This window comes from Candidatus Pelagibacter sp. PS_23 (assembly GCF_059417905.1).
The window spans coordinates 516642-630364 of sequence record NZ_CM182071.1 but is presented as its reverse complement, the minus strand read 5'-3'; the positions used below and the strand labels follow the sequence as shown (position 1 = coordinate 630364).

At 28.5% G+C, this 113723-nt stretch carries 128 protein-coding genes, 8 tRNA genes, 1 pseudogene and 1 riboswitch (2 of these 138 cut by a window edge); of the genes and pseudogenes, 61 read left to right on the top strand and 76 right to left on the bottom strand.

Translation table 11 applies throughout. The features are described 5' to 3' along the window. The 4 genes in view from AC5SLY_RS03350 to AC5SLY_RS03335 are tightly spaced (at most 9 nt apart) and all read left to right on the top strand, a layout consistent with a single transcriptional unit that may run on beyond the window. Window positions 1-388 carry the 3' portion of an O-methyltransferase gene (locus AC5SLY_RS03350; protein WP_011282143.1) on the top strand. The gene continues 263 nt to the left of window position 1, outside the view, so the window shows 388 of its 651 coding nt (coding positions 264-651); its start codon lies off the left edge, out of view; it ends in the stop codon at window positions 386-388. Then, window positions 388-1293 (top strand): oxygen-dependent tRNA uridine(34) hydroxylase TrhO, encoded by a 906-nt coding sequence (trhO, locus tag AC5SLY_RS03345; RefSeq protein WP_494599114.1) that lies wholly within the window; start codon window positions 388-390, stop codon window positions 1291-1293. The genes AC5SLY_RS03350 and trhO overlap by 1 nt, the downstream gene beginning before the upstream one ends. Before the next feature lie 9 nt (window positions 1294-1302). Then, a complete protein-coding gene (locus AC5SLY_RS03340) occupies window positions 1303-2673 on the top strand; it encodes an MATE family efflux transporter (RefSeq protein WP_006996854.1) in 1371 nt (456 codons plus the stop codon). Continuing rightward, a complete protein-coding gene (locus tag AC5SLY_RS03335; protein WP_006996855.1) occupies window positions 2636-3121 on the top strand; it encodes a thermonuclease family protein in 486 nt (161 codons plus the stop codon). The genes AC5SLY_RS03340 and AC5SLY_RS03335 overlap by 38 nt, the downstream gene beginning before the upstream one ends. A 38-nt stretch (window positions 3122-3159) precedes the next feature. Here the strand turns inward: AC5SLY_RS03335 and AC5SLY_RS03330 are convergent, their stop codons facing one another. The 7 genes from AC5SLY_RS03330 to AC5SLY_RS03300 are packed head-to-tail and all read right to left on the bottom strand — an operon-like array spanning window position 3160 to window position 10105. Next, entirely contained in the window at window positions 3160-3423 is a 264-nt protein-coding gene (locus AC5SLY_RS03330; protein WP_006996856.1) for a GNAT family N-acetyltransferase, read from the bottom strand. Then, complete coding sequence (locus tag AC5SLY_RS03325; RefSeq protein ID WP_006996857.1) at window positions 3423-4163, bottom strand: amino acid ABC transporter permease; 741 nt, start codon at window positions 4161-4163, stop codon at window positions 3423-3425. The genes AC5SLY_RS03330 and AC5SLY_RS03325 overlap by 1 nt, the downstream gene beginning before the upstream one ends. Window positions 4164-4203: 40 nt before the next feature. Continuing rightward, complete coding sequence (locus AC5SLY_RS03320; RefSeq protein ID WP_018414158.1) at window positions 4204-4971, bottom strand: transporter substrate-binding domain-containing protein; 768 nt, start codon at window positions 4969-4971, stop codon at window positions 4204-4206. A gap of 36 nt (window positions 4972-5007) precedes the next feature. Beyond that, window positions 5008-5571 carry a sarcosine oxidase subunit gamma gene (locus tag AC5SLY_RS03315; protein WP_006996859.1) on the bottom strand — a complete coding sequence of 188 codons (564 nt, stop codon included), beginning with the start codon at window positions 5569-5571 and terminating at the stop codon, window positions 5008-5010. Beyond that, complete coding sequence (locus AC5SLY_RS03310; protein ID WP_006996860.1) at window positions 5564-8572, bottom strand: sarcosine oxidase subunit alpha family protein; 3009 nt, start codon at window positions 8570-8572, stop codon at window positions 5564-5566. The genes AC5SLY_RS03315 and AC5SLY_RS03310 overlap by 8 nt, the downstream gene beginning before the upstream one ends. A gap of 4 nt (window positions 8573-8576) precedes the next feature. Next, window positions 8577-8852, bottom strand: a complete 276-nt coding sequence (locus tag AC5SLY_RS03305) for a sarcosine oxidase subunit delta (protein ID WP_006996861.1) — start codon at window positions 8850-8852, stop codon at window positions 8577-8579. Then, window positions 8852-10105 carry a sarcosine oxidase subunit beta family protein gene (locus AC5SLY_RS03300; protein ID WP_006996862.1) on the bottom strand — a complete coding sequence of 418 codons (1254 nt, stop codon included), beginning with the start codon at window positions 10103-10105 and terminating at the stop codon, window positions 8852-8854. The genes AC5SLY_RS03305 and AC5SLY_RS03300 overlap by 1 nt, the downstream gene beginning before the upstream one ends. Window positions 10106-10173: 68 nt before the next feature. Between AC5SLY_RS03300 and AC5SLY_RS03295 the strand changes: the two genes are divergently transcribed. After that, a tRNA-Ser gene (locus AC5SLY_RS03295) sits at window positions 10174-10265 on the top strand. On the opposite strand, the gene AC5SLY_RS03290 is transcribed toward AC5SLY_RS03295, so the two are convergent. Beyond that, window positions 10266-12479: a lytic transglycosylase domain-containing protein gene (locus AC5SLY_RS03290; RefSeq protein ID WP_011282139.1), complete on the bottom strand. Its 2214-nt coding sequence runs from the start codon at window positions 12477-12479 to the stop codon at window positions 10266-10268. Window positions 12480-12520: 41 nt separating this feature from the next. Between AC5SLY_RS03290 and dapA the strand changes: the two genes are divergently transcribed. Genes dapA through recO form a run of 10 tightly spaced genes read left to right on the top strand, consistent with a single transcriptional unit; the run spans window position 12521 to window position 19849 of the window. Then, on the top strand, window positions 12521-13402 hold the full coding sequence (gene dapA / locus AC5SLY_RS03285) for a 4-hydroxy-tetrahydrodipicolinate synthase (RefSeq protein WP_494599113.1): 882 nt from the start codon (window positions 12521-12523) through the stop codon (window positions 13400-13402). Next, complete coding sequence (smpB, locus tag AC5SLY_RS03280) at window positions 13402-13872, top strand: SsrA-binding protein SmpB (RefSeq protein ID WP_006996865.1); 471 nt, start codon at window positions 13402-13404, stop codon at window positions 13870-13872. The genes dapA and smpB overlap by 1 nt, the downstream gene beginning before the upstream one ends. Next, complete coding sequence (gene folK, locus AC5SLY_RS03275) at window positions 13838-14359, top strand: 2-amino-4-hydroxy-6-hydroxymethyldihydropteridine diphosphokinase (protein WP_011282138.1); 522 nt, start codon at window positions 13838-13840, stop codon at window positions 14357-14359. The genes smpB and folK overlap by 35 nt, the downstream gene beginning before the upstream one ends. 19 nt (window positions 14360-14378) lie before the next feature. Beyond that, a complete protein-coding gene (locus AC5SLY_RS03270) occupies window positions 14379-16124 on the top strand; it encodes a bifunctional (p)ppGpp synthetase/guanosine-3',5'-bis(diphosphate) 3'-pyrophosphohydrolase (RefSeq protein ID WP_006996867.1) in 1746 nt (581 codons plus the stop codon). After that, the gene (gene pyrE / locus AC5SLY_RS03265; protein WP_011282137.1) at window positions 16081-16668 is read left to right on the top strand and encodes an orotate phosphoribosyltransferase; all 588 of its coding nucleotides are present in this window, start codon (window positions 16081-16083) and stop codon (window positions 16666-16668) included. Before AC5SLY_RS03270 ends, pyrE begins: the two co-directional genes overlap by 44 nt. Next, on the top strand, window positions 16665-17384 hold the full coding sequence (locus AC5SLY_RS03260; RefSeq protein WP_494599112.1) for a pyridoxine 5'-phosphate synthase: 720 nt from the start codon (window positions 16665-16667) through the stop codon (window positions 17382-17384). The genes pyrE and AC5SLY_RS03260 overlap by 4 nt, the downstream gene beginning before the upstream one ends. Before the next feature lie 2 nt (window positions 17385-17386). Beyond that, window positions 17387-17773 (top strand): holo-ACP synthase, encoded by a 387-nt coding sequence (acpS, locus tag AC5SLY_RS03255; protein WP_006996870.1) that lies wholly within the window; start codon window positions 17387-17389, stop codon window positions 17771-17773. Then, window positions 17770-18504: a signal peptidase I gene (gene lepB / locus AC5SLY_RS03250; RefSeq protein WP_271766847.1), complete on the top strand. Its 735-nt coding sequence runs from the start codon at window positions 17770-17772 to the stop codon at window positions 18502-18504. The genes acpS and lepB overlap by 4 nt, the downstream gene beginning before the upstream one ends. Further along, complete coding sequence (rnc, locus tag AC5SLY_RS03245) at window positions 18504-19172, top strand: ribonuclease III (protein ID WP_494599111.1); 669 nt, start codon at window positions 18504-18506, stop codon at window positions 19170-19172. The genes lepB and rnc overlap by 1 nt, the downstream gene beginning before the upstream one ends. Then, complete coding sequence (gene recO, locus AC5SLY_RS03240) at window positions 19169-19849, top strand: DNA repair protein RecO (protein ID WP_020169454.1); 681 nt, start codon at window positions 19169-19171, stop codon at window positions 19847-19849. The genes rnc and recO overlap by 4 nt, the downstream gene beginning before the upstream one ends. Here the strand turns inward: recO and hemB are convergent, their stop codons facing one another. Further along, entirely contained in the window at window positions 19850-20839 is a 990-nt protein-coding gene (hemB, locus tag AC5SLY_RS03235; protein ID WP_494599110.1) for a porphobilinogen synthase, read from the bottom strand. 72 nt (window positions 20840-20911) lie between these two features. Here hemB and AC5SLY_RS03230 point away from each other — a divergent pair, with 72 nt between their 5' ends. From AC5SLY_RS03230 to AC5SLY_RS03180, 11 genes are all read left to right on the top strand, one after another. Beyond that, complete coding sequence (locus AC5SLY_RS03230; protein WP_494599108.1) at window positions 20912-21553, top strand: aspartyl/asparaginyl beta-hydroxylase domain-containing protein; 642 nt, start codon at window positions 20912-20914, stop codon at window positions 21551-21553. Between the two features lies 1 nt (window position 21554). Further along, a complete protein-coding gene (gene rpiB, locus AC5SLY_RS03225) occupies window positions 21555-21980 on the top strand; it encodes a ribose 5-phosphate isomerase B (protein WP_271479668.1) in 426 nt (141 codons plus the stop codon). 2 nt (window positions 21981-21982) lie between these two features. Continuing rightward, on the top strand, window positions 21983-23293 hold the full coding sequence (gene glyA, locus AC5SLY_RS03220) for a serine hydroxymethyltransferase (RefSeq protein ID WP_271564664.1): 1311 nt from the start codon (window positions 21983-21985) through the stop codon (window positions 23291-23293). Next, window positions 23293-23751, top strand: a complete 459-nt coding sequence (gene nrdR, locus AC5SLY_RS03215) for a transcriptional regulator NrdR (protein WP_006996878.1) — start codon at window positions 23293-23295, stop codon at window positions 23749-23751. Before glyA ends, nrdR begins: the two co-directional genes overlap by 1 nt. Then, window positions 23732-24832 (top strand): bifunctional diaminohydroxyphosphoribosylaminopyrimidine deaminase/5-amino-6-(5-phosphoribosylamino)uracil reductase RibD, encoded by a 1101-nt coding sequence (gene ribD, locus AC5SLY_RS03210; RefSeq protein WP_494599107.1) that lies wholly within the window; start codon window positions 23732-23734, stop codon window positions 24830-24832. The genes nrdR and ribD overlap by 20 nt, the downstream gene beginning before the upstream one ends. Before the next feature lie 4 nt (window positions 24833-24836). Next, window positions 24837-25430 carry a riboflavin synthase gene (locus tag AC5SLY_RS03205; RefSeq protein WP_006996880.1) on the top strand — a complete coding sequence of 198 codons (594 nt, stop codon included), beginning with the start codon at window positions 24837-24839 and terminating at the stop codon, window positions 25428-25430. Then, on the top strand, window positions 25417-26517 hold the full coding sequence (gene ribB / locus AC5SLY_RS03200) for a 3,4-dihydroxy-2-butanone-4-phosphate synthase (RefSeq protein ID WP_006996881.1): 1101 nt from the start codon (window positions 25417-25419) through the stop codon (window positions 26515-26517). The genes AC5SLY_RS03205 and ribB overlap by 14 nt, the downstream gene beginning before the upstream one ends. Continuing rightward, complete coding sequence (gene ribH / locus AC5SLY_RS03195) at window positions 26517-26903, top strand: 6,7-dimethyl-8-ribityllumazine synthase (protein ID WP_006996882.1); 387 nt, start codon at window positions 26517-26519, stop codon at window positions 26901-26903. Before ribB ends, ribH begins: the two co-directional genes overlap by 1 nt. A 2-nt stretch (window positions 26904-26905) precedes the next feature. Further along, on the top strand, window positions 26906-27310 hold the full coding sequence (locus AC5SLY_RS03190) for a transcription antitermination factor NusB (RefSeq protein ID WP_011282132.1): 405 nt from the start codon (window positions 26906-26908) through the stop codon (window positions 27308-27310). Further along, on the top strand, window positions 27303-28262 hold the full coding sequence (gene thiL / locus AC5SLY_RS03185) for a thiamine-phosphate kinase (RefSeq protein WP_494574373.1): 960 nt from the start codon (window positions 27303-27305) through the stop codon (window positions 28260-28262). Before AC5SLY_RS03190 ends, thiL begins: the two co-directional genes overlap by 8 nt. An 86-nt stretch (window positions 28263-28348) precedes the next feature. Continuing rightward, entirely contained in the window at window positions 28349-30454 is a 2106-nt protein-coding gene (locus AC5SLY_RS03180) for a sodium-translocating pyrophosphatase (protein ID WP_494599106.1), read from the top strand. 7 nt (window positions 30455-30461) lie between these two features. Here the strand turns inward: AC5SLY_RS03180 and bamE are convergent, their stop codons facing one another. Beyond that, a complete protein-coding gene (gene bamE, locus AC5SLY_RS03175; protein WP_006996886.1) occupies window positions 30462-30926 on the bottom strand; it encodes an outer membrane protein assembly factor BamE domain-containing protein in 465 nt (154 codons plus the stop codon). On the opposite strand from bamE, the gene AC5SLY_RS03170 reads away from it, so the two are divergent. The 6 genes from AC5SLY_RS03170 to AC5SLY_RS03145 are packed head-to-tail and all read left to right on the top strand — an operon-like array spanning window position 30925 to window position 33460. Further along, entirely contained in the window at window positions 30925-31392 is a 468-nt protein-coding gene (locus AC5SLY_RS03170) for a ubiquinol-cytochrome C chaperone family protein (RefSeq protein WP_006996887.1), read from the top strand. The two genes, bamE and AC5SLY_RS03170, sit on opposite strands and share 2 nt — an antisense overlap. A gap of 7 nt (window positions 31393-31399) precedes the next feature. Further along, complete coding sequence (rpmF, locus tag AC5SLY_RS03165) at window positions 31400-31582, top strand: 50S ribosomal protein L32 (protein ID WP_494599105.1); 183 nt, start codon at window positions 31400-31402, stop codon at window positions 31580-31582. A 14-nt stretch (window positions 31583-31596) separates the two neighbouring features. Beyond that, window positions 31597-32598 (top strand): phosphate acyltransferase PlsX, encoded by a 1002-nt coding sequence (plsX, locus tag AC5SLY_RS03160; RefSeq protein WP_484013811.1) that lies wholly within the window; start codon window positions 31597-31599, stop codon window positions 32596-32598. Beyond that, window positions 32598-32900, top strand: coding sequence for an integration host factor subunit alpha (locus AC5SLY_RS03155; RefSeq protein WP_027306977.1), 303 nt, complete (start codon window positions 32598-32600; stop codon window positions 32898-32900). Before plsX ends, AC5SLY_RS03155 begins: the two co-directional genes overlap by 1 nt. Beyond that, the gene (locus AC5SLY_RS03150) at window positions 32890-33267 is read left to right on the top strand and encodes a MerR family transcriptional regulator (protein WP_011282125.1); all 378 of its coding nucleotides are present in this window, start codon (window positions 32890-32892) and stop codon (window positions 33265-33267) included. Before AC5SLY_RS03155 ends, AC5SLY_RS03150 begins: the two co-directional genes overlap by 11 nt. A gap of 1 nt (window position 33268) precedes the next feature. Next, window positions 33269-33460, top strand: coding sequence for a 50S ribosomal protein L33 (locus AC5SLY_RS03145; RefSeq protein ID WP_006996892.1), 192 nt, complete (start codon window positions 33269-33271; stop codon window positions 33458-33460). 2 nt (window positions 33461-33462) lie between these two features. Here AC5SLY_RS03145 and AC5SLY_RS03140 read toward each other — a convergent pair whose 3' ends face one another. After that, a complete protein-coding gene (locus AC5SLY_RS03140; RefSeq protein ID WP_006996893.1) occupies window positions 33463-33753 on the bottom strand; it encodes a chorismate mutase in 291 nt (96 codons plus the stop codon). Between the two features lie 42 nt (window positions 33754-33795). Between AC5SLY_RS03140 and AC5SLY_RS03135 the strand changes: the two genes are divergently transcribed. Then, entirely contained in the window at window positions 33796-34806 is a 1011-nt protein-coding gene (locus tag AC5SLY_RS03135) for a COX15/CtaA family protein (RefSeq protein WP_011282124.1), read from the top strand. On the opposite strand, the gene AC5SLY_RS03130 is transcribed toward AC5SLY_RS03135, so the two are convergent. Next, window positions 34799-36127 (bottom strand): O-acetylhomoserine aminocarboxypropyltransferase/cysteine synthase family protein, encoded by a 1329-nt coding sequence (locus AC5SLY_RS03130; protein WP_006996895.1) that lies wholly within the window; start codon window positions 36125-36127, stop codon window positions 34799-34801. The two genes, AC5SLY_RS03135 and AC5SLY_RS03130, sit on opposite strands and share 8 nt — an antisense overlap. A 4-nt stretch (window positions 36128-36131) precedes the next feature. Next, window positions 36132-36200: riboswitch (SAM riboswitch) on the bottom strand. Window positions 36201-36339: 139 nt separating this feature from the next. Between AC5SLY_RS03130 and rplM the strand changes: the two genes are divergently transcribed. The 7 genes from rplM to AC5SLY_RS03095 are packed head-to-tail and all read left to right on the top strand — an operon-like array spanning window position 36340 to window position 41591. Continuing rightward, a complete protein-coding gene (rplM, locus tag AC5SLY_RS03125) occupies window positions 36340-36801 on the top strand; it encodes a 50S ribosomal protein L13 (RefSeq protein ID WP_027306975.1) in 462 nt (153 codons plus the stop codon). Window position 36802: 1 nt separating this feature from the next. Continuing rightward, the gene (gene rpsI / locus AC5SLY_RS03120; protein ID WP_027306974.1) at window positions 36803-37252 is read left to right on the top strand and encodes a 30S ribosomal protein S9; all 450 of its coding nucleotides are present in this window, start codon (window positions 36803-36805) and stop codon (window positions 37250-37252) included. Between the two features lie 34 nt (window positions 37253-37286). Next, window positions 37287-38309, top strand: coding sequence for an N-acetyl-gamma-glutamyl-phosphate reductase (gene argC / locus AC5SLY_RS03115; RefSeq protein WP_494599103.1), 1023 nt, complete (start codon window positions 37287-37289; stop codon window positions 38307-38309). After that, window positions 38306-38530 (top strand): hypothetical protein, encoded by a 225-nt coding sequence (locus tag AC5SLY_RS03110; RefSeq protein WP_494599102.1) that lies wholly within the window; start codon window positions 38306-38308, stop codon window positions 38528-38530. The genes argC and AC5SLY_RS03110 overlap by 4 nt, the downstream gene beginning before the upstream one ends. Beyond that, window positions 38531-39823 (top strand): homoserine dehydrogenase, encoded by a 1293-nt coding sequence (locus tag AC5SLY_RS03105; protein WP_494599101.1) that lies wholly within the window; start codon window positions 38531-38533, stop codon window positions 39821-39823. After that, complete coding sequence (locus AC5SLY_RS03100) at window positions 39823-40725, top strand: AEC family transporter (protein WP_020169438.1); 903 nt, start codon at window positions 39823-39825, stop codon at window positions 40723-40725. Before AC5SLY_RS03105 ends, AC5SLY_RS03100 begins: the two co-directional genes overlap by 1 nt. 17 nt (window positions 40726-40742) lie before the next feature. Beyond that, a complete protein-coding gene (locus AC5SLY_RS03095; protein WP_041185791.1) occupies window positions 40743-41591 on the top strand; it encodes a DMT family transporter in 849 nt (282 codons plus the stop codon). A 597-nt stretch (window positions 41592-42188) separates the two neighbouring features. Here AC5SLY_RS03095 and AC5SLY_RS03090 read toward each other — a convergent pair. Both AC5SLY_RS03090 and AC5SLY_RS03085 read right to left on the bottom strand, forming a co-directional pair. Next, window positions 42189-42467 carry a methylated-DNA--[protein]-cysteine S-methyltransferase gene (locus AC5SLY_RS03090; RefSeq protein WP_006996903.1) on the bottom strand — a complete coding sequence of 93 codons (279 nt, stop codon included), beginning with the start codon at window positions 42465-42467 and terminating at the stop codon, window positions 42189-42191. Beyond that, window positions 42448-42885 (bottom strand): GNAT family N-acetyltransferase, encoded by a 438-nt coding sequence (locus AC5SLY_RS03085; protein WP_494599099.1) that lies wholly within the window; start codon window positions 42883-42885, stop codon window positions 42448-42450. Before AC5SLY_RS03085 ends, AC5SLY_RS03090 begins: the two co-directional genes overlap by 20 nt. 302 nt (window positions 42886-43187) lie before the next feature. Between AC5SLY_RS03085 and AC5SLY_RS03080 the strand changes: the two genes are divergently transcribed. Then, complete coding sequence (locus tag AC5SLY_RS03080) at window positions 43188-44105, top strand: site-specific integrase (RefSeq protein ID WP_494599098.1); 918 nt, start codon at window positions 43188-43190, stop codon at window positions 44103-44105. Beyond that, window positions 44102-44974 (top strand): glycosyltransferase family 2 protein, encoded by an 873-nt coding sequence (locus AC5SLY_RS03075; RefSeq protein ID WP_494599097.1) that lies wholly within the window; start codon window positions 44102-44104, stop codon window positions 44972-44974. Before AC5SLY_RS03080 ends, AC5SLY_RS03075 begins: the two co-directional genes overlap by 4 nt. Window positions 44975-44977: 3 nt before the next feature. Here AC5SLY_RS03075 and AC5SLY_RS03070 read toward each other — a convergent pair whose 3' ends face one another. Then, window positions 44978-45181, bottom strand: coding sequence for a hypothetical protein (locus AC5SLY_RS03070; protein WP_494599096.1), 204 nt, complete (start codon window positions 45179-45181; stop codon window positions 44978-44980). On the opposite strand from AC5SLY_RS03070, the pseudogene AC5SLY_RS03065 reads away from it, so the two are divergent. The 3 genes and pseudogenes from AC5SLY_RS03065 to AC5SLY_RS03055 all read left to right on the top strand — a co-directional run. Beyond that, window positions 45155-45340: pseudogene (locus AC5SLY_RS03065) on the top strand (tyrosine-type recombinase/integrase); the annotation flags it as partial. The gene AC5SLY_RS03070 and the pseudogene AC5SLY_RS03065 overlap by 27 nt on opposite strands. A 100-nt stretch (window positions 45341-45440) precedes the next feature. Beyond that, window positions 45441-45785: an FkbM family methyltransferase gene (locus AC5SLY_RS03060; RefSeq protein WP_494599122.1), complete on the top strand. Its 345-nt coding sequence runs from the start codon at window positions 45441-45443 to the stop codon at window positions 45783-45785. Window positions 45786-45797: 12 nt separating this feature from the next. Continuing rightward, window positions 45798-45950 (top strand): hypothetical protein, encoded by a 153-nt coding sequence (locus tag AC5SLY_RS03055; RefSeq protein ID WP_494599095.1) that lies wholly within the window; start codon window positions 45798-45800, stop codon window positions 45948-45950. Between the two features lie 207 nt (window positions 45951-46157). On the opposite strand, the gene AC5SLY_RS03050 is transcribed toward AC5SLY_RS03055, so the two are convergent. The 9 genes from AC5SLY_RS03050 to AC5SLY_RS03010 form a co-directional block, all read right to left on the bottom strand. Beyond that, the gene (locus tag AC5SLY_RS03050; RefSeq protein ID WP_494599094.1) at window positions 46158-47264 is read right to left on the bottom strand and encodes a glycosyltransferase family 9 protein; all 1107 of its coding nucleotides are present in this window, start codon (window positions 47262-47264) and stop codon (window positions 46158-46160) included. A gap of 19 nt (window positions 47265-47283) precedes the next feature. Next, window positions 47284-49407, bottom strand: a complete 2124-nt coding sequence (locus AC5SLY_RS03045; RefSeq protein WP_494599093.1) for a glycosyltransferase family protein — start codon at window positions 49405-49407, stop codon at window positions 47284-47286. Continuing rightward, window positions 49407-49640, bottom strand: coding sequence for a GIY-YIG nuclease family protein (locus AC5SLY_RS03040; protein ID WP_494599092.1), 234 nt, complete (start codon window positions 49638-49640; stop codon window positions 49407-49409). Before AC5SLY_RS03040 ends, AC5SLY_RS03045 begins: the two co-directional genes overlap by 1 nt. A gap of 23 nt (window positions 49641-49663) precedes the next feature. Continuing rightward, a tRNA-Glu gene (locus tag AC5SLY_RS03035) sits at window positions 49664-49738 on the bottom strand. Between the two features lie 49 nt (window positions 49739-49787). Beyond that, entirely contained in the window at window positions 49788-51482 is a 1695-nt protein-coding gene (gene recJ / locus AC5SLY_RS03030; protein WP_494599091.1) for a single-stranded-DNA-specific exonuclease RecJ, read from the bottom strand. Continuing rightward, window positions 51479-52426 (bottom strand): class II fructose-bisphosphatase, encoded by a 948-nt coding sequence (gene glpX / locus AC5SLY_RS03025; protein ID WP_494599089.1) that lies wholly within the window; start codon window positions 52424-52426, stop codon window positions 51479-51481. Before glpX ends, recJ begins: the two co-directional genes overlap by 4 nt. Then, entirely contained in the window at window positions 52426-53418 is a 993-nt protein-coding gene (locus AC5SLY_RS03020) for a putative transporter (RefSeq protein WP_271741596.1), read from the bottom strand. The genes glpX and AC5SLY_RS03020 overlap by 1 nt, the downstream gene beginning before the upstream one ends. A 2-nt stretch (window positions 53419-53420) precedes the next feature. Then, window positions 53421-53702: an ETC complex I subunit gene (locus tag AC5SLY_RS03015; RefSeq protein WP_006996913.1), complete on the bottom strand. Its 282-nt coding sequence runs from the start codon at window positions 53700-53702 to the stop codon at window positions 53421-53423. Window positions 53703-53706: 4 nt separating this feature from the next. Further along, a tRNA-Pro gene (locus AC5SLY_RS03010) sits at window positions 53707-53783 on the bottom strand. A 93-nt stretch (window positions 53784-53876) separates the two neighbouring features. On the opposite strand from AC5SLY_RS03010, the gene AC5SLY_RS03005 reads away from it, so the two are divergent. The 3 genes from AC5SLY_RS03005 to AC5SLY_RS02995 are packed head-to-tail and all read left to right on the top strand — an operon-like array spanning window position 53877 to window position 56124. Further along, entirely contained in the window at window positions 53877-54389 is a 513-nt protein-coding gene (locus AC5SLY_RS03005) for a zinc-ribbon domain-containing protein (RefSeq protein ID WP_494599088.1), read from the top strand. Window positions 54390-54393: 4 nt separating this feature from the next. After that, window positions 54394-55566, top strand: coding sequence for a Na+/H+ antiporter NhaA (gene nhaA / locus AC5SLY_RS03000; protein ID WP_271741351.1), 1173 nt, complete (start codon window positions 54394-54396; stop codon window positions 55564-55566). A 45-nt stretch (window positions 55567-55611) separates the two neighbouring features. Further along, window positions 55612-56124, top strand: coding sequence for a glutathione peroxidase (locus AC5SLY_RS02995; RefSeq protein ID WP_006996916.1), 513 nt, complete (start codon window positions 55612-55614; stop codon window positions 56122-56124). On the opposite strand, the gene AC5SLY_RS02990 is transcribed toward AC5SLY_RS02995, so the two are convergent. Genes AC5SLY_RS02990 through rarD form a run of 9 tightly spaced genes read right to left on the bottom strand, consistent with a single transcriptional unit; the run spans window position 56113 to window position 64493 of the window. Then, complete coding sequence (locus AC5SLY_RS02990) at window positions 56113-56892, bottom strand: MBL fold metallo-hydrolase (protein ID WP_494599087.1); 780 nt, start codon at window positions 56890-56892, stop codon at window positions 56113-56115. The two genes, AC5SLY_RS02995 and AC5SLY_RS02990, sit on opposite strands and share 12 nt — an antisense overlap. Then, the gene (locus AC5SLY_RS02985) at window positions 56892-57656 is read right to left on the bottom strand and encodes a TatD family hydrolase (protein ID WP_271564272.1); all 765 of its coding nucleotides are present in this window, start codon (window positions 57654-57656) and stop codon (window positions 56892-56894) included. The genes AC5SLY_RS02990 and AC5SLY_RS02985 overlap by 1 nt, the downstream gene beginning before the upstream one ends. Continuing rightward, on the bottom strand, window positions 57649-59190 hold the full coding sequence (gene metG / locus AC5SLY_RS02980; protein ID WP_494599086.1) for a methionine--tRNA ligase: 1542 nt from the start codon (window positions 59188-59190) through the stop codon (window positions 57649-57651). The genes AC5SLY_RS02985 and metG overlap by 8 nt, the downstream gene beginning before the upstream one ends. Continuing rightward, a complete protein-coding gene (locus AC5SLY_RS02975) occupies window positions 59191-60123 on the bottom strand; it encodes a DNA polymerase III delta subunit-related protein (protein WP_020169417.1) in 933 nt (310 codons plus the stop codon). 4 nt (window positions 60124-60127) lie between these two features. Further along, window positions 60128-60739 carry a dTMP kinase gene (tmk, locus tag AC5SLY_RS02970; protein WP_494599085.1) on the bottom strand — a complete coding sequence of 204 codons (612 nt, stop codon included), beginning with the start codon at window positions 60737-60739 and terminating at the stop codon, window positions 60128-60130. After that, the gene (locus tag AC5SLY_RS02965) at window positions 60732-61883 is read right to left on the bottom strand and encodes a D-alanyl-D-alanine carboxypeptidase family protein (RefSeq protein ID WP_011282096.1); all 1152 of its coding nucleotides are present in this window, start codon (window positions 61881-61883) and stop codon (window positions 60732-60734) included. The genes tmk and AC5SLY_RS02965 overlap by 8 nt, the downstream gene beginning before the upstream one ends. Beyond that, window positions 61876-62634 carry a hypothetical protein gene (locus AC5SLY_RS02960; protein WP_271565029.1) on the bottom strand — a complete coding sequence of 253 codons (759 nt, stop codon included), beginning with the start codon at window positions 62632-62634 and terminating at the stop codon, window positions 61876-61878. Before AC5SLY_RS02960 ends, AC5SLY_RS02965 begins: the two co-directional genes overlap by 8 nt. Then, window positions 62624-63625 (bottom strand): lytic murein transglycosylase, encoded by a 1002-nt coding sequence (locus AC5SLY_RS02955; RefSeq protein WP_494599082.1) that lies wholly within the window; start codon window positions 63623-63625, stop codon window positions 62624-62626. Before AC5SLY_RS02955 ends, AC5SLY_RS02960 begins: the two co-directional genes overlap by 11 nt. Then, window positions 63612-64493: an EamA family transporter RarD gene (rarD, locus tag AC5SLY_RS02950; protein WP_494599081.1), complete on the bottom strand. Its 882-nt coding sequence runs from the start codon at window positions 64491-64493 to the stop codon at window positions 63612-63614. The genes AC5SLY_RS02955 and rarD overlap by 14 nt, the downstream gene beginning before the upstream one ends. Before the next feature lie 92 nt (window positions 64494-64585). Between rarD and AC5SLY_RS02945 the strand changes: the two genes are divergently transcribed. Further along, window positions 64586-64675 (top strand) — tRNA-Ser (locus tag AC5SLY_RS02945). Here AC5SLY_RS02945 and AC5SLY_RS02940 read toward each other — a convergent pair. Continuing rightward, on the bottom strand, window positions 64676-64942 hold the full coding sequence (locus AC5SLY_RS02940) for a succinate dehydrogenase assembly factor 2 (RefSeq protein WP_271481469.1): 267 nt from the start codon (window positions 64940-64942) through the stop codon (window positions 64676-64678). Between the two features lie 24 nt (window positions 64943-64966). On the opposite strand from AC5SLY_RS02940, the gene AC5SLY_RS02935 reads away from it, so the two are divergent. Further along, a complete protein-coding gene (locus AC5SLY_RS02935; protein WP_494599079.1) occupies window positions 64967-67018 on the top strand; it encodes an ATP-dependent DNA helicase RecG in 2052 nt (683 codons plus the stop codon). Here AC5SLY_RS02935 and AC5SLY_RS02930 read toward each other — a convergent pair. Then, on the bottom strand, window positions 67015-67629 hold the full coding sequence (locus AC5SLY_RS02930) for a DUF502 domain-containing protein (RefSeq protein ID WP_006996928.1): 615 nt from the start codon (window positions 67627-67629) through the stop codon (window positions 67015-67017). The genes AC5SLY_RS02935 and AC5SLY_RS02930 overlap by 4 nt on opposite strands. 123 nt (window positions 67630-67752) lie before the next feature. On the opposite strand from AC5SLY_RS02930, the gene AC5SLY_RS02925 reads away from it, so the two are divergent. After that, window positions 67753-68580 carry a M48 family metallopeptidase gene (locus AC5SLY_RS02925; RefSeq protein WP_006996929.1) on the top strand — a complete coding sequence of 276 codons (828 nt, stop codon included), beginning with the start codon at window positions 67753-67755 and terminating at the stop codon, window positions 68578-68580. Window positions 68581-68600: 20 nt separating this feature from the next. On the opposite strand, the gene AC5SLY_RS02920 is transcribed toward AC5SLY_RS02925, so the two are convergent. The 6 genes from AC5SLY_RS02920 to ssb all read right to left on the bottom strand — a co-directional run bounded on the left by AC5SLY_RS02920 (window position 68601) and on the right by ssb (window position 74062). Beyond that, window positions 68601-68676: transfer RNA gene (locus tag AC5SLY_RS02920), tRNA-Lys, on the bottom strand. Between the two features lie 200 nt (window positions 68677-68876). Then, the gene (gene tgt / locus AC5SLY_RS02915; protein ID WP_006996930.1) at window positions 68877-69989 is read right to left on the bottom strand and encodes a tRNA guanosine(34) transglycosylase Tgt; all 1113 of its coding nucleotides are present in this window, start codon (window positions 69987-69989) and stop codon (window positions 68877-68879) included. A gap of 18 nt (window positions 69990-70007) precedes the next feature. Then, window positions 70008-70562 carry a peptidylprolyl isomerase gene (locus AC5SLY_RS02910; RefSeq protein ID WP_011282086.1) on the bottom strand — a complete coding sequence of 185 codons (555 nt, stop codon included), beginning with the start codon at window positions 70560-70562 and terminating at the stop codon, window positions 70008-70010. After that, the gene (gene coaD / locus AC5SLY_RS02905) at window positions 70555-71049 is read right to left on the bottom strand and encodes a pantetheine-phosphate adenylyltransferase (RefSeq protein WP_011282085.1); all 495 of its coding nucleotides are present in this window, start codon (window positions 71047-71049) and stop codon (window positions 70555-70557) included. Before coaD ends, AC5SLY_RS02910 begins: the two co-directional genes overlap by 8 nt. Continuing rightward, window positions 71049-73598, bottom strand: a complete 2550-nt coding sequence (gene gyrA / locus AC5SLY_RS02900) for a DNA gyrase subunit A (protein WP_011282084.1) — start codon at window positions 73596-73598, stop codon at window positions 71049-71051. Before gyrA ends, coaD begins: the two co-directional genes overlap by 1 nt. A gap of 5 nt (window positions 73599-73603) precedes the next feature. Continuing rightward, the gene (gene ssb / locus AC5SLY_RS02895; protein WP_006996934.1) at window positions 73604-74062 is read right to left on the bottom strand and encodes a single-stranded DNA-binding protein; all 459 of its coding nucleotides are present in this window, start codon (window positions 74060-74062) and stop codon (window positions 73604-73606) included. An 89-nt stretch (window positions 74063-74151) separates the two neighbouring features. On the opposite strand from ssb, the gene uvrA reads away from it, so the two are divergent. Beyond that, a complete protein-coding gene (uvrA, locus tag AC5SLY_RS02890; RefSeq protein WP_011282082.1) occupies window positions 74152-77031 on the top strand; it encodes an excinuclease ABC subunit UvrA in 2880 nt (959 codons plus the stop codon). A 27-nt stretch (window positions 77032-77058) separates the two neighbouring features. Then, entirely contained in the window at window positions 77059-77652 is a 594-nt protein-coding gene (locus AC5SLY_RS02885; RefSeq protein WP_020169407.1) for a urate hydroxylase PuuD, read from the top strand. Between the two features lie 2 nt (window positions 77653-77654). Here AC5SLY_RS02885 and secF read toward each other — a convergent pair whose 3' ends face one another. Genes secF through AC5SLY_RS02820 form a run of 13 tightly spaced genes read right to left on the bottom strand, consistent with a single transcriptional unit; the run spans window position 77655 to window position 88417 of the window. After that, window positions 77655-78542 carry a protein translocase subunit SecF gene (secF, locus tag AC5SLY_RS02880; protein ID WP_494599078.1) on the bottom strand — a complete coding sequence of 296 codons (888 nt, stop codon included), beginning with the start codon at window positions 78540-78542 and terminating at the stop codon, window positions 77655-77657. Beyond that, the gene (gene secD, locus AC5SLY_RS02875; RefSeq protein ID WP_494599077.1) at window positions 78542-80095 is read right to left on the bottom strand and encodes a protein translocase subunit SecD; all 1554 of its coding nucleotides are present in this window, start codon (window positions 80093-80095) and stop codon (window positions 78542-78544) included. The genes secF and secD overlap by 1 nt, the downstream gene beginning before the upstream one ends. 12 nt (window positions 80096-80107) lie before the next feature. Beyond that, on the bottom strand, window positions 80108-80395 hold the full coding sequence (yajC, locus tag AC5SLY_RS02870; RefSeq protein ID WP_420887231.1) for a preprotein translocase subunit YajC: 288 nt from the start codon (window positions 80393-80395) through the stop codon (window positions 80108-80110). A 50-nt stretch (window positions 80396-80445) separates the two neighbouring features. After that, the gene (serS, locus tag AC5SLY_RS02865; protein WP_271564865.1) at window positions 80446-81705 is read right to left on the bottom strand and encodes a serine--tRNA ligase; all 1260 of its coding nucleotides are present in this window, start codon (window positions 81703-81705) and stop codon (window positions 80446-80448) included. After that, complete coding sequence (tatC, locus tag AC5SLY_RS02860; RefSeq protein WP_006996941.1) at window positions 81698-82462, bottom strand: twin-arginine translocase subunit TatC; 765 nt, start codon at window positions 82460-82462, stop codon at window positions 81698-81700. The genes serS and tatC overlap by 8 nt, the downstream gene beginning before the upstream one ends. Further along, window positions 82449-82670, bottom strand: coding sequence for a Sec-independent protein translocase protein TatB (gene tatB, locus AC5SLY_RS02855; protein WP_020169402.1), 222 nt, complete (start codon window positions 82668-82670; stop codon window positions 82449-82451). The genes tatC and tatB overlap by 14 nt, the downstream gene beginning before the upstream one ends. A gap of 5 nt (window positions 82671-82675) precedes the next feature. Beyond that, window positions 82676-82876, bottom strand: a complete 201-nt coding sequence (gene tatA / locus AC5SLY_RS02850; RefSeq protein WP_006996943.1) for a twin-arginine translocase TatA/TatE family subunit — start codon at window positions 82874-82876, stop codon at window positions 82676-82678. 42 nt (window positions 82877-82918) lie between these two features. After that, window positions 82919-83620: an SMC-Scp complex subunit ScpB gene (gene scpB / locus AC5SLY_RS02845; protein ID WP_006996944.1), complete on the bottom strand. Its 702-nt coding sequence runs from the start codon at window positions 83618-83620 to the stop codon at window positions 82919-82921. After that, complete coding sequence (locus tag AC5SLY_RS02840) at window positions 83617-84357, bottom strand: segregation and condensation protein A (RefSeq protein WP_271564864.1); 741 nt, start codon at window positions 84355-84357, stop codon at window positions 83617-83619. Before AC5SLY_RS02840 ends, scpB begins: the two co-directional genes overlap by 4 nt. An 8-nt stretch (window positions 84358-84365) precedes the next feature. Then, window positions 84366-85316, bottom strand: coding sequence for a glycoside hydrolase family 3 N-terminal domain-containing protein (locus AC5SLY_RS02835; RefSeq protein ID WP_494599076.1), 951 nt, complete (start codon window positions 85314-85316; stop codon window positions 84366-84368). Then, window positions 85306-85569: a hypothetical protein gene (locus AC5SLY_RS02830; RefSeq protein ID WP_011282074.1), complete on the bottom strand. Its 264-nt coding sequence runs from the start codon at window positions 85567-85569 to the stop codon at window positions 85306-85308. The genes AC5SLY_RS02835 and AC5SLY_RS02830 overlap by 11 nt, the downstream gene beginning before the upstream one ends. Beyond that, a complete protein-coding gene (gene argS / locus AC5SLY_RS02825) occupies window positions 85569-87302 on the bottom strand; it encodes an arginine--tRNA ligase (RefSeq protein WP_494599075.1) in 1734 nt (577 codons plus the stop codon). Before argS ends, AC5SLY_RS02830 begins: the two co-directional genes overlap by 1 nt. Then, window positions 87302-88417, bottom strand: a complete 1116-nt coding sequence (locus AC5SLY_RS02820; protein ID WP_027306941.1) for a deoxyguanosinetriphosphate triphosphohydrolase — start codon at window positions 88415-88417, stop codon at window positions 87302-87304. The genes argS and AC5SLY_RS02820 overlap by 1 nt, the downstream gene beginning before the upstream one ends. Before the next feature lie 50 nt (window positions 88418-88467). Between AC5SLY_RS02820 and AC5SLY_RS02815 the strand changes: the two genes are divergently transcribed. Further along, entirely contained in the window at window positions 88468-88785 is a 318-nt protein-coding gene (locus AC5SLY_RS02815) for a HesB/IscA family protein (RefSeq protein ID WP_168606297.1), read from the top strand. Then, a complete protein-coding gene (gene xth / locus AC5SLY_RS02810; RefSeq protein ID WP_494599073.1) occupies window positions 88785-89561 on the top strand; it encodes an exodeoxyribonuclease III in 777 nt (258 codons plus the stop codon). Before AC5SLY_RS02815 ends, xth begins: the two co-directional genes overlap by 1 nt. Here xth and AC5SLY_RS02805 read toward each other — a convergent pair. The 3 genes from AC5SLY_RS02805 to AC5SLY_RS02795 are packed head-to-tail and all read right to left on the bottom strand — an operon-like array spanning window position 89553 to window position 91326. Beyond that, window positions 89553-90551, bottom strand: a complete 999-nt coding sequence (locus tag AC5SLY_RS02805) for an Ldh family oxidoreductase (protein ID WP_494599071.1) — start codon at window positions 90549-90551, stop codon at window positions 89553-89555. The genes xth and AC5SLY_RS02805 overlap by 9 nt on opposite strands. Window positions 90552-90565: 14 nt before the next feature. Beyond that, a complete protein-coding gene (locus tag AC5SLY_RS02800) occupies window positions 90566-90964 on the bottom strand; it encodes a hypothetical protein (RefSeq protein ID WP_006996953.1) in 399 nt (132 codons plus the stop codon). Continuing rightward, window positions 90964-91326: a Fur family transcriptional regulator gene (locus tag AC5SLY_RS02795; RefSeq protein WP_006996954.1), complete on the bottom strand. Its 363-nt coding sequence runs from the start codon at window positions 91324-91326 to the stop codon at window positions 90964-90966. The genes AC5SLY_RS02800 and AC5SLY_RS02795 overlap by 1 nt, the downstream gene beginning before the upstream one ends. 112 nt (window positions 91327-91438) lie before the next feature. Between AC5SLY_RS02795 and AC5SLY_RS02790 the strand changes: the two genes are divergently transcribed. After that, entirely contained in the window at window positions 91439-91660 is a 222-nt protein-coding gene (locus AC5SLY_RS02790; protein WP_006996955.1) for a DUF6552 family protein, read from the top strand. Between the two features lie 57 nt (window positions 91661-91717). On the opposite strand, the gene AC5SLY_RS02785 is transcribed toward AC5SLY_RS02790, so the two are convergent. From AC5SLY_RS02785 to AC5SLY_RS02775, 3 genes are read right to left on the bottom strand one after another with little or no spacing between them, the layout of a single operon-like run. Further along, window positions 91718-92920, bottom strand: a complete 1203-nt coding sequence (locus AC5SLY_RS02785; protein ID WP_494599070.1) for a sugar phosphate nucleotidyltransferase — start codon at window positions 92918-92920, stop codon at window positions 91718-91720. Then, on the bottom strand, window positions 92920-94638 hold the full coding sequence (ilvD, locus tag AC5SLY_RS02780) for a dihydroxy-acid dehydratase (protein ID WP_011282068.1): 1719 nt from the start codon (window positions 94636-94638) through the stop codon (window positions 92920-92922). Before ilvD ends, AC5SLY_RS02785 begins: the two co-directional genes overlap by 1 nt. After that, on the bottom strand, window positions 94638-97265 hold the full coding sequence (locus AC5SLY_RS02775) for a valine--tRNA ligase (RefSeq protein ID WP_006996958.1): 2628 nt from the start codon (window positions 97263-97265) through the stop codon (window positions 94638-94640). The genes ilvD and AC5SLY_RS02775 overlap by 1 nt, the downstream gene beginning before the upstream one ends. Window positions 97266-97393: 128 nt before the next feature. Here AC5SLY_RS02775 and AC5SLY_RS02770 point away from each other — a divergent pair. Both AC5SLY_RS02770 and AC5SLY_RS02765 read left to right on the top strand, forming a co-directional pair. Then, window positions 97394-97467 (top strand) — tRNA-Cys (locus AC5SLY_RS02770). Between the two features lie 51 nt (window positions 97468-97518). Further along, window positions 97519-97594 (top strand) — tRNA-Asn (locus tag AC5SLY_RS02765). Between the two features lie 19 nt (window positions 97595-97613). Here AC5SLY_RS02765 and AC5SLY_RS02760 read toward each other — a convergent pair. The 12 genes from AC5SLY_RS02760 to AC5SLY_RS02705 all read right to left on the bottom strand — a co-directional run bounded on the left by AC5SLY_RS02760 (window position 97614) and on the right by AC5SLY_RS02705 (window position 109882). Then, window positions 97614-98279, bottom strand: a complete 666-nt coding sequence (locus AC5SLY_RS02760; protein WP_494574325.1) for a hypothetical protein — start codon at window positions 98277-98279, stop codon at window positions 97614-97616. Then, window positions 98276-98770: a hypothetical protein gene (locus AC5SLY_RS02755; RefSeq protein WP_494574324.1), complete on the bottom strand. Its 495-nt coding sequence runs from the start codon at window positions 98768-98770 to the stop codon at window positions 98276-98278. Before AC5SLY_RS02755 ends, AC5SLY_RS02760 begins: the two co-directional genes overlap by 4 nt. 75 nt (window positions 98771-98845) lie before the next feature. Continuing rightward, the gene (locus AC5SLY_RS02750) at window positions 98846-99217 is read right to left on the bottom strand and encodes a helix-turn-helix domain-containing protein (RefSeq protein ID WP_006996960.1); all 372 of its coding nucleotides are present in this window, start codon (window positions 99215-99217) and stop codon (window positions 98846-98848) included. A gap of 174 nt (window positions 99218-99391) precedes the next feature. Next, window positions 99392-100126 (bottom strand): amino acid ABC transporter ATP-binding protein, encoded by a 735-nt coding sequence (locus AC5SLY_RS02745; RefSeq protein ID WP_494574323.1) that lies wholly within the window; start codon window positions 100124-100126, stop codon window positions 99392-99394. Between the two features lie 3 nt (window positions 100127-100129). After that, the gene (locus AC5SLY_RS02740; RefSeq protein ID WP_494599069.1) at window positions 100130-101410 is read right to left on the bottom strand and encodes an amino acid ABC transporter permease; all 1281 of its coding nucleotides are present in this window, start codon (window positions 101408-101410) and stop codon (window positions 100130-100132) included. After that, the gene (locus AC5SLY_RS02735; RefSeq protein WP_006996964.1) at window positions 101410-102555 is read right to left on the bottom strand and encodes an amino acid ABC transporter permease; all 1146 of its coding nucleotides are present in this window, start codon (window positions 102553-102555) and stop codon (window positions 101410-101412) included. The genes AC5SLY_RS02740 and AC5SLY_RS02735 overlap by 1 nt, the downstream gene beginning before the upstream one ends. 65 nt (window positions 102556-102620) lie before the next feature. Further along, on the bottom strand, window positions 102621-103661 hold the full coding sequence (locus AC5SLY_RS02730) for an amino acid ABC transporter substrate-binding protein (protein ID WP_011282064.1): 1041 nt from the start codon (window positions 103659-103661) through the stop codon (window positions 102621-102623). 170 nt (window positions 103662-103831) lie between these two features. Beyond that, window positions 103832-103908, bottom strand: a tRNA-Arg gene (locus AC5SLY_RS02725). Window positions 103909-103939: 31 nt separating this feature from the next. Beyond that, window positions 103940-105349, bottom strand: coding sequence for a TrkH family potassium uptake protein (locus tag AC5SLY_RS02720; protein WP_027306936.1), 1410 nt, complete (start codon window positions 105347-105349; stop codon window positions 103940-103942). Window positions 105350-105353: 4 nt separating this feature from the next. Continuing rightward, window positions 105354-106745, bottom strand: a complete 1392-nt coding sequence (gene trkA, locus AC5SLY_RS02715) for a Trk system potassium transporter TrkA (protein WP_011282062.1) — start codon at window positions 106743-106745, stop codon at window positions 105354-105356. Continuing rightward, window positions 106746-108101, bottom strand: a complete 1356-nt coding sequence (locus AC5SLY_RS02710; RefSeq protein WP_494599068.1) for a sigma-54-dependent transcriptional regulator — start codon at window positions 108099-108101, stop codon at window positions 106746-106748. Then, the gene (locus tag AC5SLY_RS02705; RefSeq protein WP_494599067.1) at window positions 108101-109882 is read right to left on the bottom strand and encodes a sensor histidine kinase; all 1782 of its coding nucleotides are present in this window, start codon (window positions 109880-109882) and stop codon (window positions 108101-108103) included. Before AC5SLY_RS02705 ends, AC5SLY_RS02710 begins: the two co-directional genes overlap by 1 nt. 33 nt (window positions 109883-109915) lie before the next feature. Here AC5SLY_RS02705 and ispD point away from each other — a divergent pair, with 33 nt between their 5' ends. Genes ispD through AC5SLY_RS02690 form a run of 3 tightly spaced genes read left to right on the top strand, consistent with a single transcriptional unit; the run spans window position 109916 to window position 111985 of the window. Further along, complete coding sequence (gene ispD, locus AC5SLY_RS02700; protein WP_494599066.1) at window positions 109916-111031, top strand: 2-C-methyl-D-erythritol 4-phosphate cytidylyltransferase; 1116 nt, start codon at window positions 109916-109918, stop codon at window positions 111029-111031. Further along, complete coding sequence (locus AC5SLY_RS02695; protein WP_494599065.1) at window positions 111024-111527, top strand: phosphatidylglycerophosphatase A family protein; 504 nt, start codon at window positions 111024-111026, stop codon at window positions 111525-111527. Before ispD ends, AC5SLY_RS02695 begins: the two co-directional genes overlap by 8 nt. Continuing rightward, complete coding sequence (locus AC5SLY_RS02690; RefSeq protein WP_494599064.1) at window positions 111494-111985, top strand: CinA family protein; 492 nt, start codon at window positions 111494-111496, stop codon at window positions 111983-111985. Before AC5SLY_RS02695 ends, AC5SLY_RS02690 begins: the two co-directional genes overlap by 34 nt. A gap of 18 nt (window positions 111986-112003) precedes the next feature. Here AC5SLY_RS02690 and AC5SLY_RS02685 read toward each other — a convergent pair whose 3' ends face one another. The 4 genes in view from AC5SLY_RS02685 to eno are tightly spaced (each overlapping or abutting the next) and all read right to left on the bottom strand, a layout consistent with a single transcriptional unit that may run on beyond the window. After that, on the bottom strand, window positions 112004-112441 hold the full coding sequence (locus AC5SLY_RS02685) for a type II toxin-antitoxin system RatA family toxin (RefSeq protein WP_494599063.1): 438 nt from the start codon (window positions 112439-112441) through the stop codon (window positions 112004-112006). Continuing rightward, complete coding sequence (gene lipA, locus AC5SLY_RS02680) at window positions 112441-113367, bottom strand: lipoyl synthase (RefSeq protein ID WP_494599062.1); 927 nt, start codon at window positions 113365-113367, stop codon at window positions 112441-112443. Before lipA ends, AC5SLY_RS02685 begins: the two co-directional genes overlap by 1 nt. Continuing rightward, the gene (locus tag AC5SLY_RS02675; RefSeq protein WP_006996975.1) at window positions 113357-113659 is read right to left on the bottom strand and encodes an FtsB family cell division protein; all 303 of its coding nucleotides are present in this window, start codon (window positions 113657-113659) and stop codon (window positions 113357-113359) included. The genes lipA and AC5SLY_RS02675 overlap by 11 nt, the downstream gene beginning before the upstream one ends. Then, a protein-coding gene (gene eno, locus AC5SLY_RS02670; RefSeq protein ID WP_494599061.1) for a phosphopyruvate hydratase crosses the window boundary here: on the bottom strand, window positions 113659-113723 show its 3' portion. 1192 nt of this gene lie beyond the right edge of the window; 65 of the gene's 1257 nt are visible here — the last part of the coding sequence; the start codon falls outside the window, past its right edge; its stop codon occupies window positions 113659-113661. The genes AC5SLY_RS02675 and eno overlap by 1 nt, the downstream gene beginning before the upstream one ends.

Here is a 113723-nt window from a genome sequence, read left to right as displayed (position 1 = left end):
TATAGCGCTAGATAAAGACAAAGAAACCAACAAGATTGCAGTAAATTTTTTTAAAAAAGCTAATCTTAATAATAAAATTCAAACAATTGTTAAGCCTGCATTAGATAGTTTAGATGAATTAAAGAATAGTAAATTTGATATGGTTTTTATTGATGCCGATAAAATGAATTATAAAGAATATTATGAAAGATCACTGAAGTTATTATATAAAGGAGGATTGATTATTGTAGACAATGTTTTATGGCATGGTGAGGTCGCTGATGAAGATAATTTAGATAAATTCACTGTAAATATTAGAGATTTTAATACTTATGTTGCAAACGATAAAAGAGTGGAACAAATCATTGTCCCTTTAGGTGACGGTATGACTGTTTGTAGAGTGATATAATGTTTGATGTTTTTGGTTTTTACAAATTTAAAAAACTCACTTCTTTAAAAAAAAATAAGATTTTACTACAGGATTATTTGATTAAAAAAAATATTCGAGGAACAATAATTATAGCTAAGGAAGGAGTAAATGCAACAATCTCAGGAAAAGCTAACGATCTAAAGTCAACTATCACCAAGATTAAAAAGATATTGAATTTTAAAAAGTTTGATAGTGAAAATATTTCAAAAAGTAAATTTCAACCATTTCATAAGCCAAAAGTAAAAATTAAAAAAGAAGTAGTTCCCATGGGTCTTTCTTTGTCATCAAAAAATAAGAAAAATAATCATATAGATCCTAAAAAATGGAATAAGTTAATTAATGATAAAGACACATTAGTTTTAGATTCAAGAAAACCATTTGAATATAATGTGGGTACCTTTAAAAGATCAGTTAATCCTGATGTTGCTAATTTTAGAGAATTTCCAAAATACCTGAATAAACTAAAAAAAACAAAACCAATTGCAATGTTTTGTACTGGTGGAATAAGATGTGAGAAAGCTTCAGTATTTTTAGAAAAAAAAGGTTTTAAAAATGTTTATCAGTTAAAAGGTGGAATTTTAAATTATTTAAAAAATATTAAGAAAAAGGAAAGTTTATGGAATGGGGAATGTTTTGTCTTTGATAACAGAATCAGTGTTAAACATGGATTAATAACTGGCACATACTCAATGTGTAGTGGATGTAGAAAACCGGTTTCACCAAAAGATAAGAAGTCTAAAAAATATGAGGAGGGTGTTTCATGCGTAAACTGTCATGATAATTTAACTCAAACTCAAAAAGAGAGATTTCGAATGAGACAAAAGCAAATAAACCTTGCTAAAAAGACTGGATCGAAGCATATATTTCAAAAAGAATTTAAATAGGAAAAATAATTGTCCAAAGCCATTAAATTAACTAAAGATCCAATTTGGGAATTACTTAGAAAAGTAACTATCCCAGCAAGTGTTGGTTCATTATTTCAAACATTTTATAATTTAGTTGATACATGGTTTGCGGGTAGAATTTCTGCAGAAGCTATAGGTGCTATTGCTAAGTCATTTCCCATATATTTTGTTATCATTGCTGTTGGTGTTGGTATTGGAGCTGCAACGAACTCATGTATTGGCAATTTATTAGGTGCTAAAAAAATTAATAAAGCTTCACTATTTATTGCTCAATCAGTAATTTTTTCATTGGTTACTTCTATTGTAGTTACTTTATTTGGATTAAACGCCTCTAATTTTCTCTTGAGTGTTATGGGCTCTGATGCTGCTGGTATCGCTTTAACTAGAGAGTATTTAGATATAATTTTTTATGGAACATTTATAGTTATGATCCAAATCTCTTTAAATGGAGCTTTAAATGCACAGGGAGATACTAAAAGTTATAGAAATGTTCTTATCTTTAGCTTCTTTTTAAATATTTTTTTAAACCCATTATTTATCTGGGGATACGGAATTGTTCCAGCTTATGGTATAGGTGGCCTTGCAATAGCAACTGTTATCGCTCAATCTATTGGTACTATTTATTTAGCCTATAAAATTAACTCATGTAAATTAAGAAAGTATTTATCTATTAAATGCTTTATTCCTAAGTTTATTCTTCTTAAAGAATTGTTCGCACAAGCAATGCCAATTATGATTAGTATGTTGTTTATTGGAGTAGGTATTTTTAACATATTATATTTTATTGGACAATTTGGTGATCTTGCAACAGCAGGCTATGGTGCAGCTTTAAGAGTTGAGCAAGTCTTCTTACTTCCAGTAATTGGTTTAAATACAGCAGTACTTTCTATCGGTGGACAAAACTTTGGTGCTAAAAATTATAACCGTATTAGAGAGCTTTATACTAAGGCATTATTTTTTGGATCATCGTTTATGGCCGTAGCAGGTGTGGTTTTATTCTTCGGTGCAGAGTTTTTTGTATCTCAGTTTACAGATAATGTAGAAGCTATTTATCATGGTGCTATATATTTAAAAGTTGCTGCATTAATAGCTCCTATTTACCCAGTATTCTTTATTACAACAGCAGTCTTTCAGGCACTTAAAAAACCAATTTATAGTCTTTACTTAAGCGTTCTAAGGTTAACTGCATTTCCGTTCTTATCATTATGGTATGTAATTAATATTAGAGGAGGAGATTATGCGGATATTTTTTATACCATCATGGCAACCAATTGGTTTATGGGTATTGCAGTAATCATCTTTATTGGATATTTTTTAAATAATGTTTTTAAACAAAAAAAAAGCCATTTTTCTTATTAGTGTTTCCGCACTAATATTTATTTTAACTATTAACCAAGTCAAATCTCAAACAATTAAAATTGTAGATGGAGACACAATTCATCTTAATGGAGAAAAAATTAGATTTACAGGGATAGATACACCTGAATTAAAACAAACTTGCCTTAACGAAGGAGCTAAGGATCCTTGTGGAATTACAGCAAAACAAATCCTTATTGATAAAATTTCAAACAATAGCGTTGAATGTATTAGTGAAGGAAAAGATCAATACAAAAGAACACTGGCTGAATGTTTTGTTAATAACGAAAGCTTATCAAGTTATTTAGTTAGAAGTGGTTATGCATTTGCCTATAGAAGGTATTCAAAAAAATTTGTATCTGATGAAGATTATGCAAGAATTAATAAAATAGGTATGTGGTCTATGGAATTTGATTATCCTTGGGATTACAGAAAATCTAAGAAAAATTAAAGCTAATAGGGTAGTTCTGTTAACAGGTGCCCAAAATTCTAGTTAATCTCTTGTTTATTAATTTTAAAGAGCTTTTCACCTAAAGGACTGATTGGGTCTTGAGGTGTGGGTTTGATTTTAGTTTTTTCCTCAACGATACTTAATAGTTTTTTAGCAAGTCCTTGACGTCTAAACATGGGGTTAACAAAAATATACTCCACTTCGGCTGTCTCATTATACCGAACAAAACCAAGTGTAGTATTAATGTTTTTAAAAGTAATAACACCATCATTTAGTTCAACATCATAGTCTAAATTACTCATTAATTATTACCATCTTGTTTAAGTTTTTTTTCAAATTTTCTTACTATGAAAGAAACAATTAATATCAAAATTAAATATTCCAAGATTAAAAATGTATAAATTTCTAATGGTCTATAGGTTGACACAACTAATTCATTTGCTTTTCTTGTTAAGTCACCAATACCTATAATTGATACCAATGAAGACATTTTTAATACATATACAAACTGGTTGCCTAATGCAGGAAGGATATTTTTAATTGCTTGTGGAAGAATTACTAATCTTAACCTTTTATAAAAAGTTAAACCCAGTGATGAGCCTGCTTCCCATTGTGATTTTTTAATTGAGTTTATTCCTGCTCTAAAAATTTCTGCTTGAAAAGCACTTTCACTTATTGCCAGCGCAATTATTCCAGACACAAATGGACTGAAACTTAATCCAGTCATTATAGGTAAACCATAATAAATCCATAATATTAAAACAAGTAACGGTATTGCTCTTACAATTTCCACATATCCAATATTTATGTATGTTAAAAATTTATTCTTAGCTAAAGAAGGAATTGCAACGATAAACCCTAAAATTGCAGATATAATTATAGATACTACTGAAATATAAATAGTTGTAGTTAAACCACTTAATAAAAATTTTAGGTTTGTTAAACCTTCAACATTGTTAGGTGATAGAATAAACCAACCCAATTCCTGACCACTACAAGAGGTAAGGGGTAAAATTAAAAGTAAAAAAAGTAAATTTTTCACTCTTAAAGTTATAATGAATTAGAGATTAATATCTAATTTTTTATAAGCTTTTTAAATTATATTTAGCGAGTAGTTTATTAAAGAAACCAGAGGATTTTTTACTTTTGATCCACTCATTTACATAATCATTCCAAACTTGATCATTTTTACTAACCATCATTGCTAAAAAGGCAGGATTTTTTTCTCCATCAGGAACAATTGCTAATTGAGGGTACTTGACAACTAATTTATTAGCCTCTGTTGAACTTGTAATGTTTCCATCAGCTCTACCAGCTAATACTTCTTGAAAGTCTCTTGCAGGTGACTCAACTGATTGTAATTTAGACAAAGGAAAGAACTCTTTAGCTTTTTCCTCTTGAGAAGTCCCAAGTGTTGTAGCAATCGTTACATCTTTATTGTTTAAAGATTTCCATGTTGAATATTTTTTTAAATTCTTTTTAAGTACCAATGGAACAGTTCCATACTTGTAATAAGAATCTGTAAATCCAGCAACTTCTGCTCTTTTTGGAGTTTTAGTGACACTTGTGGAAATATCATATCTTCCTGCGGTAATTCCTGAAACAATTGTTTTCCATTCAGTTGGTACAAAGGTAATTTTCACACCCATATCTTTTGCTAATTCTTGCATGACATCAATATCAAATCCCTTATATTTATTTGTAGCAGGATCTTTCATGGTCATTGGATCCCAGTCGCCTGTTGTTCCAACTTTTAACTCACCAGAGGATAAAATCTGATCAAGTTTTGATTCTGCGTTAAGAGAGAAGGGTAAAAGTGCTAATAGCACCACAAGAAGTATTTTTTTCATAAACTTTTTATAACAATAATTTTAATAAATATAAGCTTATAACCTTGACGCACTATCACTCAACCAAGAGTGTAAATGCTCAGAAAAAGACCTTCTAACAAATAAATTTACCTCATTAATCTCTTTATGATGAATAATTACATCAATATGAGATAATATTGTTTGAACAACTGGTCCTTTTTTTGTTTTAAAATCATTAAAATTGAAAGGGGAACCTGTAGCAAATAAATCAAAAACCTTACCACCTTTGATATTTAACATTACAAATTGGTCGCTAACATCAGTTACAGCGCCCAATTTAACTTTAGATATATTTTTAATTAATTCATCTTCAACTTGATAAGTGTTACTTTCCTCACTCACAGTTTCATTTGATATTAACATCCATTCATCGGGACTTAACCAAAATGCAGTTAATTTCTCTGCTGATGTAGACGTATTAGCCTCAGTGGGTAAAACCATATTAAGATTTTTACCTACTGCAGTAATAAAATCTTTTGTTTTACCTCTTATGATTAATTTCATAATAGGTTTGATTTCTTTAATTTCTAAATCAGAATATGTTATATCCCCTTTAATAGAAGTTTTATAATTAAGCATTTAACCTCAAATTTTCTTTGTCAAAAAAAACAGGATCAACAATCGTCACATTAATATTTTTATTTTCCATTGGGATAAATAATTTTTGACCTAGCATATTTTTTCCACCTCTAACTACTGCTAGGGCAATTGATTTATTTAAATTAGGGCTATAGTAACTTGAAGTTACATGACCTAGCATTTCAACTGGTTTTAAACTAGTGTCAGCAACTATTTGAGCTCCTTCTTCTAAAACTTCACTTGGATTATCTGTCAGTAAACCTACTAATTGTTTTCTATCTTCTTTCATGGTGTCAGATCTATAAAGAGATCTTTTACCAATAAAGTCATATTTCTTTTTACTAACAATCCAATCCATCTGTAAATCTATAGGTGTCATCGTTGCATCCGTATCTTGGCCAACAATAATAAATCCTTTTTCTGCTCTTAATAAGTGCATTGTCTCAGTGCCATAAGGAGTGATGTTAAATTCTTTACCTGCTTCCATGCATTTTTTCCATAAGTCTTCACCATAGTTAGCTTGGATATTAATTTCATAACTATGTTCACCAGTAAAACTAATACGCATAATTCTACATTTAATATTGCCAATTTTTGTATTTTTGAATGACATGTGTGGAAAGCTTTCATCTGAAAGATCAAGATCAGGTATTAATTTATTAAGAATTTTTTTACTATTAGGCCCACAGATGCTAGCTGTTGCATAATGATCCGTTACAGATGACAAATACACATCTAGTTCAGGCCATTCAGTTTGTAGGTAATCTTCTAGTTTTCCTAATACGTTTGCAGCACCACCTGTTGTTGTGGTCATAATATAATGATTTTCATCAAGTCTAGTTGTGACCCCATCATCGTAAACCATACCATCTTCATTAAGCATTAAACCATAACGACATTTTCCAATGGCAAGTTTTGACCAAGCATTTGTATAAACTCTGTTTAAAAATTCTGAAGCATCCGTTCCTTGAATATCAATTTTACCAAGAGTTGAAGCATCTAATATACCAGCGCTATTTCTTGCAGCTTTACTTTCCCTTTGAACGGCCTCATGCATTGTTTCATTATTTTTTGGATAGTACCAAGCTCTTTTCCACTGACCAACATTTTCAAATTCAGCTTTATTTTCTATGTGCCAGTCATTCATTGGCGTTCTTCTAAATGTATCAAAATATTCACCAACATTTCGTCCAACAATTGTTCCAAATGTTAATGGAGTGTAAGGAGGTCTAAACGTTGTAGTTCCAAGCTCACCCATCTTAACACCAGCAGTTTCTGCAATAATACCAAGGGCATGCATATTACCAAGCTTTCCTTGATCGGTACCCATTCCAGTTGTTGTATATCTTTTTACATGTTCAATCGATCTAAAACCTTCTCTTAGAGCAAGTTTAATATCTTTTGCAGTTGCATCATTTTGATAATCTACGAAAGGTTTTGTTTTTCCTAAAACTTTATCGGATGGAAGTAGCCAAATATTTCTAATCTTATTATCTTTAGGACAATTTATTTCTAAATTGTCAAATTCAGTTTCATTTATATTTAAAAATTCTTTTAAAGATTTTGTAGAATTTTTTATAACATCATCTAAATCAAAATCACCATTACAAGAACCAATGCTAATTTGAGCTGATGAATATATATCAGGAATAAATACTTGATCTTTTTCTCTAAATTTTAATTTACCTCCTGATTGAGTAAACAAATGAACGGCTGGCGTCCATCCACCTGCAATTGCTAGGCAATCACAATCAAGTTCTATTTTTTCTGGATTTGCAAAAGATTGACCATCTTCTGACAATTCCATTATTGTAATTTTATTAATTCTTTTATAACCCTCAGTATTTACAACTGTGTGTGATCTATAAACTTTAATCCCTAAATCGTCAGCTTCTTTAGTAAATGCAGTTTTAGATTGCTTTCTAATATCTATGATTGCTTCAACTTTAATACCTTTTTTTTGTAATGAAATTGCACTTTCATAAGCTGTGTCATTATTAGTAAGAAATATATTTTTTTGACCAGTTGCAACACCATAATAATCTGCATACTTTTTAACTGCAGATGAAAGCATAATACCAGGTCTATCGTTATTATTAAATACCAGAGGTCGCTCTAAAGAACCAGTAGCAACAATAACTTTTTTAGCTCTAATTTTTAATAATCTTTGTCTTACTTTTTTATTTTTTTCATTTTTAGGAAGGTGATCAGTTAAATTTTCTCTAGCTAATAAATAGTTATATCCATGATAAGCAGCAACACTAGTTCTTGTTTTAATTTCTAGGTTTTCAATATTTCTTAATTCATTAATTTCATTTTCTAACCAAACAGAAGAATTTTGATCGTTTATTTTTATATGATCTGAATTTTGGAAAATTGTAGATCCTCCGATTTCATTTTTTTCATCAAGTAATAATGTTTTAAGATTATTTTTTGCTGCAGTTTTTGCAGCTATAATTCCACTAATGCCAGCTCCGATAACCAAAACATCACAGTGAATGTATTTATGATCATATATGTCAGGATCAGGCACTGTTGGAGATTTTCCTAGTCCTGCTGAATGTCTTATAACATATTCATACTTTTCCCAAAAATTAGCAGGCCACATAAATGTTTTATAATAAAAACCAGCAGGCAGAAGTGGGGATAAGAAATTATTTATACCTCCAATATCAAAGTTAACACTAGGCCAACAATTTTGACTGTTTGCCTCAAGCCCATGATAGATTTCTAGTTCGGTTGCTCTAACATTGGGTTCTGTTAGTGCTGTGTTGTTATTAACCTGTACAATTGCATTAGGCTCTTCAGATCCTGAAGTCATTATTCCTCGTGGCCTATGATATTTAAAACTTCTTCCTACTAAATGAATACCATTAGCTAGCAAAGCTGAGGCAAGGGTATCACCTTTGTATCCAAAATAAGATTTTCCATTGAATTTAAAAGAAACTCTGGAAGTTTCATCAATATATTTACTAGTTGTAACTCTTAAATTTTTTAGCATTAAATTATTTTATAGGAGGTTTTTCACCCATTTTATAAACAGCTTTAATTTGGTCATTTGAAGTATCCCTCACCATGTTAAACCACTTTCTACATCCGTGAGCATGGTTCCATCTTTCAAATTGAATTCCTTTAATGTTTTTTCTCATAAATAAGTATTCTGCCCATTCATCATCACTTAATTCTGTGGGTTGTTTAGGTCTTTCAATGTGAGCTTCACCACCAGCTTTAAATTCACTTTGTTCTCGTTCACCACAAAAAGGACAAGTAATTAAAAACATTAATGAGCTACCGCCGCTGCACCATGTTCATCAACAAGGTCTCCACTGATAAACCTATTTAAATTAAATGCAGCATTTAGTTTGTGTGGTTCATCATTTGCGATTGTGTGAGCAAATAAATCACCTGATCCAGGTGTTGCTTTAAATCCACCAGTTCCCCAGCCACAATTAAAGTACAAACCTTTTATCGTCGTTTTACTAATAATAGGACTAGCATCTGGGCAGATATCTACAATTCCACCCCATTGTCGAAGCATTCTCATTCTACTAAAAATTGGATAAAGTTCTAAGATTGCATTTAATGTTCCCTCAACAATATCGTGACTACCTTTTTGTGAATAAGAAACATAATCATCAGTGCCTGCACCTATTACTAGCTCACCTTTGTCAGACTGACTAACATATGCATGTACAGCGTTAGACATCACTACTGTATCAATAATAGGTTTAACTGGTTCTGAAACTAGAGCTTGAAGAGGTTTACTTTCTAAAGGTAATCTTAAACCTGCCATGTTTGCTAGCACACTTGAATGACCAGCAGCAACTACTCCAACTTTTTTAGTTTTTATAAAACCTTTGGTTGTTTCAATACCTTCTACTTCATCACCATTTCTTTTAATTCCTTTAACTTCACAATTTTGAATTATATCTACACCCATTTCATCTGCACCTCTAGCATACCCCCAAGCAACAGCATCATGCCTTGCGGTACCAGCTCTTCTTTGTAAAGTTCCACCCAGTACAGGATATCGAATATCTTGTGAGGTATTAATAATAGGGCAAAATTTTTTGACTTCTTCTGTGCTTAAGTAAACTGCGTCTATGCCATTTAATCTATTAGCATGTGTTCGTCTTTTTAAATCTCTAACATCCTGTAAGTTATGTGCAAGATTCATCACACCTCTTTGACTAAACATTACATTGTAATTTATTTCTTGAGATAAACCTTCCCACAATTTTAAAGCATGATCATAAAGACCAGCACTAGCATCCCATAAATAATTAGATCTTATAATCGTAGTATTTCTTCCTGTATTACCACCACCAATCCAGCCTTTTTCTACTACCGCAATATTTGTCATATTATGTTTTTTTGCTAAATAGTAAGCAGTTGCCAAACCATGACCACCACCACCAATAATAACTGCATCATATTCTTTTTTTACAGTGGGATCTTTCCAGGCTTTTTGCCAATTTTCATGATAGGAAAAAGCATTTTTGACTAATGAGAATATTGAATACTTATTTTTCATAATATTATTCAAGAATTACTTTATAAATATTGAATATTCAATACAATCGGTTATATCAATGTCGCAGTGGAAGAGTGGGTGAGAGGCTGAAACCAGTCGTTTGCTAAATGACCGTGCGGGGAAACTTGTACCGAGGGTTCGAATCCCTCCTCTTCCGCCATTAAAATAAAGGCTGATCTTTAAAAAAGTCTTTAATTTTAATAGGCTTTTTTTCCAAGATATATCTGTAAACATTGTAGTTTTCCATAACACGTTGAACATAGTTACGAGTTTCTTTAAATGGAATTAATTCAACCCAGTCTACAAAATCAATTTGTTTTTTTTGAGGATCTTTGTTTATTTTTTTCCAGTGTTTAACTCTTTTAGGACCGGCATTATATGCTGCGGTAGCAAAAGGGTAGGCACCATCATATTGTAAAATTAAACCAGCTATATAATGAGAGCCTAGATTAATATTATATTCAGGATCAGAAGTTAACCTTGATTTTGAATATGGAAGTTTTGCTTGTTTAGCAACTAGCTTAGCCGTATAGGGCATTATTTGCATTAAACCTTGTGCACCAACATGACTGTTTGCTCTCATGTCAAATTCACTTTCTTGTCTTATAAGAGAAAGTATAAAAGCTGTTTCAGGTATTTTTCTGCCATTAACATACTGGGGGACACTTATAATTGGATAATTAAAAGTATTATGAAATCTTTTTTCATATGAGGCTAACTTTGATATTTGGATCGCAAAATCGTATCTTGATATATTTGTAGCAAGCTCAGCTGCTAAAATCTCACTTCCACTTGCAATATTGTCATTAGCCAAATGTCTCAGTATATTTTTGGTATATTTATCTTTATTTAATTCATTTAAAAGATGTGTAATTTTTACAAGCTCTTTATTGTAAAAATATTTTCGATAGTCATCTTCAACATCAGCTTGTTCTTCAAGTTCAAAATTTTGACTAGGGTTGATTTTTAAAAAGGCTAATTGACCATAGTAAGTTGTTAGATATTTTGTTGCTTCACGATACCAATCTTCTGATTGTCGTTTATCACCAATTTTTTCATAAGATCTACCAAGCCAATAAGCGCCTCTTGCCAAACTTATAGGGTAGCTAACGTTTTGATAAAAGTTATTGAAATGGTCAACTGCTAAAATAGGGTCATTTAAAAAACTTAATGCAATCCAACCACTCAACCATTCAGCCTCAGCAAACTCTGATCCTTTATCTAGTGAGTGTTGGCTAGCAACTTTATAAGCTGTCTCATATTTATTTTTATAAATAAGAGCTCGTGTCATGATTGCTCTCTCAACCCACCATTTATCTGGTCTCACTAGATAATCTTTATTATTTTTAATTGAAAACAATATTTCAAGTGAACTATCAATTCTGCCTCTTTTTCTTCTCCATTTAAGTCGATCATGATTGAGACCAGCATCATTTTTGAATTTTTGTGGAACATTTTTTATTGCCTGGTCAACACCATAAGATTTACTCATCAAAATTTGTCTAGCTGTATAAAGTAGTTGATAATCTTTAGGTAAATAAGGAAGCATTCTTTTTAAATCCCAATATTTATTTTCCCATGCTAAATAATCAGCTCTATTTATATAATCTTTTGAGTCTAAATATTTTCTATATTTTTTACTTAAAGATTTCATGCTAGCTCTAGAAAGTTCTGCTGTAATCCAGCCTCTCTTAATTAAAGCAATTCCTTTTTCATTATCTCCAGTTTGTATAAAGCTTTCACCTAATACCAGCATACCATAGCCACTTAAGGGCTCATCAACTCCAAACCAATTAATAATTTTTTTAGGAGAAATTTTATCCGTTGAAAGTTTTTGTTCTGCTAAATATTTTATTCTACTTATTCTTGGGTAGTGTTTATTGTTTTGTATAAAAGTCATGTAGTCATAAAACGTAGCTTGGTTTCCTGTTGTTAATAAATGTCTCCATTGTATAAAATTATATATGGATTTATCTTTAGCATTTTTTGAATTTTTCAATGCAGTTGTCCATTGACTTTTTTCCATTGCCTGGATAGATTTTTTTGCAATATCATAGTCTTTTTGGCTGTAGTATTTTGATCTTTTTTGAACTACAGATTTTTCACTTTTAACTATTAATGGCTTACTTTTAGGAATGAGAAAATTAATTTTTTTTTTATTTTTTTTGACTGTTACGATTTTGACTTCTTCTTTTTTTTGTGATGGTTTAGGTTTAGGTTTAAGGATCCCTTGAGATATCTTTTGCTTCTTAACTTCTTCATCTAAAATAGGTTTTTTTAAAGGAATTATTGATATTTCAGCAGCAAATATATTCCCTATAATTACCAAACTTAATAATAGTGATTTTATAAAAAAAATTATCTTTCTGGGCATAAATTTACTAAATGAATCTTTAAACTATGTTATAAGTATTTATGTTCAAAGGATCAAATGTTGCTTTAATAACCCCGTTTAAGAATAATGAGCTAGATGTTGAGGCTTATATTAAGCTAATTCATTTTCAAATATCAAACGGTACAAACGGCTTGGTTCCTGCTGGGACAACAGGTGAGTCGCCAACATTAAGCCATGATGAACATCAAAAAGTAATAGATTTATGTGTTAAAGAAAGCAATGGAAAAAATATAGTTATTGCTGGCACTGGCTCTAATTCGACTAAAGAAGCAATTTCTTTAACAACTCATGCAGAAAAAGCGGGAGCAGATGCGGCTCTAATAGTAACTCCATATTACAACAAACCAACTCAAGAGGGTTTATATCAACATTATAAAGCAATAAACGATAAATGTGGGATACCAATTATAATTTATAATATTCCTGGAAGATCTGTAATTGATATGTCTGTTGATACAATGGCTAGATTATTTGAATTGAAAAATATTGTTGGTGTTAAAGATGCAACTGGTGATCTAGATAGAGTTAATCAACAAAAAGATAAAATGGGAACTGATTTTGTTCAACTAACAGGTAATGATGATAACGCTTTAGAATTTAATAACAGAGGTGGGGTAGGCTCTATAAGTGTAACTGCTAACATTGCTCCTAAGTTATGTTCTGATTTTCAAAAAGCCTCAAAAATAGAAAATAATGAAAGCAAGCTTGAAGCAATCAGATCAGATAAAATTTTACAACCCATTCACAGCTCAATGTTTATAGAAAGCAATCCAAGCCCTGTTAAATATGCCGCAAAACTTCTGGGTCTTTGTGATGATGAGGTTAGATTACCTTTAGTTAAAGTTACAGACCCAACTAAGGATATTGTTAAAGAAGCTTTAGTATCAGCAAATCTACTCTAATGAACAAGAAAGCCAATCCTGGTTTAAAAATTATTTGCTTAAATAGAAAAGCAAGTTTTAATTTTTTTTTTGAAGACTTAATTGAAGCTGGGATAGTTCTTAAAGGGTCTGAGATTAAATCAATTAGAGATGGAAAAGTTAATATTGCAGACTCTTATGCTGTAGAGAAAGACGGTGAAATAGTTTTAATTAACTCTCATATCGCTGCATTTAAGCAAGCCAGTTATTCAAATCACAATCCAACAGATGAACGAAAATTATTATTAAACAAAAAGGAAATTAACAAATTAATTGGTAAAATGCAGAGGGATGGCTTTACACTTGTTCCAACAAAGATGTATTTTAAAAAAGGAAAAGCTAAAATAGAAATAGCAGTAGCAAAAGGTAAAAAACAATTTGATAAAAGAGCTACTAAAAAAAATAGAGACTGGAATCGTGAAAAAGCAAGACATATTAGAAAATCAAGTTAAACAATCATATTTAGCAATAGGATCAAATTTAGGTAATAAAATTACCAACATTCATATAGCCTTGTCTGAACTTAAGAAAAATAAAATTAAGATAAAAAAAGTTTCATCTCACTATTTATCAAAATCTTGGCCAAATCCTTTAATGCCAAGTTTCATAAATATTGTAATAGAAATCGAGACAATCTTAACACCTTTAGAATTATTAGAAATTTGTAACAATATTGAATTAAAATTAGGCAGGGTTAGACTAAAAAAAAATGCTCCACGAACATGTGATATTGATATAATTGATTATGATAAAAAAATTTTGAATATAAATAGTGACAAATTAATAATACCTCATCCAGAGATGACCAAGAGAAATTTTGTATTGTTACCATTATTTGAGATAAACAGAAGTTGGAAGCATCCAGAATCTAAGATTAATATAGTAAATTTAATTAATTCTTTATCAATTAAAGATTTAAGATCTATTAAACAAATATAAATTGATGTTATAGTTAAAAATGATTAATTCAGAAGAGTTAATAAATAAAGTTAAAACTTATAATAAATTTTTAAATCCAGAAAAATTAAGTAAAGCATATAATTATGCTGTTAAAGCTCATGAAAACCAAAAACGTGATTCAGGTGATCCTTATTCAAATCACCCTATAGCTGTTGCTTCAATACTTAGTGAGCTAGAGTTAGACAGTGCTACTATTGTTACAGGGCTTTTACATGATACGATTGAGGATACTCACGCAACTTATGAAAATATTAAAGATGAATTTGGAGAAGAGATTGCTAATCTTGTAGATGGTGTAACCAAAATTTCTGTTTTTGAAAACCAAGCAACATCATCATCTAAAGCAGAAAACTTTAGAAAATTAATCTTAGCTACATCAAAAGACATAAGAGTATTACTTGTAAAGCTGGCAGATCGTTTACATAATATGAGAACTATTGATGCTATATCTAAAGTTGAAAAAAAAGAACGTATAGCGAGAGAGACAATGGAAATTTATGCTCCTTTAGCAGATAGAATGGGCATGCATAGAATTAGAGATGAACTTGAAGACTTATCATTTAAAGTTTTGAATAATGAAGCACGTGAACTTATTAAAAAAAGATTAGACGAAATTAAAGAAGACAAAGTAAATAGTTTTAATTCTATTTCTTTACAATTAAGTGAGCTTTTAAACGAACATAAGATTAATGCTGAAATTTTTGGAAGAGAAAAAACTCCATTTTCTATATGGAGAAAAGTTCAAAAAAAAAGAACATCATTAGAGCAAATTACAGACATAATTGGATTTAGAGTTATTCTTAATAGTGGAGAAGATTGCTATAAAGCATTAGGAATTTTTCATCAACACTGGAATTGTATACCAGGAAAATTTAAAGATTATATATCATCACCAAAAATAAACAATTATCAGTCATTGCACACAGCTGTGATAGGTCCAAATAGAAGACCTATTGAAATTCAAATAAGAACTATGCCAATGCATGAATTTGCAGAAAGAGGTATTGCATCCCATTGGAAATATAAATCATCTGAAAAATTTGATTCATTAACATGGAAAGAATATGACTGGTTAGCCGACCTTGTGGAAATTATTGGTAAAAATGAAAACCCTGAACATTTTTTTGAGTATACAAAACTACAAATGTTTCAAGAAAATGTTTTTTGCTTTACACCAAAAGGCTTAGTTATCAAATTGCCAAAAGATGCAACACCAATAGATTTTGCATATGCTGTTCATACAAAAGTTGGCGATCATGCAATATCTTGTAAAATTAACGGTAATGACAGTGAATTACAAAACATACTTTATAACGGTGACGTAGTTGAAATCATAACCTCTAAAAATAAATCACCATCATTGCATTGGATACCAATTACAAAAACTGGAAAAGCAAGAGCTGCTATTAGAAGATACTGGCATTCTAAAGGTGAACAAAAAGAGGAAAGAATAAAAAAATACAATACAACACTTTGGATTTCTCTCCCAGATCAACCTGGTAAACTTGGTGAAATAACCACATCATTAGGCTCTCATAAACTGAATATATCCAGTGTAGAGATGAAAGAAAAAACTAAAGATTATATTAACTTCAGATTTAACCTTATTATTAGAGACTTGAAAAACTTTACAAATTTTATTAGTGAGCTAAAACAAAAAGATATTAAATTTAAAATCATTAGACATGAGGAAAAAAGAAATGCTTTCACACAAAAAATCTTTAAATATTTTAAAAAAAACTAATGCTCTTTTAGAAGGTCATTTTGTTCTATCATCAGGTTTGCATTCACCTAAATATATTCAATGTGCCAAACTTTTAAGTTTTCCACATTTGGCAAAAGATATTTGTAATTCATTAGCAAAAAAAATTAAAAAAAAATTTAAATCTATAGATTTGATTTTAGCTCCGGCAATGGGTGGAGTTATTATTGGTTATGAAATTGGTAAAATTTTAAAAAAAGAAACAATTTTTTGTGAAAGAGTTAATGGCAAATTTGCTTTAAGACGAGGTTTTCATATAAAAAAAGGATCAAAAGTTTTAATAATCGAAGACGTTATAACAACTGGTAAATCGAGTTTAGAGTGTGTTAAATTAATAACAAAACCTGGTGCAAAACTTATTGGTTTTGCTTCAATTATTGACAGATCAACCAAAAATTCATTAAAAATAAAAAAAAATATTATCTCTCATATGAAGATAGATGTTCCAACATTTAAGACTAATAAATTACCTGAAAGTCTTAAAAATACTCCAATTACAGTACCAGGAAGTAGATTTATTAAATGAAAAGACTAGGAGTTAATATTGATCATGTTGCTACAGTTAGAAATGCAAGAGGATCTTTTCATCCTGACCCATTTACTATTGCCAAACACGTAATTAAATGTGGAGCACATTCAGTTACCATTCATTTAAGAGAAGACAGAAGACATATAAAAGATTCTGATGTTGTTAAAATTTGTAAAAGTAGAAAAATAATTACCAATTTAGAAATTTCACTCAACAAAGAAATAATTGATATAGCATTAAAGAATAGACCTAATTTCATTTGTATAGTTCCTGAAAAAAGAAAAGAGGTGACAACAGAAGGTGGATTAAATTTAATTAAAAATAAGAAAAAAATTAAATCTATAATATCATTATTTAATAAGAAGAGTATTAGAACAAGTCTATTTATTGACCCAAACTTAAAAGATATAAAAATTGCAAAAGAATTAAATGCTACTTGTGTTGAGCTACATACAGGAAAAATTTCAAATTTAATAAAAGTAAATAAAAGTTATAAAAATGAATATTTAAAAATAAAAAAATGTTCAGAACTGGGCGTTAAACTTGGTATCGAGGTTCATGCAGGTCATGGTCTTGACTACAAAACTACCTCTATACTAAGTAAAATTAAAGAAATTACGGAATTTAATATTGGTCATTTTATAATTGGTGAGTCACTTACTCATGGTTTAAAAAAAACCATTACAATATTTAAAGAAATAACCAATAAATAAATATGAAAATTCTAGGTATTGGTGTTGATATAGTAGAAAATATTAGAATACATAAATCTTTAAAAAATGTTAATTTTATTAAAAGAGTTTTTTCTAGCTCAGAAATATTGTTAGCAAAAAAAATAACTAATAAAAAATCTTTTTATTCTAAAAGATTTGCTGCCAAAGAAGCATTTTCTAAAGCAATTGGAACTGGTTTTAGAGAGAATTTGAATTTTAAGGATATAACTGTAATTAACGATAAGTTAGGTAAACCCTCATTTGTGGTCACAGACAAAATAAAAAAAATTGTTAAAAAGAGATTTAAAATATCATCCTTTAATTTCTTTCTGTCAATTTCAGATGAAAAAAAATATTCTGTAGCCTACGTGATTTTACAAAAAAAATGATATCAAAAAAAATTATAATCGATAATATTAAAACAATTTTTTATGCTTTAGTTATAGCTATTGTTATTAGATCTCTTTTTATTCAGCCTTTTTATATTCCTTCATCATCAATGGAACCAACGTTATTAATTGGTGATAGATTGTTTGTTACGAAATATTCTTATGGTTATAGCAAGCATTCTTTTCCTTTTAGTCCACCAATAATAAATGGAAGACTATTTTATAATAAACCTAAGGTTGGAGATATTATTGTTTTTAAAACACCAGCTGATAACAGAACCGATTATATTAAAAGATTAATTGGCCTACCAGGTGACAATGTTCAATTTATTAACGGCGATTTATTCGTAAATAATAATCAAATATTAAAATCTAGAATTTCTCAAAAGGATAAAATTTATTGTGGAAATCAAACAATAGATGTTAATACATTTGAAGAAAAGCTTCCAAACGGCAAAACACATAATAGTGTATATTTAAAAAGTTATAGTTTTCAAAGTTCAGATAACTTTATAGTTCCGCCTCAACACTACTTTTTTTTAGGAGATAATAGAGACTGTTCTAAAGATAGTAGATATTTGACTAGTGTTGGATATGTACATGAAGATAATTTAGTCGGTAAAGCTCAATTTATTTTTTTTTCATCCGATTTTAGAATTGGAAATATTTTTTCTTTTTGGAAATGGCATAAGACAATTAGATTCGACAGGTTTTTTAAGAAAATTATTTAATGAAAACTAACCCCATAAAATTAGAAAAAAAATTAAAGTTAAAGTTTTCTGATCAAAAAATTTTTATTAAGAGTTTAACCCATAAAAGTTTTGACTCAATAAACAACAATGAAAAGATTGAATTCTTAGGGGATAGAGTTTTAGGTCTTATTATTGCAAAAAAATTACTAGAACTTTATCCTGATGAAAAAGAAGGGGTGTTAGATAAAAAATTTGCTTCATTGGTAAATAAAAAAAAATGTTTAGAAATTGCAAAAAAAATAGAACTAGAGAAATATATTTTAGTTTTAAACCCCAAGAATAAAAAAATTGAAATTGAAGATAAAATTGTAGCGGATTGTTTAGAGGCCTTAATCGGAGCGATCTATCTTGATAAAGGTTTAAATTTTACTGAAAGATTTATTCTTAATTTATGGAGCGAACATATTACAGCAAGTGTTATAACTCAAATTGATGCTAAGACAAAACTACAAGAATACTCACTTAAAATTTTCAAAGTTTTGCCTATTTATAAACTAATCTCAAATACAGGGCCCCGACATAAACCTCTTTTTAAAGTTGCCGTTAAATTAAAAAATACTAAATTTTTTACAGCAGAAGGAACTTCTAAAAAAGATGCAGAACAGAATGCTGCTTCTTTATGTTTAGAGGATATTTTTAAAAAATGAATTGGGACGATAGCGCTTATTTAGTTTCAAAAAATAAATATAGTGAAAATTCAATAATCGCTGAGGTCTTTACAGAAAACCATGGAAAAATCTCAGGGATAATTTTTGGTGGAACTTCAAAAAAAATCAAAAACTACTTGCAAATTGGTAATAAGATTTATGTAAACTATAATTCTAAAAGTGTTACTAGAATTGGTTATTTCAAAATAGAGATTTTAAAAGCTTTAACACCGCTCTATTTTGATGAAAATCAGAAACTATCATGCATTACATCGGCAATGCACCTTATAAAACTTCTTACTGCTGAAGCACAATCTAATAAAGAAATTTTTAAATTAATTAATAAATTTTTTGAAATATTAAACTCTGAAAATTGGATTCAAAAATATATTTTCTGGGAGTTAGAACTTTTAAAATTATTGGGATATGATTTGGAATTAAAAACTATGGCTGAAAAAGAAATTGTTGATAGTGAAGTCAATTATTACGTTAAATCCTCAACTGAAAAAAAAAGTATTCCAAATTTTTTAATAGATGAAAATGATATGGATGTTAATTTAAATAATTTACTTAAAGGTCTCAAGCTTGTTAGTGATTACCTTGAAAAAAGTATTCTAAAACCAAATAATTTAAATCTTCCTACTTCTAGAACTCATTTTATTAATCTTTTAAAATAGTTATTTTATTAAATCTTCAATTCTATCTGCGTAATAGCTTACTATAGCGTTTGCTCCGGCTCTTTTAAAAGCAATCAAGCTCTCTAACACTGAGTTTTTATCTATTAGACCTTTTTTGATACTATTACTTAATAGTGAGTATTCACCTGATACTTGGTAAGCAAGAACAGGAATTTTAAAATTATCTTTAACTGTTTTAATTATATCAAGATAGGGCATACCGGGTTTAACCATAACCATATCAGCTCCTTCTTTAATATCTAGCGCCACTTCTCTTATTGCCTCATTGCTATTTCTAAAGTCCATTTGATAACTTTTCTTATCACCCTTTAACAAACCTTTAGAACCAACTGCATCTCTGAATGGACCATAAAAACTTGAAGCATATTTTACTGCATAAGAAAGTAGTTGAACCATTTCATGACCCTCCTTATCTAAAGCTTTTCTTATTTTACCTATTCTTCCATCCATCATGTCTGAGGGAGCCAGAATATCACAGCCAATTTCTGCTTGTAACAATGATTGATTTATTAATACTTCAATAGTTTCATCATTTAACACGTAGCCTGATTTTATTAAACCATCATGACCATGTGAGGTATAAGGATCTAAAGCTACATCACACATAATACCAATTTCATTTTTATATCTTTTTTTAATATATCGAATGGCCTTACAAACAAGATTGTCTTCATTCAATGCCTCAGTTCCAATTTCATTTTTTTTTGTTTTATTTGTATAAGGGAACAATGCAACCATAGGTATTTTGCTTTTGATTGCTCTATCAACAATAATTCCAAGTTTATCTATTGTGTATCTATAAACATCAGGCATTGTTTTAATGGATTGTTTTATATTTTTTCCATCAATCAAAAATATAGGTAATATAAAATCGCTAGATGACAGGCTATTTTCTTGAACTAATCTTCTAGACCAATCATTTTTACGACTACGTCTAAGTCTTAAATTTGGGTAATTTCCTGTAATCATGTTTAAATCTGCTTTTAAAATGCGACAAATGTATTATACAAATATATATTAAAAAAGGTAGAAAACAACTGCATGAGCTTAGACAACAAAAACATAATTGACTTAGATCTAAAAAAAGATCAAAAAGTTTTAGATTTTAGTGATTTTCAAAAACAAGATATTAAATTTGATATTAATAAACTCCAAGAGGCTTATAACCAAATTGTTCAAACAAGAAAATTTGATGATGGCGGTGGTATTGCTCACTTTGGGGCTATTTGTTTAACACAAATTCCTGGAGATCCAGATTCTATTAAAGGAAGCAAGACTAGAGGCTCTTACTGGACAAAACCAGACAAATCAGGAAAAGAAGTTACTAGAGATGTTTCAATAGATGAGGCTGCATACTCTGAATTTATACCAGACTATGAAAACACTTATTTCAAGGAAGTATTTGATGCACTTTCTTCAAAATACAAATTAGGTAGAGTTAGAATTTTACTTAAGGAGCCAAGATCAACATTGAGTTGGCATAGAGATCCAGAGCCAAGGTTACATATACCTATAATTACAAACCCTGGTTGCTTAATGGTTATTGATAATGTTGCAAAACATATGCCTGCTGATGGCTCAGTGTGGGTAACTAATAATGTAAAATACCATAATGCCTTTAATGGTGGTGAAGAAAACAGAGTTCACTTGGTAGCCTGTGTTTTAGATTATAAGTTTAATTAAATTGAAAAAAATATTTTTATCCTCTGATCACGCTGGCTATAAATTAAAAGAATTAATTAAACTTCATTTAGATAAAAAGAAAATTAACTATACAGACTTAGGTCCATTCAATAGTCAAAGTGTTGACTATCCAGACTATGCTCATAAAGTTGCTAAAAAAGTTAAAACAAACAATAATCATGCCGGCATACTCGTATGTGGCTCTGGGATGGGAATGAATATTGCTGCAAATAGACATAAAAATATACGTGCTGCTCAGTGTTTTAATTTGAAATCAACTAAATTATCAAGATTGCATAACGATGCAAATATCATTACATTAGGATCAAGACTTCTTACTAAAAAAACTGCTTTAAATTGTGTTAGCGTTTTTTTAAATACAAAGTTTGAAGGTGGAAGACACGCAAAAAGAATTAAAAAGATTTAATTATGTCTAGTGAAAAAAACTATTTAAATGAAAATTATAAAAGCTTTTTTGAAGACAGCTTATCTGTAACTGATCCAGAATTACATAAAGCCATAAGTGATGAGCTAAAAAGACAACAACAACATATAGAATTAATTGCTTCTGAAAATATAGTTTCTCAAGCTGTTTTAGAGGCTCAAGGCTCTGTATTAACAAATAAATATGCAGAAGGATATCCTGGAAAAAGATACTATAATGGATGTGAGCATGTTGATGTTGCTGAAAATTTAGCCATAGAGAGATTAAAAAAAATTTTTGATTGTAAATTTGCAAATGCCCAACCACATTCTGGGGCTCAAGCAAATGGAGCTGTATTTTTAGCGCTATTAAATCCTGGTGATACATTTATGGGGATGAGCTTAAATTCTGGTGGACATATTACTCATGGGTTGAAAATATCAATGTCAGGTAAATGGTTTAATCCCATAGGGTATGACGTTGATAAAGAGTCCGAACTTATTGATTATGATAATGTTGAAAAACTTGCATTAGAACATAAACCAAAACTCATAATTTGTGGTGGTAGCGCTTACTCTAGAGTAATCGACTTTAAAAGATTTAGAGAGATTGCTGATAAAGTAGGGGCATATTTGATGGTGGATATGGCTCATTTTTCAGGTTTAGTTGCTGGTAAAGGTTATCCTAACCCATGTGAACACGCACACGTAGTTACCTCAACAACTCATAAAGTTTTCAGAAGTGCTAGAGGTGGAATTATTTTAACTAATCATGAAGACCTAGCAAAAAAATTTAATACTGCAGTATTTCCTGGTTATCAAGGTGGACCGTTGATGCATGTCATCGCTGGAAAGGCTGCTGGGTTTTTGGAAGCTTTAAGACCAGATTTTAAAGATTATATCAAATCAGTTTTGGCAAATGCAAAAATTTTATCTGAGACACTTAAGAATAATGGTTTTAAGATTTATTCTGGTGGAACGGATACTCATTTAATGTTAGTTGATCTAAGACCTTTCAATGTCAAGGGCAATGCTGCAGCCGAAAGTCTTTCAAATGCTAATATTACCTGTAACAAAAATGGAATACCTTTTGATTCTGAAAAGCCAATGATTACTTCTGGGATAAGACTTGGAACTCAAGCTGCAACAACTAGAGGCTTTGGATTGAAAGAGTTTGAGAAAGTAGGTGAATTAATTACTAAAGTTGTAAAAGGTTTGTCTGAAAACCCTGAGAATAACAGTAAAATTGAAGAAGAGGTTAGAAATGAAGTTATAGATCTTACATCTAACTTTCCAATATATAAAAATTTAAAATAATGATTTGTTCAATTTGTAAAAAAGGTGAAACATCAGTAGTAGATTCTAGACCTACAGAAGATGGAACAGCCATAAGAAGAAGAAGACTTTGTGTGTGTGGAGCTAGATTCACAACTTTCGAAAGAGTACAATTTAGAGAAATAATGGTAGTCAAAAAGAATGGAAGAAAATCATCGTTTGATAGAGATAAACTTTCTAAATCAATTTATATAGCCTTAAAGAAAAGACCTATTGATACCGAAACTGCAGAAAAATTTATTAGTCGAACTTCAAGAGCTTTAGAAGAACTTGGTCAAAGTGAAATTTCATCAAATACAATTGGCACAATGGTTATGGAAGGTTTGAAAGATCTTGATCCTGTTGCATACGTTAGATTTGCATCTGTTTATAGAAATTTTAGAGAAGAAAAAGACTTTGTGCAATTCGTGGACAAATTAGATGTCTACAAAAAAAGATAAATTTTCAATTAAAGATAAAATTTTTATGGAGCTTGCCTTGAATTTGGCAAAAGCTCGTCATGGACTAACTGGAATTAATCCTTCTGTAGGTTGTGTGATTGTCAAAAATAATAAAATACTTTCAATTGGTCAAACAGGTTTTAAAGGTACACCTCATGCAGAATTTAATGCCATTAAAAATTCACATGAAAATATAGAAGGCTCAAAAATGTATGTCACCCTTGAACCATGTAGTCATTATGGAAAAACTCCTCCATGCACAAATATTATAATTAAAAATAAAATTAAAGAAGTTGTCTATGGAGTTGAAGATATTGATAAAAAAGTTAAAGGTAAAACTTTAAAAATTCTTAAGTCAAAAAATATTTTAGTAAAAAAAGATTTACTCAAAAAACAAATTAATAAATTTTATGCACCTTATTTTTTTAATAGAAAAAAAAACCTTCCTTATGTTACTGGTAAAATTGCAATTTCTAAAAATAATTTGATATATAGCAAAGATACTAAAAGAATTTCAGATATTCATACTGATAAATTTACACATTTTCTTAGATATAAAAATGACTCGTTAATGATTTCCTCCAAAACTTTAAATAAAGATGACCCAAAACTCAATTGCAGACTAGAAGGTTTGAGTAAATTTTCTCCTAAAAGAATAATTTTAGATAGAAACTTAGAAATTAAAAAGAATTCATATATTTTTAAAACAGCAAATAAAGACAATACTATAATTTTTTATTATAACGCCAAAGCTGAGGTGAAATTAATGTTAAAAAAAAAAGGTATAACTTTAATCAAAAGTAAATTAAATAAAAATAGCTTTGATATTAAATCAATTTTAATGAAACTCTATGTCCTTGGCTGTAGGAATTTATTAGTTGAAGGGGGAAATGATCTTTCTAAACACATTATTAAAAAAAAATTATTTAATGAATTTTATTTATACAAATGTAGTAAAAGTTTATCAAAGTTAGTTAATCATAAAGAGTTTGTTTTTCTTAAAGAATTAAAGAAAAATTATAAAAATAAATTGAAAATTAATAAAAAATTAGGCAAAGACGTAATCACGCTTTACAAATAATATTATGTTTAATGGAATAATTTTTAATCAAGGTTTAATTACTAAATTTGAAAAAAGATCAAAAGGTATTAATATTTTTGTAAAAGCTAATTTAAAATTAACTCGTAAAGATTTGGGTGTATCAGTTGCTTGTGATGGTGTTTGCTTAACATTAATCGATATTAAAAATCAGATAATGGAATTTTATCTTTCTGATGAAACTATACAAAGATCAAAATTTAAATTCTTAAAAATAAATGATAAAATTAATCTTGAACTTCCTTTAAAATTTGGCCAAAAAATATCAGGACATATTTGCCAAGGCCACATCGATGCGGTAGGCAAAATACAGAGTATTAAAAAAATTGATAAATCATATTTATTTAATTTTGAAATTCCTAAAAAAGAACGAGCAAATTTAATTGATAAAGCCTCTATATGTATAAATGGAATTTCTTTAACAATTTCCAAAGTAACCAAAAAAGGTTTTCAAGTTTGGGTTATTCCACACACCTTTAAGCTAACTAATTTATCTTCGTTAAAAAAAGGCAGTCTAGTTAATATAGAGATAGATATCTTATCTAAATACGTTAGAAATTATTTTAATGAAAAAAAATAATTATGCATCCATTGAAAGTATAATAAATATCGCAAAGAAAGGTGGTATGTTCATCTTAGTTGATGATGAGAAAAGAGAAAACGAAGGAGACTTAATAATATCAACCACTGACTCAAGCGCTAAAAATATAAATTTTATGGCAAAATATGGTCGTGGATTAATTTGTTTGGCGCTAGATAGTGTACAAGCAAAGCGATTAAATTTATCTTTGATGTCACCAATCAATCAATCAAGGAATAAAACTGCATTTACAATTTCTATTGAAGCAAAAAAAGGAATAACAACAGGTATCTCAGCAAAAGATAGAGCAAAGACAATTAAAATTGCTTCAAAAAAAAATGCAAATAAGAAAGACATAGTTTCACCTGGACATGTTTTTCCAATTATTGCGAAAGACGGCGGCGTTTTAGTAAGAGCTGGTCACACAGAAGCCTCTGTTGATATTTCAAAACTTGCTAAAAAAAATAACTCTGCAGTTATTTGTGAAATAATGAATGAAGATGGGACAATGGCCAAAGGCCAAGATTTATTTGATTTTGCAAACAAACATAATTTAAAGATAGGTAAAATTGAAGATCTTATTGCTTATCGTTTAAAAAAAGAAAAATTAATTAAACTTAAAAAACAATCAGATATTAAAGTAAAAAATCAAAAATATAAAATTCGAATTTATGAAAACCTTTTAGATGGATCTGAGCATTTTGCTTTGATTAAAGGAAATATTAAAAAAGGGATAATACCAAGAGTTAGAGTAATTTCTTCTAACGTAGTTCAAAATTATTTAATCAATCAACAATTACCAAATTCATTTGATAAAACTTTAAATTATTTTAAGAAATTTAATAACTGTGTTTTAGTTTTTATAAAAGATACAAATTTAAAATCTGTTACACAAACACTTAAGGATTATAAAAACAAAAATTTCTATAAAAAAGGAAATGATAAGCTTATAAGAAATTATGGTATTGGTGCTCAAATAATTAAAGATTTAAAGATTAAAAATATGATATTAATTACTAAGTCTCTTAAAAAAGTTATTGGTTTGGAAGGTTATGATATAAAGATTACTAAACAGGAAATTATTTAATGAAAAGAAAATATCTAATAGTTATTGCTGATTATTATAAAGATATATCAAAGGGTTTACTAAGTAGTGCAAAGAGCATATTACCTAAATCTAGTTTAATAAAAATTATTAATGTTCCTGGTGTTTTTGAAATACCAGTTACGATTTCAAAGAATATTAAGAAATACGATGCTTTTTTAGCTCTTGGTTGTGTTATTAAAGGCCAAACACCTCATTTTGATTTTATTTCTCATTCTTCAACTGATGCAATAATGAAACTTTCTGTAGATAGCAAAAAACCCATTGGTAATGGAATTATTACCTGTCTTAATATGCGTCAAGCTATAGCTAGGAAGAAAAAGGGTAGAGAAGCAGCTCAAGCTGTAATATCTGTTCTTTCTCAATAACAATGAGAACTCCATATAATCCCAATCAAAGTCCGAGGGTAATTATTATCCAAAAATTATATGGAAATTTTTTTAATGATGACACAGACTTAACTTTTCCCAAACATAGATTTAAAAAATTCATTAAGGATGTTGTTTTAGGTACTATTGAAAGAGATGAAGTTATTAAAGAAGAGGTTAAAAAATATCTAAGTGAGGACTTAGAGTTAACTAATTTAGACCAGGTTTTTCAAGTGATAGTAAAATCTGCTATATTTGAGTTTTTATACAAACCTAAAGTTTCTTCTAAAATAATTATTAAAGAATATCTTGATGCATCAAACTTTTTTTTAGAAGATGGTCAAACTAAATATTTAAATGCAATATTAGACAAAATAGCTAAAAAAATAAGAACCACTAATGCATGAATTTGAATTAATAAAAAATTATTTTCAAAAACTTTCTAAAAAATCACCAAGTGCCTTAAATTTGAATGATGATGTTTTTTTTGATAAAAAAAATAAATTAGCAGTATCTGTTGATACTTATACAGAAGGCAATCATTTCATAGACTTTAAAAGACCTGATCTTGTCATTAAAAAAATAATTAGATCATCAATTTCAGATTTAATATGCAAAGGTATTAAACCAAAATATTATTTTATTTCTGGTTCTGGTAATAAAAAAAGTTTTTCTAAATTAAATTTATCAAAAATCAGCAAATCACTTAATCAAGAACAAAATAAATATAAAATATTTTTAAGTGGTGGAGATACAGTTTTTTCTAACAAGTTAAGTTTTACAATTACTTCAATAGGTTTTGCTGACAATATTATCTATAGAAACAAAGCTAAACTTTATGATGATGTATATGTCTCTGGAAATATAGGAGACAGCTATTTAGGGCTATTAGTTTTAAAAAATAAAATTAAGCTTAATTCAAGATTAAAAAAATATTTTACTAATCAATATTTTATGCCAAATATTCAATTAAAATTAATTGATCAAATTAAAAAGTTTGCCAATACCTCAATTGATATATCTGATGGACTTATAGCGGACCTTGATAAAATGATTAATAATCAGAAATTATCTTATAAAATTTTTTTAAAAGATATTCCAATTTCAAGTAACCTAAAGAAGATACTTGCTCTTAAAAAACTATCTAAGATTAATTACATTTCTAATGGTGATGATTATCAGGTCTTATTTACAGCTTCTAAAAATAAGATGAGAATCATAAGAAAAATAGCTACTAATTGCAGAGTTAAGCTAACTAAAATTGGCACAATTCAAAGCCATGTTAAAAAATCATCCATTGTAGATGTTGAAAATCGGCAAATTACCCTTAAAAATAAAGGTTATTTTCATAAGTTTTAAAAAGTTAAATATTGCCTTTTATTGCTTTTTTTGTATTGTCCGGACTTTAAAGAATAAAATTTAACAACCAAACAACCAAAGGCAAAATGAACTCACTAATAGAAACAATATTATTATTTACCATAGCAACTGGATCTCTTTCAATCGTTTATGGTTTTTTTACAGGAATGAATATCCTTAACTCAAGTGCAGGAAATGCCAAGATGCAAGAAATAGCATCAGCAATTCAAATTGGTGCTAAGGCTTATTTAGCAAGACAATATAAAACAATTGCCGTGGTTGGAGTTGTTGTTTTAGTCATTATTTTCTTTGTGTTCAGTCCATTAGTTGGTTTAGGTTATTTTATTGGTGCTACATTATCAGGTATAGCTGGTTATGTTGGAATGTTAGTTTCTGTTCAAGCTAACGTTAGAACTGCTGAAGCATCAAGAAAAGGTTTAGCAAGTGGTCTTGCAGTTGCATTTAAATCAGGTGCTGTAACTGGAATGTTAGTTGCTGGATTAGCTTTACTTGCAATCGCAGTTTATTACTATTTTTTATTAAAAGCAGGCATTGATGACAGAGAAGTTATTAATGCATTAGTAGCATTAGGTTTTGGTGCTTCTTTAATATCAATTTTTGCAAGATTAGGTGGTGGAATTTTTACAAAAGGTGCTGATGTTGGTGCTGACTTAGTTGGTAAAGTTGAAGCAGGTATTCCAGAAGATGATCCTAGAAATCCAGCTGTAATTGCTGACAATGTTGGAGATAACGTTGGTGATTGTGCTGGTATGGCAGCAGACTTATTTGAAACTTACGCTGTAACAATTGTTGCAACAATGGTTCTTTCTTCGATATTTTTCTATGGTGATATAAATATGATGATCTATCCTCTAACTATTGGTGGGGCTTGTATTTTAACATCAATCTTAGGAACTTTCTTTGTTAAACTTGGAAAAAGTAAAAATGTTATGAACGCTTTATATAAAGGGTTTGTAGTTTCTGCTGTTTCTTCATTAATAATTTTATACCCTGTTACTGATTATGTAATCGGATTTGCAAGTGAATACACTGTTAATGGTAAAAGTTTTACTGGTATGAGTTTGTATTACTGTGGAATAATTGGTTTAGTTATTACTGGACTATTAATTTGGATTACTGAATACTACACTGGTACTGAATACAGACCAGTAAGAAGTATTGCTAAATCTTCTACAACTGGTCATGGAACAAACGTTATCCAAGGCTTAGCTGTTTCTATGGAAGCCACTGCTGTACCAGCTTTAATTATTGTTGCCGGTATATTAGCAACAAATTCAATCGCTGGTCTTTATGGTATCGCTATTTCAGTAACTACAATGCTTGCATTAGCAGGTATGGTTGTTGCTCTTGATGCTTATGGCCCTGTAACAGATAATGCTGGCGGTATTGCTGAAATGGCTAAATTACCAAATAGTGTTAGAAAAACTACTGATGCATTAGATGCAGTAGGTAATACGACTAAAGCTGTTACTAAAGGTTATGCTATAGGTTCAGCAGGTTTAGGTGCTCTAGTATTATTTGCAGCTTATGTTGAGGATATCAAACACTTTTCAGGTGTAGCAGGTTCAAAGCTTGAAGGAATTGTTGTAACTTTTGATTTATCGAATCCTTACGTTGTGGTTGGGTTATTAATTGGTGGAATGCTTCCATATTTATTTGGATCAATGGGTATGCAAGCCGTTGGTAGAGCAGGTGGTGCAGTGGTTGTCGAAGTAAGAAGACAATTTAAAAAATATCCAGGTATCATGAAGGGTAAACAAAAACCTGATTATGCTAAATTAGTAGATTTATTAACTTTAGCTGCAATTAGAGAAATGATTATACCTTCATTATTGCCAGTTCTTTCTCCTATTGTTTTATACTTTGTAATAATAGCTATAGGTGGTCAAGTTGCTGCTTTAGCTGCAGTAGGTGCAATGTTGTTAGGTGTAATTATTACAGGTTTATTTGTAGCTGTTTCAATGACTGCGGGTGGTGGTGCTTGGGATAATGCAAAAAAGTATATTGAAGACGGAAATCACGGTGGAAAAGGTTCTGAAGCACACAAAGCTGCTGTAACTGGTGACACTGTTGGAGACCCGTACAAAGATACTGCTGGTCCTGCTGTAAACCCAATGATTAAGATTACTAATATTGTAGCTTTATTATTGTTAGCTGTAATTGCTGGCTAAGAAAAGATTAATTTCTTTTTCTTTTACCTAAGGGGTCGTTAATTTTCTGTCTCATACTGGATAGAAAGTCGTATACAAATGTGTTTTTCTTGTATTGATTTTCAGTGGTTTGTTCTGCGAATTTCAATTCTTGCATATTAGTGAGATCTAGAAACTCTTTCGTTTCTAGAAGACCCATACTGTTGATTTCTAATAATAGAACATTGTTTACAATAATTCTTTCACTGCCAAATTTTGTAAGAGATGAATTATCTGTTTTTCTTTCAATATAAATCCATAAATCATTGTCAAAAGTACTTTTAGTTGATGGTGAACCTAATAATTTTAAAATATCGTTTTTATTTGACTGATTAACAGTAAGTTTTTCTTGTTTTTTATTTAAAAAATGAACACCGTGGTGTTTTTCAACTTTTTTTAAAGTACAAGCTGAAATAAATAATGATATTATAATAAATACAAATAATTTTCTCATGGATAAAAACTATATAAATATTTACAACAATTTAGTTCAATTAACTAGAAATAAAGATTTGTATAAAGATTTTAAAAACCAAGACACTTTTTCTGATAGATTAATATTCTTTTTACTTCATTTTGCTTTCTTTTTGAAAGTTTATAAGGAAAATAATGATAAAAAAATACTACAAGAGATTTATGATTTTACCTTCAGACAAGTTGAATTAAGCATCAGGGAAATTGGTTATGGTGATCAATCAATTAATAAAAAAATGAAAGATTACCTAAACTTATTCTATGGAATGATCGACAAAATTCACAGTTGGGATGAATTAGATATAGAATCTAGAAACTCTATTTTGGTAAATTTTTTAGATAATTCATCTAATATTGAGTATTTGGTTAATTATTTTGAAAATTATAGGTTAAATTTAAAAAATAATACTTTAAATTCTTATATAAAAGGTGTAGTTAAGCACTAATTTTATTATGGCTGTACCTAAACGAAAACAATCACCGTCAAGAACTGGAATGAGAAGAGCTCAGAATATGAAGTTCAAATCTACCAATATTGTTGAGGACAAGAAATCTGGAGAATACAGATTGCCTCATCACTTAGATCTAAAAACAGGCATGTATAGAGGTAGACAAGTTTTAGATACTAAGGAATAAAAGTCCAAAATTAAATGAGCAAAATAATAAAAATTGCAGTTGATGCAATGGGTGGAGATAATTCACCAAAAAAAATTATTGATGGAATTAATCATCATTATAAAAGTAACACTAATACTTTTTATCAAATTTTTGGTGATAAGGAAAAAATCCAAAATTATATCAATCAATTACCCACATCTTCATTTGAAATAATTCACACCAAAGATTTGGTTAAAGGAACTGATAGTCCTTTAGAAGGAGCTAAAAGAGGAAAAAATACTAGTATGTGGTTAGCCATACAAAGTGTTAAAGAAAAAAAATCTGACATAGTTATTTCTGCCGGTAACACTGGAGCATTACTTGTTATTTCAAAACTTAATCTAAAGATGATTGAAAACATTGATAAACCAGCTCTTTCTGCTTTATGGCCAAATAAAAAGAATATGAGTGTAGTGTTAGATTTAGGAGCTAATATCGAATGTAGTCCAAAAAATTTAATTGATTTTTCTATAATGGGATCTTCGTTATTTAAATCGTTATATCCTGATGATACCGCTAAAGTTGCTTTATTAAATATAGGGTCTGAAGAAATTAAAGGTAATGAGACTATCAAAGAAACTTACCAACAATTAAATCAAAGAAATAACACTGACTTTGAGTTTAAGGGTTATATAGAAGGTAATCAGTTAATGAATGGCGATGTAAATGTTATCGTTGCAGATGGATTTACTGGGAATATTGCTTTGAAGACAGCCGAAGGTACTGCAAATTTTATTACCAGTGAATTAAAGAAAGCCATGACAGGTAATATTATTGGTAAAATTTCATCTTTACTAAATATTTCAAATTTAAAAAAATTTAAAGAAAGATTAGATCCAAGACTTTATAATGGTGCAATTTTCATAGGTTTAGATTCTCCTGTTATTAAAAGCCATGGTGGAACAGATTATATAGGTTTTTCAAACTCATTAAGTGTTTGTACTAGAATTGTCACTGGAAATTTAATAGAAAAGATAAGAAACAACATAAGTTAATGCAAAGAACAAACTTAACAAAAAAAGATCTTATAAATTCAATTTATATGCAAATTGGTTTTTCAAAAAATATATCTGAAAATTTAATTGACGATTTTCTAATTACAATAGTAGACAATTTAAAAATAGAAAAAAAATTAAAGCTCTCTAAATTTGGTACTTTTTCTATAAGAGCAAAAAAAAGTAGAATTGGACGAAATCCCAAAACAAAAGAACAAACAACTATATCTAATAGAGATGTTGTTTTATTTAAAGCTTCTAAGGAATTTAAAGATTTGGTAAATTCTAAGAATGATTCATAAAAATAGTGATGCTTATAAGTCAATAGGTGAGGTTGCTAAAATTCTTGGTCTTGTAAACAAAAAAAAGGGAACCTTAAATACTCATACTATTCGATTTTGGGAGAAGGAATTTAAGCAAATTAAGCCAAAAATTTTAAATGGTAATAGAAGATATTATAATAATGATACTATTGAGGTTTTAAAAAAAGTTAAATATCTACTCAAAGATCAAGGAATGACAATTATTGGTGTTAAAAAAGTTTTTAATTCTGATAAATCATTAAAACTTGACGAATTACCAAATAATTCTATAAATGCTGATTATAATTTAAAAAATAAACTTAAGAAGATTTCTGATTTAATAAAAAAAATAAAAAGTTTAAAATAAAATGGCAAAAAAAACGCACGTTAAAGTTAGATTAGTACCAGAGGCTAAACCTGATAGTCCTTTTTTTTATTATGTTAAAAAACCTGCGGGTGGTGAAAAAGCTAAAGTTAAATTGTCTGCAAAGAAATATAACCCTTCTACAAGAAAACATGAAATGTTTGTGGAAAAAAAATTACCTCCACACAGTAAATAGTACTATTTTTTTCTAAAATTTCTTTTTTCGTAATCAATAAAAGACCAAATCATATTTTTCCAAATTCTATTAGTGATTTTTGGGTCAATATTAGTTTGTATTGATTTTTTTTTAATTTTTTTAAGTATAAAATTGATCCTTTTTTGATCAATTATTTCTTTTTTATGGATTTTTACTTTTAGCACTTCATTGACTAATGAAGATCTTTTTTTGATTAATTTAAGTAAATCATTATCAAGTTTATCAAGCTTAATTCTAATCTGATTTAGTTTTTTTTTATTTGTAGGCGACATTTATTCAATTGGTTATTAAGATAATTATTATAAGTATAATTTATGTTTGTAAATAGCGACAACTATATAAAATATTTAAAATTGTGGTTAATAACTTTATTTTCATTAATTGTTCTTATGGTAGCTGTCGGTGGTCTTACTAGATTAACAGACTCTGGTTTATCAATCACAGCTTGGGAGCTTTTTACTGGAATACTCCCACCTATGAATATTAATGAGTGGAATTTTTATTTCACAGAATACAAAAAAATTCCTGAATATAAAAATATTAACTACGGCATGTCCTTAGATGAATTTAAAGTTATTTTTTATTGGGAGTATGCTCATAGATTGTTAGCAAGATTTGTAGGTTTGTTTACTTTAGTGCCTTTGCTTTTCTTTACTCTCTATTTTAAAAAAACTCTGCATTATTCTAATAAATATTATTGGATTTTTTTCCTTGTGTGTCTTCAGGGGTTCATCGGTTGGTATATGGTATCTAGTGGATTAATTGAAAATAATGACGTTAGTCACTTTAGACTTAGCATTCATTTATCTTTGGCTTTATTTATTTTATGTTTAATTTTTTGGTATATTTTAGATATTCATAAAATTAAAAAATTTGAAAATAAAATTCCAAATTTATTTTTATTATTCATACTTAAATTGATAGTTTTGCAGATTGTATTGGGTGCTTTCTTATCAGGTTTAGATGGTGGTCTCATCTATAATTCATGGCCTGATATGAATGGTAGTTTTTTTCCAAATGATGTTAGTTATGGTGATTTAATTACTACTCAATTATTTAACAACCCATCAATTATTCAATTTTTGCATAGATCAACTGCATATTTGCTTCTTTTTTTTATAATCATTTTAAATTTTATCTATTTTAAAAAACAATATGATTTTAAATATGTATTATTTTTTGATGTTGCTATCTTGTTTCAAATTTTTTTAGGAATTATAACTTTGATTTCTGGTGTAGAGATTACATATGCTTCACTACACCAGCTAGGTTCAATATTAGTTTTGAGTTCTTATTTTTTGATATTATATAAAAACTCTAACTAACTGCTTTCAAATTCCCTTTAGAAGATTTATTTAAAGCTTGGTCTAAATCCTCAATAATGTCATCTATATGCTCAATACCAATACATAATCTTACGTATCCAGGAGTTACACCTGAGGCTAACAATTCTTTTTCTGTTAACTGACTATGAGTTGTTGTTGCAGGATGAATTGCTAAACTTCTTGCATCCCCAATATTTGCAACATGATAAAACATTTTTAAAGACTCGATAAATCTCTTACCTGCTTCAATACCACCTTTGAGCTCGATACCAACTAAACCACCATTTCCTTCATTAAGGTATTTTTTAGCACGATCAGCAATTTTACCTTCATGTTCTGTTGGATAGATTACTCTTGTTACTTCTTTATTTTTCTTTAAATAGTCAACAACTTTTGATGCATTTGAGCAGTGTTGTTTCATTCTGAGAGCAACTGTTTCGAGCCCTTGAATAATTCCAAATGCATTGTCAGGTGATAGGGCAGAACCAAGATCTCTTAGTAATGTAACCCGCGCTCTTACTGCAAAAGAAACATTAGCCCCAGTTAATTCTGGAACCACTTTTCCCCATATAGCTCCACCGTAACTTGCGTCAGGTTCGTTAAATAAAGGTTGCCTTTTGGGATCAGCTGTCCAATCAAAATTACCTCCATCAACCAAAGCTCCACCTACAACCGTACCGTGACCACCTATATATTTTGTTAGTGAATAAACTACTACAGCAGCACCATGTTCTAAAGGTTTGCAAATTACAGGAGCAGCTGTGTTGTCCATTATTAATGGTATATTGTATTTTTTACCAATATCAGAAACTTCTTTAATTGGAAAAACTCTCAAATAAGGATTTGGTAAAGTCTCACCATAAAAAGCTCTAGTTTTATCATCAACAGCTTTTTCAAAGTTTTTTGGGTCAGAAGGGTCTGCATATCTAACTTCAATACCAAGTTTACTTAATGTATGCGTGAATAACGAAATAGTACCTCCATATAAATCCGTAGAGCTGACTATATTATCTCCGGCTTGTGCAACGTTTAAAATTGCAAAAGTTGATGCGGTTTGTCCAGATGCTACTGTTAAACAGGCTAATCCTCCTTCTAATGAAGCAACTCTTTTTTCAAGAGCATCATTTGTTGGATTCATTATTCTTGTATAAATATTTCCAAATTCCTTAAGAGCAAACAAATTTGCAGCATGTTCAGTACTATCAAATTGATACGATGTTGTTCTATAAATTGGAACTGCTACTGCTTTGGTTGTTGGATCACTTCTATAATCACCACCATGTATAGCTATAGTCTCAGGGTTTTGTCTTTTTGTACTCATCTTAATACTCCTTTTTTAGTACTTTTGCTTTATGCAAGGCGTACAATACAGTTCAAATGCGCCTACCGATAATGTGGTTAAAAAATCCTTTTTAGCAATAACTAGCCTGCAATAGGAACAAATCGGCTATATAAAAATATCATTTAAGCAAGATATTGCAAGAGAAATATAAAATTGACATTATATCTAATAATAGTATTAATCCTCGCACAATGACAAAATTTCTAAAAAGTGGTGATTTAAACAGTAACTGGTTTGAGATAGACGCTAAAAATGCTGTAGTTGGCAGATTAGCTTCTATTATTGCTTTGATTGTTAGAGGAAAAAACAAAACAACTTTTACACCTCATATGGATGATGGTGATTTTGTTGTTGTTAAAAATGTTGAACAAGCAAAGTTCACAGGAAAAAAATTTAAAGATAAAAAATATTATAGACATACTGGTCACCCAGGTGGAATTAAAGAAATTACTCCTGAAAAGTTATTAGAAAAAAATAAACCTGGTGAGACATTAAAATTAGCTATTAAAAGAATGTTACCTGGGGGAGTTCTAGGAAGAAAACAGTTAACTAAAGTAAAAATTTATGCTGGTGAAGAACACCCTCATGCAGCACAAAACCCAAAACTTTTAGACCTAGGTAAATTAAACAGTAAAAATTTAATAAGAAATTAATATGGTAACAGCAGCTACACCAAATAAAGTATCTACAAAAAAACCTAAAATTAAATTAGATTTTAAAGATAGTAAATACGCAACTGGTAGAAGAAAAAAATCTATTGCAAAAATTTGGGTGAAAAAAGGTACAGGTAAAATTTACGTTAATGGCAGAACTATGGATGAGTATTTCACTAGCGGAAGTCACAAAATGCAAATCACAAGACCATTTGAGATTATAAACCAAGCAACTGATTATGATGTAAGATGTAGCGTAGCAGGTGGTGGTCACACAGGTCAAGCTGGTGCAATGGTTCATGGTATTGCTAAAGCATTAATCTTATTTGATTCAGAGAATAGAGCAGTACTTAAGACAGAAAAGCTTAATACTAGAGACTCTAGATCAGTTGAAAGAAAAAAACCTGGTCGTAGAAAAGCAAGAAGAAGCTTCCAATTCTCGAAAAGATAATTCTTTTTTAACTCTAAACTGTTATAATAAAAAAATGCCTAAGCTTAATGTTTTAGTTGCTGGATCAACAGGTTATATTGGTGTTCAATTAATTAAATTATTAGTTAAACACAGCAATGTTAATATTAAACATCTTTGTGGTAATACGTCTGTTGGAAAAAATATTTCTAGTTATGAAAAATCATTAAGTTCAAAAAAATTACCTAAAATTATTAGATACAATAAAGAACTTTTAAAAAACATAGACCTTGTTTTTACAGCTCTACCTAATGGTGAAGCACAAGATATTTCAAATGATTTATTAAAATACAATATATTAATTGATTTAGCTGCAGATTTTAGACTTAATAAAGCATCAGAATATCTAAAATGGTACAAACAAAAACACAGATCTGTTAAAAATATTAAAAAATCAATTTATTCATTACCAGAAATCAATGGTGATAAATTAAAGAAGTTTAATATCATTGGATGTCCAGGTTGCTACCCAACATCAATACTTTTACCACTTATTCCTTTAGTTAAGAAAAATTTGATAAAAACAGATAATATTATTATAGACTCAAAATCTGGTTACTCTGGTGCTGGGAGAGGTGTACATAAAAAATATAAGGATAAAAATCTTTATGAATCCTTAAGCGCTTATGGTGTGGGTTTCCATAGACATAACTCTGAAATTCAACAAGAAATCGAAAACTACACTAAAAAGAAATTTTCTTTTACATTCACACCCCATTTAACACCAATGTTTAGAGGGATACTTAGCACAATTTATCTAGACCTTAACAAAGGTGTAGGTATTAAAAATTTAGAAAACACTTTAAAGAGCCAATATTCAAAAAACAGATTCGTTAAAATTTTAAAAACAAATTCATTGTTAAGTACAAATGACGTAATTAACACAAATAATTGCTCTATAGTAATTTGTAAAACTAAGTATAAAAATAGAGTAATTATTTTATCTGTTATTGATAATTTGATTAAAGGTGGGGCAGGTCAAGCAATACAAAATATGAATATCAAATATGGTTTTAATGAAACAAAAGGATTAATTTGAAATACTTATTTTTATATTTGATTGTATTTTTAACTTCGTGCTCATTAAACAAAGACTCTGCTTATTGGAATGAAGATCCAATAAGAAAATCTGCTGAAGATAAAAAATTATCTAAGATATTATTGAAAACCGGTGATTATAAATCTATGACATTTGATGAATTTAACCTTTTTCTTAAAGATTATTCAAATAATGCAGAATATCCAGATATTAACCAATAGATGAAAAATATAATTAACATTGCTGTAGTTGGTCTAGGACAAGTTGGCATCTATTTGTTAAATGAACTTAACACTAAAAAAAAAGATATTGAACTTAAGACGGGTAAAAAGATTAATGTAGTAGCTGTTTCAGCAAGAAGCATTTCTAAAAAGAGAAGATTTAAAGTTAATAAGAAAATGTTTTTTAAAAACCCATTAGAAATTTTTAATAAAACCAAAGTAGATATTTTATTCGAAGCCATAGGTATGTCGGATGGGATTTCTAAAAAAGTTGTAGAAACTGCCTTAAAAAATAAAATACATGTAATCACTCCAAATAAAGCGCTCATCTCTAAACACGGCGATTATTTAGGAAAATTAGCAGAAGATAATAATGTTAATTTAGAATTTGAAGCATCAGTAGCAGGTGGCATTCCAATATTAAGAACCATTAAAGAGGGTCTTGCAACTAACAAAATTTCTAAGGTTTATGGAATTTTGAATGGTACTTCTAACTATATTCTTTCAGAAATGGAAAATTCTAATGATAGTTTTTTAAATGTATTAAAAAAAGCTCAAAAATTGGGATACGCTGAACCAGGTAACCCTAAATTAGATTTAAATGGTTTTGATGCATTTGCTAAAGTAAGAATTTTGTCTGCTCTAGCTTTTAATACTAAAATTTCAAAACATAAATGCTTATTGGAAGGTATTGAAAAAATTGAATTAAAAGACATAGAAATTTCCAATCAATTAAATTTACGAATCAAACTCCTTGGCATTTCAGAACTAATTAATGGCCAACTTTTTGAAACTGTACACCCATGCTTAGTTAGTAAAAGTTCTTATATTGGTAACGTTGGTGGTGTTATGAATGCTGTTATTCTCGAAGGAAAACCTGTGGGTGAAAGTATATTGCAAGGGGAGGGAGCTGGCCCTGGACCTACTTCTTCATCTTTATTATCAGATTTACTTTCAATTTTAAGAGGTAATATTAAGAAGCCATTTGGTATTCCAGGCAGTAAACGTAAATTGATTAAATGTTACAACGTTAATAATTATGTAAATTCACTATATTTGAGATTTGAAGTTAAAGACAAACCAGGTGTTTTATCAACAATCACAAACCGACTAGCTAAGTATAAAATTTCAGTAAAAAGATTAATCCAAACTCCTGACAAAAAAAATAATAAAGCTACTATTGTTATTATTACTCATAAAACTAATGAACTTAATTCTAAGAACTGTCTTTCTGTTTTTAATAAAGACAAAAATATTCTAAGATACCCAACATTGATTAGAATTTATAATTAATGGAAATATATCTAAAACTGTTTGAGGTTTTATTTCCTGTCTTTTTTGTTGTTGGTATTGGTTATTATCTTGGCAAAAATAATCCGAAATTAGATACATCTTTTATTACTACCTTTGCAGCAAATATTGGTACTCCAGCAATGATAATATATTCTTTAACATCAACTGGAATGTCTTTTGACATTTTTAAAAATTATTTTTGGTACTATTTGATAGCAATTTTTATTTTTACAATAGTAGGTATAGTTTTTTTATTTTTTTTAAATACTAAAGATATTATTCGTGAGTTACCCCCTTTTGTTATGCCTAATACTGGTAATATGGGTTTACCAATATGTTTATTCGCTTACGGCACTCAAGGTTTGGGTATAGCTGCTGCAATTTCAGCCTTAATAGTGCTATGCCATTTTACTCTTGGAGTATTTCTTGCTGATAGAAAATTTGATTTAAGTGTAATTCTTAAAAACCCACCTTTTTATGCAATTATAATTTCAGTAATCTTTCTATACTTTAGAATAGAACTTCCTCTCTTCGTTGAAAATACAACTTTTCTGCTAATGTATGCTACGATTTTTTTAATATTAATGTCTTTAGGAATTGCTCTTACTCGTTTTAAGATTTTTTCATTCAAAAAAGCATTTATATCATCAATAGGAAGGGTAATACTTGGCCCAATAATTGGTTTTTCAATAATAAAATATTTTAACCTTTCAGGTTTTGCTGCTGGTGTTCTATTAATTCAATGCTCAATGCCCAGCGCTGTTTTAAATTATCTTGTGGCATCAATTTATTCGCCAAAAAAGATTGTAGATAGTGTTGCTAGCACCATTGTTGTTTCAACAGTCATGTCTTTTTTTACTATTCCTGTTGTCGTATTCTTTGCTTTAAAATACTTTAATTAAACTGTATCTATTGGCTTATGAAAGCCATCATATTTAACCTTTTAGCCTGGGTAATGCTTCCAATCATGGATGGTTTTGCAAAATATTTAAGTGCCGATATGCCCGTTTTACAGATCACGTGGGCTAGATATTTTTTTACGGTCGCATTCACTCTTCCAATAATGTTCTTGTTTTATAATAAGCAGCTTGTTTGGACAGATAAGCCTAAGTTACAAATAATAAGAGGGTTAATACTACTTTCTGCTAATATTTGTTTTTTCTACGCAATATCTGTTATCTCTCTAGCTAAAGCTCTGACACTTGCTTTTGTAGCACCTTTAATTGTTACTGCATTTTCTCCTATATTTTTGGGTGAGAAGGTGGGTATAAGAAGGTGGACTGCTGTTATTATAGGATTTATAGGCTCTCTAGTGGTTATAAGACCAGGTTTTGTGGAGATTAACTTGGCCAGTCTAGCTGCATTAGGAACAGGTGTAATGTATGGTTTCTATTTAATAATTACACGTAAATTAAGCACTTCAGATAACCCTTTATTAACTTTATTACTAACTGGATTAGTTGGGTTAATCGCCGTTTCAGGATTAATGCCATTTGTATGGGTTAATCCAACTCCTTCTCAATGGTCTATGATGGCCTCAATAGGCGTATTTGCCTGCATTGGGCACTTATTTCTTATATTATCACTTAAATACGCTGATGCCTCTAAATTGGCTCCATTTAGCTACTTTGAAATCATTACTAATATAATTATTGGTTATTACTTCTTTAGTGACTTTCCTGATAATTGGACATTCTTAGGCTTATCCATTATTATTATGAGTGGAGTTTATATATCTAGAAGAGAATCTTATATTAAATCCTATTAACTAAGTATTACTTGTTTACTAATATCTAATATTATACATTAATAATATATTATATATTACTGTAATTATTAGATTAATTATAATATTATTAATTTCTAAAAATTACAAATTAAATATAATAATATTTAAAAATAGTTAAATTATAGTTACTAAAGTAGGCTTAAAATAAAATAAAAGTAGCATAAATCTATTTTTCTAACGTTGAAAAAGCGAGAATTGGGTAATTTTAATTTTTAGTAAATTAAACATAGTTTTTAAACTGGCTAAAATGGTGATTTAGTATTGATATTAAATACTTATTTCAATTAATAGGGTATTTTTTTTAAAATTAGATTATTTATGCAGTAGAATAGAGGTTTAAAAAAGCTAGTAAAATGGTCTTTTTAACTCTCTCTATAATCGTTGCTATTGTTGACAAGTAGAGCAATGCAGTATGAGAATATACTGTTTAAACGCTCATAGGATAGTCTATTTTAGCCAAAAGTCTATTTGTAGTACAACTGAAGGATGTATTACAGTAATTAAACGAAAATAGGGCAAAATATCTAAAAAGTGTTTAATAACAAACGTTTTTGGCGTTTTTTGAGGTTAAAAGTACTATTTTATGAAGACTTTTTCTGATCTCAATAAACGTCGTTTTTGTTGAATTCCACCTTTTCCAGAGTATCCGCCGAGACTTCCATCTGATCTGATGACTCGATGGCAGGGTATTTTAGGTGGATAGGGGTTTTTACCCACTGCATTAGCAACAGCTCTGAATGCCTTAGGTTTTCCAATAGCTTTAGCAACTTCCAAGTAGGTTTTAACTTTACCTTTGGGTATTTTCTTTAGGTAATTCCAAACTTTTAGCTGAAACTTAGTTCCCTTTAAGTTCATAGAGTTCAAACCCAGTGTTATTAGCTATTTTATCGTATAATTTCTTTGCATTTTCATTGGAAGAGTGGGTGATCCAACGAATTCCATCCCAATTATTGGCTTTAGATAATGATTTTAGGTGACTAATAAGTTTTTGAGCTATTTTTTGACCTCTAAATTCTGGATCTACAAACAAATCATCTAAAAAACCAATGTATTTTCCTTTTATTGGCCTTGGCATTGTTCTGTAATGGGCAATTCCAACGATTTTACCCTCTAATTCAAAGCAAATAGCATTAACATTATGAGACTCATCATGAATCCATCCCCATAAAATGTCTAAAATCCCTGTATTCATTGGGACTTTGTAAAAATTAGCATAACTATTGTATAATTTGGCCCAATTTTCCTTATCTTTTTTCACTAGTTTTCTAATCATTTGCTTTAAATAACAATTTTAGATTATTGATATCTATATACTAATTACCCAAATTTCCAAATCTTGCAGCCTTTTTACATTTTTCAATTTTTTTTATATATGGCTTATAATGTTCTTCGCAAACTTTTAATTTGGCTCTAAATTCATAAGTAGTTCCCATATATGTCGCTGTAGCGAAAATGATCGAACCAAAAAGTATGGATAAGATAATAAGATATTCTTTTTCATTGCCTTAAATTATAGCTATTGACATAATTATAAAGATATTATATATTTCCGATAATTAATGGTTATCGGAAAATATGAATAATTTAATAACAGATATCAAAAGTCTTGAATTAGAAACAATAAAAAATTTAAGAAACTCAAAATCAGTTAATACACTTAGAGCATATCAATCTGATTATAATGATTTTTCATTATTCTGTTCCAAAAATGGTTTACAAGCAATGCCAACACAACCAAAAATTTTAGCATTATATCTAACTCATTTATCATCATACTCTAAATATAGTACTTTAAAGAGACGCTTAGCATCAATAAGCATATTACATAAAACAAAAGGTCATTACATTGACACGAAACATCCAATAATAATGGAAAATTTGATGGGTATTAAAAGAACAAATGGAAGTAATCAAAAAGGTAAAAAACCATTATTAATCAGTGATTTAAAAGTATTAATTCAAGCAATACATCAATCTAAAGAAAAAGATTCTAAAAAAATTCGAGATAAAGCTTTAGTATTAATTGGATTTTCAGGTGGCTTTAGAAGATCAGAGTTAGTTGATATTGAGTATGAGGATATAGAATTTGTTAACGAAGGTCTTAAAATCTTTGTTAAGAGATCTAAAACTGATCAATCTGGCGAAGGTATGACTAAAGCCATCCCCTACTTTGATAATAAAGATTTTTGCCCAGTAAAATCATTGAAAAATTGGATTGAAGTTTCTGGTTTAAAGAAAGGTAAAATTTTTAATATTTCAGACAAGAGTGTTGCTTTAATAATTAAGAAATACGCAAACTGCGCTGGGTTAGACGGCCATAAGTATGCTGGACACAGCTTAAGATCAGGGTTTGCAACATCTACTGCAGAATCTGGTGCTGAGGAAAGAAATATTATGGCAATGACAGGTCATAAATCAGCAGAAATGGTTAGAAGATATATAAAAGATGCTAATTTATTTAAAAATAATGCTCTAAATAAAATTAAAATATGAAAGATAAAATTAAAAATGTGTCAATTATAATTGTTACATATAACAGTTCAAAAAAATTAGTTAAATTAATAAAAAAGATACCTTATCAATCACCAATTTTAATAGTTGATAATTCAAATGATCAGAAATTAACAAAAATATTTAATAAAAATAAGAATATTACAATATATTTTAAAAAAAATGATGGGTATGGATCATCAATTAATTATGCAGCAAAAAAAATTAAAACAGAATATTTTTTTGTAATACAGCCAGATGTTAGTGGAATAGATGAAAATGCAATTATTACTTTTTATAATTATGCAAAAAAACTAAAAAATAAGTTTTCGGTAATTGGACCACATTTTTTAAAAGCACCAAAAAGTGGTCATTATCAAACAAATTTAAAGTATGAGATAAAGAAAATTCACAATGTGCATGGATCAATCATGTTTTTTAAAAGAAGTAATTTTATTAAAAATAATGGCTTTGATAAAAATATATTTCTATATTGGGAGGAAACAGATTATACAAAAAGAGCTTTAAAGATTGGTTTATCAGCCTATCAATTAAATAAAGTAAAAGTTTATCATGAAAAAGGTAAGGCAGTTGATCTTAAAAATTCAAAAGAAAAACAAAAGTTGAATATATTATATAGTTGGCATTTTATATGGTCAAAATTTTATTATTTCAAAAAACATTATGGTAAATTCTTTGCTATTCTTTATTTTTTACCAGTAATATTTAGGATTTATTTTAGAATATTTATCTATAATTTAACCAAAAGTAGAAAATTAATTAGATATAAATATAGGTTAAATGCTTTAAGCACTTCAATTTTAGAAAAAAAATCATTATTAAGATTAGGTCAGATAAGTTTAGAAAATTAATATCTATATTTCTTTATCAATAAATAATTTCAAATATTTGATCATATAATTTACATCAGAATCTTTAAGCCCGTGATGACAGCCTATTAAAATACCATTTTTCATAATATAGTTACTGTTTATTTCAGCATTTTTAACTTTTTTAAACATTTTCTTCTTCATAATTGGCTGCCTAAGAATATTTCCAGTAAAAATTATTCTGGTCATAGTTTGAAATCAGGTTTTGCAACATCAGCAGCAGAATCTGGAGTTGAAGAAAGAAGTATAATGGCTATGACAGGTTATAAATCAACTGAAATGGTAAGAAGATATATTAAAGAAACAAATTTATTTAAAAACAATGCTTTAAGCAAAATTAAGATTTGATGATCAGTATAATAAGAATTTTAGTGAAGATAAAAATTTTTAAACGATTAATACCTTCGTTAACAAAAAAAATTTTTGAATTATTTAATATAAAAATTTTATTATTAAAAAAGAAGGTATTTTTCTATCAATTAATCTAAAAAATCCTATTGATAGACAGATTTTTTTTAAAGATGATTATGAAGAAGAGCAAATAAATTATCTAAAACGATTAATAAAAAAATATAATATAAAAAGATTTATTGATATTGGTGCTCACATGGGAATCTACTCTTCTTTAATTTCAAATAAAAATATAAAAGTAATAGCATTTGAGCCTTATAAGAAAAGTTTTGAACAACTAAAATTGAATAAACAGCTAAATAATTTTGATAATCTTACCATCAACAATTATGCTTTATCTGATAAAAGTAAGAAAATAACGATGTGGGTATCTGAAAAATAAAAAACAGGTGGTATGTCTATATTTGATAAGAATGATGAAGAACTTAAGAAATATGAAAATAAAAATTTAATGAAAGTTGAGGCAGATAGTTTTATTGGTGATGATGTTTTAAAATTCGAGAAAGAAATTTTAGCCATTAAAATAGATGTTGAGACACGAATATAAAGTATTGAAAGGAATAAATAAACTTTTAAAAAAAAATGATGTCGTAATACAAGTAGAAATATTCAAGAAAAGACAGAACGATATTATTAGATACTTAAAAGAAAATAACTTTATAAATTTTCATTCCATTAATAATGATTTTTATTTTAAAAATTTTTAAAAACAAATAGTTAAAAAAAATTCAACTAAAGATCTCTATAGAAAATATTATTCATATTTAACTATATCTATTTTTTTTTTTATACTTAAAAAAATTTCATTTATATTAAACTTACGTTCAGGCTCTGATTTATAAACAAAATAATGAATGGTATTTTTTGGTTTCCAACAATCATACCAAATTTTATCTTTTTGGTTTATAATATCTATAATAGTTGAATTGTTAGCACCAGCTACTTGAGCCAAAAAGCCTGAATGACAACTTATAGAAGCTAGGGAATATCTGATAAATTGTTCAAATAAAAATAATTCTAGATTATCAAGTATTATAACCTGACATTTATTATTAGAAGTTTTAGATAAATTTACTTCTTTTGAACAATCAATATAGTTGAAGTATTTTTTTAATTTTTTGTAATAACTAAACTTATTATTGTATGCTGTTAATATTATTCTTTTATTAGTATTGTTCTGAAAATTTTCAATAGATTTTATTAGATCCTCATCTATACCATTAATATCATTCCATTTTTCATCAAAATGAATAAGGAGATACTCTTTGTAATTAATTGAATCTACTATCTTTCTATAATTTTCTTCATAAATTTTATTTGTTTCAAATATATATTTTGTAGATGTTTCGATTTTTTTATTATTAAAATTTTTGAAAATATTTATGTATTTCTGACATAAATTTTCAGATAGGACTAAAGAATTCCTGCTAGTAAATACTTCATATTTGTTAAAGAATATTAAATTGTAAAAATGAGAGGGTTTTTTTACCCAATATTTAAACATAAAAATTTTTTTTTGTGATGTATATACAAGTCCTAATTTATTTTTTGACCTAATGAAAATATTACATATATGAGAAAATTTCTTTCCATCAATTATAAATGCTGCATGATATTTTTTCCTTATTATTTTTAAAAAATTTTTAAATTTGATCAAAAATTTATCTTTTTTATTATAAATTATGACCTCATCTATAAATGAATAGCTAGATATCAATTTTTTATTTAAATCTGAACAAACAACAGTAATATGTGATTTTGGATATTTAATCTTTAATTCGTATATTGGTCTAGAATGAATAATAAAATCTCCTAATCTATCTGTCCTAAAAATGATGAAATTGTAATAAAAATTATTCATATACTGAAAATATTAACTTTTATTTTTCCCAAGCAAATTTGTATTTGCTTTTGTAATCAAAAGTTTTTGAAAGAATAAAGTCAGCCACAATTGTAGAATTAAAATTTCTTAAGTAAGTATCGCGACCATTTTTTGCAATCATTTTCGCTTCTTTTACATCTTTTTTATATTTATTAATTTTATAGCTCAGATCATTTATATCATTATAAAATATAATTTCTTTATTAGAGAAGAAATCATTAAAACAAGTTTTTTTATCAATAAATGTTAATAAACCATTTCCCAAAAGTTGTGCAATCCGGTCACTACTATAGTATTTAACAGGCTCTCCCCTACTCAAGTTAATACCCATTTTTGATTTTGAAATTGCTTTTATAAAATTATCACCCCATATAGGCTGAATATTGTTCATGCCATAAATATCAAAATTAATTTCCTTATTTAATTTTCTAAGTTTATTAATAAATAATTCTCTCTTGTCATATTTTCCTTTTTTAAGCTGACCTCTATGAACGCCATGACTCATTGCAAAAAAAACATCATTTTCACATTTATGTTCATAATTTTTTAAAATTTCAAACGATTTATCTGAAGGATTAGGAATGAAATATGAATTTTTGATTTCTTTATATAAAACGCTCGGGCTTGTAGTTAAAAATGTGCTATCAATAAAATCAACTTTAGCTAAAATTCTATTATTATTTTTTAGGTAATCTGGGCCTTTTTTACCAACTGGGTCTAAGAACCATTGACAAATTTTCAAATTTTTATTTTTATTTTTAATAATGTCTAAAGTTTCATTTGTAATTGAATCTGCGTGTCCCAAAATTAGGCAGTCTGCCTTAAAATTAGTTAAATTTTCTATTAAATCTTTTTGTAATTTTTTTTTACCTTTAATATCAAATATATTCTTATTATCATGGGTCAAATCCCTATCACTTATCGTTAATACGTTGTGACCAAGTCTTACAAATCCATTATTTAGTCTTCTACCTGTATTATAATGAAGCCTACCATTAAAACGTCTATTAAAGTTTGTTGCATGTATTATTTTTAGAACAGTTTTCTTTTTGATATTGAATAATTTGATAGAATTATCATAGTAATCAATTTTTCTTAAATCATCTACAATTTTAACAACATAAGAATGTGTTAATTTAAAATTTTGGTAATTTTTTTTTTGTAAGGATAATAATCTTTTTTTATTAAGAATAAGAGCTTCAATTTCTTTGAAAATATTTTCTGAATTCAATGTCTTTATTTTTATAGCATCAGGTGCTGTTTCAGGAAGACCCCCTCTATTACTTATTATAACCGCAGATCCTCTACTTGCTGCTTCCAAACTAGTTCTTCCAAATGGCTCCTCCCATCTTGAGCAAATAACTGAAATACTGGCTTTTTTTAATTTATTAAGAATAATATTGTTATCTTTAAAACCAGAAATTTTAAGATTTTTATGATTAAAAATATGTTTTTCTCTTGGTTCATCACCATAGACCATTGATTTCCAATTAGGGTATTTATCTAAAATTTTAATTATTGCTTTACCAAATAAGTCATAACCTTTTGCTCGATTTAATTTTCCAATAAAAGTGATTATATTTTTTTTCTTTTTGAAATTAATCTTAACCTCAGATGCAGATTGAAAACATATGGATGTTTTTTTAATAAGATTTTGATAATTATCTAAATTGATAAAAAATCTACTTCTGCTCCACTCACTATTAAATATTATTCTATCAACATTACTGAGTAAACTCATGCGCTCTTTACTAGTTTTGGATCCATTCATTTGTAACGGGTCATTATGAAAATATAAAAATAACCTATTTTGATATTTTGCTTTAATGTTTTTAATATAATTAGGTCTATTATGGACTTCGATTAAATCTGAATTTAATGTTTCTTTGTATTCTAAAAATTTTTTTACATACTGATTATTAGAACTAAAAAATATCTTCTTGTCAAAAGTAAGGTTGATATAATTATTAGACAGAACTTTTTTATAAATTGTATTACCAAAAATTTTTGTAGTTTTTTGAAACATACTATTTTTAGTAATATCATTAACAAATAATGATACAGCACCTGCTTTACTAGAAACAAAATTTTCTTTATAAGGTAGTAATATAGAAATATTCATTAAATAGACTTATCTAAAAGCTCCTTTCTTAATATTTTATTTTTTTTAAGGCTGTACTCAAAAGACATTGCTTCATTTTTAGTTTTAAATTTTTTACTATATATCAGAATCCATTTATATCCTTTTGTTGATTTGGCGCCTTTATTAGAATTGTGTTTATTTAGTCTTAAATTCAAGTTGTTAGTATACCCGACGTAAGTCTTTTTAACTCCATTAGAAATAGATTTGAGCATATATGTATAATAAAACATATTATTGGCGGTCCCTGGGGGAATCGAACCCCCCTTTGCAGGATGAAAACCAGCTGTCCTAACCGATAGACGAAGGGACCATGTTGTGACCTTTTATTTTAAAAGTTAATATTTATCAAGTGCAATAAACTACAAGATTATGTCCTTAATAGTTAATTGAAGAGATTTTTTATTATTCCATATATTTTCATTGATTTGACCTATTACATCAATGTTATTTTTATAATTTATTAAGCATTCACCAACTTTAGTATTATAGGAGTTAAACGAAATTGATTTAATTGAAAATCCAGTTTTTGATTTTAGTATCAAAGACACGTGTTTATTATTTAATATTACGGACTTAATTATTTTTAAATCTCTTAATAAAAAAGTTGGTACAGGGTTTCCTGTCCCAAAAGGTTCTAATTTCTTTATATCTTTATAAAAATCTTGATTAAATGCTAGTGATGAAATTTCAGATTCATATGAAAATATATTATTAGTTACAGTATTCAATTTTACAAAATCCTCTAAAATGTAATTTTGAAAAGTCTTTAGATTGTCTCTATTCAATGTAAATCCTGCTGCCATATTATGACCGCCACCATTTAAAATTATCTTTTGGTCTAGTGAATTTTTAATTACGCGGCCAATATTATAGTTATAAACTGATCTAGCGGAACCTTTTAACAATTCATTAGAGGCGGTAATAACAATAGAGGGTTTATTAAAGTAATCCTTTAATCTTGCTGCAATAATTCCTATTAAACCTTCATTAATATTTGGATTATAGTAAATAATTACATCCTTATTTTCTATTTCAATCTTTTTAAAGTCAATTTCTTCTAATATTAAATTTTCAATTTCTTTTCTTTTATCATTTAGTTTAATTAGGGATTTTGATCTATCATTTACAATTAGATCATTATTAGAAGATAATAATTCTGTGGCATATTGAGACTTTCCCAATCTACCACCAGCATTTAATATAGGACCAATTAAAAAACCTAGATCATTAATATTAATTTTATTTTTTTTTTCATTTAATTTAAATAAAGTATTGATTGGTGAATTTTTTGTTATATCAAAATTTTTGAGAGTATTTAATGCAATTAATCTATTAAGTTTTCTCAAAGGCATAACATCACATACTGTAGCTAACAAAACATATATTAAATAATCAGATATATTTATTTCACTTTTTATTTTCTTAATCAGTAAATCTAAAAAAAAATATGTAAGTGTAGTTGCGCATAAATAATAATATTTTTTATAACCATTATCTTTTTTTGGGTTTATAATTGAGTTAGCATTTGGAAATGGCTTATTAATTTCGTGATGATCAATGATTAAAGATTTTATTTCATTATCATTTAAAAAATCTATTGCTTCATTAGATGTTGAGCCACAATCCACCATAATAATTAATTTAGGCTTTTCCAAGATCAGTTTTTTGAATAGTTTTTTGGTAGCTCCATAACCGTCTTTTTCCCTATCAGGTATATAGTAAAAAAATGGATGATTAATATCTTCAAAAAACTTAACAAATAAAGATGTAGCAGCGGAGCCATCAACGTCATAATCACCTAAAATGCATATTTTTTCATTATTATTGATAGAATTTACAACAAGATTAATAGATTGATTAAAATCTTTATTATTTAAAAAAATGTTGTTTAAATCTAAATCTGTATTGATTGTTGCTATTTCCTCATTATCAAATTTTCTTGAAATAATTAATCTAGATAAAATTTCACTAAAATCATATTCTTGTTTTAATTTATCAACAATGTTTTGATTAATTTTTTTTTGTTCCCACTTCTTACCTGAGACAGAAATCATTCTGAAATTTGATTTGTTCTCTTTAAGATTTTTGTAAATTTTAAACTTTTATGTGTAACTAATGTTTCGGTTATATATTTGTTATTATTGATATTTACACCAGTTAACATCTCACTTGTAGTGATTCCTGTAGAGCAAAATATAGAGTCTCCTTTAATAATTTCATTTAATTCGTATTTTTTATTTAAATCAGTTATTCCCATATTGTTTGCATCTTTAATATCTTTGTCGTTATCAAATATAAATCTCCCTTGAAAATGACAGTCAAAAGCATCAAGGGCTGATGCAGCTAACACTCCTTCTGGACCACCGCCAATACCCAAAAATAAATCAACATTATATTTTTGATTTGTTACATACAATGCACCAAGTACATCACCATCAGTAATTAATTTAATATTTATATTTAGTTGCTTTAATTCATCAATTATTTTTTTGTGTCTTGGTCTATCCATTAGACAAGCTGTAAGTGATGAAATATCTTTGTTTAGAAAGTCCGCAAGATTTGTTACATTTTTCTTCAGTGGAAAATCTAGATCAACTAATCCTTTTTCAATTGGTCCAGTTGCAATTTTATCCATATAAGTTTCTGGTGCATTAAAAAGATTTCCCTTTTCAGCAATAGCAATAACAGAAGTTGCACCAGGCAAATTATTTGCAGCAAAATTTGTACCCTCTAAAGGGTCAACAGCAATATCAAAATAGGGTCCATTCTTATTTCCAAGTTTTTCACCTGTATAAAGCATGGGCGCCTCATCGAGTGAACCTTCGCCAATAACAACTTCACCATTCATATCTATTTTATTTAATTCTGATCGCATAGCGTCAACAGCTGCTTGATCTGCTGCAATCTTGTCTTTTTTTCCAACCAAATAAGAAGAGGCTAGTGCTGCTTTTTCAGAAACTTTTAAAATTTGATCAACATATTTTTTATCGATAGCCATTATTCTTTTTGAGTGATTGATTCAGTGGTATTAATTTTAGATTCAAATTCTTTTAATCTTTTATAAACACTGGCTAATTCTATAATTGTAGGCCATGATCTGAAAATATATTGCATAGACCCCTCTACTCTTCCAAAAGCTCTTATAATTTGTTGCATTACCCCTAATGTCACAACGCCTGCTACTATTGCTGGAGCTAAAAAAACATAAGCTGAAAGAACATTAGCTTGAAGATAAGTTATACGACCTAAATTAAAATAAAAATATCTTAAGTAAGACTTAAAATGAATTTTTCTTACATCATTAAATAATTCATCTAAGTTTTTTGGTCTTACTGTTATATCATCTTCAGCTATAACAAGTAATTTTCTATAAGAAGCCTCGTTCTTTTGGAGATCATACTCAACACCAACTAATCTTAAAATTGAACCTAATATGATTAAAAAAAGAGTTCCACCTACAGTCCATATAAATGCACCTGTAACCAAACCATAATTCCAATCCCCAAAAAATAAAATAGGTATTCCAATACTTAAACCAAATAATATAGGGGTGAACTCAACAAGCATCATTATTGCTTCTATAAAGCTAGTACCAAGTCCTTCCATAATTCTTGAAAACTTTATAGTATCTTCCTGAACCCTTTGTGAAGCCCCTTCAATAGTTCGGGCCTTATCATAGACACTGTGATACCAATCAATCATTGCAGTTCTCCATCTGAATAAATAATGTGAGGTAAAGAAAGCAACAACCGTAGCCAAAGCCACATAAATACCTGCTAATGTAATAAATGATAATAAGCTTGCCCAGTACTCTCCAATTGTGATTGAGTTCGGGGCTGCTAGGGCTTTTTGTATCATGTCATAGAACTGACCAAACCATTCATTTATTTTAACATCAATTTGTACCTGAACCCAAAGCGATGAAAGAATAATAAATGAACCAACCCATGACCATAATCGCCATTCTTTTTGAGTAAAAAATTTAAACATTTTTATTTTAAAAAATTATCTGCGTAAGATTTTTTAACCGTTTTTCTTTTTTGAGGTTCAATGATTTCAAAGTCAATTTTATTTTTTTTTGCATATTCTATTGCTAATTCTTTAGAGGAAAATTCTAAATTTAATTCTGAAAGAGTATTAGAGTTAGTTTCCCAACCCATTAAAGGATTAATTCCTGTATCTTCAGTTTCAAATTCAATTAACCATTTGTCTGATTTACCCAAACCAGACTGCATTGAATTTTTAGTGGGTATATAAATCTTTGCTTTTTTCATAAAATGGTCGGGGCGGCAGGATTTGAACCTGCGACCCTCTGGTCCCAAACCAGATGCGCTACCAGGCTGCGCTACGCCCCGATTGAGGTACTAATACATTAGATATTGATAATTTCAAAGAATAAAGAGCATCAAAAATAAGGCTTTTTTGTAAGAATCAGATATACATCAATTATGATCATCACTTGCAATAATTGTAATAAAAAATTCGATATAGACCCAAGTTTAATTCCGGACAAGGGTCGTTTATTACAGTGTGCTAGCTGTGATCATAAATGGTTTTTTAAAAAAATAGTTCTTGAAAACACAGTAAGTCTAACTGATGAAGATATTAGTAATGATAATGTTAATATTTTTGAACAAAATAATTCACCGATCAATGATGTAGAAAGTGTATCAGACACATCTAATGACGAAGTTGAAGTAAATTTAGAAGAAGAAATTAAAGAAAAAATTGAGATAAACAATGATGAAAGCACACAAGTAAATACACAGCCAAAAAAACAAAAAAAATTTAAAATATTAAATATTTTTGTTGTATCAATTATTTCATTCGTAGCTTTTATAATTATTGTGGACACGTTTAAATATCCTATTGGGAAAATTGTCCCAAATGTCGAATTTATACTTTATAATCTGTATGAAAGTATTAAAGATATCTCATTATTTATTAGAGATTTAATATAAAATTATGATCAAAAATCTTTCAAAACCTTTTAAATGGTTTTTTCAACTAGAAGCAGCAAGTGGTCTTGTTTTATTAATTGCAGCAATTATTGCTCTTGTAATAAGCAATTCTAGTTTAAGTAATTTATATTTTGATACATTAAATCAATATCTATTTATAGGTATTAATGATTTCGGTTTAAAACTTTCCGTACATCACTGGATTAATGACCTATTAATGGCAATTTTCTTTTTCTTTGTAACACTAGAAATAAAACGAGAGTTCATTCAAGGTGAGCTTTCTAATTTAAAAAAAGCATTGCTGCCAATTATAGGAGCTGTTGGAGGAATGGTGGTCCCTGCTCTAGTCTATGTTTTTATAAATCTTGGTAATTCTGAAACATTGAATGGTTGGGCAATTCCATCTGCTACAGACATAGCGTTTTCATTGGGAATTTTATCCTTACTTGGTTCAAGAGTTCCAATTTCTTTAAAAGTTTTTTTAACGGCTCTTGCTATAATCGATGATCTTGGTGCAATATTAATTATAGCTTTTTTCTACTCAGGTGACTTAAGCATAAGTTATTTAAGTTTAATCTTAATTTCATATATTTTACTACTTACTTTAAATAAATTTGGTGTTAAAAAGTTTATTCCCTATTTAATAATTGGTGCCTTCATGTGGTTCTTCACTTATAAGTCCGGAATTCACGCAACAATAGCAGGTGTTCTTTTAGCATCAACCATACCTCACAGAATTAAAGAAAAAGATTTCTCTTTATTAATTAAATTAGAGCATGCAATCAGTCCTTATGTTGCTTTTATGATAATGCCAATATTTGCATTTGCTAATGCAGGCGTATCTTTGGAGGGGTTATCATTAAGTTCATTATTAGAACCTGTTCCATTAGGTATTCTTTTGGGGTTATTCGTGGGTAAACAAGTTGGGGTTATGGTTGTTTCTTTCATTGCTGTTAAATTTGGTGTGGCACAAATGCCAGATAAGTCTAGCTGGTTAAGCTTATACGGAGTTTCAATATTAACAGGGGTTGGTTTTACTATGAGCTTGTTTGTTGGAAACTTAGCCTTTGCCGAAAATATTCAATATATTGATGGAGTAAAAATTGGTGTTCTTGCTGGATCCTTACTGTCTACTGTATTTGGATATTTTATATTATTATATGCTTCTAAAAAATAAGACATGGTTTATAAAAATAATTTATTAATTCTATTAATCCTATCTATGTTTACATTTTTTGAAAAAGTTGATGCTAAATACGAAAAGCTATTTTTTGATCATTCGATAAAAAATATAAATAATGAAACTATTGATTTAAATCAATACAAAGGAAAAACTATACTTTTGGTAAATGTTGCTAGTAAGTGTGGATTTACTAAGCAATATACAGGCCTGCAAGAACTTTATGAAAAGTATAAAGACAGAGGCTTCTATGTAATTGGCGTTCCATCAAATCAATTTGGTGGTCAAGAACCAGGCACTAATTCAGAAATTAAAGATTTTTGTGAAACTAATTTTAATATTACTTTTCCAATAACAGACAAAACTGATGTTAAAGGTAATAATGCCCATGACTTATATAAATGGGCAAAAAAAAATTATGGTAATTCAACTGTCCCTAAGTGGAACTTTCATAAGATTTTAATTAATAAAGAAGGAAAAATACAGGACACGTTCAATTCTTTTATTACACCAATGTCAGATAAGATAACAAAACAAATAGATTTAATTCTTTAAACTAACAGTCAAACCATCAAAACCAGGAATAATATTTTTGGGTAATTTTTTCTTAAGTTTTACATAATCTAAATCGCTATGCATATTTGTTAATATAGTTTTTTTAGGAGTAAGGATTTTAACTATTTCTAAAACCTGATTTAAATTGAAATGAGCTGAATGATTACGGTACCACAGACAATCAATAATTAAATATTCTAAATTTTTTAATTTTTTGAAATCTTTTTTAAAGAATAAGCTAATATCACTTGCATAGGCTAATTTATTGTTAATTAAATAGCAAATACTTTTAATCTTACCATGTTGAACAGGTATTGATTCAATTTTAATTTTTTTATCTTTAATTATAAATTCATGTTTTTTTTTAAGGCTATTAATATTTAAAGTTGATGGATAACCATAGGATGATTTAAAACAATATTTAAAAGTTGAAAGCAGATATTTCTTAGTATTAATGTCCGCATAGACTGGAATTTGTTTCTTGTTTATCAAAAAAAATGGTCGAAGGTCATTAATACCATGTGTCTGGTCAGCATGAAGATGGGTATAAAAAACTTTACTAATAGATTTAATTTCATTTTTTAGAAGTTGTGACCTCAAATCTGGCGATGTATCTATTAAAATATTTTGATCATTAAATTTAATTAGAGCAGAACACCTTGTTCTAAGATTCTTTTTATTATTTAAATCACAATCTCCAGCATATCCATCTGCTCTAGGTACGCCCAATGAGCTACCACTACCCAAAATGACAAATTTAAGAGACATTATAGATTAAAAAGTTTATTAAAATTTTGAGTAGTTAAATCTGACATTTCTTGATCAGTTTTTTCTTTTAAAATAGATAATTTTTCTAAAGTATATTTAATAAAACTTGGTTCATTTTTTTTTCCTCTCATTGGTATGGGCGCTAAAAATGGACTATCTGTTTCAACAAGCAGTTTATCTAAGGGAATATTTTTAAAAGTTTCCTGAAGTTCTAAACTATTTTTAAAAGTAATTATTCCGCTTGCTGAAAAAAAGGCATTTAATTCTATTAATTTATTTGCAAAATTTAACGAACCAGTAAAACAGTGCATTAAAATTTTAAGTTTTTCTGATTTATATGATTTTAAAATTTCATACGTTTCATCCTCTGCATTTCTAGAATGTATGATAATAGGCATATTAAGCTCTATAGAAGCCTCTATATGAGCTTTAAAGCTATCAATTTGCCTTTCTTTATTACTATGATTATAAAAAAAATCTAAGCCTGTTTCACCAATACCAATAATTCGTTCATTTTTATTTACTTGATTTGTTATATAATTTTTATCAATTAAATGACTTTTCTCAGTCTCATGAGGGTGAATACCAAAAGTTCCATAAATCATCGGGTCGGTTATAATAATTTTTTTTATCCTATCAAAACTTTCAGGTGTAGTGCATATGGTTAATAATTTTGAGATTCCGACTTCTTTAGATCTTTTTATAACTTCATTTAAATTTTCAAGTAAAGGTTCATGATCTAAATGACAATGAGAATCAATCATGTTTTCTTTCAATTTTTTTAAACATAATATCTATTTTGTTGATTGGTTTTCCAGATATTAGATAGTCATGGTTTGCGATAGATTCAAAATTAATTGCATCAATATTTAAATCAAAAATCTTTAAGGCTTTTTCTATTGAGCTTGGAATTATTGGATAAAGCATAAATGAAATTTTTCTAATCATTTCTAATGATGTGTAGACAATGGTATTCAATCTATGTTTATCATCTTTTTTTTTCCAAGGTTCTTGATCGTTAAAATACTTATTTGCTTCAAATAAAGCACTAACAATGAAATTAATATAATAATTAATATTTTGATTATCAATTTCAGTTCGTATTAGATCTAAATTATCAGTAAATTTATTTAGCATCACTAAATCTTCATCATTAAATTTTATATTATCTGGTACTAATGAAGAGCAATTCTTCTCAGCAAATGCAGTCACTCTTTGACATAAATTACCATAATTATTAGCCAAATCACTATTGATACAATCCTCTAATCTATCTTGTGAAATATTACCATCATTTCCAAATGAAACTTCTTTAATCAAATAATATCTTAATGGATCAAGTCCATAAATTTCGATAATATCTAAGGGATCAAGAATATTTCCTTTTGATTTTGACATCTTTTCATCACCAGATAAAATCCAGCCATGACCATATACTTTCTTAGGTAAAGGTATTTTTGCAGCCATTAAAAATGCTGGCCAATAAACAGAATGAAATCTTAATATATCCTTACCTATTAAATGAACAGATGCAGGCCAAAATTTTTTAAACAGCTCATCATTTGTATCTGGGTAGTTTAAAGCACTTATGTAATTGGTTAGAGCATCAAGCCAAACATAAATTACATGATCTTGACTATTAGGAACTTTGATGCCCCAAGAGAATGCTTTACGGCTTATGGATAAGTCTTTTAACCCACCTTTTACAAAACTAATTACTTCATTTTTTCTGGATTTTGGTGAAATAAAGTCTGGATTTTTTTCATAATATTTTAGTAGTTCATCTTGCCACTTAGATAATCTAAAAAAATAAGATTCTTCCTCTATCCATTCAACCGAAGAACCAGATGAAATGGCTATTTTAACGTTTTCTTTCTCAATAATTTCTTCATCACTGTAATAAGCTTCATCAGAAACAGAATACCAACCAGAATATTTTGATAAATAAATATCGTCATTTTTTTCAAGTTCATTCCACAGATGTTGAACTGTTTTTTTGTGTCTTTCTTCAGTAGTTCTAATGAAATCAGTATTAGATAAATTTAATGTTTTTGAAAGATCTCTAAACGTTTGACTAATTTCATCACAAAAAGTTTGAGGATCAATTTTTTTTCTCTCTGCTGCTCGTTGTATTTTTAAACCATGCTCATCCGTACCTGTTAAAAAATGAACATTGAACCCATCTATACGTTTAAATCTTGCAAAAAAATCAGCAACAATACTTGAGTATGCATGACCCATATGAGGTCTCGCTGAAGGATAATAAATTGGTGTAGTTATATAGTAATTTTTATCCATTTATAACAATTTTGATTTAAATTCTAAAAATAAACTTTCTTCGTCTAGATTAAATTTTTCTGTATTATAAATTTTTTTTATAAATTTTTGATAAAAATTAATTAATGTAACCTTTGAATTTGTTATCAGATATTTTTTCAAAAAGAATAGCTCGATTAAATTTATTAATAAAATTTTGACAGGTTTATTTTTCTTATAGTAATTATTTTCTATTATCGAACTTATAAAACTTGAAATAGTGTGATCCTTTAAATTAATAGATTTTTCTTCTGCAAAATTGAACAAACTAATGATTTCACCAGGTGAATTATAAAAACTTAGTAAGTCATAATTAATAAAATCAAGTACATTTTTATCCAGTATTAAATTTGAAATACTTAAGGACTCATTAAATGTAAAATTAATCTTGAAAGTTAAACATCTTGATTTTAGTGTGGGTAGTATATTTTTTTCACTATTATTTATTAAGATAAAAAAAACATTTTCATTTGGTTCTTCAATAATTTTAAGTAATGCGTTGACAGAATTCTTATTTAGATTTTCAACATTATCTATTAAAATAAATCTTGCCATATTATTAAATGTTGATTTATTTGTGTAACTAATCATTTCACGTATTTGACCTACATCAATGCTTTTTTTTTCTGTTAATAAATCTATTAAATAGAAATTTGGATGGGAGTTATTTTGCAAAAGTTTATAAGATTTATTGTCCTTATGGATGCAAAAATTTTCTAAATTATATTTATAATCCTCATTTTCGGATAAAATATAGTTGATTAAATGATAGGCTAATGTTGATTTTCCTAATCCTTTTTTTCCAGACAGTAAAATTTTATTAGGCAATTTTTTGAGCTTATATAGTCCACTTAATTCATGAAAAAAATTTTCCATACCATAAATTTTAGTGTTTTCAGATGGTTTTAAATTCATAAATCTAAATTAAGTCTTTAATTTTATTTAATATTATATTTTCATTAAGATCTATATCTAGATTTGAATTTATTCTAATATATTTTTTAGGATTTTTTTTTAATATCTTTATAAAACCATTTTGTACTTTTTCATAAAATTTACTGTTAAATTTATCATATCTGTTAAGCTTTTTTCTTAGTTTAAGCCTTTTTTTCATATTTGATAAATTTACTGTATTTAAAAAAGTAAAATCAATTTTAATATTTTTTAAAAGATGATTGTTAATATTTTGTATAAACTTGAGGTTTACACCCATACCATAATGTTGGTAGGCAATAGTTGAATCTGAAAATCTATCTATTAATATTATTTTTTTACCAAAATTTTTTCTTATAATTTCCATATTTTCACTTCTTGCCGAAAGATAAAGCAGTAAATCAGTTTCTTTATTAAATGTAGATTTATTATTAAGAATAAGATTTCTTATTTTTTCTGAATTTGCACTGCCACCAGGTTCTCTAATTTGAATAAATTTAATTTTTTTACGTGTTAAGTAGTTAGCAACATTTTTAATATGATGAGATTTGCCTGTCCCCTCTATACCTTCAAATACAATTATTGGTTTTTTAGACATCACCCCAAATTAAAAAATTAATTGATTTCATTAACCGTGAAAAAACATTTAATTTCTTAACATCTTCATAAGCAAGTAGATCATATTCTTCGATAAGTTCACCATCAAAGATTAGCTTTAATTTTCCTAAGATATCATCTTTTTTAATAGGTGCTTGAATTGGACCATTATAATTCAATGATACCTTCAATAGTCTTTTTTTTGCTTTAGGAATAGTTTTGTAGATATCATTTTTTATATAAGTTTTAACAGTATCTTTTTTACCCAACCAAACATCAATGTCTTCTATTGGTGTGTTTGCTTTTGTAATTTCAACCAGGTCAAAATTAGTTAAACCCCATGTTAAAAGTTTGGCACTTTCACGAGATCTATCATTTTTAGTATTAAAGCCACTACCTACAGCTATTAGTCGTCTTCCATTTCTTTCAACAGATGATGCTAGTGAGTATTTTTCAACTGCTAAATAACCAGTTTTAATTCCATCTGCCCCAAGGCTTTTATATAATAACGGATTTCTATTACCTTGAGTAATGGGGTCACCCCCTGTTCTATTCCAAGTAAATTCTTTTTCTGCAAAATACTTATATTCTTCAGGAAACTCTTTAATAAGATAATTAGACATAAGCATAATATCTCTTACAGTTGATAGGTTTTCAGTATCATTAATGCCTGATGAATTAGCAAAATTAGTATTATTCATTCCTATTTCTTTAGCTTTAGCCGTCATCATCACTGCAAATTCATCTTCTGTTCCAGCAATACCTTCAGCTAACGCAACACAAGCATCATTACCAGATGCAATAATTATTCCCTTAAGTAAATTTTCCACACTAACTTCATCACCAACCATTATAAACATTGAAGAATAGCCAGCTGATGAAAGTCTCCAGGCATTCTCTGATACTAAAAATTTTTCATCTAAACTTAGATCACCACTTCTAATTAAATCAAACGCAATAATGGCTGTCATAATTTTTGTCATTGATGCAGGATAAATTGATTTATCGGCATCTTTTTCAAATAATATTTCACCAGAAAGATAATCTTGTAATATTGCTGTTCTAGCCTTTACATCAAATGCTGCATTAGCATTAGTTGTTAGTAAGAGGGTCAATAAAATCGTTATAAGTCTTGATTTAATCATTTTTTATAATCTCAATATTTTCAAATTCAAGTATGCTTATATCATTAAATGATTTTTGTAGAGAGTTAATGTTATTAAAAGGACCTGCATATACTCTATATTTTTTTTCATTAATTTTTTTGATTTTGACATTTTTAATCATGGTTTCTTTTACGATTCTATCAACTAGCAATGATGCTGTATCATTGAAATAAAAATCAGCTATTTTTATTTCATAAGAAAATTTTTTACTTAGTTCATTTTTAGTGTTTTTTTGTTTAGTATTAAGATCGCTAATATTAATATTGTTAACTGGTGCTTTGTTTGCAACTTTTTTTTCTTCTTCAAACGTCTTTGCTCTTTTTGCAACAAATATTGCATCTTCAAGGACTTCTAAAATCTCTACATAAGGTTCATTTTCATTCAAACCAATTTCATCTGCTATTCTCAATGATAATACTGCATTATTAAATAAAGGATAATCAGCATTACTACCGACTGTGCCTATAATTGATTTGTTATTTAAAATATTAGTAATTTTAACAATTGTATTTTTTTTTAAATTTTTTTGAAAAATAATTAAGCTTCGTTCATCAATTTTTTTGGAAATAACCTTATCATAATAAAACGTATCATTATAAATAAGGCTAAATCCTTTATTTATAAATGGATTTTCCAATGAATTAAGATTTTTATTTTTGGTTGAGGTAATTGGTGTACAGTTATTTAATAAAATTAAACAGCATAGAATTAATAGTTTTTTATAAAGCATTTTCAAACTTTTCTTTTAATGTGCATACTGCAAGACTGAATCTTAAAGATCTATTCCATTGTAGTATTTTTTCATAATTATCAAAAACTATGTAGGCCGGATCTAAGTTTTGTGCATCTGGTATTATATCTTTGTCTGGCGTTATTATTGATGCAATCAAATTTTCATTAATAGAATTAAAACTATCTTCATTAATTATATATTTCTTTAAAAGCTTAAATTTAGTTTTATTGTGAATTTTTTTTGCAGATGTATTTAATATATTGCTAGGTATATTTTCTTTTAATTTTACTTTAATGAAACAAGGTTGGTTTTTTTTCCATCCTATTTTATTTATGTAGTTAGCTGCAGATGCAAATGAATCTTTAGTTGATTTAAGCTCAATAATGTTATTTTTATCATAGTCTATTGCATAGTTGTCTATTGTAGATGGCATAAATTGAAAAAAACCAAAGGCACCTGCCCATGACCCATATAAAATGTTATGGTTTATTTTCCCCTCATCTATTAATTGAAGAATAGTAATTAATTCTTTGGTAAAGAAATCAGATCTACGTTGATCATAACTTAAAGTTGCAAGTGATGATAATATATCCATTTTTCCAACATAAGTTCCAAAATTAGTCTCTATTCCCATTAATGCTAAAAGCAACTCTTTCTCAACAGAAAATTTATTGTCGACAGAATTTATGAAATCTTTATTTAATTCATAAAGTTTAATGCCCGCACTTACTTTTTGTTTAGAAGTTCTTTTGGATATGTAAGTTTTGGTATCTTCATAAAACTCAGGCTGAAAACGGTCATATTTTATTACATCAGGTAAAAACACAACATCAGACATTGCTAAATTGAATGTCTTTTCTGAAATTTTTTTTTCTAAAGCATAGGCTTTGAAATTAACCAACCACTCCTTAAATCCTTTTTCATTGGCATTTAATGTTCCGTGAATAAATGTGAAAAATATAATTATAAAATATTTAATTATGTTCATATAAATCTTTTAAATAAATAATTACAGCAATCCATATTAAAATGAAACTTAATGATTTATCGAAAGAAAAAGCCTCATCATAATAAAAAAAGCCCAATAAAAATTGAAATGTTGGGGTTATATAGAAAATCATTCCAGTGGGTCCAAGGCCACACAACTCAACACCTCTTACATATAGAAATAGAGGTATAACAGTCATTGGTCCAGCTAACATTAATATAAACATCAATGAAGGCTCGTTAATACTAAAGATATTTAAATTATTTTTAAAAAGTAAAAAAAAAGCAAATAACGCAAATGGTAATATAAAAAGACTTTCTATTAAAAGTCCAACATCGGTATCAACATTTACTTTTTTTCTAAGAAGATTATAAAAACCCCAACTTAGAGCTACAATTATTCCAACCCACGGTATTGAATGAAAACTTTTAAATAAAAGAAATGATATAGACACCAAAACAAGAATTATGGAAAGACCTCTTCTTTTATTAATTTTTTCACCATAAAATATATATCCCAGGAATACGCTTAAGATTGGCATAATAAAATAACCAAAGCTTGCATCGATAATTTTTTCAGTACCCACTGCATAAATCCAGGTTGCCCAATTTATAAAAATTAGTAAGCTTGAAAAAAATAAATAAATTATATTTCTTTTATTTTTTATAATTTCAAAAAAAATATCCCATTTAGAAAAATAAAAAGTAGTTATTATTAAAGCTACAGATGTCCACACACAACGATGGATCACTACCTCTATAGGGCCTGCAAATGAAATATATTTGAAGTAAATAACACCAATAACACCCCACCAAAAAGAACCTAGTGCAGTTAATCCTATACCTGTATTGAATTTTTGCTTTTCCACAGTAATAAATTTATACCTATTAAATGATTATCTGTTTAATTTATCAATTTTATTGTTGAATTAAAAATTTATAATAATAAAACGTTGCTAACGGAGAGATGGCAGAGTGGTTGAATGCACCGGTCTTGAAAACCGGCAAAGGGGCAACTCTTTCCTGAGTTCGAATCTCAGTCTCTCCGCCACTATTCACTTGCATAATTATAGTTTTGAAACATCTCTGTAACTTTGTTTAATTCAATTTGAATCGTTGGATTTTGACCTTGATTAAATTTATAAAGATTCTCATCATCTAAGTCTAACAAATCACACAAAAGGGTTAGCTCTTGTTCATTAAACTGATCAATATATTTTTTAGTAAATGAACCTAACAATTTATCCATTTCTTTGGTGCCTCTATAGTTAGCTCTATAAGTTATTTTATTTTTTAAATCCTTTATATTAATGGTCATAATATTTAATATATTACAACTAATATGAAAAATAAGAATAATTATGATTATTTATTAGCTGATCTAACCAAATTAAATGGTGTGGGTAAAAAAACCATGGAAATTTTGAAGAAAAAAAAAGTAAATAATATTTTTGACTTGCTGTGGAGACTGCCTAAATCTTATACAGATAGAACACTTGTTAGTAAAATTTGCGATCTTCAAATAGGAGTAATCCAAACTATCAGAATTGTTCCATTAAAATATCAATTTCCAAGAGTTAGAAACTTACCCAATAGAGTTAATTGTATTGATGAAACTGGAAAGATTGATTGTATATTCTTTAATAGTCATGAAGGATATGTAAGAAAAATTTTACCACTAAATGAAGAAGTGACAATTAGTGGGAAGATAGGCAATTATAAAGGCCGATATCAAATAACGAATCCCACATATATTTCACAAGACAGTTCATTAATTGAAAATATTGATAATAAATACTCATTAACAGAAGGTATTACTGAAAAAACCTATAATAAAATTATTAATCAAATTTTAAAAAACTTACCTATTTTACCAGAGTGGCACGATAAAGATATTCTAAAAATTTTTAATAATGAAAGTTGGAATGAATCTATAATAAAATTACATGATCCAAAAAATATTGAAAATTATAAATCTGATTTTTATAAAAGACTTGCTTATGATGAAATATTAGCATCTTTTTTAGTTAATTCGGAAATTCGAAAAAAAATTAAGAAAATTAAAAAAATTTCTAAAAACTTCAGCGAAAAAGCTCATAAAAATATAGTTAATAAATTAAACTTTACACTTACCAATGATCAAAAAATTTCATTGGGTAATATTAATAAGGATCTAAATTCTAAAAGTAAAATGTTTAGACTTTTGCAAGGTGACGTTGGGAGTGGTAAAACTATTGTTGCATTGATTTCTTCGTTGAATGTCATTAATTCAGGGTTCCAAGTTGCATTAATGGCTCCTACTGAAATATTGGCAAGACAGCATTATACTTTAGCAAAAAAACTATTTCCTAAAGATATCAAAATTGAATTACTTTCTAGTAAGAGTGAAAATAGTGAAAAAAAGAGAATTATAAAAAACCTGGAAAACAATGAAATTCAAATGGTATTTGGCACACATGCAATTTTTCAAAAAAAAATTATTTTTGCAAACCTTGGTTATATTATAATTGATGAACAGCACAAATTCGGTGTTAGACAAAGAAAACTTTTATCAGATAAAGGGGGTGATAATTGTGATGTTCTTTTAATGTCAGCGACACCAATTCCGAGAACTCTAACTATGTCAGTTTATGGTGATATGGATGTTTCTATTATTAAAGAAAAACCAAGTAATAGAAAAGAAGTTAAAACTTATAGCAAATTAGAAAGTAAAATAGATGATGTTATCAACTTTGTAAAAAAAGAAATAAAAGAAGGAAACCAAATCTTCTGGGTGTGTCCTTTGATAGAGGAATCAAAAAAATTAGATCACCAATCATCAGTTACGAAATATAAATTTCTTAATGAAATTTTTCCAAATAAAGTTGCACTACTACATGGAAAAATTGCAAATGAAGAGAAGGAAGAAATATTAAATAAATTTCTTAATAAAAAATATTCAATTTTAGTTTCGACAACAATTATAGAAGTTGGTATTGACTTTCCTAATGCTAATGTAATCATAATAGAAAATGCTAACAAATTTGGATTATCTCAGCTACATCAGTTAAGAGGAAGAGTTGGACGTGGAACAAAACAGGCAAGCTGTATATTGATGTTTAAGTCGAATTTAAGTGTGAATGCTAAAAAAAGAATTAATATTTTAAAAAACTCTAATGATGGTTTTGAAATTTCAGAAGAAGATATGAAGTTAAGAGGTTTTGGTGATTTACTTGGTTTTAAACAAAGTGGAATTAAAAATTTTAGGTTAGCAGACCCCATTCAAAATGAAGATTTATTTTTAATGGCAGAGAAACAAATTAAAAAGATAGAATTAGAAAATACTGATATCAAAAAATATAAAGCTTTACTCAAGTTATATGATCAAGCAGATATAATTAATGATATGGTTTAGCTTTTAGGCTTAGAAGTTCCAGCCGAGACTATAAATTTTGATGCTTCTTCAAATGTCATATCTAAATAGATCAAATCATCTTTTGGTATCATTAATAAAAAACCACTTGTTGGGTTAGGAGTTGTTGGAACAAAAACATTAACTAAGTTAATATTTGTTTTTGCTTTAATTTCACCTGTATTTTCTTTCGTAGCAAAACCTACGGCCCAAGATCCTTTTCTTGGATACTCAACTAGTACAACACTTTTTTTATTGCCTTCTTGCTCCCGAAAGGAATCTGTCATTTGTCCAATGGCAGAATAGATTGTTCTTAATATTGGCATTCTTTTAAACAAATCATCAATTATTTGTAAAAATTTTTTACCGATAAAAGTTAAAGAAAGACCACCAACAACTGTAATAAAAATAATTGTTAAAATTATTTCAATACCAGGTATCGCATAAGGAAGATAAGTATTAGGATTTAGACCTGATGGTACTAATTTAGTAGAAAAATTAATTAAAAATTTGCTTAAATAAAGGGTAAAACCAATTGGAATTAAAACAATTACACCTGTAAAAAAATAGTTTCTTAATCTTAAAGCAAATGATTTTTTCTTCTTAATAGACATAAAAATTTAATGATAGCTAGAATAAATTACAAAAGATACAGCTATAACAAAAAGCACAACCAAGATTTTATTGTTTAAATTCATAAAAATATATATTTATATGATTATCAAAATTTTAATAAAATGAATAGAAGAAAATTTTTAAATTATATTGGATGTGGATGTTCGGGCTTAATGCTCGGTGCTTGTTCTACGGCCCCAATAACAGACAGAAGACAATTGAAAATTATACCTGAATCAAAATTAAATGCTCAGGCAGCTCAAATTTTTGAAAAAGTTAAAGAAAAAGAAAAAATGAGTGATGACACTAAAACACTCAATGAAATTAAAGATATTGGAAAAAGAATGGAAGACGCTATATCTGAGTATTTTTATAGAGCAGGTCAAAATGATCCAACTGTTAATTTTGATTGGGAGTATATTTTAATAGATAATAAAAAAGTAAAAAATGCTTGGTGCATGCCAGGTGGTAAAATAGCTGTGTATACAGGAATACTTGATGTAACAAAAAATACAAACGGTCTTGCCTCAGTTATGGGTCATGAGATTGCACATGCTGTTGCTAAACATTCAGTTGAAAGAGCCAGTAGAAGTGCACTTTTACAAACTGGAACTTCTTTGATCGATATTTTTTCAGGTGGAAAGTTAGGGCAAATCAATCAAGCTACAGGCATGAACACCGTAGGTTTATTATCACAAATAGGAATAATGAATCCTTTCTCAAGGACTCAAGAAAGTGAAGCTGATTACCTGGGAATGATTTTTGCATCTTTATCTGGCTTTGATATAAGGGAAACTAAAAAGTTATGGGAAAGGATGAAGGCAGAAAATAAAGGCAAAGAACCACCTCAATTTATGAGCACCCACCCATCATCCTCAAAAAGAATAAAAGATTTATCAGAATGGGAAAATAGTGTCATATTAGACTATCCACCGATTACAATTAGCTAACATTTAAAAGATTATTTTAGTGGTGAGCCCTGATGGACTCGAACCATCGACCCATTCCTTAAAAGGGAATTGCTCTACCAACTGAGCTAAGGGCCCACATATAAATTATTAAAGTTGAGATTAATGTTTTTTTTTATTTAATTTTAAAAAAAAACTTTTGGTGAAGTCTTCTTTAAAATTTTTAAATTTCTTTACACTTAAAAATTTAAACAATAAAAAAATATCTAACTTAAATAATTTTTATTACCAAAAAACAATTATTTATTCCATAACATCGGAAATTGCAAATATTTAAATTACAACTTATCAATGTATTCATCATGAAATTTATCAAATGTACCTTTTTTAATATTTTCTCTAATAGAAGACATTAATTCTTGATAAAAGTTGATGTTATGTAAGGTTAAAAGTGTAGAACCTAAGATTTCGTTTGTATTGAAGAGATGATTTATATAGTTTTTTGAATACTTGTTAAGATTTAAATTTGAACAATTTGGATCAAGAGGTTCATTATCATTTTTATATTTATTATTTTTAATATTCACACGACCATTCCAAGTAAAAGCTAAACCAGTTCTTCCAGATCTCGTAGGCATTACACAGTCAAACATATCAACACCTCTCTTAACAGCTCCAAGAATATCGGCTGGCGTCCCCACACCCATTAAATATCTTGGTTTATCATCAGGCATAATATTTTTTAAATCATCTAAAACACTAAACATTTCATTTTGACTTTCTCCTACAGCAAGTCCACCAATAGCATATCCATCGAAGCCAATTTTAATTAAGTTATTAAGAGATTTTGTTCTTAGATCTTTGAATAGACCACCCTGGACTATTCCAAATAAAGCTTTATGTGGATTTAATCCAAAAGCTATTTTAGATCTTTCGGCCCAATATATGGATAGTTCCATGGATTTATTAATTACTTTATAGTCAGTAGTTTTCTTAGGACACTCATCCATAATCATAACAATATCAGAGTCTAAACCCTTTTGAACTCTTATGCTTTCTTCTGGACTTAATATAAATTTTTTACCATCTACATGAGAGTTAAATATTGCACCCTTTTCTCTGTCTACTTTGTTTAATTTAGAAAGAGACATAACTTGAAACCCACCAGAATCTGTAAGTATGGGAAGTTTGCAATTCATAAATTTATGTAGACCACCAGCAGAAATAATTCTATCAACACCTGGTCTGATCATTAAGTGATAGGTATTTGATAAAATTATTTCAGATCCTGTTTTAATAACATCGTCAATAAGACAAGCTTTTACAGTTGCCTGTGTTCCAACAGGCATAAAAGCAGGTGTTTGAATATTGCCTCTATGAGTTTCGATTACTCCAACTCTAGCAAATTTATCACTTTCTATGACATTAAATTTGAAATTCTTTAACGCCATGAAATTTGTGAACTAAAATTATTTAAAGCTAATGATTTTATCTGGGTTAGAAACAGAACCGTTATTGTTTTGATCTCCTCTTTTGATTTTATCAACAAGATCCATGCCTTCAATAACTTTACCAAATACCGTATATTGTCTATCTAGAAAAGACGCTTCTTTAAAACATATAAAAAATTGGCTGTTTGCACTATTTGGATCTTGTGATCTAGCCATAGATAGCGTTCCTCTTTCATGAGGTAAATCACTAAATTCCTCTTTAAGATCAGGTAAATCAGAGCCACCCATTCCAGCTCTTCTTAAATCAAATTGATCATTAGAAGAGTTACCAAACTGAACATCACCAGTTTGCGCCATAAAGCCATCAATCACTCTGTGAAATACAACACCATCGTATTTACCATCTTTTGCTAATTGCTTAATTCTTTTGACATGATTAGGTGCCACATCTTCAAAAAGTTCTATTTTAACGTCTCCATCTTTAAGCTTTAAAATCATAATATTCTCCTCTGCGATTGTGTTGTTGGTTAGTATAAAAAATAAAATTAAAAATTTTGTTATAAGTTTATTCATATTTTTCTTTTAAAGATTTTATTGTGCTTTTTGTAGTAAATTTTTTGATATCGCCTTTTAGTCTAACTATTTCTTTAACAAATCTTGATGAAATGATTTGATTTTCAACATCAGACATTAAAAAAATTGTTTCTATATTATTGTTCAATTTTCTATTCATTCCAGCTAGTTGAAATTCATATTCGAAATCAGATACTGCTCTTAAACCTCTTAAAATAATATTAGATTTATATTTTTTGCATAAATCAGTTGTTAATGATGTAAATGAAATAACTTCAATCTTCTTTTTATCGAACTTTAAATCAACAAATAAGGCTTTTTTAATTAATTGTACTCTTTCAAGTGAATTGAAAAGATAATTTTTATTAGCACCATCAGAAGCAGCAATAATAACTTTATCAAATAATTTTAAAGCTTTATTTATAACATCAATATGACCAAAGGTAATTGGGTCAAATGTTCCAGGATATACGGCAACTTTTTTCATTACTCCAAGTTATCATCAATTTTTATTGCTGAAACAACTTTTTCATCACCAGATAATTTGATAATTCTTACACCTTGAGTATTTCTTCCCGCTGTTCTGATTTCTTTAACGGCAACTCTAATCACTCTACCTTTATTTGTTGAAATCATCACATCATCTCCCTCTATAACAGGAAATGACGAACATATACTGCCATTTCTAGGTGAGTTAACAATTCCAATTATGCCCTTACCACCTCTATTGGTAACTCTATATTCATTGTTTAAAGTTTTTTTGCCGTATCCATTTTCTGTAATTGATAAAACAAATCTTCCATCAGATTTAGTATCTTTTTTGATTTTTTCTTTATTTGTTATTGAAAGAGAAACAATCTCATCATTAGGAGATAGTTCTATACCCTTTATACCTTTGGAGGATCTACCCTTAAATATTCTTAGTTTCTTTGATTCAAATCTAATGCATTTACCATTTTTTGTACTTAGCATTACATCTTGATCATCTTTACAAATTTCAACTCCTACGATTTTATCATTGGGATCTAATTTTATTGCAATTTTTCCAGCTGAATTAATGGAAGAAAAGTCTTCTAGACTGTTTTTTCTAACCTTGCCCTTTGCAGTTGCAAAAACAATTTGAAGATTTTTCGTATCACTTTCTTCATCAGGGAATGGCATAATTGAACTGATTGATTGATGATTTTTTAAAGGCAAGATATTAAATAGAGATTTACCTTTTGATGTAGTTGATCCCTCAGGTATCTTCCAAGCTTTAATTTTGTAGACAAGTCCTTCTGTCGAAAAGAAAAGAACAGAAGTGTGTGTGTTAACTGATAAAGTTTGTACTACAGAATCTTCATCTCTCGTTGTGATCCCAGATTTACCCTTGCCACCTCTTTTTTGTTGTTTGACGCTGCTTAATGCTCCTCTTTTAATATATCCCTGAAGTGTAACTGTAATTATAACAGACTCTTTTTGAATAGTTTCTTCAATATCATAGTTTAAAATAGCATCTATAATTTTAGTTCTTCGTGGTACAGCAAATTTTTCTTTAATAGTTTTAAGCTCTTCACTTATCACGTTTAAAAGTTCTTTTTTGGAATTAATTATTTTCTTATATCCCTTAATTAAATCAGCTAATTTTTTAATTTCGACTTCTATTTCATTAATACCAAGGGCTGTAAGTTTTTGAAGTCTAAGTTCTAAAATAGCAATTACTTGTGGGTCAGATAATGAGTATAAATTTTTCTCCTTCTTATCTTCGACAAGTGAAATTAACTTTAAAGATTTATTAATTTTCCACTTAGTGTTTAATAATGATTTTTTAGCATCATCAGGAGTTTTTGAAGACCGTATAATTTTTATAATCTTATCTAAATTCTCAACAGATACAGATAACCCAATCAAAATATGAGCTCTGTCCTCTGCTTTTTTTAAGTCAAATTTAGTTTTCTTAATAACAACATCTTCACGAAACGTTAAAAAATTTGTTAAAAACTCTTTTAAATTACATATTTTAGGTTTGCCATCAACGATTGCTAAAGTATTAAAACCAAAAGAACTCTCTATCGAAGTATTTTTATAAAGTAATCGCTTAATAGTTTCTGGCTCAACACCATTTCTTAAATCAATTGCTACTCTAATCCCTTCTCTATTAGACTCATCCCTAATATCTTTTATTCCTTCAATTTTTTTCTCTCTAACCAGTTGGGCAATTCTTTCATTTAAAACTGATTTATTTACTTGATAAGGTACAGATGTAATAACTAGTCTTTCTCTACCATTTTTTTGTGCTTCAACACTTATTTCACCTCTAATTTTAAATGATCCACGACCAACATTATATCCTGCTTTAATAATTTCTTTACCAATGATGACACCACCTGTAGGAAAATCAGGACCTGGAATGTGTTTCATTAATTCTTTAATCTTAATATCTTTATTCTCAATTAAGGCTAATGTTCCATCAATGATTTCACCTAAATTATGTGGAGGTATGCTTGTTGCCATTCCAACTGCTATACCACCGGCTCCATTAACCAATAAATTAGGATATTGAGCGGGTAAAACTGATGGTTCTTTTTCTGTTTCATCGTAGTTACTCTTGTATTCGATGGTATCTTTTTCAATATCGTCTATTAAGTATTGTGAAACTTTAGCCAATCTAGTCTCGGTATATCTCATAGCCGCAGCCGGATCTCCATCAATAGATCCAAAGTTACCTTGGCCCTGAACAAGAGGTAAACTCATAGAAAAATCCTGAACCATTCTAACTAGAGCATCATAAACAGATTGATCTCCATGTGGGTGATATTTACCAATAACATCTCCAACTATTCTTGCAGATTTTCTAAATTGTTTTGACCAATCGTAACCACCTTTATACATGGCAAATAATATTCTTCTATGAACTGGTTTAAGTCCGTCCCTAACATCAGGAAGAGCCCTACTCACAATTACACTCATCGCATATGACAAATACGATGAACTCATCTCATCATGCATGGAGATAAGTTTAATATTTTTATCTTTAGGTATTTCTGTGTCTTTCATAGAAACTAAAATGGAATTTCGTCATCCATATCATTTGAAGTTTGTGGACTATCTTCAAAATTATTAGCAGGTGCTTGTGTGTTATCATTTTGGATTCCACCACCAGTATTTCCTCCACCTAACATTGTTAGTGAAGAGTTATATCCTTGAATTACAATTTCTGTAGAATATTTGTCTTGTCCAGATTGTTCATCTTTCCATTTTCTAGTAGCTATTTGTCCTTCAACATAAATTTGAGCTCCTTTTTTTAAATATTGCTGAACAACATTTACTAACCCATCATTGAATACAACTATTCGGTGCCACTCAGTCTTTTCTTTTTTTTCACCTGTTGTCTTGTCTTTCCATGATTGACTAGTTGCTAAACTCAATCTTGCAACGCTTTTGCCGTTTACCATTTGTTTAATTTCAGGGTCTGCGCCTAAACGCCCAATTAATAATACTTTATTTAAACTTCCAGCCATAATATTTTATAAGTGTTTATTTATTTATTTAGTTTTATATCACAATATAAACTCAATATTAATTTTATTAATTTAAAGCAACTAAAATTATGATCAAAAAGATAGTTATCAAGGGTGCAAAGGAGCATAATTTAAAGAATGTTTCTGTAGAAATACCCAAAGATCAATTTGTTGTTATTACTGGACTTTCCGGTTCTGGAAAATCTTCATTAGCATTTGACACTATCTATGCAGAAGGACAAAGAAGATATGTTGAAAGTTTATCTGCTTATGCTCGTCAATTTTTAGATAAAATGAAAAAACCTAACGTTGACCTTATTGAAGGATTGAGTCCAGCAATAGCTATTGAACAAAAAAATACATCAAAGAACCCAAGATCAACTGTTGCTACAGTTACAGAAATTTATGATTACATGCGAGTGCTCTATGCAAGAGCTGGTGTGCCCTATTCTCCATTTACTGGAAAGCCAATAACTTCACAAACAATTACACAGATTGTTGATTTAATAAAAAAACTTCCCAAAAAATCTACAATTTATATATATGCGCCAGTGGTCCGTGGCCGTAAAGGTGAATATAGAAAAGATATTTTAAGCTATAAAAGAAGAGGCTTTAGAAAAATTAAAATTGATGAGGTTCTTTATGACATAGATAAAGCACCTGAATTAGATAAAAAACTTAAGCATGATATATCTGTTTTAATTGACAGAATTGTTTTGAACTCAAATCTAGGAAATCGTTTAGCAGAAAGTATTGAAACAGCTGTAAATTTATCAAATGGTCTTGTATTTGTTGAGTACGAAGACGAAACTTTACCTCAAAAATTTAGAAAAATTGAAAAATTAATTTACTCGACAAAATTTGCATGTCCAGAAAGTGGTTTTACAATCGAAGAAATTGAACCAAGACTTTTTTCTTTTAATAGTCCATATGGGGCCTGTGCTGAATGTGAAGGTATTGGTATTAAATTAAATGTAGATCCAAATTTAGTAGTTCCTGATGAAAAAAAAAGTATAGCTGATGGTGCTATAGAACCGTGGGCTAAATCAACCACACTATATTATGCTCAAACATTAGCCTCTATTGCTAAGCACTATGGATTTTCTTTAGATGAAAAATGGAAAAAATTACCCAAAAAATTTAAAGATGTGATTTTATTTGGATCAGACGAAGAAGAAATAAAATTTGTCTATGATGATGGATATGAAAAATATTCTCATAAAAAAACTTTTGAAGGTGTCATAAACAATCTTGAAAGAAGATTTCTTGAATCTGACAGCGAGTGGAAGAGAGAAGCTATAGCGGAATATCAATCAGATTCTGCATGTGAAGGTTGTAATGGTAATAGACTAAAAGAGGAAGCTTTATGTGTTAAAATTGATAATCAAAATATAAGCGATGTTACAAAAAAATCCATTTTAGATGCTGCTAACTGGTTTAAAGGGTTGGAACAAAATCTTGATAAAAGACAATTTAAAATAGCAGAACATATTTTAAAAGAAATTAATGAGAGGTTAACGTTTCTTTTAAATGTTGGACTTGAGTATTTAACTTTATCAAGAGAGTCTGGGACTCTTTCCGGTGGAGAAGCACAAAGAATTAGGCTTGCTTCGCAAATTGGTTCAGGATTGACAGGAGTATTATATGTTCTTGACGAACCTTCTATAGGTTTGCACCAAAAAGATAATGTTAAACTAATTAATGCATTGAAAAGACTAAGAGATCTTGGAAACACAGTAATCGTTGTTGAGCATGACACTGAAACTATGGAAAATGCTGACCACATAATAGATTTAGGACCAGAAGCTGGTACTAACGGTGGTGAGATCATTGCACAAGGAACTTATAACGAGATACTTAAAAATAAAAATAGTATCACTGGTCAATACCTATCTCATAAAAAATATATAGAAATTCCGAGAACTAGAAGACTTGCTAAGAATGGTAGATTTGTAGAAATTAATGGAGCTAGTGGAAATAATTTGAATAACGTTAATCTTAAAATTCCAACAGGAAGCTTTACTTGCGTTACTGGAGTTTCTGGCAGTGGTAAATCTACATTGATATTGCAAACATTATATCATGCATTAAATTTAACTTTAAATAACAAAGCTAGAAAAGTACCAAAAGCATTTAAAGGTTATAAGGGTGTTGAGCTTATAGATAAGATAATTGATATAGATCAATCACCAATTGGGAGAACACCAAGATCAAATCCAGCAACCTACACCGGAGCCTTTGGGCCTATCAGAGATTGGTTTACGGCACTACCTGAGTCAAAAACAAGAGGATATAAACCTGGAAGATTTTCATTTAATGTTAAAGGTGGAAGATGTGAAGCTTGTGAAGGCGATGGCGTAATTACATACGAGATGCATTTCTTACCTGATGTTTATATACAATGTGATGAATGTAAGGGAACTAGGTATAATAGAGAAACTCTTGAAATAAAGTTTAAGGATAAAAGTATAGCCGATGTATTAAATATGTCTGTTGATGAAGGATGTGAATACTTTGAAAATATTTCAAATATAAAAACCAAACTATTAACATTAAAAAAAGTTGGGCTTGGTTATATAAAGATTGGACAACAGGCTACAACATTATCTGGTGGAGAAGCTCAGCGTATTAAGTTAGCCAAGGAACTATCGAAAAGATCTACAGGAAGAACTATGTATATTTTAGATGAACCAACTACTGGACTTCACCAGCATGATATTAAAAAATTATTAGAAATACTACATACGTTTGTAGCACTAGGAAATACCGTTGTTGTTATTGAGCATAATTTAGATGTAATTAAAACAGCTGATTATATTGTTGATATGGGTCCTGAGGGTGGTGTCAAAGGAGGAAATATTATCGCAGAAGGCAAACCTGAGGATATTATAAAAATAAAAGGTAGCTATACTGGGGAATTCTTAAAACCTATGCTGGAAGAAAAATTTAAAAAGAAGTTAAAGATTTAAAAAATTAGTGTATAAGTGATTCTAATTATGGGTAATTTACTATCATCTCTTCCAAAGACAATTCATGCATCATTAGCTTTAGCTATTATCCTTTTTCTAGGATTATTTTATGGTAATGGTGGTTTTGATTTTGATACAATTTTTTGGAGTTGGTTAACAAGATTTATTCACGTAACGGTCGCTATTATGTGGATTGGACTTCTTTGGTATTTTAACTTTGTTCAAATTCCAAACATGCCTAAAATTCCTGACGAACAAAAACCTGCTATAGGTAAAGTTATTGCGCCAGCAGCTTTGTTTTATTTTAGATGGGCAGCTTTACTAACAGTATTGTCTGGATTAATTTTAGCTTATTTAAATGGTTATTTGCATGATGCTATGACTTTAGGTGGTGGTGGAAAAAGTACAGCTATTGGTATTGGAATGTGGCTTGGCTTATACATGGCTTTTAATGTTTGGTTTATAATTTGGCCAAATCAAAAAAGAGCACTAGGTATTGTTGAGTGCGAACCTGATGTTAAAGCAAAATCAGCAAGGACAGCAATGTTGTTTTCAAGAACAAATACTCTTTTATCGTTACCAATGTTACTTTCAATGGTAGCAGCTCAAAATCTTTATTAAATCTATTCTGTATCTTCTTTTAGGATTGTTTTTTGGGAAACTCTAAGTTTCACAAGTATAGGATTAGCTATATAAATTGAAGAATAAGTTCCAAATACAACACCCATTATCATAGCTAGAGAAAAACCTTTTAATATTTCTCCACCAAATAAATAAATTGAAACTAAAGCAAGCAATGTTGTGGCTGATGTAATTATAGTTCTAGAAAGTGTTTCATTGATTGAGATATTTGTAAGTTCATAAATTTTGATATCAGAAAACTTTCTTAAATTTTCTCTAACTCTGTCATAAATGACAACAGTATCGTTCATTGAATAACCAACTATAGTTAAAACGGCTGCAACTATTGATAGATTTATTTCCAAACTAAATAGTGAAAAAAGACCAAGTGTTATAATGACATCATGAAATAGGGCTAAAATAGCACCTAAGCTAAATTGCCATTCAAATCTTATCCATATGTAAAATAACATTGCAGCTAGAGATAGAGCGATTGCAATAATACCAGACTTTAATAATTCAGAACTAACTTTTGGACCTACATTTTCAACTCTTCTGAAATTAAAAGAACTCCCCAATGAAGATGTTAAATCTTTTTTAATAACCTCTATAGCATTTGCACTTGTATCTTTTTTTTCTATTTTGATTAAAAAATCATTTTCATTGCCAAATTTTTTAATATTAAAATCTCCTAATTTCATTTTGTTAAAAGATTGCCTTAAAGAAGTAACGTTAATATTTTTATCGTTAGACCTTAGTTCTATTAAAGTTCCACCTTTAAAATCTACACCAAAATTAAGTCCTTTAAAAAATAATAATAGAACAGATGCAACAACTAAACTTAAAGAGATTAGATTAAATAGTTTATAAAATTTATTAAAATTAATCATTATATTAGTTCAGTCTTTTCTTTATTTCTTACGACATAAAGGCCAGTAAGCATTCTTGCAATAAAATAAACTGAAAACAGTGTTGTAAAAATTCCTATAGCTAAAGTCACAGAGAAACCTTTAACCGGTCCAGAGCCCATAAAGAATAAGATTACAGCTGCAATTAATGTGGTTATATTTGCATCTATAATTGCAGTTTTTGATTTCACATAACCTGTATCAAAAGCTATAATATTATTTTTTTCTTTCTTGCATTCTTCTTTAATTCTTTCAAAAATTAACACGTTAGCGTCAACTGCCATACCAACCGTTAAAATGATACCTGCTATTCCAGGAAGTGTTAATGTTGCTTCAAATAAAGTTAAAATACCAACTAAAAAAAATAAGTTAATTAATAGTGTTATGTTAGCAATTAGACCAAAAATTCTATATTTAACAAACATAAAAATTATCACCAATAAGAAACCAATCATAAGGGCGATAACTCCTGCATTAATTGAATCTTGACCAAGGTCAGGTCCAACTGTTCTTTCTTCAATAATGTTAAGTGGTGCTGGTAACGCTCCTGATCTTAGAAGTAATGCCAAGTCTGTTGCAGATTGAAATGTGAAATTTCCACTGATCTGACCATTTCCACTTGCTATAGTATCCCTTATTACTGGAGCACTAACAATTTTACCATCTAGAACAATTGCTATTTGTTTGCCAATTCCTGTACTGGTTGCTTTACCAAATCTTTTTGCCCCCACTCTATCAAGTGTAAATGATACTACTGTTTCGTTGGTTTGATTATTCATTTGTGGTTGAGCATCCAATAAATTCTCACCATTTAAGATTATTCTTTTGCTAACCATTGCTTCGCTAGTTCCATCTTCAAATTGAAGCATTTCAGTACCAAAAGTGTCATTATTATTTTGAGTTACAAATCTAAATGTTAAATTTGCAGTTTTTCCTAAAAGTGACTTGATACGCATGGGATCATCAAGTCCTGGAAGCTCAACTAGAATTCTATTATTACCTCTTTTCAGTATATTGGGTTCATTTGTACCAACTTCATCAACTCTTCTTCTAACTATTTCTATAGCTTGATCTTGTGAAGATGTTTTAATTTCAATAAGTCCATATTTTGATAGAGTTAGCGTAAATTCATTATCTTGAATATTTACATCAAACTGATGTGATTTATATTGAAAATAATAAGGGTTAATATCACTTTCTTTATCAAGAAAAAAAGATTGAACCAACTCAATATTATCATTGGGTATACTGAATATTATTTTTTTATCTTCAATTCTTAGATCATTAAAAGTTATTTTCTTATCTTTTAAAAAATTTCTAATAACAGTTGTTGTATTTTGTAATTTTTGAATTTCAACGGGTTCATTATCAATTTCTAGTAAAAGATATGATCCGCCTTGTAAATCTAAACCTAGATTTATCTTTTTAGAAATAAAACTGTCTTCAGGGTTTTGAAAATTTGATGCAGCAATAAAAATAAAAAAAATTGATACTAAAGAAACTAAGGTAATTCTTAATTTAGAAAAGTATAACACTTTAGTAAAATGTTATTTTTTTACTTCAGGGGAGTTAAGTAATCCTTGAATACCTGTAGATTTAATAATTTCTACTTTAACGTTGTCAGCAATTTGCACTTCAACTTTTTCATTATCAATAATTCTTTCAACTGTCCCAATAATACCAGCAGAAGTTACAACCTTGTCTCCTCTTGATAAATTTTCTACCATGGCTTTATGCTCTTTAACTTTCTTTTGTTGAGGTCTTATTAAAAAAAAGTAAAAAATAACAAAAATTAAAATTAGTGGTATAAATTGGCCTATTCCTTGATCCATAATTCTCCTTAATTAAAATGAATTCTTACAACATCTATCTAATTAAAACAACTTTAAATCTTAACGATTTTTTCAATATTATTCATATAAGGCTTTAAAGCTTCTGGCACTAGAATAGACCCGTCTTCTTGTTGATAATTTTCTAATATAGCAACTAATGTTCTACCAACTGCTAAACCACTGCCGTTTAAGGTGCCAACAAGCACAGTTTCTTTTTTTTCGTTTTTATATCTGGCTTTCATTCTTCTAGCTTGAAATGATCCACATGAAGAGCAACTTGAGATTTCTCTGTATTTATCTTCTGATGGAAGCCACACCTCAATATCAAAAGTTTTTTCAGCACTAAAACCCATATCACCAGTACATAAAACAATTTTTCGATATGGAAGTTTTAGTAAATCTAAAATTTTAGTTGCACAATCAGTCATTCTATCAAGTTCTGGTAAGCACTTATCAATTTCAACAATACTCACCATTTCAACTTTGTAAAATTGGTGCTGTCTAATCATTCCCTTAGTATCTTTACCATAACTTCCTGCTTCTTTTCTAAAACAGGGTGTTGAGGCAACCATTCGCATTGGAAGTTTTTTTTTATCAATAATTTGGTCTTTTACAATATTGGTTAAAATAACTTCAGCAGTTGGAATTAAAAATTTTCTGTCACTAGAGTCGTCTAATTTAAGTTCAAACTGGTCATTATCAAATTTAGGTAATTGTCCCGTACCATACATAGTAGCATCTGTAGCAATTAGTGGCGGAGATATTTCTTCATAACCATTAGTATTCACATGTGTATCAAGCATAAAATTTGATAAAGCTCTCTCTAGCATGGCCAATTTATCTTTTACAAAAACAAATCTTGAACCAGTAGTTTTCGTTGCTAGATCAAAATCAAGCATGTTTAAGTCTTCACCTAATTCATAATGTGATTTAGGTTTAAATTTAAAATTTGGTATTGTTCCTGATTTAGAAATTTCTACATTTGAGTTTTCATCTTTACCTGTAGGAACGTCTGGATGAGGTATATTTGGTATTGATGACAAAATTGTTTCCAATTCATTTTTAACACTAGCTTGTAATTTACTAATATTATCTATTTCAACAGTTATCTTTTTTGATTTTTCAAAAAGTGATTGATCTTTAGACTTTGAGATATCTTTTTTTTCTTTTTCAAGTAATTCTCTTTGTTGGATGTACTCTCTATTATTCTCATCCAACGATAAAATCTTATCTACATCTATTTCTATAAATCTTTTATTCAAAGCTTTTTTAAAAGCCTCAACATCATTTCTAATTTCTTTAATATTATGCATTTTTTTTATTTTTCTTATCAATAATGTTTACAGAAAATATAGATAATTCATATAAAATCAATAATGGTATTGCTAGTCCAATTTGAGTTATGGGATCGGGTGGTGTTAATAGTGCAGCTGCAGCAAAAATCATTACAACGACATATTTTCTTTTTTTTCTAAGAAATTCAGCATCAACAATACCTACTCTAGCTAATAAGCTAAGGACAACAGGTAACTGAAAACTTATACCGAATGCAAAAATTAATTTCATAACCAGAGAAAGATATTCGCTAACTTTAGCTTCCAATTGAATGGGTAATCCTGTTGAAGCTCCTGTACTCTCAAAAGAGAGAAAAAACTTAATAGCTAGTGGCATTATTAAATAATAAACAAGCATGCCTCCTAGAAAAAATAATATAGGCGTTAAAACTAGATAAGGAACAATTGCAATTTTTTCATGCTTATAGAGTCCTGGTGCAATAAATTTCCATATTTGTACCAATATATAGGGACATGTAACAAAGAATGCTGCAAAAAAAGATACCTTTAAGTATGTTAAAAATGTTTCCTGCAAAGCTGTAAAAATTAACCTTCTATCAGTTCCACTTTCATTTACTGCTTTAGCAAAAGGCTCAACTAAAAAACCATATAAATGTTCTGAAAAAAAATAACATCCAATAAAAAAAATGAATAAAAAAATAAAAGAATGAATTAATCTTTTTCTAAGTTCAGTTAGATGGCTTACAAAACCGCCTTCATTTTCAGATTTTGTCATTATCTTTTTTTTCTTCTATAGGTTTTTCTATTTCATTAGAATTGATATCAAGGTCAGCTACCTCATTTTGTATATTGCTAATATATCTTTTTGTGGTTCCAATCCACGAACCAACTTTTTTTAACATATAGGGGAAGTCCTTGGGTCCAATAACAATGATTGCAACAGCAACTACTATTAAAATCTCAAACCAGCCAATAGTGGGCATTTAATCTATTCTTTGTCTTTGCTATCTTGATTATTTTCTGAAACATTTTTAGGCTCAGGTTCGTCTGTAATGTCTGTAGCCATACCTTTTTTAAAACTTTTTATACCTTTGGCTACATCGCCCATTAAGCTAGATATCTTGCCTCTACCAAATAAAAGTACAACAAGAATAACTACGATTGCTATTTGCCAAATTCCAATGCTCATAATATTTTATACCTCTTTTAAATTTATTTTTAAAGTAACTTTTTACTTTTCTTCATCTGGACTTAGTGTTCCTCCTAACATCTCATCGATATTTTCATAAATATCCTCTTTTTTTTCTACTTGTTTCTCTTTGTAAAATTTACCAGTACCAAATATTGCATTATCAATATTTGAGCTATCAATAAGGCCGGCAGATCCCAATTCGTCAACTGTAGGTAAATCAGACAATTTTTGAAGACTAAAATGACTTAAGAAATCATCAGTTGTTCCATACTGAATTGGTTTACCGGGTACATCTTTGCGGCCTTGTGGTTTTACCCAATTTAACTCCATTAAAATCTCAAGTGTGTTTGTTCCAAAAGCAACACCTCTTATTTCTTCTATTTCAGCTCTAGTAACAGGTTGGTGATAAACAATTATTGCTAATGTTTCAACTGCAGCTCTTGACAATTTTTTTTCTACAGTTTTTTCCTGAGACATAAGGTTCGATAAATTTTCAGAAGTTCTAAAAGACCATTTATTAGAAATACAAACTAAATTAATTCCTCTTGATGAATATTCTTTTTGTAATTTCTGTAATGATTTTAAAACATCAATTTTTTTTGAAATTTTAGATTCGATAGTGTCAATATCTAATGGTTCAGCAGCAGCAAAAATTATTGCCTCAACTTCTCTTTCACCATCATTCATTTTTGATGGGAAAGTAACTATATTGTTATTTGTTTCTTTTTTTATTTTTGTCATTTTAATTCTTTAATATAAATATCATCAAATAAGTTTTCTTGCTTTATAGTCAGATTGCCCTCTTTAACCAGCTCTAAGGAACCAGCAAAAATTCCTGCTTTACCAGTTGTTTTATATTTTGAGCCACTTTTAAATGAAGAAGGTATTAGTTCATTAATATTTCTCCAATCAATTAACTTACCAAAGAATTCTTTTATTCTTTTAATGCCATCTTCAGTGGTAAAAACTGGAAGTTTAGGAATATTCATCCTTTGAAAATCTTTGGTCATAATAATTGAGGAATAAGATTTTAAAAGTTCGTAAAGATTTAGTTTATATTCAGTACTATATATAGATCGTATATTTCCTTTAATTCCTCTAGTTCTTATTTCTCTACCAAGTCTTTTTCTTTGTAACATTTGGTCAGAAAGTAATCTAATCAATTCTAATTTTTTTAATTGTAATTTTAATTTTTCAGCAACTTCTAAAACTTTAAATTCTTCTTCTGGATTTCCTGGCAATAAAAGTTTTGATTTAAGATAAGTTAACCATGTAGCCATCAACAAGTATTCTGATGCAGATTCTAGATTTAGATTTTTTTCATTAGTAATATAATTGTGAAATTGATCAGCCAGTAAAGTTATAGAAATATCCTCAAGGTTAACTTTTTGAGCTTTTGCCAAATCTAATAACACATCAAGTGGGCCGTTATAATTGTCAAGATCTACATTAAAGTTTTTAGAATCAGTATCAGACATGTCAAATATTAGCTTATAATCTTATAAAATTGTGATGTTTTTTTTATAATAAACTTACTTATAACTGGTGAATATAGGGCTACATCATTCATTTCTTTTAAATCTCCATTACAATGAAGAACTAAATCACAACCTGCAGCAAAGGATTTCTTTGTATTAATTGCTATAGAGCCCTTTAAACTTTTCATTGATATATCGTCAGACATCAAAATATTTCTAAATTTAATTTTATTTCTTATTAATTTTATAATTTTCTTTGAATGTGTTGCGGTATTAGCTTTGTCAATTTTTTTATAAATAAGATGTGCTGTCATTGCAAATAAACTGTTTTTATTTTTGAATGCCATAAAGTCATGATTATTCAAATATCTTAATTCCTTATTGATTGTAGGAGTTTTTTTATGACTATCGACCTTTGCTAAGCCATGTCCTGGTATATGCTTTATCACAGTGGCAATTTTATTATTATGAAACTCTTTAATACAAATATCTCCAATTTCTGAAACAATCTTTGCATTGTCTGAAAAGGCTCTGTCACCAATTATTGCACTTGATCCTTTGGATCTAACATCAAGGACTGGTAAAGTATTTATGTTAATTCCTACATTTTTTAATAATAAGACAGTTTTATTGATAAACTTTTTATATTCGATATAAAATTTTTTTTTATCTTTAAGATAAAGATTACCAAAAAATTCTCCAGTAAACGTATCTGCTTTAAAAAATTTTTTTAATCTATTAACTCTACCACCCTCTTGATCAATTAAAATAGGATATTTTTTATCATTGAATATTTTTCTAATTTGACCTGTTAATTTTTTTAATTGTTCAATATTTTTAATATTTCTTGAAAAAAGTATTATTCCCCAAGGCTTGTGTTTAATTAGAAATTTTTTTTCACTAGTCAATAATTTAGTAGATTTTAAACCAACTATGAAACTTTTACGATTATCCATCATTATTAATTAGTTCCCAAAACTTGTAATTCTTTTTATTTTTATCTATGGTTTTTTCAACATATTCAACAATATCAACAGTATCACTTTTAAGTATAATAAGATTACGAGAATAATTTTCAGTTTTATCCTCAATATTTTTCAAAGATCGGTATGAATTTTTTTTATTTTCATTTGAAAAATAATATTTGAAAGATAGAAAAAAAAATAAAATTATAACAATCAAAAATAAAAGATATTTAAGTTCTTTTAACATTACATTTTTTGAGGAGTGTCTACTCCAACAATATCCATTCCAGATTTGATAACATTAGATATAACTTTTAAAAAAACTAATTTATCATTTGAAATTTTCTTTTGTTCGTTAATAAACCTTTTTGATTGATCCTCTTTGCCCATATTCCAATAAGAATGAAATTCTGATGATAGTTCGTAAAGATAAACTGGTATTCTGTGGGGTTCAAGTCTTAGACTTGCAGCTTCAATACACTTAGGCCATTCTGCTATTTTTTTTAATATCTTTATTTCATCACCCGTATATGCAAATTCGTAATCTTTTATATTCAAATCATTTTCTATATTAAGATTTACGTGTCTAAAGACAGATGATATTCTAGCATAACAGTATTGGACATAATAAAGTGGGTTATCTTTAGATTTTTCTTTAACTTTTGTAAAATCAAAATCTAACTCTACATCGCTACTTCTATTAAGCATAATAAATCTCGTGGCATCTTTACCAACTTCGGCTATCAAGTCTTCAACTGTTATATAGTCACCTTTTCTTTTTGACATTTTAAAAGGTTTTCCATCTTTAATTAATTTGACGAGTTGACTTACTTTACAAATCAATTTTTTTTTATCTCCTGATAGAGCTTCAACGACAGAAGTTATCCTTTTAATATAGCCAGCATGGTCAGCCCCTAATATATTAATAAGTGTATCGTAATTTCTATTTAATTTATTATCATGATAGGCAACATCACTAGCAAAGTAAGTCCACGATTTATCAGACTTTTGAAGTGCTCTATCTTTATCGTCACCAAAATCTGTTGATTTAAATAAAAGTTGCTCCCTTTCTACCCAGTTTTCATCATCTTCACCTTTGGGAGCCTTAATTTTTCCACTATAAACAAGCTTTTTTTCCTTTAATTTATCAATTGCTTTCTGAACTTCATTATTTAAGACAATATCAGTTTCACTTGTAAATCTATCGTGCACTATTCCAAGATTTGATAAATTATTTTTAATCAATTTTAAAGATTCTGAAACCGATAATAAAGTTAGTTCTTTTGAAACATTTTCAAATTTATCAAATTTTAAAACTTTATTAGATTTTATAATATTTTTAGCAATACCAACTAAGTAATCACCAGGATATAAATCAGAGTTTTCAATTGGGAATTTTTCATTAACAAGTATTTCCCTAATTCTAAAAAAAACAGATTTTGTAAAATTTATGATTTGATTACCATAATCGTTAACATAATATTCTTTTGAAACATCATGCTTGTTAAAAATTAATATATTTGAAATAACATCTCCCAATATTGCACCTCTACAATGTCCAACATGAAGAGGGCCAGTGGGATTAGCTGAAACAAATTCTATAAGATATTTTTGTTTTTTTTCTTTATTATTGACACCGTAATCCTTGTGATTTTGATTAATACTTTTAATAAAATTATTCCAATATATTGTCTTAAATTTAATATTAATAAATCCTGGTTTTGCTGCAGAAATAGATTCTATTTTTTCATCTTCATTTTTAATTAATTCAATTAAAATATTTGCAATATCAATTGGAGATTTTTTATTAGCCTTAGAGAGCACCATGGCTACATTGGTTGATATATCGCAGTCAAAATTTGATGGTGGTATATCTACATTAATTCCATTTAAAGATTCAGGTAATTCTAAAGAACCATCTTTATTAAGCTTTTTAATCAAGATTATTATTTTATCCAAGTAGAGATCAAAAATGTTCATTAAATACCTTTATTTAAATTGATTGCATATCTATCTGTCATACCTGAGATAAAATCAGCTATTGCTCTATTTAGGTCATTCTTTAATTGATCATCGTTTAAAAATTTTTTGGGCTTATTCTTAATTTTATAAAAGAGTTTATTAATAATTTTTTTTCCATGATTATTTTTTAATAATACTTTTTTATTGTTATACATTTTGCTTCTAAGGAAAAACCTAACTTCTTTTTCAATTTTAAGAAATTTACTTGAAAAACACACTATAGGATCATCTAAGTTATAAACATCTTTTAAAGATTTGACTTTATTATTTTTTAAATTATTTTTAGTATTCTTAATTAAATCTCTAACCATTAAATCAATTGAATCTCGTATTATTTGATATATCAAAATATCTTTATTGTTGTTTTTAATATTATTTTTGTGTGATTTATAAATATCTTTAAAAAAATTAATTTCAATCAAGTCGTTTAAATTAAACATTTTAGCTCTAATTCCATCTTGTATGTCATGATTATTATAAGCAATGTCATCTGAGATTGCTGATATTTGAGCTTCCAATGAACCAGAGTTAGTAAAGTTTATTTTATTCTTAAAACTTTTTAATCCAATCAACCTATTAACTGTGGAGAGATCATCAATTGCGCCATTGTGCTTTAATAATCCATCTAAAGTTTCTAATGTTAAGTTCAGGCCTTTAAATTTAAGGTATTTATGCTCAAGAAACATAACTATTCTTAAGGTTTGAAGATTGTGGTCAAACCCTCCAAAGTTAACCATACATTCATTAAGAGCATCTTCTCCAGCATGTCCGAACGGAGTATGCCCTAAGTCGTGAGCCAAACTTAAGGTTTCAGCTAGATCATCATTTAAACCTAAATGTTTAGCTATTGATCTTGCAATTTGCGCAACCTCAATTGAATGGGTAATTCTAGTTCTAAAATGATCCCCTTCTGTGTTAACAAAAACTTGTGTTTTATGTTTTAACCTTCTGAATGAGGCACTGTGAATAATTCTATCTCTGTCTCTTTGAAATGGAGTTCTGTAAAGTGAATTAGCTTCTTTAAAAATACGACCTTTGCTTTTAGATAAAGCTAAATTTGAGTAATTATTCATACTTTAAATTTAATAAATAGATATTATATTAGTATTATCAGTGTTGTTATATGATTAAAGAAATTAAATTTACAGATAAAGCTATAAAACAGATTAATAATTTGTTGTCTCAAAAAGATCCAGGGTCATTTTTTAGAATCGCTATTAAAGGCGGTGGTTGCTCAGGTTTTCAATATGAGTTTACTTTTGACAAAAAATTGGAAGCAGATGATTTAAAGCATGAAAATATTCTCATTGATAAAACTTCAGCAGACCTTTTAAAAGGCTCAGAAGTGGACTTTGTCTCGGAACTAATTGGTGATCAATTCAAAATCTCTAACCCACAAAGCAAATCTTCTTGCGGTTGTGGTGTTTCATTCTCCATATAATGATTATCACATCCTGGAATGTTAATTCTGTTAGAGCAAGAATTGAAAACATTAAAGAATACCTTCAAAAATTTTCTCCTGATGTTGTCATGATGCAAGAGATTAAAACTCAAGATGAATCTTTTCCTTATGATGATTTTTCATCATTAGATTATGAAAGTCATGTATTTGGACAAAAAAGTTACAACGGTGTAGCAATTATTTCCAAACATAAACTAGAAAATGTTAGATTAGATTTGATTAAAGATAAGTTAAAACAATCAAGAATTATTTCAGCAGAAATAAAACATAAGAAAAAAAATATTCAACTAATTAACATTTACACTCCAAACGGTAATCCTGTAGATACTGATAAATATAGTTATAAAAAAGAATGGTTAGATAATTTAATTAAACAACTAAAAACTCTTTCAAAAAAAAATGAAAACATTATTTTAGCAGGTGATTTTAATATTCTTCCCTCAGCAGAAGATGCTTATAATATTAAAGGGTTTGAAGATGACGCTTTATACAGACTTGAGATAAGAAAAAAATTTAGAGAAATGATCAATCTAGGTTTTCATGATGCTTACCGTCACATTCATGGTGAAACAGAAGGTTATACTTATTGGGATTATATGAGAGGTGCTTGGCAAAAAAACAATGGATTAAGAATAGATCACTTTTTAGTGTCAAATTCTTTATTAAATATAGTTAAGAATGTTAATATTAATAAAGACCCCAGAGGAAAAGAGAAACCTTCAGATCACACACCTATTGAAATTGAATTAAGTTAAAGATTTAATTTTATTAACAAGTTCTTCGTTAATATTTCTTGGTCCTATATCTAGTCTATTTTTATGTCTTCTTTCACCTGGAAGTCTAACACCATCCATAGCTGACATTTTACTAAAAAACTCATCAGCGTGTTTATCCCAACCTTTGCCAGAAATTTTCTCTGGTGAGATTGCTATAATAAATTCTCCACCACTTGGAGGACCGCCATCATTATTATCTTTAGCAGCAGTTTCAAAACTAAAATTTTCACCAATTAATGCTCCAGCTAATAGTTCAACCATCATTGCTATACTAGATCCTTTATAGCCACCAAATGGAAGTATAACTCCACCATCAGCAATTTCTCCAGGATCGGTTGTTTCTTTACCCTCTTTAGTTAAACCCGTTCCAAGGGGAACTTTGTGCCCTTCTCTTTTTGCAATTTGAACTTCACCCATTGCCATTGAAGCAGTTGCCATATCATAGACAACTGGAGTTTTACCAGGTCTAGGCCAAGCAAAAGAAATTGGATTTGTTCCATATAAAGGTTTCGTAGCACCCGCTGGTGCAACAGCTGGCTTATAAGATGTGCAAGCAATACCAACAAGTCCTGCTTCAGCAATAGCTTCAGTTTCAGGCCAAAGGGCTGCCATATGATGTGAATTTTTTATAGCAAGAATTGCTACACCATTTTTTTTTGCTAAATCAATAACTGCAGGTAATCCAAAGTTTAAAACCATAGGAGCAACTGCATTATTACCTAATACTTTAATAATACTTGGAGCAACAATTTCTAATTCAGGTCTAGCCTTACCATTAATCTTTTTACTTTTTAAGCCTGCTACATAAGCAGGTAATCTAAACAAGCCATGTGATACTGAGCCATCTCTTTCAGCCCTCATAATAGTATCTGCTAAAATACTAGCATTTTCCTCATCACAACCATTAGCTAATAGTGTTTTTTTGGCTAGTTCTAAAATTTCTTTTAATGTTAAGGGAACTGTACTCATCCCAATATTAAATATTATTTATGCTTGCTTTTCAAATCTTTTTTTAGATCTTCATGATCACCAACAACATTATGGTATTGGCTTTTCGTTACATATTTTTCTAAAAAAGGTACCGCTAATAAAGGTAAGAAGCCACCAAGAACAATTCCAAAGGCAGCACTTTTTAAATTTGGATCAAGTAATGCTGCTATAAAGTCTGCTATAATATGAGCTAAAACTATTCCAATTATTCCAGCAATTGCACCATTAGAAACTAATTTCAAAAAACGGTTTATGCTCCAACCTGAATAAAAACCAATTAATGGTATTAACGTATGAACAAAACCAAATACAAATCCTCTTAATATTCCATATTCCTCTATAAGTTCTTCTAAAAAGTGAAGAAATTCTGGTAATTCATGTGCGTGTTCCATTAGTTACATCTCCTACATTTTGTTGAGACTTCAAGCTGAAAATCACTGAAGTCATATTTTTTGATTGGGTTTTTTTTAAATATTGTTTCAAATAATTCTGATTTAAGCTCTTCTGTGTCTCCACAATCTCTACAAATAGCTATAGATGGATTATGCTTAACATGCTCATGACTACACAATACATAGGTCTTATTTTGATTAGATTTATGTATCTTATCTTCTTCAATTAGTTTTTTTAAAGATCTGTAAACAGCCATTGGCTGTATCTTTTTAAATTTTTGAAATTTATCTAATATTTCATAAGCCGTTAAATGCTTTTTAGATTTCTTAATTATATCAAAAACTATATCGTGATTATTCATTTTGTTATGTTATAACATAACATTTTTTTATGTCAATACCCCAGTAATAAAGGTTTTTGTTTGTTCTATAATTGTAATAAATTCCTAACAAAACTTACATTTAAAGGAGACTATGCTTATAAAAAAATACCTAAAATGGATCAGCACTGCTTTAGTATTAACTGGAATATTATTAACCAACTTAAATATCTACCCTATTAACATCTACTTCCATGGTCTTGGAGTTATTGGTTGGACAATAGCTGGTTTTATATCAAAAGATAAAGCCATATTAACAAACTTTGGGTTACAGATACCATTATTTTTAATTGGAATTTATAAAATTATATTTTAGGATTAATTGAATAGAACAAGCTGTATCTTACATCTTTATGTAGCTGTATTAATATTATTAAGTACGACCATACACATCTTGAAACCTGACAATATCACCTTCTTTTAATATCGATCCAACTTGTGCTTCAATAATTTTAACAGGCTTTGTGCCTTTATTTTCAATTCTATGAATTGCTTCTAATGGAATGAATATATGATCATTTTTTTTTCTAAAAAAACTATCTTTATTAAGTGTAATTTTAGGCGTTCCTTGAGTTACAAACCAATGTTCTGATCGATGATGATGTTTTTGTAAACTTAAAACACCTTTAGGCTTAACAAATAGTTCTTTGATTAAAAAACCTTTACCTTCGAATAAATTAACGTACCTACCCCAAGGCCGGTAATAAACATTTTTTTTCTTATAATATTTATTCTTATTTTTATCATACATTTTTAAGATCTCTTTCCAGCTGCCAAGATCTGACCAAGGAATGTCTAATTTAATAGCATTAATTTGTTTGGTTTTTTCTAAAATTGCATAATCAAAAGATTTTGCTGTAGCTTTTTCAAATGAAGTTTTATTTAAATAATAAGTGTTATTTTTAAGTTTAGCTTTTGAAACAGCATTAAGACAATTTTTATACATTGTAGGTTGGTATTTCTTAAAGTTATTTATTATTGAGTCTTTTCTCAAAAAAAACATACCAGAATTCCAATAACCTTTTTGTTTAATGACTTGTTTAGCTTTAGCTTCTTTAGGTTTTTCAATAAATTTTGTTACTTTATTAATATTTCCTTTAACTTTTTTTGTTAAAAAATAACCATATTCACTTGATGGAGATGTTGGTTTAATTCCAAAGATGAATATATTTTGGTCTGTTAAATTAGTTTTATTTTTATTAATAGCTTTATTAAAAATATTAGCTTTTTCTATTAAGTGGTCTGCTGCAAAAAACATTAAGGGTTGTTCATTTGGAATATCTTTAATTAATGCTGATGCAAGAATTGCTGGTGCTGTATTTCTTTTTGCGGGTTCTAAAACAATTTTATATTTACTTATCTTATGTTTCTTAAGATGTTTTTTTACCTCTTTTAAATATTTAAGATTTGTACTTATGATCGGTACATCAAAGGTCGAAGATTTAACTCTTTCAAGAGTTTTTCCTAATAAAGTCCAATTACCAAAATCAATAAATTGTTTTGCTTGATGATTTTTAGAATTAGGCCAAAGTCTAGTTCCTGCTCCGCCACATAATATAACGGGTCTAATTTTCATTAAATATCAGCGTAAACTTTTACTTCTTTTCTTTTACCGGGATGTGTTGGTGCACCTAAATAAGCGGGACCTACTGTTTGAGCATATTTCCAAATAGTACCCGATCCAAAGCTTGATTTTTTTGCTTTCCACTTCTTATGTCTTGTGGCTAATTGTGATTTAGTTAATCTAACGTTAATAGTCCCTTTTTTGGCATCTATATCAATTACATCTCCATTGCGTAAAAGAGCTAAAGGGCCGCCTAAGGCCGCCTCAGGGCCAACATGACCCACACAAAAACCTCTTGTAGCCCCAGAAAATCTACCATCTGTAATTAGAGCAACCTTCTCACCCATACCTTGACCATAAATAGCACCCGTTGTTGAAAGCATTTCTCTCATACCAGGTCCACCAACTGGTCCTTCGTAACGAATAATAATTACATCACCTGCTTTATATTTTTTCTTTTGCACACAAGCCATTGCTGCTTCTTCATTATCAAAACATCTAGCTTTTCCAGTGAATTGTAATTTTTTTAAACCAGCAATTTTAACAATTCCACCATCAGGAGCTAAGTTACCTTTAAGACCTACAACACCGCCATCTGGTGATAAAGGATTATCATATGCTCTTAATACTTTTTGCTTAGGATTAAATTTAATATTTTTTAAATTTTGTTTCATTGTTTTTCCAGTAACAGTCATGCAATCACCATGTATAAAACCACCATCAAAAAGAGTTTTTAATAACATAGGTACTCCACCAGCTAACCACATATCTTTTGCAACATATTTTCCACCTGGTTTTAAATCTGCAAGATATGGAGTTTTTTTAAAAATTTTAGCTACATCCATTAAATCAAACTTAATTCCAATTTCATTAGCTATAGCTGGTAGGTGTAAAGCAGCATTTGTCGATCCACCAGTAGCCGCTACAATTGTTGCAGCATTTTCTAAAGATTTTTTTGTAACAATGTCTCTTGGACGAATATTTTTTTGTAATAAATTCATTACAGTCTTGCCACTTAATAATGCATACTTATCACGTTCTTCGTATGGAGCAGGTGTTCCAGCTGAATAAGGTAATGCTAAACCAATAGCTTCAGAAACGCAGGCCATAGTATTTGCAGTAAATTGACCTCCACATGCACCTGCACTTGGGCAAGCAACTAACTCTAATTTTCTTAATTCCTTTGCAGACATTTTTCCAGCTGAGTGTTTTCCAACTGCTTCAAAAACATCAACAACAGTTACATCTTTACCTTTATATTGACCTGGAAGTATTGAGCCACCATAAATAAATACACTTGGAACATTTAATCTAACCATTGCCATCATTAAGGCAGGTAAAGATTTATCACAACCAGCAATACCAACAAGCGCATCATAACAATGACCACGCACAGTAAGTTCAGTTGAATCAGCAATTACCTCGCGAGAGATTAAAGATGACTTCATTCCTTCGTGACCCATGGCAATACCATCAGTTACTGTTATCGTACAAAATTCTCTAGGGGTTCCACCTGAAGCTCTAACGCCTTTTTTGACAGATTGAGCTTGTCTCATTAAAGCAATATTACAAGGAGCAGCTTCATTCCAAGTTGACACAACACCAACAAATGGCTTTGCTACATCTTTTTCTGTTTCACCCATTGCATAGTAAAATGATCTATGTGGAGCTCTATCAGCACCTAATGAAGTATGTCTGCTTGGTAATTTTTTTTTATTAAATTTTGCCATTATAAACCCTTTATAGTTATCGATATTCTCTCAACATCATTTTTTAAATTATTATAATTAGTTTTTTCCTGATCAACAATATCTTTTGGTGCTCTATCAACAAAGCCTTTATTAGCTAATCTTTGTGATATTTTATTCATTTCTTCTTGGTATTTATTTTGCCTTGTAGTTAAGTTTTTTTTAATTAATTCTAAATCGACATCTTCATCAAAATACACTTTGAATAAATCTCCAGAAACCATCAATGTAGCAGTTGGTTTATCCAGATCTTTATTATATAAATTTTTGATACGACCAAGTTTTTTTAGAATAATTTCATTTTCAGTAAAAAATGATTGTTCTTTTTTACTAACTGTCTCTATTGAAATATCTATAAATGACCCAGGGCTTACACTTAATTCATTTTTAAATGATCTTAATTCAGAAACTATACTGATAATTTTTTCAACTTGATTAATGGATGTATCTCTTTCAAACTCTCCAGAAGGCCAATTAGCTAACATTAAAAAGTCTTTACCTGTGTTATCAAATTTATTATTTAGCCAAATTTCTTCAGTCACAAATGGAATAAATGGATGTAATAATATTAGTATCTGTTTAAATACGTAAGCTGATACCTGTCTTATTTCATCTTTTGCCTTTTCATCTTCTGAAAATAGGATTGTTTTAGATAGCTCTAAATACCAATCACAATAAGAGTGCCAAGTAAATTGATAGGCATTTTTTGCAGCTTCATCAAACCTGTAATCTTTTAGATTTTTTTCAATTTTATTTTTAGTTTCTATAAGTTCAGCATAGATCCATTTGTTAATATTAATTGATAAAATTGGTTTTTCATCAATTTTAGAAAAATCACAATTATTGGTAATTAAAAAATTGTTTGCATTCCATAATTTATTTAAAAAATTTCTATAACCCTTAACTCTATCTTCAGAAAGTTTTACATCTGTTCCGGGTGACGCCATTGACAGTAGAGTAAACCTTAAAGCATCTGCACTATATTTTTCAATTAGGTCTAAGGGATTAATTACGTTTCCTTTAGATTTAGACATTTTTTGTCCCTTCTCGTCTTTAACAAGGGCGTGAACGTAAACATCTTTAAAAGGCTCTTTGTCTAGAAACTCCATTCCAAACATGATCATGCGTGCTACCCAAAAAAATATAATGTCAAACCCTGTAACCAGTACTGATGTCGGGTAAAATTTATCTACATATTCTTTATTGTCAGGCCAACCCAATGTAGCAAAAGGCCATAGACCTGATGAAAACCAAGTATCCAATACATCTGGGTCACGAATTAAATCTACATCTTTATTATAGAATTTTTTTGCATCCAATTTTGCTTCTTCTTCATTTATTGCAACGAAGATTTTTTTATCTGGTCCATACCAAGCAGGTATTTGATGTCCCCACCAAAGCTGTCTTGAGATACACCATGGCTCAATATTGTTCATCCATTGAAAATAAGTTTTTGACCAATTAGCAGGAAAAAAATTAGTTTTTTTAGAGTTAACTATATCTTTAGCTTTAATTGATAATTTTTTTGCATCGACAAACCATTGTTCTGTTAAAAAAGGCTCAATTATTGAATTAGACCTATCCCCATAAGGAACTTTATTCTTTATGTTCTCTTCCTTAACAAAAAACTCTTTTTCTTTAAGTTCTTTTATAATTCTTTTTCTAGCTTCAAATCTATCAAGTCCAATATATTCTTTAGGAGCGTTTTCGTTTACTTTGCCACCTTCAGTAAAAATATTTATGATTTCTAAATTATTTCTTTGTCCCACTTCATAGTCATTAAAATCATGTGCTGGTGTTATCTTTAAAGCACCCGTTCCCATCTCAGGATCAGCATATTCATCTTCAATAATTTTTATTTTTTTTCCAACAATTGGTACTGTTACAAACTTACCAACTAAATGTTTAAATCGATCATCCTTTGGATTTACAGCTATCGCTGTATCACCCAACATGGTTTCAGGTCTTGTTGTTGCTATAGTTATAAAATCACTAGAAGCTTCTATAGGATATTGAATATAGTAAATCTTAGAATTAACTTCTCTTTGATCCACTTCTAAATCAGATATTGCTGTTTTTAAAACCGTATCCCAGTTTACTAGTTTTTTATCTTTATAAATTAAACCTTTTTTGTGAAGCTCTACAAAAACTTTTAAAACTGATTTTGAAAGGTTTTCATCCATTGTAAAAGCATTTCTTGACCAATCACAAGAGCAACCTAGTTTTTTTAGTTGATTTAAAATGATATCACCATGTTCTTCCTTCCATTCCCAAACCTTTTCTATGAACTTTTCTCTTCCAATTTCATTTTTATCAATACCATCAGCGGTTAATTTTTTCTCAACTAAGGCCTGTGTGGCAATACCTGCATGATCTGTTCCAGGTTGCCATAAGGTTTCATAATTATTCATACGGTGGTATCTAACCAAAAGATCTTGAATTGAATTATTCAAAGCATGACCCATATGAAGGCTACCAGTTACATTGGGCGGAGGTATAACCACTGAAAATTGTTTCTTATTTTTAGTGGGTTTAAATAAATTGTTTTTTTCCCAATAAGAATAAATCTTATCTTCAACGTCTGTATGTATATATTTATCGTTACTCATAGGTGATAATAAGTTTATAATTTAATAATATTAATTAACAATAATCATTTTGAAGGCTTATTTGGTAGACTAATTTTATATATTTAATATATAAAAGGCTCTCTATTTAATTTAAATTGAGAGGAGAGGGCATCGTGGCGGAATGGTTACGCAGAGGATTGCAAATCCTTGTATCCCAGTTCGATTCTGGGCGATGCCTCCAAAAAAAAATCTTGTTTTACTCTTAAAAAAAAGTAAGTTGTGTTTTTGATATTCCTCGGTAGCTCAGTTGGTAGAGCAGTTGACTGTTAATCAATTGGTCGCAGGTTCGAGTCCTGCCCGAGGAGCCAAAATCTTTATCTTTTAGATTTATCGAATTATACAATTGGGATTGAAACCAATTAGATCATCTATCCCATCAGGCGTATGCATTTTTCTTTTTCGTAAGTATATCGGATCATGTTCCAATTTTATACCTGTCACTATTTCCATAAGAGTGTCTATAGCTATAGCCATTTGATGTGTATGAGGTGTTGCTTTTTTTGGATCTGTAATTCTATTTCTCGCTAGACCATTAGGATTTTTTCTTTCTAAAAACTTTTCAGGATCAGTAATCGCTAAATTTACTACTTTTACTGAATTAAATAGTTTCTCATGTATATTTTTTGGAACATTAGCTCCCCATAATTCAGCAATATAAATATATCCTAGGGCAATATCAACTCCATATGAATGGTACCATTGCCCTCTGAGACCCCTGAAAGAGTTATCGTTAATGTATCCATCATCATAAAATAGTTTGTCTATTTGTTTTAATGTGTGATTAATTTCTTTAGCAGCAAGTTTTTTATCTTCTGTCCATGATGCATAAACTAATGTTGATAATCCTCCATTAGCCATTGCATAAAACCCTTTGTCATTTTTTTTAAATTGAATTGGTTTTAAGAACTTTTTGTACATTTTTTTAATGTAATTATTCACAATCTTAAACTCCTCTTTATTCAATTCAGATTTAAGCATTACTGCACTAATCATATAATTTCCAAACCATTGACCTGCAAATTCATATTCATGGTACCAACAAGGAGCTTTGGGGTTATTATCTTTCCAACACTTTCCTTTTTTTTTAATTCTTCATAACTTATGCTGTTATATAAAGTATTTGCCTTAGCTATTTCTAATAATAAACCTTTGGCTATATTGATGTTAGTTTGATTTTTATCACCAATAGCCATGTGGGTTCCTGCAATCATAACTTTTATAGGTTTCGTGATTGCTGCATGTTCTACCAAAATAGAATTACTATATTTCTCATGGTAAGCTGACCAATCAAAACCAACTACACTGTTAACGGTATCAATAGTTGATTTATTACTAAATGATTTATCCTTAGGAATTGCTGAACAAGTCTTAATTTCTTTAGTATAATATTTGCCTGGAAAATTAATGTCTTTAGATTTTACTTTTGCAAAAGCATTTCCACTTAATAATATAAATAATAAAAAAACTTTTAATAAACTTTTCATTACAAATATGAAATTATAAAAAATTTTTTTTAAAATGATTTTCAAAATTTATAGGGGTCATTAATTTAATAAAAATTAAACTGCTTTTGAAATCCCAATATTTGAAGACTGTAAAGATTTACTAAACTTTAACTTTTGATCGTTATTAAGTTCAGAATATAATTTAACTAAAAAATTATAATTTACATTCATGTGACCTTCTTGAGATCTTTCTAGATTTATTAAATATTCTGAAAAATCTTCAAAAAAATAATTTACTGGAACTTTTAAATAATTTGCTAATTGAAGAAGTCTTATTGAGCTAACTCCATTAGTTCCTTTTTCATATTTTTGAATTTGTTGAAATGTAACATTAATTGCTTTTGCTACTTTTGTTTGTGTGAGACCTAAAGCTAATCTTCTTAGCTTTAATTTGTTACCTAAATGTTTGTTGAAATTATCTTCCATTAAGACCCCTCTTAAAGTTTGTTTTTAAAAACATATTGAACTAATTTTTGACTGTTATCGCAACACAAAAATTTATTTATTTTATAAAGTTAAGTAGAAAATAACAAAATGTGTCAAGAACTTATAATATAAAATGAAAAAATAAAATTGTTGAACTATAAGCTTTAAAAAGACTTATAAAATTTGGCTTAAAAAAAGTTTAGTTCGATCATTTTTGGGATTAGCAAAAAAGTCTTTTGTTGTGGCCTTTTCAACTATCATTCCCTCATCCATAAAAATCATTTGATCGGCTACCTCTTTAGCAAAGCCCATCTCATGAGTTACAACAATCATCGTCATACCTTGTTTTGCTAAATTAACCATAACATCTAGCACTTCTTTAATCATTTCAGGATCTAATGCTGATGTAGGCTCATCAAATAACATAATTTTAGGTTCCATACAAAGTGCTCTTGCAATGGCAACTCTTTGTTGCTGTCCGCCTGATAATTGACCTGGAAACTTTTGGGCTTGATCTAAAATTTGTACTTTTTCAAGGTGTTCTAATGCTAATTTTTCTGCTTCTTTTTTGGGCATTTTTTTTACCCAAATTGGAGCTAACGTACAATTATCTAAAATAGATAAATGAGGAAATAAATTAAATTGTTGAAAAACCATCCCAACTTCAGCTCTAACTTGTTCTATATTTTTTGTATCTTCTGAAATTTCAGTACCATCAACAATGATTGATCCTTTTTGATGCTCTTCTAGTCTATTAATACATCTAATTAGTGTAGATTTTCCAGATCCAGATGGTCCACACACAACGATTTTTTCTTTAGGTTTAACTTCAAGATTTATTTCTTTTAATACTTGAAAATCCCCAAACCACTTGTTTACATTTTGAATTTGAATAATTGAATCTGACATAATTTATCTATCTGTTTTATATTTTAATTCTAATTTCTGGCTATATTTACTCATACTATAACAAATAATCCAGAATATTATTCCAGCAAATACGTATCCTTCCATCGAAAATCCTAGCCATTCGGGATTAGTTTTAGCTAAATTTAACATACCAACTACCTCTAAAAGACCTACTACAAAAATTAGTGGTGTATCTTTTACAAGTGCTAAGAATGTATTCGCAATTCCTGGAATTACTAATTTTAAAGCTTGTGGAAGAATAACAAAGATATGAAGTTTCCAGTAACCCATCCCAAGTGACTTAGCTGCATCATATTGGCCTCTTGGAAGAGCTTGTAGTCCTCCCCTTATAACTTCAGCTGTATAAGCCGCTTCAAATAAAGTAATTGCTACAACAACTCTAATTAGTTTATCTACATAAGTTCCATCAGGTAAAAACATTGGAAACATTACAGCTGACATAAATAAAACTGTAATTAAAGGAACACCTCTCCAAAATTCAATGAATGAAAGAGATGAATATTTAACAACGGGTAAATCAGATCTCCTACCAAGAGCCAGCATCATGCCAATTGGAAAACAAAAAATTAGAGAGAAAAAAGAAACTATAAAGGTTAAAGATAAGCCACCCCACGCACCTGTTTCAACCCACTCTAGTCCAAAAGAACCTCCTGAAATCAAATAGTAGATTAAGATAAAAGAAATAATTGGTAATATAAGGGTGTAATAAAGAGAAAGATAATTTCTAAATTTAGTAGGTACAAAAAATCCAGCTGCCATAAAGGCTAATACAGCAATAAATGTAATATTAATTCTCCATTGTTCTGCATTAGGATACATTCCATACATAAATCTATTAAACCAAACTTTGATATAAACCCAACAAGCACCACCACCAGTACACGCTTCTTTAGTGTCACCAGAAATATTAGCATCAAAAATGAGCCAATTTAATAATGGAGGAAGTGAAAATATTATAAGAAAAATAATACACAAACTTAAAGCTGCGTTAAAATTACTTGGGTTAATATTTTTATTAAGGCTATCTAAAATTTTAATACCTGAAAATTCAATTCTAATAAAATGAAGACCAATTACCCCAAAGATTAAGGGAGTAAAAAAGTTAATAAACCTAGGTAAGAAAGAGGTAATATTTGTACCAAAGAAATTATTTAAACAAAAATCAAAAATACCTAAGAAAAAAAATAAAATTCCAATAATAAGAGAAGTATTTCTATTTATTTGAATTTTAGCTTTTGGTAAATCAAGATTTTTTGAATTCATTATTTTTCCTTTATCGCTATTCTTTGGTTGTACCAATTCATTAGTAATGAAATTGCTATACTAATAGTTAAATATGTGGCCATTGTAATACCAACAATTTCAATTGCTTTTCCTGTTTGCATCATAGCAGTACCCGCAAAAACTAAAACTAGATCTGGATAAGCAATTGCTGCTGCTAAAGAAGAGTTTTTGGTTAAATTTAAATATTGATTAGTAGTAGGTGGTATAATTATTCTTAACGCTTGAGGCATAATTACTAATTTCAAAACTTGGCTTGGTGTTAAACCAATTGATGCAGCAGCTTCTTTTTGCCCTTTGCCAATACCTTGAATACCTGCTCTTACATTTTCTGCAATAAAAGTTGCCGTATAGAGAGTTAAGGCTAAAGTTAACGCAATTAGTTCAGGTGGTATACCCATACCCCCATCAAATGTGTAAGAAGATTGTGACATTTTTCTTAATTCTGGAAAGCTAAAAGATAAATCAACACCACCTACTAAAAATGTTAACAGTGGTAGACCTATAAAAATAGCTAATGAGACAATTAATACAGGCAACTGTTTTCCCTCTTGTTCTTGTTTCTTTTTTGCAAATTTGACAAAAAAGAAAATTAAAATCATTGCAGCAATTAACGTTGTAAAAAAAATATCGAAATTTGTCCAAATTGGAGCTGGTGTATAAAGTCCCTTTATGGTCATAAAAGATGAACCTAATAATAATGTAGCATCTTGAGGCATTGGCAGAGCTCTTAGGGCTGCAAAATACCAAAAGAAAATCTGTAATAATAATGGAACATTTCTAAAGAATTCTATGTAAAAAGAAGCAGTTTTTCTAATCAAATAATTTGGGGATAATCTTGCAACACCAACAATAAGACCCAATAATGTAGCTAAAATAATTCCAATGAAAGCTACTAAGAGTGTATTTAATAATCCAACAAGATATGCTCTTGCATAAGAGTGTGACCCATCATAATCAATTAAAGAAAATTGTATATCAAATGAAGCTTCTTGGGTTAAAAAACCAAAACCAAACTGAATACCTCTTGTATCCATGTTCTCTTGAGCATTCATGGTAAAGAAACCAAATATTAAAACTATAAATAACAATGTTAATAGTTGAGGTAAGATTTTTTTTAATTTCATGTGATGAGTATTATAAAAAAAGGGCTAGATAAATCTAGCCCTTTTTATGTTTTGTTAGATAATAATTATCTTGCTGGTGGTACGTATAGTAGTCCACCTTTAGTCCAAATTTGGTTTGGACCTCTGTCAGGTAAAATACCAGTATCAGCGATATTTCTCTTGTAGCTTTCTCCATAATTACCAACTTGTTTGATAATTCTTAAGCTCCAATCGTTATCTAAACCAAATGCTGCACCTAATTCACCTTCAGAACCAACAAGTCTTTTGATTTGTGGGTTTTCAGAAGTTTTCATCATGTCAGCGTTTGCAGAGTTAATACCGTACTCTTCAGCTTCGATCATTACGTTTAGAGACCATCTTACGATGTCTTCCCAAACTGCATCACCTTGACGTACAACAGGTCCTAGAGGCTCTTTAGAAATAGTCTCTGGTAGCACTACGTGATCATCAGGGTTAGTCATTTTTGTTCTTTGTGCTGCTAGACCAGATTTGTCAGTTGTGTAAGTATCACATCTGCCTGAGTCATAAGCCGCAACAACTTCATCAGCTTTTTCAAAAGCAACTGGTTCATAAGAAATTCCTTTTGAATTAAAGAAGTCTCTCATGTTTAGTTCAGTTGTAGTACCAATGTTAGTACATGCTGAAATTCCATTTTTGAATTGGCTCGTAGAAGTAATTCCTGAGTCTTTTCTTACCATGAAACCTTGGCCATCGTAGAAGTTAACTCCAACGAAAGTTAAACCAATGTCAGCATCTCTAGAAAGTGTCCAAGTTGTGTTTCTTGATAAGATATCAATCTCACCAGAAGTTAGAGCTGTAAATCTTTCTTTAGCACTTAGTGGAGTGAACTTAACTTTGTTCGCATCACCTAATACTGCAGCAGCAACCGCTCTACATACATCAACGTCAACACCAGTCCAATTTCCAGCAGCATCAGCATTTGAAAATCCAGGTAGACCTTGAGATACACCACATCTTACGAAACCTTTTTTCTGAGTGTTCTTAAGAGTTTTTGACTTCTTAGCGGCCATTGTTTCTGTTGTAAAAGTAAACAGAACTGCAACCATAGCAACTAGAGAAGTTAATTGTTTTACGTATTTAAACATATTTTATTCCTCTGTTTTATTTATTTATTTGTTAACAAATAATTCAAAATGATTTGAATTAAGTGAGATGTTTAACATTTTATAACTAGCATCAAAATAAAAATTTTGTTTTTAGAATTATTCTAACAATATGTGGTGCTACATTAAGAACAATGTGTCACATATAGTGATGGTGCGCTCTGGTGGACTCGAACCACCGACCCTCGGTTTAGAAAACCGATGCTCTATCCAGCTGAGCTAAGAGCGCAAATTAATATTAGTATATTTATAGTACGAATTTAATTTTTAAAAAGAAATTTTTTACAAATAATTAATAAAGTTAGAAGCTCTAGTCTACCAATAATCATAAATAAAATTAGATAATACTTAGTGATAAAATGTAGATCATAAAAACTAAAATCAGCCAACCCAAACATTGAGGAGTTTACTGTATTCATTATGGTTAATATTGAGAGTTTAAAAGAGCTTTCAAAATCAATTCCGCTTAAAGTTAATAAAAATGTTAAAATTAATAAAGAAATTATAAAAACTATTACAGATAAAAAATATTTATAAATTTCATCTAATTTGAATGTATCTTTTGAAAACAAGTGTTTATTTATGTAAATATTTTTAGGTCTACTGTAAGAAAGAATTTCGTTAATTGAATATTTAAATAAAGAATAGATTTTTAAAAACCTAATACCAGAACTTGTCGAAAAAAAAGATCCTCCAATAATAACAAGTATTAGAAAAACAAAAGATAAATTACTAGAAGAATTATTAAGAGAAAAACCTACATTAGAAATACTACTTGTTAAGGATAAAAATAACTCACTAAAATTATTTTCAAAATTTAAAAATACAAAAAAAATAATCAACAAAAATAAGAAATAAAACAACAGATGAATATCTTCATTAAAGAAATTAAGATTATGGTTTTTTGTAAAGATTAAATTGTAAATTAAAAAAATACTAAAAAAGGAAGATAGTAATAAAATTGATATAATTATAACTTGAGAATTATTGACCAATAAATTAGACAAATTATTAGATGGTAAAAAACCACCTGATGAAATTATGGTCATTGCTAAATTTAGAGAATTAAATAACCTAATATCAAATAAACTTAAAATTATAAAAATTGAAAGTGTAATTAATGAATAAAATAAAAAAATTTTGAATGCTTGTTTGAATGTTTCAGATTTATTAAAAGATAAAAAATTAGTTAAAGATTTTTTAAAACTATGATCAAAAATATCAATTAAAAGTATTATAGAAAATAAAAAATAAAGACCCCCTATCCATTGAGATGCAGATCTCCATAATATTAAGCTTTGATCAATATGATTAATATTATCAAAAATAGTAAAACCTGTTGAGGTGAATCCAGAAATTGACTCGAAGAAAGCGTTAACAAAAGTTAAATTATAAATACTAAAATAAAAAGGTATAGAAATAACTAGTGGTAATAAAAAATAACCAAGAAGTATTGTTAATATTTTATCATATATAGTTATTTTTTTTTCATCATTATTTTTTGAATAATAAAATAATATTGTTAAAAGAATAGATACTATAAATGTAAATATATAAGTATTTAGATTTAGATAGAGGTTTAGATAGTAAGAGTAAGTGATATTAAAAAAAGCTAAAATTGAAACTATTCCAAAAAAAACACTCAAGTAAATGAGTTTAAAGTATTTCATTAAATTAAATAGAGCTTATACGAAACATGTTTTCTACAACATGTAAGAAATCTTTATTAGCCAAAAGAACAACAATATCCTCTTTTTTAAATACAAAATTTGATCTAGGGATAATTACTTCTTCACCTCTTAAAACTGCACCTATTCTTATTTCATCTGGTAAGTTAGAATTTTTTAACTCTTTATTTACTAACTCTGAAGTTTCAATAATTTCAGCTTCAATAATCTCATATTCACCATTCAAAATACTATAAGCATTTTCAATAGTGCCTTTGTGAATATGTTTTAAGATACTTGATACAGTATTCATTCTAGGGTCAATAAAATCATCAATTTTTAAAGAAGATTGTAAAAGAGAATAATTGGGCTTGTTAATTAAAGCCATAGTTCTTTTGTCACTTAATTCATCATTGTCTTTAGCAAATTTTTCAACCAATACACTTATCATTAAATTATCTTCGTCGTCATTTGTTAAAGCCAAAACAGTTTGAACCTCTTCTAAATTTGCCTCCAATAAAACTTCTTCATCTAATGCATCTCCATTTATAACAATTGTGTTATTTAATTGACTTGCAATAAGTTCTGCTCTTTCCTTATCTTTTTCTATTATTTTAACTCTTGCAGAATCAAAACTTTCTTCTAAATTTTTTGCTAAGTTAAATCCTATATTTCCTCCTCCAATTATTAAAATTTTATTAGAAATTTTTTCTGTATGACCAAAGGCTGCTAAGGTTTCATTCATTTGTGAGGCATTAATTACAACATAAGCTTTATCTTCTTTAAGCATTACATCCGTTTTTTTTAATAAAACAAATTTTTCATCTCTAATTACTCCCATTATATTAGAATTAAGTTTTGGAAATTTTTTTGTAAGTTCATTAAGTTTGATATCTTTTATTGGACAATTTTCATCTATCAAAATCTCAAGCAATCTAATTTTATTATTAGCAAAAGGAACATTATCTAGTGAACCAGGGGCTTCTAGTTTTCTTTGAAGTGACTTTGCTATCTCAATCTCAGGTGAGATAATAACATCTATTGGTAAATTTTCTTTATTATAAACTTTTGTAAATTTTGGATTTAAATAATCTTGTGATCTGATCCTTGCTATTTTTTTTGGAACATTAAATATTGAAAATGCAATTTGACATATCAACATGTTAATTTCATCATTACGAGTTACTGCGATAATCATATCAGCTTCGGTTGCGTTTGCCTTTTCTAATATTGATGGATAAGTAGCTTTACCCACAATTGACTTTACATCTAGTGTGTCATCAATCTTTTGTATATCTTCACTTGATTGATCAATTATAGTTATTGAGTGACCTTGCTCACTTAAAATTTTTGCGATAGTAAAGCCCACTCTACCAGCTCCACAAATTATAATATTCATTTAGTTTAATTCCTTGATCCCTAAACCTTTAAGCTTTCTATGTAAGGCAGATCTTTCCATTCCAATAAAATCAGCAGTTTTTGATATATTGCCATTAAATTTTTTTAATTGTGTAGTTAAATACTCTTTTTCAAAATTTTCTCTAGCTTCTTTTAATGGTATAGATAAAGAGTTTTCTGATGGTATATTTCTAATATCAGGTGTTTTTAGAGATTCTTTAATAATATTTGAAATTTTATCAGTACTATCAGGCGCAAGTATTGCTATTCTCTCTATTAAGTTTCTTAATTCTCTAACATTTCCTGGCCAATCATAATTGAGTAAATATTTATTATTTGTATCAATACTTAGTTTTTTTAAATTATAGTTTGTTGAAATTTTTTCAGAAAAATATTCAACTAACAAAGGTATATCTGAAACCCTGTCTTTTAAAGGGTCGATGTTAATTTCAAATACATTAAGTCGATGATATAAGTCCTCTCTAAAATTACCATTTTCTATTTCTTTTTTTATATCTTTACTAGAAGAACATATAATTCTTACATCAACGTTAATATCATGGCTGCCATTAATTCTTCTAAATTTTTGATCAATTAAAACTCTTAAAATTTTAGATTGAGTATCGAGTGGGATTTCAGAAATTTCATCTATTAAAAGTATACCCTTTGTTGATTTCTCTAAAGCGCCATAAGTTATTGAGCCATTATCTTTTTCTTCGCCAAATAATTCTAATTCATATTTTTTAATATCAAGTAATGCACCATTCAAAATAACAAAAGGACCCTTCTGTCTTTTGGATTCCTTATGTATTTTTCTTGCTATCAATTCTTTACCTGAACCAGTAGGTCCATTGATAAAAATTCTACTTTCAGAAACTGATATTTTATCTATTTGATCTTTTATTTTTTTAAAATTGTCACTAACACCAATTAGTTCATAAGAATAAAAAAGTTTACTTTCAAATTCTTTATTCTTATTTTTAAGATTTAAGTTTTCAACAGCTCTATTAACAAAGTTTAATAATCTCTCCTGATTAAAGGGTTTTTCAATAAATTCGAAAGCGCCAGCTTTTAAAGCTTTGATTGCCATTTCAACATTCGCATGCCCTGTAATTATTATAACTGGAATATTTTTATCCTTAGTTTTGATGTGTGATAACAGCTCTAAACCATCATTGTCACTTTTATCTAACTTAACATCTATTATTGCAACATCTGGGAGTTTTTTATCAATCTCATTTAATGCTTGATTGTAGTTTGCAGCTAATCTTGTTTTGTAACCTGCTTCAATTATTAGATCATTAATAATGTTTCTAATATCTGCATTATCATCAATAATTAATATTTCAGTGCCCATTATTTTGTAAATGTAATTTCAATTTTTGCACCCTTTTCAAGTGATATAAAATTTATTTTACCATTATGATCATTTATTATTTTATTAACAATAGACAAACCTAAGCCAGTACCTTTTTTTTTGGTTGTAAAATAAGGGTTTAGAATGTCTTTTATATTGTTTTTAAATATTCCAAATCCTAATCCATTATCGATAATTATGAAGTTAATTACTTCCTCATTCTCATTTATAGAAATATCGATTTTTCCATTAAAATTAACATTATCATTTTTCTTATCCTGTATACTTTCAATAGAATTTTTAATTAAATTGAAGAAAACTCTGCTTAATTGTTCACTATCAGAGTTTAAAAGAATTTTAGATTTATTTGATTTAAAATCAATTATTATTTCATTATCTAATTCATTTATTAATTTAATATTATCTTTTATCAAAGAAACTAAGTTGTTATTTTTGAGAATTGGTTTTGGCATTCTTGCAAAATCCGAAAATTCATTAACTAGATTTTCAATTTGTTTAATTTGTTTTCCAATAATCAATAAACTTTTGGAAAAGTCTTCTTTTTCATGATCTGCTACTTTTTCTGAATATTTGCTTTTCAATTTATCAATGGTTAATTGAATAGGTGTGAGTGGATTTTTAATTTCATGAGCTAATTTTCTAGCTAAATTTTCCCAAGCTTCGTGTCTTTCTTTGATTATAATTTTTTCTTGTTGTGATTTTAATTTATCTATCATTAAATTAAAATTTTGATTTAAAGTCTCCATATCTTTATCAGTTTTAATTTCTGGTACTTTAATATCTAGATTACCTTTTCCAATATTAGAAGATGCAATAATTAAATTATTAATAGACCTAAAAAACCTTGATGAAAATCTTATAGCTATTGAAATGGATAAAAATAATAATAATGAAACTATAACAAGATAAATAAATACAAATGATATCTTAATTCCAGTTTGTTTATTTAGAACTGTGTAGTAAAAATTAAGAGCTTCTTGAGATTCTAGTAAATATTGAGAAATTTTTTTATCTAAATACTTAACTATATATAAATACTTACCTTCAAAGTTTTCAAGCTTTATAATGGATGCTGTTTGATTTTTATAAGCATTAATAATCTTAAGTGGTCTTTTATCATTTTGTACCATTTCTAAAGCATCACTTAAAGGAGGTGTATATAAAGTAGTATCTTCTAAAGTTGATAAATATAAATTTCCATTACTTTCAATAATATGGACTTCATCCATACCTCTAATTAGTTTTTGAGTTTTAAGAAAACTTTTAAATTGATTAATATTTGTATTTAAAAAATTGATACTTTTGTTTAAATCAAATGCTATTAAAATGATTTCTGATTGTGTTTTTGTTCTAACTTCTTCAGTATAGCTTTTTGCAATTTCATAAGAATTATTAACAGCTGTTGTTATTTTTTTATCTAAATATTTATCAAGAGCAAATGAAAGGAGAAATAATGAAAATAAAGAAATTAAAATCGAAGGAATTAAAGTAAATAATGCAAAGAATGTTATATATTTTCTATTGGCTTTAGAACCACTTACATCAACATCTATCTTTAAAGAACTTCTTACTTCTGAAAATATCATAAAAAAAAGAAGTATTAACAATGCAATATTTCCAATTAATAATAGTTGGAGATTGTCATCAGATAATTTTAAAAAACTTTTATCAATAAACGTTAAAAAAGTTATAAAACCTATGAATAAAGTAATTAAAAATACTACAATGATAAATATATTTTTTTTAATAAAATCAATCATTTTGAACAATATAATGTGTTATATATTTTTATCATGAATAGTTGCTTTATAATACTTGCTGGAGGTGAAAGTAAAAGATTTAATTCAAATACTCCAAAACCCTACACAAATTATAAAGGTAAACCTTTATTATTGCATTCAATTGATAAAGCTAAAGTTTTTAATAAATTTAATAAAATTGTTCTGGTAGTAAATAAAAAACACAAAAATTTTATCAAGAAACTTAATATTAAAAACATCAAAATTATCACAGGTGGAAAAACAAGAGCAGAGTCTGCTTATAATGCCTTAAAAAGTATTAAAGAAAATAATTTTAAAAATGTAATAATTCATGATGCTGCAAGACCAAATTTTTCTTTAAAACTTTTAAATAAATTAATGAATGAATTAAAATCAAATGATTGTGTAATTCCCGCAATTCAAACTGCAGATACTGTTAAACAGAAAATATCAAATAATGTTAATAATTTAAAAAGAGAAAATATTTTCTTAATCCAAACACCTCAAGCATTTAACTATAAAAAACTTTTTGAACTTCAAAATAATAAAAGTGAGGAAGTTACTGATGATGCTAACTTATTTGTAAGAGCTGGTAAAAAAATAAAGATTATAAAGGGCGAAACTACTAATAATAAAATTACAATAAATTCAGATATTAAATTTAATAATTTAATAAAATTTGGAATAGGTTTTGATGTTCATAGGTTGGTTCCTAATAAGAAGCTTTACATAGGTGGAATTAAGATACCCTCACCTATAGGTACATTAGGTCATTCAGATGGAGATCCTGTGTTACATGCTGTAACAGATGCTATACTTGGAGCTTGTTCTATGGGTGATATTGGTGAAAAATTCTCTGATAAGAATAAGAAATTTAAAAATATCAGATCTACAATTCTGTTAAGCGAAATAATAAAGCAAACTGTAAAAAAAGGTTATCTAATAAATAATCTTGATATTAATATCATTACTCAAAAACCTAAAATTCAAAAATATAAAAAACAAATATTAAACTGTATTGCAAAAATTTGTAATATCTCTCCCACTCAAATTAATATAAAAGGTAAAACAACTGAAAAGTTAGGTGTAATTGGTAAAGAAAAAGCTATAGCTTGTGAAGTAATAGCCTCAGTTATTAAAAATGATTAATTCCTTCAACTCATTATTAGTTACTATGTTAGGTCTTGGTAAAATTAAATATATGCCCGGAACTTTTGGGTCACTGACGACTGTAATTATTCTCTATTATCTATTCCACACTTTAAATATTTCACCAAATATAATTTTATTTGGATTGATAATAATATTTATTTACTCATTTTATGCCGTTTCAAGTTATATAGAAAATAGTGAAAATAAGGATCCTGGTGAAATAATAATTGATGAATTTTTAGGTCAATCAATACCCATATATCTTTATGAGATATCTCATGGAACAACAAAAGATGCTGGTGAAGCAATTGTTTATTATGCTCTATTTTTTATTCTTTTTAGATATTTTGATATCATGAAGCCATTTCCTGTAAACTTTTTTGATAAAAACTTTAAGAATAGTTTTGGTGTAATTATGGATGATATCTGTGCTGGTTTTTATGTGGTTCTAACCCTTGTGTGTTTCATGATTTTAAAGAGCTACATTTTATAATGAAAAATATTGTAAAAAAATTAATCAAAAAAAAACTTAAAATATCTTTTGCTGAGTCTTGCACAGGAGGGATGTTAGCTGCATCTATTACTTCTATTAGTGGTGCATCTAAAGTATTCAACATAGGTCTTATTACCTATTCTAATCAAGCAAAAATCAATATTTTAAATGTAAATAAAAGTATTATCGAAAAATATGGTGCTGTTAGCGCTGAATGTTGTGAGGCTATGGTTAAGAATTTAGCAAAGATATCTAAAGCTCAAATAAATGTATCTGTCACTGGAATTGCAGGTCCTAATGGTGGAACTAAAAACAAACCCATCGGATTAGTCTATATTGGAGTAAAAAGATCTAATAAATTGTTGATAACAAAAAATATTTTTAAACAAAAAACAAGAAGCTCAATTCAAAAAGCTTCAGTTAAAAGGGCCTTGGATATTGTTAGCTCTTTAATTTGAGCAGTTTTTTACATTTTTTTATATTGTTTCAGCTCTTTTTTGGAAAGCATCAGCAATTTTATTTAAACCAAATTCAAAAGATTTTTCCATTAACAAATTTAAAAACTTATTTTTAATTTCAAAATCAACATCAAAATAAACCTCAGTGATGTTGTTATTTTCTTTAAATTTCCAATTATTTTGTAAGTGTTTTAGTGGCCCATCTAAATTAGTAACATTAATCGTGTCATCTTTTTTATTAAATCTAACGTCACTTTTATAAGTATCGCTAAAAGGACCCTTTCCAATTGTTAAATCCGCTATGATTAAAATTTGATTATTTTCTTCTTTTCTATCGTAGACTTTTGAGTCAAGGCAAAAAGGGATGAATTCTGGATATTTTTCAATATCTAGAACAAACTCAATAAGTTTAGTTTTTTTTTTATTTATGCTTCTTTTAACTGATGCCTTAGGCATTAATGATTGTTAATTCTATTTTGTTGAAGTTTAGCAAAATCTTCATCTGCATGATATGAAGATCTAGTTAAAGGTGTCGATGAAACTAATAAAAATCCTTTTGATTTTGCAATAGTTTCTAACTCTTTAAATTCATCTGGATGGTAATAACGATCTAAAGGGTGATGTCTTACAGAGGGTTGCAAGTATTGACCAACAGTTAAAAAATCTACATCAGCTGCTTTTAGATCATCCATCACTTGAATGATCTCCTCTTTATTTTCACCTAATCCAACCATTAATCCTGATTTTGTGAAAACATTTTTATTAACTAATTTTGCATTCTTTAAGAGTTCTAATGATGAAAAATATCTAGAGCCTGGTCTTACTTTTAAATAAAGTCTAGGCACAGTTTCAATGTTATGATTAAAAACATCAGGATTAGCTTCTAGTACTTTTTTATAAGCATCTCCTTTTCTTAGAAAATCAGGTGTTAAAACTTCAATTGATGTATTAGGATTTTTTTTTCTTGTTTGATCAATTACCTCAAAAAAATGATTTGATCCTCCATCGTCGAGATCATCTCTATCAACGGAAGTGATTACGACATGTTTTAAATTTAATTTTTTTACGGCTTCAGCTATTTTAACGGGTTCTAATGAGTCTAGTTTTCCAGGCCTGCCTGTTTTTACATCACAAAAAGCACATGCTCTTGTGCAAGTATCACCCATTATCATAAATGTTGCATGTCTTTTACTCCAACATTCTGTGATATTTGGACAGTTAGCTTCCTGACATACCGTTACTAAATTATTATTATTAACAATTGTTTTTGTTAGAAAAAACTCTTTACTATTAACAAGTTTAGATCTTATCCAATCAGGTTTTTTTTTGATTGGATTTAAAGGTTTGTTAACTTTTTCTGGATGTCTTGGCTTAGTTGTCATTCTTTTTAATTATATAAAGGGTCTCTCCTTCTTTGCCAAACATAAATTTTTCTCTAATTAAGGTTTCAACATAATCTAGGTCTAATTTAGTACTTAATAGAGAGTTTTTAAATTCAAGCTCTTTGATTTTATTAGATAAATTAGCTTCTTCAATTTTTAAATTAACTAAAATTTCTTTTTTTTTAAAATAAGAAAAAAGGCCTCTTTCACCATCTAGAAGGTTAAAGAAAAAATAAAGTATTAAAAAAGTAGAGATTAATAAAAAATAATTTTTTTTTAATTTACCCAGCATTAATGAATTTTACTCATTGATGCTTTTTTTCCAAGTTCTTCTTCTATACGTAATAATTGATTAT

Bases quoted from the DNA above. Each gene is read 5' to 3' on its own strand.
- trhO (WP_494599114.1), top strand. From the start codon at position 388: ATGTTTGATGTTTTTGGTTTTTACAAATTTAAAAAACTCACTTCTTTA.
- AC5SLY_RS03335 (WP_006996855.1), top strand. From the start codon at position 2,636: ATGTTTTTAAACAAAAAAAAAGCCATTTTTCTTATTAGTGTTTCCGCA.
- AC5SLY_RS03330 (WP_006996856.1), bottom strand. From the start codon at position 3,423: ATGAGTAATTTAGACTATGATGTTGAACTAAATGATGGTGTTATTACT.
- AC5SLY_RS03320 (WP_018414158.1), bottom strand. From the start codon at position 4,971: ATGAAAAAAATACTTCTTGTGGTGCTATTAGCACTTTTACCCTTCTCT.
- AC5SLY_RS03315 (WP_006996859.1), bottom strand. From the start codon at position 5,571: ATGCTTAATTATAAAACTTCTATTAAAGGGGATATAACATATTCTGAT.
- AC5SLY_RS03310 (WP_006996860.1), bottom strand. From the start codon at position 8,572: ATGCTAAAAAATTTAAGAGTTACAACTAGTAAATATATTGATGAAACT.
- AC5SLY_RS03305 (WP_006996861.1), bottom strand. From the start codon at position 8,852: ATGTTTTTAATTACTTGTCCTTTTTGTGGTGAACGAGAACAAAGTGAA.
- AC5SLY_RS03300 (WP_006996862.1), bottom strand. From the start codon at position 10,105: ATGAAAAATAAGTATTCAATATTCTCATTAGTCAAAAATGCTTTTTCC.
- AC5SLY_RS03290 (WP_011282139.1), bottom strand. From the start codon at position 12,479: ATGCCCAGAAAGATAATTTTTTTTATAAAATCACTATTATTAAGTTTG.
- dapA (WP_494599113.1), top strand. From the start codon at position 12,521: ATGTTCAAAGGATCAAATGTTGCTTTAATAACCCCGTTTAAGAATAAT.
- smpB (WP_006996865.1), top strand. From the start codon at position 13,402: ATGAACAAGAAAGCCAATCCTGGTTTAAAAATTATTTGCTTAAATAGA.
- AC5SLY_RS03270 (WP_006996867.1), top strand. From the start codon at position 14,379: ATGATTAATTCAGAAGAGTTAATAAATAAAGTTAAAACTTATAATAAA.
- pyrE (WP_011282137.1), top strand. From the start codon at position 16,081: ATGCTTTCACACAAAAAATCTTTAAATATTTTAAAAAAAACTAATGCT.
- AC5SLY_RS03260 (WP_494599112.1), top strand. From the start codon at position 16,665: ATGAAAAGACTAGGAGTTAATATTGATCATGTTGCTACAGTTAGAAAT.
- acpS (WP_006996870.1), top strand. From the start codon at position 17,387: ATGAAAATTCTAGGTATTGGTGTTGATATAGTAGAAAATATTAGAATA.
- lepB (WP_271766847.1), top strand. From the start codon at position 17,770: ATGATATCAAAAAAAATTATAATCGATAATATTAAAACAATTTTTTAT.
- rnc (WP_494599111.1), top strand. From the start codon at position 18,504: ATGAAAACTAACCCCATAAAATTAGAAAAAAAATTAAAGTTAAAGTTT.
- recO (WP_020169454.1), top strand. From the start codon at position 19,169: ATGAATTGGGACGATAGCGCTTATTTAGTTTCAAAAAATAAATATAGT.
- hemB (WP_494599110.1), bottom strand. From the start codon at position 20,839: ATGATTACAGGAAATTACCCAAATTTAAGACTTAGACGTAGTCGTAAA.
- AC5SLY_RS03230 (WP_494599108.1), top strand. From the start codon at position 20,912: ATGAGCTTAGACAACAAAAACATAATTGACTTAGATCTAAAAAAAGAT.
- glyA (WP_271564664.1), top strand. From the start codon at position 21,983: ATGTCTAGTGAAAAAAACTATTTAAATGAAAATTATAAAAGCTTTTTT.
- nrdR (WP_006996878.1), top strand. From the start codon at position 23,293: ATGATTTGTTCAATTTGTAAAAAAGGTGAAACATCAGTAGTAGATTCT.
- ribD (WP_494599107.1), top strand. From the start codon at position 23,732: ATGTCTACAAAAAAAGATAAATTTTCAATTAAAGATAAAATTTTTATG.
- AC5SLY_RS03205 (WP_006996880.1), top strand. From the start codon at position 24,837: ATGTTTAATGGAATAATTTTTAATCAAGGTTTAATTACTAAATTTGAA.
- ribB (WP_006996881.1), top strand. From the start codon at position 25,417: ATGAAAAAAAATAATTATGCATCCATTGAAAGTATAATAAATATCGCA.
- ribH (WP_006996882.1), top strand. From the start codon at position 26,517: ATGAAAAGAAAATATCTAATAGTTATTGCTGATTATTATAAAGATATA.
- AC5SLY_RS03190 (WP_011282132.1), top strand. From the start codon at position 26,906: ATGAGAACTCCATATAATCCCAATCAAAGTCCGAGGGTAATTATTATC.
- thiL (WP_494574373.1), top strand. From the start codon at position 27,303: ATGCATGAATTTGAATTAATAAAAAATTATTTTCAAAAACTTTCTAAA.
- AC5SLY_RS03180 (WP_494599106.1), top strand. From the start codon at position 28,349: ATGAACTCACTAATAGAAACAATATTATTATTTACCATAGCAACTGGA.
- AC5SLY_RS03170 (WP_006996887.1), top strand. From the start codon at position 30,925: ATGGATAAAAACTATATAAATATTTACAACAATTTAGTTCAATTAACT.
- bamE (WP_006996886.1), bottom strand. From the start codon at position 30,926: ATGAGAAAATTATTTGTATTTATTATAATATCATTATTTATTTCAGCT.
- rpmF (WP_494599105.1), top strand. From the start codon at position 31,400: ATGGCTGTACCTAAACGAAAACAATCACCGTCAAGAACTGGAATGAGA.
- plsX (WP_484013811.1), top strand. From the start codon at position 31,597: ATGAGCAAAATAATAAAAATTGCAGTTGATGCAATGGGTGGAGATAAT.
- AC5SLY_RS03155 (WP_027306977.1), top strand. From the start codon at position 32,598: ATGCAAAGAACAAACTTAACAAAAAAAGATCTTATAAATTCAATTTAT.
- AC5SLY_RS03150 (WP_011282125.1), top strand. From the start codon at position 32,890: ATGATTCATAAAAATAGTGATGCTTATAAGTCAATAGGTGAGGTTGCT.
- AC5SLY_RS03145 (WP_006996892.1), top strand. From the start codon at position 33,269: ATGGCAAAAAAAACGCACGTTAAAGTTAGATTAGTACCAGAGGCTAAA.
- AC5SLY_RS03140 (WP_006996893.1), bottom strand. From the start codon at position 33,753: ATGTCGCCTACAAATAAAAAAAAACTAAATCAGATTAGAATTAAGCTT.
- AC5SLY_RS03135 (WP_011282124.1), top strand. From the start codon at position 33,796: ATGTTTGTAAATAGCGACAACTATATAAAATATTTAAAATTGTGGTTA.
- AC5SLY_RS03130 (WP_006996895.1), bottom strand. From the start codon at position 36,127: ATGAGTACAAAAAGACAAAACCCTGAGACTATAGCTATACATGGTGGT.
- rplM (WP_027306975.1), top strand. From the start codon at position 36,340: ATGACAAAATTTCTAAAAAGTGGTGATTTAAACAGTAACTGGTTTGAG.
- rpsI (WP_027306974.1), top strand. From the start codon at position 36,803: ATGGTAACAGCAGCTACACCAAATAAAGTATCTACAAAAAAACCTAAA.
- argC (WP_494599103.1), top strand. From the start codon at position 37,287: ATGCCTAAGCTTAATGTTTTAGTTGCTGGATCAACAGGTTATATTGGT.
- AC5SLY_RS03105 (WP_494599101.1), top strand. From the start codon at position 38,531: ATGAAAAATATAATTAACATTGCTGTAGTTGGTCTAGGACAAGTTGGC.
- AC5SLY_RS03100 (WP_020169438.1), top strand. From the start codon at position 39,823: ATGGAAATATATCTAAAACTGTTTGAGGTTTTATTTCCTGTCTTTTTT.
- AC5SLY_RS03095 (WP_041185791.1), top strand. From the start codon at position 40,743: ATGAAAGCCATCATATTTAACCTTTTAGCCTGGGTAATGCTTCCAATC.
- AC5SLY_RS03090 (WP_006996903.1), bottom strand. From the start codon at position 42,467: ATGAACTTAAAGGGAACTAAGTTTCAGCTAAAAGTTTGGAATTACCTA.
- AC5SLY_RS03085 (WP_494599099.1), bottom strand. From the start codon at position 42,885: ATGATTAGAAAACTAGTGAAAAAAGATAAGGAAAATTGGGCCAAATTA.
- AC5SLY_RS03080 (WP_494599098.1), top strand. From the start codon at position 43,188: ATGAATAATTTAATAACAGATATCAAAAGTCTTGAATTAGAAACAATA.
- AC5SLY_RS03075 (WP_494599097.1), top strand. From the start codon at position 44,102: ATGAAAGATAAAATTAAAAATGTGTCAATTATAATTGTTACATATAAC.
- AC5SLY_RS03070 (WP_494599096.1), bottom strand. From the start codon at position 45,181: ATGACCAGAATAATTTTTACTGGAAATATTCTTAGGCAGCCAATTATG.
- AC5SLY_RS03055 (WP_494599095.1), top strand. From the start codon at position 45,798: ATGTCTATATTTGATAAGAATGATGAAGAACTTAAGAAATATGAAAAT.
- AC5SLY_RS03050 (WP_494599094.1), bottom strand. From the start codon at position 47,264: ATGAATAATTTTTATTACAATTTCATCATTTTTAGGACAGATAGATTA.
- AC5SLY_RS03045 (WP_494599093.1), bottom strand. From the start codon at position 49,407: ATGAATATTTCTATATTACTACCTTATAAAGAAAATTTTGTTTCTAGT.
- AC5SLY_RS03040 (WP_494599092.1), bottom strand. From the start codon at position 49,640: ATGCTCAAATCTATTTCTAATGGAGTTAAAAAGACTTACGTCGGGTAT.
- recJ (WP_494599091.1), bottom strand. From the start codon at position 51,482: ATGATTTCTGTCTCAGGTAAGAAGTGGGAACAAAAAAAAATTAATCAA.
- glpX (WP_494599089.1), bottom strand. From the start codon at position 52,426: ATGGCTATCGATAAAAAATATGTTGATCAAATTTTAAAAGTTTCTGAA.
- AC5SLY_RS03020 (WP_271741596.1), bottom strand. From the start codon at position 53,418: ATGTTTAAATTTTTTACTCAAAAAGAATGGCGATTATGGTCATGGGTT.
- AC5SLY_RS03015 (WP_006996913.1), bottom strand. From the start codon at position 53,702: ATGAAAAAAGCAAAGATTTATATACCCACTAAAAATTCAATGCAGTCT.
- AC5SLY_RS03005 (WP_494599088.1), top strand. From the start codon at position 53,877: ATGATCATCACTTGCAATAATTGTAATAAAAAATTCGATATAGACCCA.
- nhaA (WP_271741351.1), top strand. From the start codon at position 54,394: ATGATCAAAAATCTTTCAAAACCTTTTAAATGGTTTTTTCAACTAGAA.
- AC5SLY_RS02995 (WP_006996916.1), top strand. From the start codon at position 55,612: ATGTTTACATTTTTTGAAAAAGTTGATGCTAAATACGAAAAGCTATTT.
- AC5SLY_RS02990 (WP_494599087.1), bottom strand. From the start codon at position 56,892: ATGTCTCTTAAATTTGTCATTTTGGGTAGTGGTAGCTCATTGGGCGTA.
- AC5SLY_RS02985 (WP_271564272.1), bottom strand. From the start codon at position 57,656: ATGATTGATTCTCATTGTCATTTAGATCATGAACCTTTACTTGAAAAT.
- metG (WP_494599086.1), bottom strand. From the start codon at position 59,190: ATGGATAAAAATTACTATATAACTACACCAATTTATTATCCTTCAGCG.
- AC5SLY_RS02975 (WP_020169417.1), bottom strand. From the start codon at position 60,123: ATGAATTTAAAACCATCTGAAAACACTAAAATTTATGGTATGGAAAAT.
- tmk (WP_494599085.1), bottom strand. From the start codon at position 60,739: ATGTCTAAAAAACCAATAATTGTATTTGAAGGTATAGAGGGGACAGGC.
- AC5SLY_RS02965 (WP_011282096.1), bottom strand. From the start codon at position 61,883: ATGATTAAATCAAGACTTATAACGATTTTATTGACCCTCTTACTAACA.
- AC5SLY_RS02960 (WP_271565029.1), bottom strand. From the start codon at position 62,634: ATGCTTTATAAAAAACTATTAATTCTATGCTGTTTAATTTTATTAAAT.
- AC5SLY_RS02955 (WP_494599082.1), bottom strand. From the start codon at position 63,625: ATGAACATAATTAAATATTTTATAATTATATTTTTCACATTTATTCAC.
- AC5SLY_RS02940 (WP_271481469.1), bottom strand. From the start codon at position 64,942: ATGACCATTAATATAAAGGATTTAAAAAATAAAATAACTTATAGAGCT.
- AC5SLY_RS02935 (WP_494599079.1), top strand. From the start codon at position 64,967: ATGAAAAATAAGAATAATTATGATTATTTATTAGCTGATCTAACCAAA.
- AC5SLY_RS02930 (WP_006996928.1), bottom strand. From the start codon at position 67,629: ATGTCTATTAAGAAGAAAAAATCATTTGCTTTAAGATTAAGAAACTAT.
- AC5SLY_RS02925 (WP_006996929.1), top strand. From the start codon at position 67,753: ATGAATAGAAGAAAATTTTTAAATTATATTGGATGTGGATGTTCGGGC.
- tgt (WP_006996930.1), bottom strand. From the start codon at position 69,989: ATGGCGTTAAAGAATTTCAAATTTAATGTCATAGAAAGTGATAAATTT.
- AC5SLY_RS02910 (WP_011282086.1), bottom strand. From the start codon at position 70,562: ATGAATAAACTTATAACAAAATTTTTAATTTTATTTTTTATACTAACC.
- coaD (WP_011282085.1), bottom strand. From the start codon at position 71,049: ATGAAAAAAGTTGCCGTATATCCTGGAACATTTGACCCAATTACCTTT.
- gyrA (WP_011282084.1), bottom strand. From the start codon at position 73,598: ATGAAAGACACAGAAATACCTAAAGATAAAAATATTAAACTTATCTCC.
- ssb (WP_006996934.1), bottom strand. From the start codon at position 74,062: ATGGCTGGAAGTTTAAATAAAGTATTATTAATTGGGCGTTTAGGCGCA.
- uvrA (WP_011282082.1), top strand. From the start codon at position 74,152: ATGATCAAAAAGATAGTTATCAAGGGTGCAAAGGAGCATAATTTAAAG.
- AC5SLY_RS02885 (WP_020169407.1), top strand. From the start codon at position 77,059: ATGGGTAATTTACTATCATCTCTTCCAAAGACAATTCATGCATCATTA.
- secF (WP_494599078.1), bottom strand. From the start codon at position 78,542: ATGATTAATTTTAATAAATTTTATAAACTATTTAATCTAATCTCTTTA.
- serS (WP_271564865.1), bottom strand. From the start codon at position 81,705: ATGCATAATATTAAAGAAATTAGAAATGATGTTGAGGCTTTTAAAAAA.
- tatC (WP_006996941.1), bottom strand. From the start codon at position 82,462: ATGACAAAATCTGAAAATGAAGGCGGTTTTGTAAGCCATCTAACTGAA.
- tatB (WP_020169402.1), bottom strand. From the start codon at position 82,670: ATGCCCACTATTGGCTGGTTTGAGATTTTAATAGTAGTTGCTGTTGCA.
- tatA (WP_006996943.1), bottom strand. From the start codon at position 82,876: ATGAGCATTGGAATTTGGCAAATAGCAATCGTAGTTATTCTTGTTGTA.
- scpB (WP_006996944.1), bottom strand. From the start codon at position 83,620: ATGACAAAAATAAAAAAAGAAACAAATAACAATATAGTTACTTTCCCA.
- AC5SLY_RS02840 (WP_271564864.1), bottom strand. From the start codon at position 84,357: ATGTCTGATACTGATTCTAAAAACTTTAATGTAGATCTTGACAATTAT.
- AC5SLY_RS02835 (WP_494599076.1), bottom strand. From the start codon at position 85,316: ATGATGGATAATCGTAAAAGTTTCATAGTTGGTTTAAAATCTACTAAA.
- AC5SLY_RS02830 (WP_011282074.1), bottom strand. From the start codon at position 85,569: ATGTTAAAAGAACTTAAATATCTTTTATTTTTGATTGTTATAATTTTA.
- argS (WP_494599075.1), bottom strand. From the start codon at position 87,302: ATGAACATTTTTGATCTCTACTTGGATAAAATAATAATCTTGATTAAA.
- AC5SLY_RS02820 (WP_027306941.1), bottom strand. From the start codon at position 88,417: ATGAATAATTACTCAAATTTAGCTTTATCTAAAAGCAAAGGTCGTATT.
- AC5SLY_RS02815 (WP_168606297.1), top strand. From the start codon at position 88,468: ATGATTAAAGAAATTAAATTTACAGATAAAGCTATAAAACAGATTAAT.
- xth (WP_494599073.1), top strand. From the start codon at position 88,785: ATGATTATCACATCCTGGAATGTTAATTCTGTTAGAGCAAGAATTGAA.
- AC5SLY_RS02805 (WP_494599071.1), bottom strand. From the start codon at position 90,551: ATGAGTACAGTTCCCTTAACATTAAAAGAAATTTTAGAACTAGCCAAA.
- AC5SLY_RS02800 (WP_006996953.1), bottom strand. From the start codon at position 90,964: ATGGAACACGCACATGAATTACCAGAATTTCTTCACTTTTTAGAAGAA.
- AC5SLY_RS02795 (WP_006996954.1), bottom strand. From the start codon at position 91,326: ATGAATAATCACGATATAGTTTTTGATATAATTAAGAAATCTAAAAAG.
- AC5SLY_RS02790 (WP_006996955.1), top strand. From the start codon at position 91,439: ATGCTTATAAAAAAATACCTAAAATGGATCAGCACTGCTTTAGTATTA.
- AC5SLY_RS02785 (WP_494599070.1), bottom strand. From the start codon at position 92,920: ATGAAAATTAGACCCGTTATATTATGTGGCGGAGCAGGAACTAGACTT.
- ilvD (WP_011282068.1), bottom strand. From the start codon at position 94,638: ATGGCAAAATTTAATAAAAAAAAATTACCAAGCAGACATACTTCATTA.
- AC5SLY_RS02775 (WP_006996958.1), bottom strand. From the start codon at position 97,265: ATGAGTAACGATAAATATATACATACAGACGTTGAAGATAAGATTTAT.
- AC5SLY_RS02760 (WP_494574325.1), bottom strand. From the start codon at position 98,279: ATGATTAGTGCAGTAATGCTTAAATCTGAATTGAATAAAGAGGAGTTT.
- AC5SLY_RS02755 (WP_494574324.1), bottom strand. From the start codon at position 98,770: ATGAAAAGTTTATTAAAAGTTTTTTTATTATTTATATTATTAAGTGGA.
- AC5SLY_RS02750 (WP_006996960.1), bottom strand. From the start codon at position 99,217: ATGGAAGATAATTTCAACAAACATTTAGGTAACAAATTAAAGCTAAGA.
- AC5SLY_RS02745 (WP_494574323.1), bottom strand. From the start codon at position 100,126: ATGTCAGATTCAATTATTCAAATTCAAAATGTAAACAAGTGGTTTGGG.
- AC5SLY_RS02740 (WP_494599069.1), bottom strand. From the start codon at position 101,410: ATGAATTCAAAAAATCTTGATTTACCAAAAGCTAAAATTCAAATAAAT.
- AC5SLY_RS02735 (WP_006996964.1), bottom strand. From the start codon at position 102,555: ATGAAATTAAAAAAAATCTTACCTCAACTATTAACATTGTTATTTATA.
- AC5SLY_RS02730 (WP_011282064.1), bottom strand. From the start codon at position 103,661: ATGTTTAAATACGTAAAACAATTAACTTCTCTAGTTGCTATGGTTGCA.
- AC5SLY_RS02720 (WP_027306936.1), bottom strand. From the start codon at position 105,349: ATGAAATACTTTAAACTCATTTACTTGAGTGTTTTTTTTGGAATAGTT.
- trkA (WP_011282062.1), bottom strand. From the start codon at position 106,745: ATGAATATTATAATTTGTGGAGCTGGTAGAGTGGGCTTTACTATCGCA.
- AC5SLY_RS02710 (WP_494599068.1), bottom strand. From the start codon at position 108,101: ATGGGCACTGAAATATTAATTATTGATGATAATGCAGATATTAGAAAC.
- AC5SLY_RS02705 (WP_494599067.1), bottom strand. From the start codon at position 109,882: ATGATTGATTTTATTAAAAAAAATATATTTATCATTGTAGTATTTTTA.
- ispD (WP_494599066.1), top strand. From the start codon at position 109,916: ATGAATAGTTGCTTTATAATACTTGCTGGAGGTGAAAGTAAAAGATTT.
- AC5SLY_RS02695 (WP_494599065.1), top strand. From the start codon at position 111,024: ATGATTAATTCCTTCAACTCATTATTAGTTACTATGTTAGGTCTTGGT.
- AC5SLY_RS02685 (WP_494599063.1), bottom strand. From the start codon at position 112,441: ATGCCTAAGGCATCAGTTAAAAGAAGCATAAATAAAAAAAAAACTAAA.
- lipA (WP_494599062.1), bottom strand. From the start codon at position 113,367: ATGACAACTAAGCCAAGACATCCAGAAAAAGTTAACAAACCTTTAAAT.
- AC5SLY_RS02675 (WP_006996975.1), bottom strand. From the start codon at position 113,659: ATGCTGGGTAAATTAAAAAAAAATTATTTTTTATTAATCTCTACTTTT.